The following is a 113,747-nucleotide window of genomic DNA, read 5'->3' as shown; positions in this document are numbered from 1 at the left end:
CGAAGCGGTTCGCAAGGGCACGCTGCACATGGCTGTCGGCGCCCATGGATTGAGGGAACTGCGCGAACGGGAAGCTCAATGGAAAAGACGCGGTGCGCCGGTGGAAGTGCTTTCGGACGAGAAGGCGCATGCGCTCTCCGGCGCGGAAGGCTTCAGCGGCGCCCTTCTCGACCGGCGGGCCGGAACGATCCAGCCGCTCGCCTATGCGCGTGGGCTTGCCCGGGCGGCGCTTGACGCCGGCGCCGAGATTTTCACCAATACGCCGCTTCTTGCCGCCGATCGCAAGGGTGATCTCTGGAAGCTAGCAGCCGGCGACGGCTCGCTCACGGCGCCGCACGTCATTGTCGCCACCGACGCCTACGGCTCGCTCGTCGATGGCGCTCCATGGCGAGCGCAGACACAGGAACTGACCATCCTTCCCTATTTCCAGTTCGCGACGAATCCTCTTCAAGAAGACGTCGCCAGCAGGATTCTTCCGGAGCGCCAAGGCGCCTGGGACACGGGACTGGTGATGACATCCTTCCGCATGGACCAACAGAATCGACTGATCTTCGGATCGATAGGCAGGCTGGACGCGATCGCCGAGGGCACCCATCGTGCCTTCGCCACCCGGTCGGTGCGCAAGCTCTTCCCCTATATCGGCGATTTCCGTTTCGAATATTGGTGGGACGGACGCATCGGTATGACGGCCAACAACCTGCCGGTCATGCACCTTCTTGCGCCGAACGTCGTTTCCGTCGGTGGCTACAACGGCCGCGGCATTGCGCCCGGAACCGTCTTCGGCCGTGCACTTGCCCGCTATGTCGTCGGCGACGCCACTGCGGTCCCTCTCGCCGAAACTCCGGTCACGCCGGACCCCTGGCGCAACCTGAAATCCGCCTTCTACCACATCGGCGCCCAGGCCAAGCACTTGATCGATCGGCGGTTCTGATCCACGCGCTCGCTGAGGCACGGGAGGTACAGCAAAGGCCGCCCCCGTGCCGTTATCACTGTTCTTGTCGCAGCATACACCGGGGCCGGCACAGTTACTCACGGCGCGGGCGCTATGGCTGGGTCCCTGTGACAAGCACAGGGACGAGGGGCACGTAGAAGCCTCCCGGGAAAGCGAGCAACCTCGAAAGGAAGTCACGCCGCGCGCGGCAAAGCCGAGCGCAAGCGAGACATCAATGCGCGGCGTGGTGTTACGGGCAGCAGCGCTTGTATCTCGCTGGCCAGCGCGAAGGCGTTTTCGCGAGCCTTCTCGAGGTTACTGACCCGGCTTGCGTCCATCGTCTGCAGCGTCCCGCCGCATTCGAAGATCTCGCGGTAAGCGGCGCGCTCGATGATCGGCGTGTCGAGGACCGAAACGCCGCGTTCAGCGAGCAGCGTCTTGATCGTTTGCAACGCCCGGGTCGTTACCAGAGAGTTCACCCGCGTCAGCACAACGGAATGCTTGATCCGAACTTTCGCCCTGTCTTGGATCTGCCGAATGAGTTCCAGGATCTGCACTGCTCCCCGCGCGTCCATGGCACAGCCTTGAACGGGGATCAGCACCTGATCGGAAAGCCCGAGCGCAAGCGCTACGATCGCGTCCTTGGCACCTGCGAGGTCGATCACGATGAAGTCCACCTCGTCCTTGAGCTCGCGGATGTGACAGGGCAGCGAAGCCGGCGTGATGTGCGAAATCACTTCGAGATTGGGGATGCGACCGGATATCTCCGACCAGCTGGTGATCCAGCGCTGCGGGTCCGCGTCGAGGATCACCACGCGGTTGCCCTGCCGCGCAAGTTCCGTTGCCAGGATCAGGGCCGCCGTGGTCTTACCGGCGCCGCCCTTGGCGTTGGCCAATGTAATCACCGCCATCTTCTTCCACCTCATTCTCTCGATGCTCGGTCCCCCCGCGCTTCGGGGCAGATTCGATTAACGGAACCTTTCAGAACATGGTTAACGAAATGGAAATTTTGGCTGGCAAAGATTAACCGTCGCGCCGCCTCTGCGGGCCCTTGCGCATGAAAAAGCCCGGAAAATCAGGGATTCCCGGGCTTTGAAAAAATTAACGGGCGACGACTTCAGATACACGCGACAAAGAGCTTCTTCGCCGCTTCGAGCGTCAGTTCCACCGGATTGCCGCCTGCCGTGGGGTCGACGATCGCCATCCCCGCCATCTCGTCGATGCGATCGGTGCCGACGCCGAGGGCAGAGAGCTTGTCGGGAACGCCGAGTTCCTCGCGCAATTGCAGCACATAGTCGTAGAAGCCGTCGAAGCCGCCGAAAATGCCGAGATAGGCAGCGGCGCGCGCGATCTTCTCTTCGATCGCCGGGCGGTTGAAGCGCAGGACCGGCGGCATCACGACAGCATTGGTCATGCCGTGATGGGTGTTGTAGATCGCACCCACAGGGTGGGATAGCGAATGGATCGCACCAAGCCCCTTCTGGAAGGCGACAGCCCCCATTGCCGCCGCGCTCATCATGTGAGCGCGCGCCTCGATGTCGCTGCCGTCCCTGTAGGCGCGCGGCAGGTATTCCTTGACGAGTCGCATGCCTTCGAGCGCGATGCCGGCCGACATCGGATGGTAGAAGGGCGAGGAAAAGGCTTCCAGGCAGTGGGCAAAGGCATCCATGCCGGTGCCGGCGGTAATGACCTTCGGCATGCCAACCGTCAGTTCCGGATCGCAGATCGTCACCGCCGGCAGGAAATTCGGGTGGAAGATCACCTTCTTCACATGGGTTTGCGAATTGGTGATGACGCTGGCACGGCCGACCTCGGAGCCGGTACCGGCCGTCGTCGGCACGGCGACGATCGGCGCGATGCCGTCGACATTTGCACGCGTCCACCAGTCGCCGATGTCCTCGAAATCCCAGACTGGCCGCGTCTGGCCGACCATGAAGGCGACGCATTTGCCGAGATCGAGACCGGAGCCGCCGCCGAAGGCGACCACACCGTCATGGCCGCCATCCTTAAAGGCCTTGATGCCGGCCTCAAGGTTGACATCGTTGGGGTTCGGATCGACCTCCGCGAAAATGGCGCGGCCGAGACCTCCCGCATCGAGAATGTCGAGCGCATTCTGCGTGATCGCCATCGGTGCGAGACCGCGATCGGTTATGAGCAGCGGCTTCTTCATGCCGACGGCCTTGCAATGGTCGGCAAGCTCCTTGATCCGGCCGGCACCGAACTTGATGGCGGTCGGATAGCTCCAGTTGGCAGTGATCGTCATGCTGTGACTTTCTTCAGGTGGTAGGATTTCGGGCGGGTCAGATTGTGGAAGCCAATGACGGAAAGCGAACCGCCGCGGCCCGTCTCCTTGACGCCGGTCCAGCAGAGCGCCGGGTCGAGATAGTCGGCACGGTTCATGAAAACCGTGCCCGTCTCGAGCTCGCGGCCGATCCCAGCGGCACGCTCGGCATCCTTGGTCCAAAGCGAGACCGTGAGGCCGTACTGGCAGTCATTCATCAGTTCGATCGCTTGCGTGTCGTTCTTCACCTTCATGATCCCGACCGCCGGACCGAAGGTCTCCTCGCGCATGAACGCCATCGAATGGTCGACGTCGACGACAATCTGCGGCGCGAGATAGGCGCCGCCGTCGTCCTCGGGAAACAGCTTCGGATCTACCAGCGCCTTCGCCCCCTTCGCCACCGCATCGGCGATCTGACTGCGCACCGTCTCGGCGAACCGCCTGTGGGCCATGGGGCCGAGCGTCGTTTCCGGGTCGAGCGGATTGCCGAGCTTGTAATTGGAAACCCAGGCAACCGACTTTTCGACGAATGCATCATAGAGCGATTCATGCACATAGATGCGCTCGATGCCGCAGCAGCATTGGCCCGAATTGTAAGTCGCGCCGTCCATCAGCGTGTCGACCGCGGCGTCGAGATCGGCATCCTCCATCACATAGCCCGGGTCCTTGCCGCCGAGTTCGAGACCGAGACCGGTGAAAGTGCCTGCTGCCGCCCGCTCGATCGAGCGCCCGCCGTCGACCGAACCGGTGAAGTTGATGAAGTCGAAGCTCCTGGCGGCAATCAACGCCGCCGTCGTCTCGTGGTCGAGGAACAGATTCTGGAAGACGTCTGCCGGCACGCCGGCTTCCACGAAGGCGTGAACCAGCCGCTCGCCGACGAGGATCGTCTGGCTGGCGTGTTTGATGATCACGGTGTTGCCGGCCATCAACGCCGGCGCGACCGTATTGATCGCCGTCATGTATGGATAGTTCCAGGGCGCGATGACGAACACGACGCCGTGCGGCTCGCGTTCGATACGCCGCTCGAAACGATCGCTCTCTTCGACGACAAGCGGCTTCAGCGCGTCGGCGGCGATGGAAGCGACGTAGTTGGACCGCTCGTTGAAGCCCTTGAACTCGCCGCCATAGCGCACCGGCCGGCCCATCTGCCAGGCAAGCTCGGGCACCACCTCGTCGGCCATCTCATTGAGCCGCGCGACACCGGCAAGCACCAGCTTCACCCGCTCCTCGAGCGGACGCCGGGCCCAAACCTTCTGCGCAAGCCGCGCTTTCGCCACCGCTTCCCTGGCGCGCTCCAGCGGCATGGCCGGACGCTCCGCATAGACCTCGCCATTGACCGGCGAAATACATCTGATCATCGTCACGATCGTCTTCCTGTTTCTCTGTTCAAAAATTCTCGCAAGGGGTGGGCCCCCTCCCCAACCCCTCGCCACAAGGGGGAGGGGCTTGCTGGCGGCACCCTCGCGCCCAACTCAACGCCGCTAAAAGTGGCTCGGCCGAGTTATTGTGCGGAGGCGGTGCCGCAGGTTAAGCCCCTCCCCCTTCTGGCAGGCTTGGGGAGGGGTAAATCCGGACCTAAACTCACGCCCTCTCGAACCCACGCGCGACTTCCCAATCGGTCACGCGCCGGTCATATTCCTCCTGCTCCCAGCGGGCTGCGCGGGTGTAATGGTCGATGACCTCCTCGCCGAAAGCGGCGCGGAGCATCCTCGATCCGGTCATCGCCTCGGTCGCGTCCCTCAGCGTATGCGGAATTTCGCGCACGTCCTTGCCGTGATATGCATCACCAACGAAGGGCGCTTCCAGTTCCATCTTGTCTTCGATGCCGGAAATACCGGCCGCAAGCAGCGCGGCGAAGGCGAGATAGGGATTGAGGTCGGATCCGCCGACGCGGCACTCGATGCGGATGCCCTTTGTGCCGTCGCCGCAGAGGCGATAGCCGGCCGTGCGGTTGTCCTTGCTCCAGATCGCCTTGGTCGGAGCGAAGGTGCCGGCCATGAAGCGCTTGTAGGAATTGATGTAGGGCGCAAGGAAATAGGTGATCTCGCTCGCATGGGCGAGGAGCCCGGCGACGTAGTGCCGCATCAGCTCGGACATGCCGTAATGGCCGTCCTTGTCGAAGAACATCGGCGTTTCGCCGTCGGCGCTCCAGAGCGACTGGTGGATGTGCGAGGACGAGCCGGCGGCCGAATAGTTCCATTTGGCAAGGAAGGTGATCGCCTTGCCGCGCTGCCAGGCGATCTCCTTGCAGCCGTTCTTGATGATCGCGTGGCGGTCGGCCATCGTCAGCGCGTCGGCATAGCGGACGTTGATCTCCTCCTGGCCGGCAGAGGCCTCGCCTTTGGAATTTTCGACCGGGATGCCGGCACCCTGGAGGCCGTTGCGGATCGCCCGCATCACATCCTCTTCCTTGGTCGTCTGGAAGATGTGGTAATCCTCGTTGTAGCCGCTGACGAGCTGCAGGTCGCGATATCCGGACGCCCTCGCATCGTCATAGGACTGGTCAAAAAGGAAGAATTCGAGCTCGCTCGCCATGAAGGGCTTGAGACCCATGGCCTCGAGGCGGGCAACCTGTTTCTTGAGGATCGCGCGCGGCGAATGCGGCACCTCCTCATGAGTGTGATGGTCGAGAACGTCGCAGATGACGAGCGCCGTTCCCTCCAGCCAGGGAATGCGCCGAAGCGTCGAAAGGTCCGGCTTCATCGTATAGTCGCCGTAGCCCTTCTCCCAGCTCGTCGCCTTGTAGCCCTGTACCGTCTCCATCTCCAGATCGGTCGCCAGCAGATAGTTGCAGCTGTGCGTTTCCTTCCAGGCGCTCTCGACGAAATATTGCGCGTGAAAACGCTTTCCCATCAGCCGGCCCTGCATGTCCACCTGGCAGGCGAGCACCGTGTCGATGCGGCCGTCGGCCACGTCTTTCTTCAAATCATCGAATGTGTAGTTCGCGCTCATGGAGAAGTCCTGGTTCCGGTCTCTTGCCGGATTGCGTTAGCCGGTCCTCACCCGGGGCTGCACGCAGTCCCGGGTGAGAATTTGGGAGTTGCTGGTCAGCTGTAGCGGTAGGGCGGGCCTGCCTTCTCCATCACTTCGCGATAGTTCTTGAGGATTCCGACCACCTTGGCCGCGCGCGGGCTGGTCGCGGCGATCTCCTCCCAGAACTTCAGCGCTTCCGCTTCCACCGTTTTCCATTCCTCGTCGGGAATGGTGGTCAGTTCGAGCTTGGTGCCCTCGGCGCGCAGTTTCGCCTCGCCGCCCCAGTACCAATGCTGGCGATAGTAGTGAGACGAGTCGATGCAGAGACGGAACAGCGTCTTGAGATGTTCGGGCACCTCATTCCAACGCGCCGAGTTTGCGAAGAACGAGCCGCACCAGGCACCGGAGATGTTGTTGGTGAGGAAGTACTTGGTGACGTCCGCCCAGCCAACCGTGTAGTCCTCGGTGATGCCCGACCAGGCGAGACCGTCGAGTTCGCCGGTCTGCATGGCGACCTGAACGTCCTCCCAAGGCAGTGTCACCGGCACGACGCCGAAGCGCGTCAGGAACTGGCCGGCGGTCGGGAAGGTGAAGATGCGCAGGCCCTTCATATCCTCGAGCGACTTGATCGGCTTCACGGTGGCGAAGTTGCAGGGGTCCCAGGCGCCTGCCGAAAGCCACGTGACGCCCTCGACCTCGCCATAGGCCTCGGCCCAGATTTCGTTGAGGCCGTACTGATGGAAGAGCGTCGGCACGTCGAGGCTGTAACGCGAGGCAAAGGGGAAGTAGCCGCCGAAGACCTTGATGTCGACCGGGGAGGCCATGGAATCGTCGTCGCTCTGCACGGCGTCGATCGTGCCTGCTTGCATCGCGCGGAAGAGTTCGCCGGTCGGCACCAGCTGGTCGGCGGTGTAGAGGTCGATTTGCATCTCGCCATTGGCCGCCTTGTTGAAGGCGTCGATCGCCGGCTTGATGACGTGCTCGGCAAGCGCCGGGCCCGCATAGGTCTGCAGGCGCCAGGTGATCTTCGATTGCGCCCGCACGGCCGGCGCCGCTAGCGCAGTTGTGCCGGCGGCGGCAGCAAGCCCCGCCTTCTTGAGAAAATCGCGTCTGTTGGTCATCTTTCTGTTTCCCTCATTCTTTCTTCGTTCACTCGCAATTCTTCTTTTTGTTGGAGCCCTCTCCCGATCGGAGAGGGCATCGCTTCTTGCGGCGCAGAGGCGCCGCTCCCGTCAGCCCCTGACGTAGACGTTCTGTGGCAGCCAGAGCGCGATCTCCGGAAATGCCGTCACGATCGCCAGGCCCACAATCATCACCGCCACGAACGGGAACACCGATTTGTAGATGTCCATCAACGTGATCTCCGGTGGCGCCATTGCCCGCATCAGGAACAGGTTGTAGCCGAAGGGCGGGGTCATGTAGGCGATCTGGCAGGTGATCGTGTAGAGCACGCCGTACCAGATGAGATCGAAGCCGAGACTGCCGACGAGCGGAATATAGAGCGGGGCAACGATGACGAGCATCGCCGTGTCGTCGAGGAAGGTGCCCATGATCAGATAGGAGATCTGCATCAGGATCAGCACCTCCCAGGGACCGAGGCCCCATTTTTCCAGGAACAGGTGCTCGATCGCCTTGACGGCTCCAAGGCCGTCGAAAACGGCGCCGAAGCAGAGCGCGGCCAGGATGATCCACATGAACATGCAGGAGATCCCTAGCGTCTGCTCAATCGTCCTGTCGAACACGCTCCATGTAAGCCGTCCCTTCACCCAGGCAGCCGCGAGCGCGGATATGGCGCCGACGGCCGAGCTCTCGACGAGGCTGGTGACGCCCATGACGAAGAGGCCCATCATCAGGAAGAAGATCATGAACGGCAGGATGCCGGCTCTGAGCAACTTGAGCTTCTCGGCAAGCGGAATATCGCGCTCCTGCTTGGGCAGTGCCGGCCCCAGATGTGGTTGGATCTTGCAGCGGATGATAACGTAGAGCGAGAACAGCAAGGCCAACAACAGGCCAGGAAAGACGCCGGCGAGCCAGAGCTGCCCGACCGGCTGGCGGGCGATCATGCCGTAGAGCACCAGAACCACGCTCGGCGGCACCAGAATGCCAAGCGAGCTGCCGGCCTGGATCACGCCCGAGACCATGGTCTTGTCATAGCCGCGCCTGAGCAGTTCGGGCAGCGCGATCGTCGCGCCGATCGCCATCCCGGCTACGCTGAGACCGTTCATGGCGGAGATGATGACCATGAGCCCGATGGTTCCGAGCGCGAGTCCTCCGGGCAGGCCGCCCATCCAGACATGGAACATCTTGTAGAGGTCCTCGGCAATGCCGGATTCCGACAGCATGTAGCCCATGAAGATGAAGAGCGGCAGCGTCAGAAGCGGATACCACTTCATCAGCTTCATCGAGGCGGCGAAGGCCATTTCGAAGCCGCCATTGCCCCAGAGAAAAGCAGCGGCGACCACGCCGACGACGCCGATCGCCGCGAAGACGCGCTGTCCGGTCAGCATCGTCATCATCATCGACGAGAACATCATGAAGGCGATCATTTCGTAGCTCATGCGATCGGCCTCCCGACGGCATGGGCCAGGTCCTTGATGAAGATGGACGTCGCCTGCAGGAAGGTGAGCAGCACCCCGATCGTCATGATGATCTTGATCGGCGCCATATAGGGTGCCCAGGCCGAATAGCTGGTCTCGCCGTATTTTAAAGCATAGGCGGTGCTGGAAACGCCGCCGTAAAGCAGGAACGCGAGATAGACGAAGAGCATGATGATGGTGACGGCGTCGACCATGGCACGGGTGCGCAACGTCCATCGGCCATAGAGCAGGTCCATGCGGACGTGGCTGTCGAGCTGCAATGAATAGGCACCGCCGAGGAGATAGTAGGCGGCCATGACGAACTGCGCCATTTCAAGGGTCCAGAGCGACGGCAGGAGCCACGCCTTCGAGATCGATGAATAGAGCAGGATGCCCATCATCGCGAAGATCAGATACATGGTGGCCCTGCCGACGCGCCGATTGAACCCATCGACGACGCGGACATAAGTCTTCAGATATTCAGGCATGGCGGCGCCCCTGCCGGGCGCAGGCATTGTCCCGTCGAGGAAACGCGCCTCCCCTTGCTGCCGATCCAAGCATTGGCTGTCTTTCTCCTGTTCAATCGATCACCGGACATCACCGCGAGCGCTGCCGCTCCCCAGGGGCTTTTTATTGTGCGGATAAGGCCGCGACGCTCTTGGCGAGCAACCCCTCCAGATAATCGGCCATGCCCCTTTGGCCGATCTCGTCGTGGATCAGATCGTTTCTGATCTCGATCATCACATTGGGCAGTCCATAACGCAGGCCGTATTCTATCAGACTATGCGTCACTCCGTCCGCAGGACCGTAGGGCTCATTGCGGCGGATATCGTAGGCAATCTCCACCGCTGCAATCGCCAGCATACGGTCGGCAAGGCGGCTGTCGGCGTCGTGTAGAATGCCGAGCTCCACGGTGCGCGGCTTGCCGAAATAGACTGGCGTAAAGCTATGCATGGTGACGAGCACGGGCCGCCTGCCGGCTGCCTTGCGGCCGACGACAAACGTCGACACCGCCTCGTGAAAAGGCAGATAGATCTCGTCAATCCTTGCCTGGCGCTCGGCCGCCGAGATCGCCCCGTTGCCGGGCACATCGTAGACTTCGCTGACCACAGGCATCGCCGCCTCGGACTCCGGTGGTCGGTTGCAGTCATAGGCGAGGCGCGAAAAGCGCTGGTGGATCAGCACGCCGTCGAGTTTTTCGGCGAGAAGCTCGGCGACGGCGAGCGCGCCCGGATCCCACGCGATATGGCTCTGGAGGGCCTCTTCGGAGAGGCCGAGCGTTCCGAGGCGCTTTGGCAGGCGGCGCGAGGCATGCTCGCACAGGAAGAGGAAATCGCTCTTCGCACCGGCATTTGTTATGGCGACCGGATTGCCTTCCGCCTCAGTCAAAAGTCCCGTCACGACCGGCGCCCCCGAAAAATGCACTGCCGCCCCTGTTGTGAAGAGAATTCTTCACCGAAGATGGGCTGTCAACAAAAATATGAAACGATCTCTTCAAAAAGGCGATTGACTCCGATTGTGACAACGAGCTTAATCGCTTCCAAGCTGGCGGAGATCGGCTGAGGGGCATAGCATTGAAGGGTAATACCGCATCCATGACGGTGTCGGATGTGATCACCGCACATTTCGCGGCGCTGACGCGCGCCGAGAGGCGATTGGCGGAGACACTTCTCGACAACTATCCGGTCTCCGGGCTCGGTTCGATCACGACGGTCGCCGAGAACGCCGGCGTCTCGACGCCGACTGTCGCCCGAATGGTGCAGAAGCTCGGCTTCCGTGGCTTTCCCGATTTTCAGGCAAGACTGCACCAGGAACTGGAAGCGACGATCTCCAATCCGATCGCGAAGCATGACCGCTGGGCGGCGAGCGCGCCGGGGACGCATATCCTCAACCGCTTTGCCGATGCCGTCATGGGCAATATGCGCCTGACGCTCTCGCAGATCGAGCCCGCCGAATTCGACGCCGCCGCGGCGCTCGTCTCCGATTGCAGGCGTCACGTCTATCTCGTCGGCGGACGCATCACCCGCACCATGGCGGACTACCTTTTCACGCATCTTCAGGTCATCCGCACCGGCGTCACGCACATCGCCGCCAATCCGAGTTCCTGGCCCCATTACGTGCTCGATATGAAGCGGGGCGACGTCCTGATCCTGTTCGACATCCGCCGTTACGAGCAGGAGATGGAAACGCTCGCCAGCTTCGCTCGCAAGCGCGGCGTGGAAATCGTCCTCTTCACCGACCAATGGGGCTCTCCCGTCGCCAAATCCGCGTCCAAGGTCTTTCGCGCGCAGATAGAGGTGCCCTCCGCCTGGGACAGCTCCGTGCTTCTCTTGTTCCTGGTCGAGGCGCTGATCGAGGCGGTGCAGAGCTCGAATTGGGATGAAACCCGCGATCGAATGAAGACCCTTGAGGGCCTGTTCGACTCGACGCGCATTTTCCGCAAGCCGGTCTAGGAGGTCCCCGGCAAAGCCTGAAAAGGATGAACCATGTACCGGAAAGCGCTCCGGTCCGACGGAGTGGCCCCCGGGAGCACGCATGCCGGTTACAGGCGAGGATCAGTCTGTCACATAAGGTTCATCACAGCGCATTAACAGCATCGCCGAAACAACTGAAGCCACAAGGAGAACGCCAGTGATTTCAAAGACTCAACGCCTGCTCTCGCTCACGACCGCCATGTTCATGGCGACGACGGCCATCGCCGTCGCCGAGCCGAGCGAGGAACTCATCGCCGCCGCCAAGAAGGAGGGCATGCTGACCACCATCGCTCTGCCCCACGACTGGTGCGGCTATGGCGAGGTCATCGCCTCGTTCAAGGCCAAATATCCGGAAATCCAGGTCAACGAACTGAACCCGGATGCCGGCTCGGCCGACGAGGTCGAAGCCGTCAAGGCCAACAAGGACAACAAGGGTCCGCAGGCGCCGGACGTTGTCGACGTCGGCCTCGCCTTTGGTCCGCAAATGAAGGCCGAAGGCCTGCTGCAGCCCTACAAGGTCTCCACCTGGGACGAGATTCCGGACACCATCAAGGATGCGGAAGGCTACTGGTATGGCGACTATTATGGCGTGATGTCCTTCCTCATCAACAAGGACCTCGTTGCCAATTCGCCGAAGGACTGGGCCGATCTGCTGAAGCCGGAATATGCCGGCCAGGTCGCCCTCGCCGGCGATCCGCGCGCCTCGAACCAGGCGATCCTCGGCGTGCTTGCCGCCGGCCTCGCCAAAGGCGCGAAGGCCGGGAAGGAAGCCGGTGAAGCCGGTCTCGAGTTTTTCGCCGAACTGAACAAGGCCGGCAATTTCGTCCCGGTCATCGGCAAGTCCGGTACGCTGGCCCAGGGCTCGACCCCGATTATCGTAGCGTGGGACTACAATGCGCTCGGCTGGGGCAAGACGCTGAACGGCAACCCGCCGACCGAAGTCGTCATTCCGGAAAGCGGCGTTCTGGCCGGCGTCTACGTTCAGGGTATCTCGGCCTATGCACCGCACCCGAACGCAGCCAAGTTGTGGATGGAGCATCTCTATTCCGACGAAGGTCAGCTCGGCTGGCTGAAAGGCTTCTGCCACCCGGCCCGCTTCAATGCGATGGTCAAGGCGGGCAAGGTTCCGAAGGAGCTGATCGATGCCCTTCCGCCGGCAGCTGCCTATGAAAAGGCCTACTTCCCCACTCTGGAAGAGGTCGACGCGAACAAGGCTGCCGTGACCGAAGGTTGGGATTCCGTCGTCGGCGCAAACGTCCAGTAAGCGTTTCCGCAATCATGCCGCACCGGCCGGTTTCCCGGCCGGGGCGGATGCGATATTCATAGGAAAATCAATGAACGACCGCGTCTGCCGCGCGGCCACGTAGGGCGAACGGAATGTCATCTGCTCACATCAGCGCCAGGTCGCCTGCGCGTCGTCTTCCGCTTCACTGGCTGGGCATTCTGCCCTTTGCCGCTTTTGTGGCGCTTTTTCTCATTCTCCCGACGGTGAAGATCGTGGTCGGCGCCTTTCAGACACCGGACGGCAGCTTCACGCTCGATAATATCCGGGGTCTCTTCACACCATCGATCCTCGCGGCCTACTGGATCTCCATCAAGATCAGCATCGCTTCGGCGCTCCTCGGCTGCCTGGCCGGCTTTGCGATCTCCGCAGCCGTCGTTTTCGGCGGCTTGCCAAAAGGCATCCGCGGACCGCTGCTGACGTTTTCCGGTGTCGCCTCCAACTTTGCAGGCGTACCGCTGGCCTTCGCCTTTCTTGCAACGCTCGGGCCCGTCGGCATTGTGAGCGTTTTCCTGCGTTCGGAGCTGGGCATCGACCTCAGAGTGCTCGGCTTCAACATACTGTCCTTCTGGGGCCTGACCGTTACATACCTCTTCTTCCAAATCCCGTTGATGATCCTCATCATCACGCCGGCGCTCGACGGATTGAAGCGCGAGTGGCGCGAAGCGGCCTCGATCCTTGGCGCTACGGGCTTTCAATATTGGCGGATGGTTGCCTTCCCGATCCTGCTCCCCTCCATTCTCGGCACCCTGGCGCTTCTCTTCGCCAACGCCTTCGGCGCCGTCGCAACCGCCATCGCGCTGACCGGCTCGTCCTTGTCGATCGTGCCTATCCTGCTCTTCGCCCAGATCCGCGGCGACGTGCTCGGCAATCCGCACCTCGGCTATGCGCTCGCCTTTGGCATGATCGTCGTTACGGGCGTCGCCAACGCAATCTACATCTGGCTACGCGCCCGCAGCGAGAGGTGGCTCAAATGAAGAAGATCTGGGCCTGGGGCGCCCTCCTTTTCGGCATCCTCTATTTTACCCTGCCGCTCGTCGGCATGACCAACTTCTCGCTCAAAATGCGCCGCGGCGAATATTCCTTCGACGCGTACGCGAAGGTGTTTGGCGATCCGCGCTTCCAGGAAACCTTCACCTATTCGGTGACGCAGGCGCTCTTCACCATCGTCTTCGGCGTGCTGCTCGTGGTGCCGACTGCCTATTGGATCCGCCTCAAGTTGCCGGGCCTGCGTCCCTACGTCGAGTTCGTGACGCTGCTGCCACTGGTCATTCCGGCGATCGTCATTGTCTTCGGCTATATCCGGCTCTACAACACCTCGAGCTGGCTTCCGCTGACGGGCTCCGCTTTCGGCACCAACATACTGCTGATGTTCGGCTACGCCACACTCGCGCTGCCATACATGTATCGCGCGGTCGACACCGGCCTCAGGACAATCGACGTCGCCACGTTGACCGAAGCCGCCCAGAGCCTGGGTGCCGGGTGGGCCACTATTCTGGCGAGAATCATCCTGCCCAACGTGCTTGTCGCTGTCCTTTCCGGCGCCTTCCTTACCTTTGCGATCGTCATCGGCGAATTCACCATGGCGGCGCTGCTGAACAGGCCGGCTTTCGGCCCCTATATGCAGCTCCTCGGCGCCAACCGCGCCTATGAGCCGGCAGCGCTCGCTGTCATCGCATTCGGCATCACCTGGGGCTGCCTCGGCCTCATCCAGCTCGTCTCGCGCTTCCAGAAAAGCGCGCCTCCCAAGGCCTGAGGACCGTTCGTATGAGTTTCCTTTCACTGACCAACATCAAAAAGTCCTTCGGCCCGGTTCAGGTCGTGCACGATTTCAACATGGGGATCGAGAAGGGCGAGTTCGTCTCCTTCCTCGGGCCTTCCGGCTGCGGCAAAACCACCATTCTCCGGATGATCGCCGGCTTCGAGACACCATCGGGCGGTTCGATCTTCATAGACGGCAAGGACCAGGGCGCGCTGAAGCCAAACCAGCGCAATATCGGCATGGTGTTCCAGGCCTATGCGCTGTTCCCGAACATGAACGTGCACGACAATGTCGCCTTCGGCCTCAAGGTCGCCGGCACCTCGAAAACGGACATCGATATTCGGGTGAAGCAGATGCTCGGGCTCATCAAGCTCGAGCACCTGGCGGACCGCTTCCCCTATCAATTGTCCGGCGGCCAGCAGCAGCGCGTGGCGCTTGCCCGAGCGCTGGCGGTGAAGCCGCAGGTGCTGCTGCTCGATGAGCCCCTCTCCGCGCTCGATGCGAAGATCCGCATTTCACTGCGCGAAGAGATCCGGCAGATCCAGCAGCAGCTCGGTATCACCACTGTGTTCGTCACTCACGACCAGGAGGAAGCTCTGTCGATCTCCGATCGCATCGTGGTGATGAATGCCGGCCGCGCCGACCAGATCGGCACGCCGTTCGAGATCTACAACACGCCGGCCACCCGCTTCGTCGCCTCCTTCGTCGGCACGCTCAACATCATAGAGGCGAAGGTCGCCGATCCGGCGGCGGGCAGCATCACCATAGGCAACCAGCCAGTTACCTTGCGGGAACCTATTGCCGGTCTCAACGGCGGCGACACGATCTCACTGGCGCTCCGGCCGGAAGCCGGTTCGATCGCCGAAGGTGCCAAGGGCGACGCGTCGATTTCGGGCGAGGTCGTCTCGACCAGCTTTCTGGGCTCGGTGATCCGCACACGACTTAGGGTCGGCTCCGACATCATCTCCTTCGACATGTTCAACAATCCGGGCATCATCCCGCCCGCTTCCGGCGAAAACGTCACTTTGCGCTTTGCCGCGAAGGACCTGCTGGTCATTCGCGAATAGCAGCGCTTTGCCCACACGGAAGATTTCTTGCCGACGGGGTCACGCCTGAAAAACTCTGTCGTGATTGCTCCCCTTTTCGTCGCTTGCCGCATGTGATCGGCGCGGATCGACCTATATGGTTGCACGCGTTCTCAGGGCGGGGTGGAAGTCCCCACCGGCGGTAGCGATCGACGGGTTGAATGACTTGCGATCGAAGCCCGCGAGCGCTTCGGACACTTGTCCGAAGGTCAGCAGATCCGGTCGAACTCCGGAGCCGACGGTCACAGTCCGGATGAAAGAGAGCAAGCAGGAGCGGAGTCCCTACAGCGCCGCGTGTTTTATCAGACGCGCAAAGGTCGCTGTAGCACTTTGAAGTGCTGCATGTTTTTAACCTTAAATCGGATCCGATTTAAGGAAACATGCAGCGGGGCCATCGCGCATGCATGTTCGCCCGACGGGATCATTGGAAAAACGCCAACCCTGAAAGGCTTGAGATCATGACCGTTCTTTCCCACCCCTCCACCAGAATTGCCATTGTCCGCGCCCGCTGGCACGCCGATATCGTCGACCAATGCGTCAATGCCTTCGTCGCGCAATGGGCGAAGCTGGGCGGCAACGCGGCCGATATCGAGATCTTCGACGTGCCAGGGGCACTGGAAATCCCGCTGCACGCCAAGACGCTTGCGAAAACCGGGCGTTATTCGGCGATCCTCGGCACGGCGTTCGTCGTCGATGGCGGCATTTATCGTCATGACTTCGTTGCCGGCACCGTGCTCGAGGGCATGATGCGCGTCCAGCTCGACACCGACGTGCCTGTCCTCTCGGCGGTGCTCACGCCCCACAATTTCCAGGAAAGCGAACCGCTGATCGCCTTCTTCCGCGATCATTTCGTCGTCAAGGGCGAGGAAGCGGCAAACGCCTGCGCGCAAATTCTCGATTCACGCGCGAAGCTCGCGCTCCTCAACGCGTGATCCTTAAGAGGCGCGATCGACTGGTCGCGCCTCCAGCTTCGATGTCGGCGAATTTCCGTTCGCAATGTGCCGATCAATGTCCGAGACTGTTGATGTAGAGCGACAAAAGCTGCGTCTGCGAAGAGATGCCGAGCTTGCGGTAGACATTGCGGCGATGGACTTTCACCGTTCCGGTGGAAATGCCGAGCCTTAGGCCGATCGACTCGGACGAGTGACCCTGCAGCACGAGTTCGATGATCGAAGCCTCTCGTTCCGTGAGGTTGAGGTGGCGCCAGACGCCGTCGGCCGGCGGATGCGCCATCTTGCGGCGGCCGCGTCCGGTCCTGGCGAGTGCGGCATCGAAGCGGCGATCGAGGTCCGCCCAATGATGCCGGACGAGCGCCGCCACCAGCGCCTCCGCCTTCTTGAGCAGCGCGAACTCCGCCGCGCTGAAGCTGCCGGTCGCCTCCCGGCGCATCAGCGACAGGACGACCGTCGCCTGTCCGCTAACCGGAACGAAGAAGCCCACCTCCTCCGCAAGGCCGGTCTGCACATAGTAGGTCCGGTAATATTCGCTCGAGAAGAAGCGGTCGGGCGCCAGTTCCCGCATGCGCCACACACCCGGCTTCGGGGCGCAGGCGGCGTGATAGAAAGGATCGAGCAGATAGGGACCGGCCTGGTAGAGGCTGACGAAGAGCACATGGTCCTTGGCATCGAACGTGCTGTAGAGGTCGATCGGCCGTTCCTTTCCCCGGTAGGCGAAGACCACCACATAGTCGAAAGTCATCAGGCTCGACATCAGCCGCCGGAAGGTTTCCCCGACGCGCCGGTCCTCCATCGCGGCTCCCTCCACCAGAGGCGCCATCGCCTGGAAAAGCCCTTCGAAGTCGATAACCAAACCGCCCTCCCGGTCCGCTTCCCGAGCTCGCGCCCTCTCCTCAAATCGGCTGAAAGACAAAGACACGCGGCGCTGCGGGATATACTCCTGCCACAGGCCAAATCTCGCCGAAATACCACTCTTGGGGTATATACCGGCTCAGGCACCTGTGACTAGGCTGTCTCTCAATGACGGTGGGGACCGAGCGGCAGGAGAACCGCGAACGGTCACCGATAACGGCCGCAGGGAACAACCGTGAGATCCGCTTCGACGAACGATATAGAATTCCGTGCGGTCGCCAAACGCTATGGCAGCGTGGCGGCCGTGTCGGGGATCGATCTAGCGGTCCCCAAGGGCGCTTTCGTCGCCCTACTCGGGCCGTCCGGCTGCGGCAAGACCACCTGCCTGAGGATGATTGGCGGCTTCGAGCAGCCGAGCGAGGGGGCGGTCTATATCGGCGGCGAAGCGATGAACGGTGTGCCGGCTTATCGCAGGCCAGTAAATATGGTGTTCCAGCACTATGCGCTGTTCCCACATCTCGATGTCGAGCAGAACGTCGCCTATGGGCTGAAGCAGTTGCGTCCGCGGATCGCGGCGGCCGAAATCGGGCGGCGCACGCAGGAAGCGCTGGAGATGGTGCGCCTCGGCGGCTTCGCTAAGCGCCGAATCCACGAAATGTCGGGCGGACAGCAACAGCGCGTCGCCCTCGCACGTGCCATCGTCAACAAGCCCAAGGTGCTGCTTCTCGACGAACCGCTCGCCGCCCTCGACAAGAAACTGCGCACCGCCATGCAGATCGAGTTGCAGAGCTTGCAGCGCGAGCTCGGCATCACCTTCGTGCTCGTCACCCACGACCAGGAGGAGGCGCTGTCGATGAGCGACCTCGTCTGCGTGATGAACGCCGGCCGCATCGTTCAGATCGGCACGCCGGAGGAGATTTACGACCGGCCGGAAAGCCTCTTCGTTGCCGATTTCGTCGGCAAGACCAACCGCATCGCCGCAACGATCGAAGCCGGAGCGGGCCCGATCCGGCTCGCCAACGGCGTGGGGCTGGCAAAACCCGCGCGCGTCAATGGGACCGCGGGCGCCGCCATGGTGGCGCTGCGGCCGGAGGCGATCCGCCTCGTCCGTGATGGAGCCTCGACGCTGCAGGGCACCGTGACCCACCGGATTTTCCTTGGTTCCTCCGTGGAATATTCGGTTGAGGTCGATGGCCTCGGCGACTTCCTGGTAACCGCCGATCGCCGCAGTATCGACGAAAGCGACCTCGCCGAACCGGGAGAAAGGATCGGCCTCAGCTTCGATCCCCACGCGATGCATGTCTTCCCGGCCTGACCGGCCGGTTCTGCTGTCATCAACGCACGTGAAGGATAAGGGAACAGCGTCATGACCAAGTGGTACAGAGAAAATGCCCCGATTACTGCAGTGAAGCTCGCCGACGAATTGATGCGCCTGAAGCGCGGCTCGGTTACGCGCCGGCATTTCCTGGGCGTGACCGGTCTCGGCCTCGCCACGGCGGTTCTGGCGCGTCAGCCCGGCCTCTTCAATTCGACGGCCTTCGCCGGCGATCTCGGCAGCCAGATGTCGATTGCCACCTGGCCGAACTATCACGACCCCGCCACCTTCGAAGCCTTCACGGCCGCCACCGGCGTCGCCGTCGAAGTCAATGTGTTCGGCTCGAACGAGGAGATGCTCGCAAAGCTACAGGCGGGCGGCACCGGCTGGGATCTGTTCGTGCCCACCAATTATACGATCTCGACCTACGTCAAGCTCGGCTTGATCGATGAGCTCGACTTGTCTCAGCTGTCGAACTACGACCCCTCGACCCAGAACGCGCGTTTCACCCATGAGGGCATGGTCGACGGCAAGACCTATGCGGTCCCGAAGAACTGGGGAACGACCGGCATCGCGGTGAACTCGAGCAAGATCAAAGCCCCGGTCTCCAGCTGGAAGGACTTCTTCGAGGTGGCGATGACCGAGGCCGACGGCCGCACCATGGTGCACGACTATCAATTGACCACCATCGGCAACGCCCTCGTCTCGCTCGGCTACTCCTTCAACTCGATCAAACCGGACGAACTCGCCAAGGCCGAGGAACTGTTGCTCCGGGTCAAACCGCACCTCTACGCGATCAACAGCGACTACCAGCCGGCAATGCGCGCAACCGATGCCTGGATGACCATGTGCTGGACCAATGACGGCGCCCAGCTCAACCGCGACATGCCGGAGATTGCGTATGTGCTCGGCAAGGACGGCGGCGAGATCTGGACGGACTTCTACGCCATTCCGAAGAGCGCGGCCAACAAGCCGGCCGGCTACGCGTTGCTCAATTACCTGATGGCGCCGCAGAATGCCGTCAAGGAGCACATCGCCAACGGTGCGCCGACGACCGACAGCCGGGTGCTGAAGCTGCTGCCGGAAGAGGTCACCTCCAACAAAATCGTCTACCCCGACGAGGCATCGCTGCGCCCGCTCGAATTCGGCGCCGCTGTTACCTTGACCGATCCCGGCCGCGCCGAGTTGATGGCCCGCTTCAAGGCGGCTTGATCCAACCACGATCGGCAGTTCCCTCTCCTTCGGCTGGCATTTCCGCCGTTTGCGGAAAGATCGGATGGGAGGGCAAACGAGTGTCAACCGCGGGCGAGACCCATGCGTGCAATGAACAGGAAAAGGAACCTGGCGACGGCGGCGTTGGTCGCGCCGGCGGCCGCATGGCTCGCCGTCTTCCTCGTCCTGCCCTTCATCGCCATGCTGGTCTTCGCCTTCGGCGAACGGGCGCCGGAGGGCGGCTATCAGCCGGCCTTCACCTTCGCCCAGTTCGCCAACCTGCCGACGCGAGCGACCGCCTTTTGGAACACGCTGATGTTGGCGCCGGCCGGCGCCCTGCTCTGCCTGCTAGTCGCCTATCCCACCGCCTACTATCTCGCGGTGAAGGCAAATCCCCGTTATCGGCTCATCCTCGTCTCGCTCGTCGTCGTGCCGTTCTGGACGAGCCTGCTCGTGCGCACCTATGCCTGGATGTATATCCTGGGCTCGCGCGGCATTCCCAATCTCCTCTCGATGATCGGCATCGAGGACGTGCGCCTCCTGAACACGCCTGGCGCGGTGCTGCTCGGCATCGTCTACGGCTACCTGCCGCTGATGATCATGCCGATCTATGTGAGCCTCGAGAGACTGGACCGCAGGCTCTTGGAAGCATCCGCCGATCTTGGCGCGAAACCCGTTTCCACCTTCTTCGGAGTCACGCTGCCCTTGTCCTTACCGGGCGTCATGACAGGGGTCGCGCTGGTCACTATCCTGCTCCTCGGCGAGTATCTGATCCCGCAGCTCCTCGGCGGCGGCAAGGTATTCTTCATCGGCAATGCGCTCGTCGATCTCTTTCTGCAATCGCGCAACTGGCCCTTCGGTTCGGCGATCGCCGTCACGCTCGTCGCCGTCGTGGTCGTAGTGCTGATGCTCGCAATGCGGATCGCCTGGAAGATTGCAGGCACTCGACAGGTGGACCTCGTCTGATGCGCGCCCTCATCTCCTCCGTCTATCTCTTCCTCTACGCGCCGATCGCCCTCGTCGTGCTGTTCTCGTTCAATGCGGGCCGCAGCGCGAGCGAGTTCACCGGATTTTCCACCGCATGGTACGGCAAGGCACTCGGCAACAGCTTCCTGGTCTCGGCGCTCCAGAACAGCCTTATGATTGCGTTCACGAGCGCGGTGCTCGCCGCGGTCTTCGGCACAATGGCGGCACTCGGCATGGAGCGGCTCGGACCCCGCACGCGCGCGCTGTTCGACGCGCTCCTCGCAGCAGCAATCGTGGTGCCGGGCGTCGTCATCGGCATCGCCACGCTGGTCGCGCTCGTCGCCCTCTTCTCTTTCGTCAACCCGGCACTCGCGATCCTCTGGCCGGGTGAGCGGCCGCCGCAACTCGGCCTCGGCTACGGCTCGATCATTGCGGCCCACGGGCTCTTCTCGATGGCCCTCGTCACCATGATCGTCAAGGCACGCATCGCCGGCCTCGGGCGCGACATCGTGGAGGCGTCGAGCGATCTCTACGCGACGCCGCTGACGACCTTCCGCCTGATCGTGCTGCCGCAGATCCTGCCGTCGATCCTCGCCGGCTTCCTGCTCGCCTTCACCTTTTCCTTCGACGACTTCATCATCGCCTTTTTCGTTGCGGGTTCGAAAACGACGCTGCCGATCTACGTCTTCGCCTCGATCCGCCGCGGCGTGACGCCGGAGATCAACGCGATCGCGACAATGGTGCTCGCCGCGTCGCTTGCCCTGATCCTCAGCGCCCGCCTGCTGATGCGCGAAAAGAAAAGCAAATCCGGAGAGTGAAACCATGATCCTGAAAGACCGGATCGCCATCGTGACCGGAGCCGGCTCCGGCATCGGCCGGGCGGGCGCCACCATCATGGCGCGGGAGGGCGCCCATGTCGTCGTCGTCGACCGCAGCCGCGGAGCCGCGGAAGCGACGGTGGCCTCGATCGCTACGGTAGGCGGAAGCGCGGAAGCGCTCGCCATCGACGTCACCGACGACGCTTCGCTTTCGGCCGGCATCGCCCGTGTGCTCGACCGCCACGGCCGCATCGACATCCTGCACAACCATGCGGGTGCACAGGTCGCGGGCGACCTGGAAAAGGTCGACATCGAGGGCTTCGACCGGTCCTGGAGGCTGAACGTCCGCGCCCATTTCCTGGCGGCGCGCTTCGTCATGCCGTCGATGAAGGCGGCCGGCCGTGGCGTGATCCTCAACACCTCGTCGTCGTCCGGTGTGCTCTACGATCGCGAGATGATCGCCTATACGACCACGAAGCACGCGGTAGTCGCCATGACGCGGCAGATGGCCGGAGACTACGCGAAGTTCGGCGTGCGGGTGAATGCGCTCTGCCCGGGATGGGTGGACACGCCCTTCAACGAACCCTTTATCAGGCAGATGGGCGGTCGCGACGCGATCGAGGCCTATATTCGGGAGAAGGTGCCGCTCGGCCGCTGGGCGAGCGTAGAGGAAATCGCTGAACCGATACTCTTTCTCGTCTCGGACCGCTCGTCCTACATGACCGGGCAGATCCTCGTGGTCGACGGTGGCGAGACGGTGGTCTGAGCCTGGCTCATCCGTAACCATAACCCCTTGATTCAACTCCAACAAACCGCCGGCGTTGAATCGGCGTCCGAAGTCCTTGATTCAGTCCTTGAGCTTCAGCCGCCGGCGCGTCTCGCTGGGGCTTTCCCGGTAGTGGGCTCGGTAGCTGCGGGAAAAGGAAGAAGCCGAATTGAAGCCGGAAATCGCTGCGATGTCGGCGAATTCCATTCGGGTCTCGATCACCTTGCGCCGCGCGGCATTGAGTCTCAGCGCCAGATAGTGCTCATGCGGCGCGACCCCCATCGTCTCCCTGAAAAGGTCCTGCAGATGCCGGGCGCTGACGCCGACCCGTCGTGCCAGTCTCGCAAGCGTCAGTGGCGCCTCGACGGTCTCCTCCATCAGCTTGATCGCGGCGCCGACCCGGGCGTCGACGATGCGCATATTGCCGATCGCGGGCACCTGCAACAGATCGCCACGGGTGCGCTCCTGCTCATAGATGAAGAGCCGTGACACTTCGAGCGCCAGCGAGTAGCCGTGCGCCCGACGAATCAGCTCCAGCATGAGGTCGAGCGTCGGCAACGACCCACCGGTGGTAATGCGCTTGCCGTCGATGACGAAGCGCTCGCGCACCATCGTGACTTGCGGATAGGCAGCAGCGAAATCCTCGAAGTCCTCCCAATGGGTGGTGGCGGAAAAATTGTCGAGCAGGCTCGTCTCGGCGAGCAGCCATGATCCGGATTCGATGCCGGCCATCAGTTCGCGGTGACGGGCCGTCTGCGACAGGAGCATTTTCAGGTGCGAGGTGGTGCTGCGCTGCCAGTTGTAGCTCGATAGCACGAAGAGCGGCGCGGTCTCGCGCTGCGGGCGGAAGGGACCCGAGACCGGGATCGGGATGCCGCTCTTCGTCTCGATCGGCTCGCCATCCGGGCTGAACACAGTCCATGTGTAAAGCGTGCGTCCGACGATGCGGTTGGCGGCACGCAGCGGCTCCACGACCGAAGCGACGAGAATGAGATTGGTGTCCGGCAGGACCAGCAAATCGATATGCTGCGCCTGCGAAACGGCGGGCTCCATGCGAAAACTTCCTCCTTCTTTTTCTGCGAATGTATAGGATTGTTCCGATTGCGCAAAGCGGTCCGGCAATTTCTGGCTCGTAATGGAGCCAACGAAACGGGGAAACAGCCATGCCGCTCAGCATGAACCGCGAGGTCTTCATCACCTGCGCCGTCACCGGTGCCGGCGACACCGTCTCCAAATCGAGCCATGTTCCGGTCACGCCGAAACAGATCGCCGAAGCAGCAATCGAGGCCGCCAGGGCGGGTGCGGCAATCGCCCATTGCCATGTCCGCGACCCGGAGACCGGCGCGCCGGCCCGCCGCCTCGACCTCTACAGGGAGGTGACCGACCGGATCCGCTCCGCCGACGTCGACGTGGTCCTCAACCTGACCGCCGGCATGGGCGGCGACCTCGTCTTCGGCAATGTCGAGAGCCCCTTTCCCGTGAACCCGCAAGGCACCGACATGGCCGGCGCCACCGAGCGCGTCGCCCATGTCGCCGCATGCCTGCCGGAGATATGCACGCTCGACTGCGGCACCATGAACTTCTCGCTCGGCGACTATGTGATGACCAACACGCCGTCGATGCTGCGGGAAATGGCGCGCCAGATGACCGCGCTTGGCGTGCGCCCGGAGATCGAGGCTTTCGACACCGGCCATCTCTGGTTCGCGAAGCAGCTCGTCGAGGAAGGCCTGATCGAAGATCCGGTGCTGATCCAGCTCTGCATGGGCATCCCGTGGGGTGCGCCTGACGATCTCAACACCTTCATGGCGATGGTCAACAACGTACCTTCGAACTGGACCTTCTCGGCCTTCTCGATCGGCCGGAACGCCATGGCCTATCCCGCGGCGGCAATCCTTGCCGGCGGCAATGTGCGGGTGGGCTTGGAGGACAACCTCTATGTCGGCAAGGGCCAGCTCGCGACGAACGGCCAGCTCGTCGAGAAGGCGGTGGCTGTGGTCGAGGGCATGGGCGCAAGGATCATTGGCCCTGAAGAGGTTCGCGAAAAACTGAAGCTGACGAAGCGGTAAAGCCCCTCCCCACACGGGGAGGGCCCCGCCGACAGCGGATCAAAGCAACGTCGGCATGCTTGTAAGCACGCCGAAGACGATGAGCGGCAGACGAGGCCGCAAAGAGGGATAGAGCGGATCCGGAGCCACCCATCCCTCCCCTTGTGGGGAGGGTGGCCCAAAGGGCCGGGAGGGGTCCCCACGGAACGACAGGATGGATAACGAATGACCATCATCACAAAGGCCGCCTGCATCGGCGGCGGCGTCATCGGCGGGGCCTGGGCGGCGCGCTTCGCGCTTGCCGGCATCGACGTCAACATCTTCGACCCGCATCCGGAAGCCGAACGCATTATCGGCGAGGTCATGGCCAATGCCGAACGCGCCTATGGCATGCTGACAATGGCACCGCTGCCGCCGCGCGGCAAATTCACCTTCCGAAAGAGCATTGAAGAAGCCGTCGAGAACGTTGACTGGATTCAGGAAAGCGTTCCGGAGCGGCTGCCATTGAAGCGCGGCGTCATCACCGAGATTGACGCGGCCGCCCGGCCCGACGCTCTCATCGGCTCCTCGACCTCCGGCCTGCTGCCCTCCGACTTGCAAGCCGAGATGAAGCATCCCGAACGCATGTTCGTGGCCCACCCCTACAACCCGGTCTACCTTCTTCCGCTGGTCGAGCTCGTTGGCGGCAAGAAGACCTCGCCCGCAACGATCAGGCGTGCCGAGGAGGCCGTCGCCGAGATCGGCATGAAGGGCGTCGTCATCGCCAAGGAGATCGAGGCCTTCGTCGGCGATCGGCTATTGGAGGCGCTCTGGCGCGAGGCGCTCTGGCTGATCCAGGACGATATTTGCGACACCGAGACGCTCGACGATGTCATGCGCTATTCCTTCGGCATGCGCTGGGCGCAGATGGGCCTCTTCGAGACCTATCGCATCGCCGGCGGAGAAGCGGGCATGCGCCACTTCCTCGCCCAGTTCGGCCCATGTCTCAAATGGCCCTGGACCAAGTTCACCGATGTCGTGGATCTCGACGACGCGTTGGTCGAGAAGATCGGGGCGCAGTCGGACGCCCAGGCCGCCGGCCGGTCGATCCGCGAGCTCGAACGCATCCGCGACGAAAATCTCGTCGGCATCATGCATGCGTTGAAGGCGGGAGACGGTGGCAAGGGCTGGGGCGCCGGCAAGCTGCTTGCCGATTTCGAAAAGCGTCTCTGGGCCAAGGGCGGCAATCAGTCGAAGGCACACGATACCTCGGAGCCGCTGCGACTCGTCGACACGAAGGTCAACGCAGCCTGGGTCGACTATAACGGCCACATGACCGAGCATCGGTATCTGCAGCTCTTCGGCGATACGTCCGATGCGCTGCTCCGACTGATCGGCGTCGACTTTGCTTATGTGGAAGCCGGCCATAGCTACTACACGGTGGAAACCCATATCCGCCATCTCGGCGAGGCGAAGCTCGGGCAGGCGCTCTACACGACACTGCAGCTTCTGAGCGTCGATGAAAAGCGCATCCACTTCTTCACCAGAATTCATGATGCCGCCTCGGGCGGCGTGATCGCGACCGCCGAACAGATGATGCTGCACGTCGACGCCAAGGCCGGCAAGTCGGTGCCGGCGTCGGCGGAGGTGCTGGCAGAGGTGAAGCCGATCGCGGAAGCGCATGCGCAGCTGCCGATGCCGGAGGGCGCAGGTCGGCATGTGGGACAGAGGCGGTGATCATGCTTCCAGCCCCCTCCCGCGCCTGCGGAGAGAGAGCTGCATGACAGAGCAAGCGACGGGCGACGGCGAGATCGCCGCATGTGCGGACCAGAAGCACGGGGGAGAACGATGAATTTCGCACTGACCGTAGAACAAGAAATGATCGTCGACACGGTCCGCACCTTCGTCGAGACCGAGATCTATCCGCATGAGAACGAGGTCGAGCGCACCGGCAACGTGCCACGCGAGCTTGGACTTGAGATCGCCCGCAAATGCAAGGAGCTCGGCTTCTTCGCCTGCAACTTTCCCGAAGAGGTCGGCGGTGCCGGGCTCGACCATCTTACTTTCACGCTCGTCGAGCGCGAGCTCGGCCGCGGCTCGATGGGGCTCACCGTCTTTTTCGGCCGCCCCTCCGGCATCCTGATGGCCTGCAATGAGGAGCAGCGCGAGCGCTATCTGCTGCCAGCAGTACGCGGCGACAAGTTCGACGCGCTTGCGATGACCGAGCCGGATGCGGGTTCCGACGTGCGCGGCATGAAATGCTTTGCCCGGCAGGACGGCGACGACTGGATCGTCAACGGCACGAAGCACTTCATCAGCCATGCCGACATAGCCGATTTCGTCATCGTCTTCATTGCCACCGGCGAGGAAGAGACGCCGCGCGGGCTTAAGAAGAAGATCACCTGCTTCCTTGTCGATCGCGGCACGCCGGGCTTCGAAATCCGCGAGGGCTACAGTTCCGTCTCGCATCGTGGCTATAAGAACTGCATCCTGACGTTCGACGATTGCCGCCTGCCCTCTTCGCAGATCCTCGGCGAGGTCCACAAGGGCTTCGATCTCGCCAATGACTGGCTCTATGCGACGCGCCTGACGGTGGCCGCCACTTCCGTCGGTCGCGCCCGCCGTGCTTTCGATTACGCGCTCTCCTATGCGGCCGAGCGCAAGCAGTTCGGCAAGCCGATCGGCGCCAATCAGGGCGTCTCCTTCAAGCTCGCCGACATGATAACGGAAATCGACGCTGCCGATCTGCTGACGCTTTCGGCCGCCTGGCGGCTCGACCAGGGACTGCCCTCGAACCGCGAAATCGCCTCCGCCAAGCTGTTTGCAACCGAAATGCTCGCCCGCGTCACCGACGAGGCGATCCAGATCTATGGCGGCATGGGCCTCATGGACGACCTGCCACTCGCCCGCTTCTGGCGCGACGCCCGCGTCGAGCGCATTTGGGATGGAACGTCGGAGATCCAGCGGCACATCATCAGCCGCGATCTTCTTAGGCCGCTGGGGGCTTGAGGGATGGCGGCGCAAACCAGGATGCCTTTCTCCTCGGGTTTAACCCGAGGACTAGCCCTCTCCCCGCATGCGGGGAGAGGAGACGCCGTGCGGCGCACGCCTCCCTCGTCGGTGAGATCCAGCGAACGGTGGCGGCAGGTCCCTTCTCCCCGCCCTACGGGGAGAAGGTCGCGGCAGCGGGATGAGGGGCATCGCCCCACGGTGGGGGAGCACAAGACGCGATGACCAGCCCTCCCCGCCCCCTCGACCGCCTCATCCGTCCAAAATCCATTGCCGTCTTCGGCGGCAAGGAGGCCCGCCGCGTCATCGAGCAATGCGACAGGATGGGCTTTTCCGGCCAGATCTGGCCGGTCCATCCGCGCGAAGAGGAAATCCTCGGCCGCCGCTGCTACCGTTCGGTCGCCGAACTGCCAGCGGCGCCGGATGCCGCCTTCATCGGTGTCAATCGATCGCTGACCATCGAAATCATCCGCGATCTTGCACAGCGCGGCGCCGGAGGCGCCATCTGCTACGCTTCCGGTTTCCGCGAGGCCGCAAACGAGCTATCCGACGGCAACGACCTGCAGGACGCACTGGTGGCGGCTGCCGGAGACATGCCGATCGTCGGGCCGAATTGCTACGGTTTCATCAACATGCTTGATGGCGCCCTGCTGTGGCCGGACCAGCACGGCATGCAGCGGGTCGAGCGGGGCGTGGCCGTTCTCACGCAATCCTCCAACATCGCCTGCAATATCTCCATGCAGAAGCGCGGGCTTCCCCTCGCCTATGTCATGACGGCCGGCAACCAGGCACAAACCGGCCTTTCCGATCTCGCCTGTGCCGTCATCGAGGACCCGCGCGTCACCGCCGTCGGCCTTCATATCGAAGGGTTCGACAGTCTCGAAGCGCTGGAGCGCCTGGCAGCGCGCGCCCGCGATTTGCGTAAGGCGGTCGTGACGCTGAAGGTCGGCAAATCCGAAGCCGCGCAGCGCGCGACCGTCTCCCATACGGCCTCGCTCGCCGGCGACGATCGCGTCTCCTCGGCGCTTCTTGCGCGCCTCGGCATCGGCCGCGTCGACACGCTTCCGGAGCTTCTAGAGACCCTGAAGCTTCTGCATCTCTCAGGACCGCTCAAGAACGCCGACATCTCCTCGATGAGCTGTTCCGGCGGCGAGGCCTCGCTCATGGCCGACGCAGGCGTTCGTCGCCGCGTCAGTTTCCGACCGCTCAAAGAGAAACAGCGCCAGCCGCTCAGGGAAAGCCTCGGCGAAATGGTGACGATCGCCAATCCGCTCGACTACCACACCTTCGTCTGGGGCAATCGGGAAAAGCAGACCGCTGCCTTCACCGCAATGATGCGCGGCGACTATGCGCTGAACCTGATCGTCCTCGATTTCCCCCGCCTCGACCGCTGCGACGCCGCCGACTGGGTGACAACTTGCGAAGCGGTCATCGCTGCCGCAAAGGCTACCGGCGCGGTTGCAGGAATTGTTGCGAGCCTCGGGGAGAACATGCCGGAGGAGACCGCGCTTTCGCTGATGGCGGCCGGCGTCATTCCCTTCTTCGGGATCGACGAGGCGCTCGCTGCCGCCGAGACCGCTGCCGCCATCGGCGCCGTCTGGGCAAAACCCGCCGCCCCGGCCCCCCTGATGGCTGCGGCTTCAGAGGGCCAGGCCGCGACCATGACCGAAGCCGAAGCCAAGGCGGAGCTTGCGCACGCCGGCGTAGCGGTTCCGCCGGGCAGGACCGCGCAATCGCCGACGCAAGCGGCCGATGCCGCCGAGGAGCTCGGATTTCCGGTGGTGCTCAAGGGCCTTGGCGTGGCGCACAAGACCGAAGCCGGCGCGGTAAGGCTCAACCTCAAGTGCCGCGAAGAGGTGCTGGCGGCAGCCGAAGTCATGGCTGCGCTCGCCTCCGGCTACCTGGTCGAGAAGATGATCGAGAGCCCGGTCGCGGAACTGATCGTCGGCGCGCTGCGCGATCCGGTCGCGGGACCCGTCCTGACCCTCGGTGCCGGTGGCATCCTCGTGGAATTGCTGAACGATTCCGCGATCCTCATGCTGCCAGCGACGGAACAGGATATCCGCGAGGCCATTGATGGTCTGAAGATCGCAAGGCTGCTCTACGGCTACCGCGGTGCGCCGAAGGCAGACGTCGCAGCGCTCGTAAAAATTGTCGCTGCTGTGGCATCCTATGTCGTTACGCACGCTTCCAAGCTCGAAGAACTGGATATCAATCCTATAATGGTATTGCCGGAAGGCCGTGGAGCCGTCGCCGCCGATGCCTTGATCCGCCGGAGGAAATGAAGCCGATGACCGGACCGATCCTCACCCGCCGCGAAGGTGGCATCCTGGAAGTCATGATCGACCGGCCGAAGGCCAATGCCATCGACCTGAAGACGAGCCGGATCATGGGCGAGATCTTCCGGGAATTCCGCGACGATGCCGACCTCCGGGTCGCGATCGTCACCGGCGCCGGCGAAAAATTCTTCTGCCCAGGCTGGGACCTGAAGGCTGCCGCCGACGGCGATCCCGTCGATGGAGACTATGGCGTCGGCGGCTTCGGCGGCCTGCAGGAGTTGCGCGATCTCAACAAGCCGGTCGTCGCGGCGGTCAACGGCATCTGTTGCGGCGGCGGTCTGGAGATCGCGCTTTCGACCGATATCATCCTCGCCGCCGAACACGCGACCTTCGCGCTACCGGAAATCCGCTCCGGCACGCTCGCCGACGCCGCGTCGATCAAGCTGCCGAAGCGCATCCCCTATCACATCGCCATGGAGATGCTGCTGACGGGGCGCTGGCTCGAGGCCGCGGAGGCGCATCGCTGGGGATTCGTCAACGAGATACTGCCTGCGTCGCGCCTGATGGAACGCGCCTGGGAACTGGCCCGGCTGCTCGCAAGCGGCCCCCCGCTCGTCTACGCCGCAATCAAGGAGGTCGTACGCGAGGCCGAGGGCCGCGACTTCCAGACGACGATGAACAAGATCACTCGCCGCCAGTTGAGGACGGTCGATGTGCTCTATTCGAGTGATGACCAATTGGAAGGCGCGCGCGCCTTTGCCGAGAAGCGCGAGCCGATCTGGAAGGGACGCTGAGACGGCATGACGAGCAGGTGAGCCGCCGAAGAACAGCGCTCCCCGAGTTAGGTAGCCATAAAACAGGATTATGAAAAGGATCGACAATTTAGGACGTTACAAGTCAGGTCCAGAAGATTAGCCTTATGGCACGAGACTTGTACCGCTCTCAACGAACCGGAAGGGAGGACGCGGGAACGACAAAGCCAATGGCCACGAGCCGCCTTGAGCCATCTGCAGATGGCGATACGCACCAGTCTCTACCAATCACAACGAACGGCGAATGCCGGCCAAAGAAGGGAACAGGGGAATGAGCGATTACAAGGACTATCTGACACGACAGGTCATGCTGGGAAAAATGAACCGGCGTGAATTTCTCGGACGCGCCGCTGCTTTCGGCATCGCCGCTTCGACGGCGAACACGCTTTTTGCCGCCAGCGCCGCGGCGCAGGAGCCGAAGCGCGGCGGTCACCTGAAGCTCGGCCTTGAGGGTGCGGCCGCAACCGACTCGAAAGACCCGGCAAAGGCCCTGTCGCAATTCATGTTTGTCGTCGGTCGCAACTGGGGCGACACGCTCGTCGAGAGCCATCCGACGACAGGTGCGCCGGTGCCGGCGCTGGCCGAATCGTGGGAACCTTCCGCCGACGCGGCGACCTGGACGTTTGCGATCCGCAAGGGCGTCAAGTTCCACGACGGCAAGGAGCTGACGATCGACGACGTCATCAAGACGCTGCAGCGCCACACCGACGAAAAGTCCGAATCCGGCGCGCTCGGGGTGATGAAGTCGATCAAGGAGATCAAGTCCGACGGCGACAAGCTCGTCCTGGTGTTGACGGAAGGCAATGCCGACCTGCCGCTGCTTCTGACCGACTACCACCTGATCATTCAGCCGAACGGCGGTCTCGACAATCCCGACGCGATGATCGGCACCGGTCCCTACAAGGTCGCGAGCTTCGAAGCGGGCGTTCGCGCCACCTTCGAGAAGAATGCCGACGATTGGCGCACGGACCGCGGCTATGTCGACTCGGTCGAATTGATCGCCATGAACGACGCGACCGCTCGCATCGCCGCGCTTTCGTCCGGTCAGGTGCACTACATCAACCGCGTCGATCCGAAGACCGTCGGCCTTTTGAAGCGGGCCCCGACCGTCGAGATCCTGAATACGTCCGGCCGCGGCCACTATGTCTTCATCATGCATTGCAACACGGCACCCTTCGACAACAACGACCTCCGGATGGCGCTGAAACTGGCGATGGACCGCGAGACCATGGTCGAGCGAATTCTTGGCGGTTACGGCAAGATCGGCAACGATTTCCCGATCAACGAGACCTATGCCCTCTTCCCGGATGGGATCGAGCAGCGCACCTACGATCCGGACAAGGCGGCGTTTCATTACAAGAAGTCCGGCCACAGCGGAACGGTCCTGCTGCGCACATCCGACGTCGCCTTCCCCGGCGCCGTGGATGCGGCGGTTCTCTATCAGGCGAGCGCCAAGAAGGCCGGCATCGACATCGAGGTCAAGCGCGAGCCGGGCGACGGCTACTGGACCAATGTCTGGAACGCGCAGCCCTTCTGCACCTCCTACTGGGGCGGTCGGCCGACCCAGGACCAGATGTACTCGACCGCTTATCTGTCGACCGCCGACTGGAACGACACCCGCTTCCTGCGTCCGGATTTCGACAAGCTTCTGCTCGAGGCCCGCTCCGAACTGGATGAGACCAAGCGCAAGGAGCTTTATCGCACCATGGCGATGATGGTGCGCGACGAAGGCGGCCTGATCCTGCCGATGTTCAACGATTTCGTAAATGCGGCAAGCAAGCAGGTGAAAGGCTATGTCCACGACATCGGCAACGACATGTCGAATGGCTATGTCGCAACCCGGGTGTGGCTGGACGCCTGACGATGGGAAGCGGACCGATCACTGGTCCGGTTCTGACGGAAGGGACTGCGCGTGATCTCGGCGCGCAGTCCGCCGACCTAGCCGGAGTGCCAGCAAAACCCCACCCCACCGACTCGGCCGAGATCGGTGGCACGTCCTGGCGGCGCTTCGTCTTTCGCCGTCCCCTCGCGGCGCTGATCCTCAAGCGCCTCGGCTTGAGCATCGGGCTTCTCTTCGCCGTTTCGCTGATGATTTTCGGCGGCGTCGAAGCGCTCCCGGGCGATTTCGCCACCACCTATCTCGGCCAGTCGGCGACGCCGCAGGCGGTCGAAAACATCCGCAAGGATCTCGGCCTCGACAGGCCCTGGAGCGAACGCTACCTGAGCTGGCTCGGCGGCGCGGTCAAGGGCGACTTCGGCACCTCGTGGGCAAGCAAGCAATCGGTCAGCGAGCAGATCGCCAAAAGACTTGGCAATTCGCTCTTCCTCGCCTTCTTCGCCGCGCTCATCTCGGTGCCGCTCGCCGTCGGCCTCGGCATGCTGGCGGTGCAATTTCGCAACCGAATGCCGGACAAGATCATCAATGTGATCTCGCTTGCTGCGATCTCGTTGCCGGAATTCTTCATCGGCTATCTCCTGATCATGGTTTTCGCCGTCGAATTGGGCGTCGCCACCTTTCCGGCCACCGTCTACGACACCATGACTCTTGCCGAGCGGCTGTCGGCGATCGCCCTTCCGGTTGCAACCCTCGTGCTGGTCGTCCTCGCCCACATGATGCGCATGACGCGGGCGGCGATCCTGAATGTCATGTCCTCTGCCTATATCGAGACCGCCGAGCTCAAGGGCCTCGGCACCTTCCGCATCATCGCCCGCCATGCCGCGCCCAACGCGGTGGCGCCGGTGATCAACGTCATCGCGCTCAACCTCGCCTATCTGGTCGTCGGCGTGGTCGTCGTCGAAGTCGTCTTCGTCTATCCCGGCATGGGGCAGTACATGGTGGATGCGGTGACCGTGCGCGACATGCCGGTCGTGCAGGCCTGCGGCCTGATCTTCGCGGCCTTCTACATCTTCCTCAACATGGCGGCCGATATTCTCGCCATTCTCGCCAATCCGAGACTGAGGCACCCGCGATGAACGTGAAATCCATTCCAATCAGCGCCTGGGTCGGCATCGTCGGCATCGCCATCGCCGTCCTCTGCGCAATTTTCGCGCCGCTCATCGCGCCCTTTGGCGAGCGCGAGATCGTCGGCGAGATCTGGCTGCCGGCGGGCGGCGACTTTGTGCTCGGCACCGACAATCTCGGGCGCGACCTGCTCTCACGCCTGATCTACGGTGCCCGCACCACTATTTTCGTGGCGCTGGCGGCAACCGTGCTCTCCTTCGCGCTCGGTATGATCTTGAGCTTCGCGGCAGCCGTGATGGGCGGCTTCGTCGACCAACTCTTCTCGCGTTTCAATGACCTGATGATGGCGATCCCGACGCTGATCTTCGCCCTGGTCGTGCTCGCGGTGCTGCCGCAGTATCTCTGGGTGCTGATCCTCGTGATGGCCGTGCTCGATTCCACCCGCGTCTTCCGCATCGGCCGCGCCGTTGCGCTCGACGTCGCGGTGATGGAGTTCGTCGAGGCGGCGCGATTGCGCGGCGAAGGCTCGCTCTGGATCATCTTCCGCGAAATCCTGCCGAACACATTGTCGCCGCTGCTTGCGGAGTTCGGGCTGCGCTTCGCCTTCTCGATCCTCTTTCTCTCCACCCTCTCCTTTCTCGGCCTCGGCATTCAGCCGCCGGCCGCCGACTGGGGCGGCATGGTCAAGGACAACAAGGACGGCATTATCTTCGGCATCTCGGCCGCGCTCGTCCCCGGCGCTGCGATCGCTACGCTTGCTATCTGCGTCAATCTCGTCGTCGACTGGCTGATGAAGCGCACCTCGAGCCTGAAAGGAGGCCGCGGCGATGCCTGATCTGCTTTCCGTCAAGAACCTCAAGATCGAGGCGACGAGCTATCCGCCGGGCGAGCCGCCGAAGGTGGTCACCCTGGTCGAAGGCGTGTCCTTCGATCTTGAGAAGGGCAAGGTGCTCGGCCTCATCGGCGAATCCGGCGCCGGCAAGTCGACGATCGGCCTTTCGGCGCTCGCCTATGGCCGGGGTGGCGTGAGGATCACCGGCGGCGAAGTGCTGCTCAATGGCAGGGACATATTGAATCTCGACCGCGCCGGCATCAACGAGGTGCGCGGTCGCCACGTCTGCTACGTGGCCCAATCCGCCGCCGCCGCCTTCAATCCGGCTCACAAGCTTGGCGACCAGGTGATCGAGGCGTCGCTCCGCCACGGCCTTATGAGCCGGGAAGAAGCAAGAAAGCGTGCCCTTTACCTGTTCCGGGTGCTTGGCCTTCCGAACCCTGAAAGCTTCGGCGAGCGCTATCCGCATCAGGTCTCGGGCGGTCAGTTGCAGCGTGCCATGACCGCCATGGCGCTCTGCCCCAATCCCGAACTGATCGTCTTCGACGAACCGACGACGGCGCTCGACGTAACGACGCAGATCGACGTGCTTGCCGCGATCAAGCATGCGATTGAGGAAACGCACACGGCGGCGCTTTACATCACGCACGACCTTGCCGTCGTCGCGCAGATCTCCGACAACATCATGGTGTTGCGCCACGGCAAGACCGTCGAATACGGCACGACGAAGCAGGTGATCGAGGCCCCGCGGGAAGACTACACCCGGGCGCTCGTCAATGTGCGCCAGGCGAAGCGCGAGGAGGCCGGCGATCAATCGGGAGCCCTCCTCAAGATCGAGCACGTCCACGCCGGCTACGGCAACGGCTTCAAGGTGCTGCACGACGTTTCCATGCACCTGCCGCAGGGGCAGACGCTGGCGATCGTCGGCGAGTCCGGGTCCGGAAAGTCGACGCTCGCGCGCGTCATCACCGGCCTGCTGCCGCCGAGCGAGGGCCGCATCATGTTCGACGGCAAGGAACTGCCGAAGGCGCTGAAGGGCCGCGCGCAGGAGGAACTGCGCCGGATCCAGATGATCTATCAGATGGCGGACACGGCGATGAACCCGCGCCAGACCGTGCGCGACATCATCGGCAGACCGCTCTCCTTCTATTTCGGCATGTCCGGCGCGAAGAAGACCGAGCGCGTGAAGGAATTGCTCGACCAGATCGAGATGGGCTCGCGGTTTCTCGACCGCTATCCGGCCGAGCTTTCCGGCGGCCAGAAGCAGCGCGTCGCGATCGCTCGGGCGTTGGCCGCCAAGCCTGAACTGATCCTCTGTGACGAGCCGACCTCGGCACTCGACCCGCTGGTGGCCGAAGGCATCCTGAATCTGCTGATGAAGCTTCAGGAGGAAACCGCTGTTTCCTATGTCTTTATCACCCACGACATCGCCATCGTGCGAGCGATCGCCGACAGCGTCGCGGTCATGCATCGCGGCCGGCTCGTGCGCTTCGGGGCGAAATCGAAAGTGCTGTCGCCGCCCTTCGACGACTACACCGATCTTCTCCTGAAGTCGGTTCCGGAGATGGAGATCGGCTGGCTCGAAAGGGTGCTGAAGACGCGGCGTATGGAAAGCGCCGGGAACTGATCGGAGGCGAAAAATTCTTTCGCCTGCACCCGCTTCTTCTGCCGCTGCATGCCTCGTTAACCGATCTAGCGAGATAGAATATGCAGCAATACAAAGTACTGCAGCGACTTTTGTGCGTCTGAGAAGACGCGCGGGCGCTTAAGTAGGGCCCCGTGCAGGACTATCGCGAGGGAGCAAAATGGCCGACCGCAACTTCACCGTCATCGAAAACGAATGGATCACGCTCAAGGACGGGACCCGGCTTGCTGCGCGCATCTGGATGCCCGAGGGGACGGAACAGAACCCGGTGCCCGCCGTGCTCGAGTACCTGCCCTATCGCAAGCGCGACGGCACTTGCGCCCGCGATGAATCGACCTATCCTGCCTTCGCTGCCGCCGGAATTGCCGGCGTGCGCGTCGACATTCGCGGATCGGGTGAATCCGAAGGGGTCATCGACGGCGAATATACGCCGCGCGAGTTGTCCGACGGATGCGAGATCATCGAGTGGATTGCGGTGCAGCCCTGGTCGAACGGCAAGGTCGGCATGATGGGGATTTCCTGGGGCGGCTTCAACTGCCTTCAGGTGGCAGCCCTCAAGCCGCCCGCCTTGAAGGCGGTGATCTCTATTGCCTCGACGGTCGACCGCTACAATGACGACATCCACTACAAGAATGGCTGCCACCTTTCGGCGCAGCTCTCCTGGGCGGCAACCATGCTCGCTTACCAGTCGCGCTCGCCAGACCCGGAACTCGTCGGCGACGGCTGGCGGACGATGTGGCTGGAACGGCTGGAAAACGAGCCTTTCTTCCTCGAGGAGTGGCTCGAGCACCAGCGGCGCGACGACTTCTGGCGCCATGGCTCGATATGCGAGGATTTCGACGGCTTCCCGGTTCCGGCGCTCGTCATCGCCGGCTGGGCCGACGGTTATCGCAACACGCCGATAAAGGCGGTCGAAGGCCTCGGCAGCAGGGCCAAGGCGCTGATCGGCCCGTGGGTGCACAAATATCCGCATTTTGCCTGGCCGAAGCCGCGGGCGGATTTTCTGAGCGAGGCGATTCGCTGGTGGAACCGATGGCTGCGCAACGAGCCAAACGGCGCCGAGCAACTGCCGCAGATGCGCGCCTATATCCTCGACGGGCCGAAGCCGGCGCTCCGCCGCAACGAGGATCCCGGTCGCTGGATCGCCAAGGATGTGTGGTCGGCACCCGAGATGCGCTCCTTCGTCGTTGCGAGCGACGGCCGCCTCGCCACCGCCCCGGCATCGAAGCGAGGCAACGGCGACGTCTATCTGCGCTCGCCACTCGACACAGGCACGGCCGCCGGCGAATATTTCACGCTGAAGCCGGATGCCGAGATGGCTGGCGACCAGCGCATCGACGACGCCGGCTCCCTCACCTTCGATACCCGACCTTTGCTGGAAGGGGAGGACTATCTCGGTCAGCCGGTTCTCGCTCTCGACGTCGCCTGCAATGCTGCGACTGCCAACCTGGTCGCCCGCCTCGTCGATATCCACCCGGACGGCACGGCGACCCGCGTCTCCTTCGGCGTCTTGAACCTCGCCCATCGCAACGGCAATGCCAGACCGGCGCCGATGGAGAAGAATCACAAGACCCGCGTCACGCTGGTGCTCGACGCCTGCGGCTACCGCTTCCGCGCCGGTCATCGCATCCGCCTGTCGCTCTCGACGTCCTACTGGCCGATGATCCTGCCGCCGCCGACCGATCCGGGTCTGACGATCGACACTGCGAGCCTGTCACTCGCATTGCCGCTCCTCGGTGACCACCGCGAAATCGTCGTGCCGCAGCCTGCCAATCCCGATCCGCTGCCCGCCTATGTCGAACTATCCCCGCCGCAGACCCGTCGCACTGTCGAACGGGACATGACGAGAGGTGTGACACATTATCGGATTTATGAGGGCACCGGTCTCATCGAGCACCCGGATACCGGCGTCGCGACTGAGGACATCCGAGAGGAAACCTGGTCGATAGCGCCGGGAGATCCCCATTCGATGACAGGCGTCTCCACCTGGACCTGCATCGCCCGCCGGAGCGGCAGGTCTTTAAAGACGGTCTCGCAGTCGCGGCTTTCCTGCACCGCGACCGAGTGGATCACCTCGGCGAAGGTCGAGGCCTTCGAGGGCGAAGAACAGATCTTCGCGAAAACCTTCGAGAAGCGGATCCGGCGGGATATGATGTGAGCGGTGGCGCGGGCGGGAGGCCTGTTCAGCGAGGGCCTGGCTGCGTTCTCCGCCTCATTCCTGTGCTCGTCACGGGAATCCAGCCCAAGTCCTTGGCGCGAGAGTGGTCCTTGGTAAAGCCTATCTGCTCCAGACCGCAGATACAGAGTCATTCACGGCGCCGACGCGCCGTGGCTGGATCCCTGTGACAAGCACAGGGATGAGGGAGGGGTGGGAAACGCTGCGTCCAAAACGAACGGCAGCACTGGCCTATAGTCCGAGCAGATAGTGCGAGATGTCTTCCCAATCCGGATTTATCTGCTCTATCAGGTTTAATTTCCACTTGCGCGGCCACCTCTTGATTGTTTTCTCCCGCGTGATGGCGGTTGTCAGCAAATCAAACTCTTCGAACCAGACCAGCGTCTTCACACCGTATTTGGACGTGAAGCCGGGTGTCAGGTTGTTCTGATGCTCGAACAGCCGCCGCGAGAGGTCACGGGTAACGCCGGTATAGAGCGTCCCGTTTCGCTTGGATGCCAGTATATAGACATAGCCCTTCATTCAGCCTCAGCGTGCACGACTGGCAACGTTTCAGCAAGCGACAGTCGCCGCGGTTGCGCACAAGTCAGTCCACAAACTCCTCATCCCTGTGCTCGTCACAGGGATCCAGCCACGGCGCGTCCGCGCCGTGAATGACTCAGCAAGATCAATCTCCCACCGGCGCTCACGCCGTTCCCACCGGCGCTCACGCCGTCCCCACCAGTTCCGCCACGCCCTGCACCAGATGACGGAACCCATCCCGCGCACCAGGACTCATATGCCGTGCCCGGAGCCACGCATGGATCATCTGCGGCTCCTCGCGGAAGGTGACGTCGACGCCAGCCTCAACGAGCCGCGCCGCATAGCGGCGTGCATCGTCGCGCAGCGGATCGAAACGGGCGGCCGTGATATAGGCGGGTGGCAATCCGGCAAGGTCCTCGGCCTTCAACGGAAAGGCAAAGACGTCGTCGGCCGGCGCCTTCAATACCTCGCGATAGTAAGCAACGTCCGCCGTCGAAAGCCCCGGCGCCTCCGACATCTCCGCGTAGGATCCGCTGACGAGATCGCCGCCAAGGCCGGGATAGACCAGCGCCTGCCCTACCACGCCGGAAAGGCCATTGGCCTTCGCCTTGAGCACGATGCCCGCCACAAGATTGCCGCCGGCGCTGTCGCCGGCGACGACCAGCGTCCGTCCGTCGGCAACCAGCGCCTCAAGCACCCCGTAACAATCCTCGAATGCTGTCGGCCAGGGATGCTCGGGAGCCAGCCGATAGTCTACCGAAGTCAATTCGGCCCGGGCGCCATGCGCAAGCTCGGCGCAGATCGCGTCATGGCTCGCGAGCGACCCGACGACGAAGCCGCCGCCATGGACGTAGAAGATGCGTGTCTCGGTCGCGACCTCCGCCGGCCGATAATGCCGGACCGGGATTGTCCCCCGGACTTGCTCGTCGCGCCGCGTCAGTCCCCCGGGCGACGGGGCATCGAATTCGGCGCAGAGCGCGTCATACCATTGCCGCTGCTGCTCTACGGAAGCATTCACGGCATCCGCCGGATAAAATCTCTCGCAACGTTCATTGAAGGCGAGTATCTCCGCCTCCGCCGGCATCGACTTCGATCCTGACATATCCATCCCGGGCTCCTTCGGTGAGAGCTTACCATCGACGCTCCACCGCGCACGCCAATATACGGCAGAACCTGACGCAGCCGTGAAGCCGCTTGCCTTCGCATCGGCCGCCAGTATTAACTCGCGCATGGCATTCACACTCCGGCAATTGCAATATTTCGTCGCCGTCGCCGAACAGGGCTCCGTCACGCGCGCGGCGCAGAACCTCTCGATCTCGCAGTCCTCGATCACCGAAGCGCTCAAGGAGCTCGAAGGCGACCTTGGCGTGGAGCTCTTCGACCGCCATCCGCGCGGACTTTCGATCACCCATAACGGCCATCAGTTCCTGCGCCATGCGACGAAGATCCTGGCGGATGTTTCCGACGCCCGACGGAGCTTCGCGGAGAACCGCGAGGAACGTGGCGGCAAGCTCAATCTCGGCGTGACCTCGCTCGTCGCCGGCTACGTGCTCTCCGACCTGCTCGCCCGCTATCGCCGCGCCTGTCCTGGCGTCGAGGTGAGTGCCATTGAAGACAACGGCTCCTATCTCGAACATCTCTTGATCGGCGGCGAACTCGACGTGGCGGTGATGGTCATCTCCAACCTGCGCGACCGCATGGCGCTTCAAGCGGAAATCCTGGAGACCTCCCCCTATCGGCTCTGGCTCCCGATCGGCCACCCGCTGGTCAGCGCCGACATCATCTCGGTCGAGGATATCGGCAGGGAACCGCTGATCATGCTGACCGTGGACGAGATCGAGGAGAATACCGGCAAGCTTTTGACGGCGCTCGGCGCCCGTCCGCATGTCGCCTTCCGCACCCGCTCGGTTGAGGCGGTCAGGAGCCTGGTCGCGACCGGCGCCGGCATCGCGCTCCTCCCTGACCTCGTCTATCGCCCATGGTCGCTCGAAGGCGACCGGATCGAAAGCCGCGACGTCTCGGGCGCGCTGCCGGTCGTCCAGGTCGGCATGGTCTGGCGCAAGGGCTCGAGCCTGCCGCAATCGGCGCGCGATTTCGTCGGCATCGCCGAAGCCCTGCGCAGCGCCCGTCCCCGCTGATCGATATCGGCAAAACCGATAACGACATTCTGATTAATGAATTTGCGAATGCGGCGGATTGGGAGCACGCTCCCCCTCGGGAACAAAGCCGCCGACCGGCGGCGCAACCGGGGAGACTTCAGATGAAGCAGACCATGAAATGCTGCACGGCGCTGACCCTTTCGCTGGGCCTCGTCGCGCCCGCCCTTGCGCAGGAGCCGCTGAAAGAGCTCGGTCCGGGCGAAGGCGCACTCTCGATCGTCGCCTGGCCTGGCTATATCGAGCGCGGCGAAACCGACAAGAACTACGATTGGGTCACGGATTTCGAGAACAAGACTGGCTGCAAGATCAGCGTGAAGACCGCCGCCACCTCCGACGAGATGGTGGCGTTGATGAACGAAGGCGGTTTCGACCTTGTCACCGCCTCCGGCGACGCGTCGCTGCGCCTCGTCGCCGGCAAACGCGTCCAGCCGATCAACACGGACCTCATCCCGAGCTGGAAGACGATCGACGAGCGGATGCAGAATGCGCCCTGGCACACGGTGAACGACGTCCATTACGGTACCCCCTATGTCTGGGGTCCGAACGTGCTGATGTACAATACGGAAGTCTTCAAGGGTGAGCCGCCGAAAAGCTGGAACGTCGTCTTCGAGGAGGTGACGCTACCCGACGGCAAGTCCAACAAGGGCCGCGTCCAGGCCTATGACGGCCCGATCCACGTCGCCGACGCCGCCAACTACCTGATGGCGCACAAGCCGGAGCTCGGCATCAAGGACCCTTATGAGCTCAACGAAGAGCAGTACAAGGCCGCCCTCGACCTGCTGCGCGTCCAGCGCACGCTCGTCGGTCGTTACTGGCACGACGCGATGATCCAGATCGACGATTTCAAGAACGAGGGCGTCGTCGCCTCCGGATCCTGGCCCTTCCAGGTGAACCTGATGAAGGCCGAGAAGCTGCCGATCGACTCGGTCATCCCCGAAGAAGGGGTGACGGGCTGGGCTGACACGACGATGCTGCATGCCGAGAGCGAGCATCCGAACTGCGCCTATATGTGGATGGAACACACGCTTTCGCCGAAGGTGCAAGGCGATGTCTCGGCCTGGTTCGGCGCCAACCCTTCGGTCGGCGCCGCCTGCAAGGGCAACGCGCTCCTGACCGACGAAGGCTGCGCCACCAACGGCTATAACGACTTCGAACGGGTCAAGTTCTGGAAGACGCCGGTGTCGAAGTGCGAAAGCCAGGGCGAATGCGTGCCCTATCACCGTTGGGTCTCCGATTATATCGGCGTGATCGGCGGGCGGTGAGCAGGCGCCCTCATATCGCAAGCATTTGCCCCTCTCCTCGGGTTTAAACCCGAGGACTGGCCCTCTCCCTGTTTGCGGGGAGAGGGGACGACCGTGCCCGACCCTTCAGGCATGGCAGTTGGAACAAGACGCCGGCCGCGGATGCCCTTCTCCCCGCGAGCGGGGAGAAGGTGCCCGGCAGGGCGGATGAGGGGCAGCATCATCTGGAGTCGACAATGACAACCGCCGTCCTCTTCGACAACGTGTCCCGCCACTTCGGCGCCATACGCGCCGTCGATCGCGTGAATCTCGCAATTGCCGAGGGCGAATTCTTCGCCATGCTCGGGCCGTCCGGCTCCGGCAAGACGACCTGTCTCCGATTGTTGGCCGGCTTCGAGCAGCCGACCGGCGGCCATATCGAGATTTTCGGCGAGACCGCCGAGGGCGTGCCGCCCTACCGGCGCAGCGTCAACACCGTCTTCCAGGATTATGCCCTCTTCCCGCACCTCTCCATCCTCGAAAACGTCGCCTATGGGCTGATGGTGAAAGGCATCGGACGCGAGGAACGGCGCAAGGCCGCCGAGGATGCGCTGGCCATGGTCAAGCTGCCGGGCTACGGCGGGCGCCGGCCGGGCCAGCTTTCCGGCGGCCAGCGGCAGCGCGTGGCGCTTGCCCGCGCGCTCGTCAACAAGCCGAAGGTTCTGCTCCTTGACGAGCCACTCGGCGCGCTTGATCTGAAGCTCCGCGAACAGATGCAGGAGGAGTTGAAGAGCCTGCAGAAGTCGCTCGGCATAACCTTCGTGTTCGTCACCCATGACCAGGGCGAGGCTCTGTCGATGGCCGATCGGCTCGCCGTTTTCAACGACGGGCGCATCCAGCAGCTCGGCACGCCGGAGGAGGTGTACAACCGCCCGAGGACCCGCTTCGTCGCTGATTTCGTCGGCTCGTCCAACGTACTTTCGGCCAAGCTGTGCCAGGCGCTCGGGCTGAATGCCGCGTTCGCAAGCCTCAGGCCCGAGGCGGTGGCGATCGCCCCGCCGATGAATGGTGCGCTTAGCCTCTCCGGCACCGTCGCCTCCCATAGCTTCCTCGGCGCGACCAATCGCATCGTCGTCGACGTCGGCGTCGACGGCGCGCGAATCGCAGTCGCCAGCCCGGCGGCTCGGGGTGCCCCCGCCATCGGCAGTCCGGTGACGTTGAGCTTCGCCGCCCATGACCTCCATCCCATGGAGGACGCATGACGATCGTTGCCGATAGCTTCGTCGTGCCGGAGCGTCGCGGCACCGCAGGCCGCGTTTCGGACTTCTTCTGGAGGCACCCGCATGTGCTTTTGGCGGTGCTGCTCGGGCCGCCTCTCATATGGCTCGGCATCGTCTATCTAGGCTCGCTCTTCGCGCTTCTGCTGCAGAGCTTCTTCTCGATCGACGAATTTTCAGGCCTGATCAATTACGAGTTCACGCTCGCCACCTATCGCCAGCTTCTGACCGAGGCCAATCTCGACATCATCCTGCGCACTGTGCTCATGGCGGCGCTGGTAACGCTCGCTTCGGCTGTCATCGCCTTTCCGATCGCCTATTACGCCGCCCGCTACGCTCGCGGGAAATGGAAGGCGGTGTTCTATCTCGCCGTCATGCTGCCGCTCTGGTCGAGCTATCTCGTCAAGGTCTATGCCTGGAAGCTGGTCCTCGCCAAGGAGGGCATTCTCACCTGGTTCTTTGCCAAGCTGAACCTTCTCTGGCTGCTCGATGCCTGGCTATCGCTGCCGATCGTCGGCGGCAACTCGCTGTCGATCAGCTACACCGGCACCTTCATCGTCTTCGTCTATGTCTGGATGCCTTTCATGATCCTGCCGATCCAGGCGGCGCTGGAGCGCGTGCCGGCAACCCTGATCGAAGCCTCGTCCGACCTCGGCGGCACGCCGGCGCAGACCTTCCGCCACGTCATCTTCCCCCTGGCGCTGCCGGGCATCGTCGCCGGGTCGATCTTCACCTTCTCGCTGACGCTCGGCGACTACATCATCCCCCAGATCATCGGCTCGTCGCGGCTCTTCATCGGCCAGGCCGTCTATGCCCAGCAGGGCACCGCCGGCAATATCCCGCTCGCCGCCGCCTTCACGGTGGTGCCGATCGTCATCATGGGCGCCTATCTCTGGATGGCCAAACGCATGGGGGCCTTCGATGCGCTCTGAGAAATCGAACCGCGCTCCGTTTGGACTGAAGATCGCCGCTGCCGCCGGCCTCGCCTTCATGCACCTGCCGATCCTCTTGATCTTTCTCTACGCCTTCACCACCGAGGAGAAAAGCTACCAGTTCCCACCCCCCGGGCTGACCACGCAATGGTTCGCGGTCGCCTGGAGCCGGCCGGACGTCTGGGCGGCGCTGACGCTCTCCGTCAAGGTGGCCTCGATCGCGACCGCTTTCGCACTGGTGCTGGGCACGCTCTGTGCCGCCGCGGTGAGCCAGACCCGCTTCTTCGGCCGCGAAACGATCTCACTTCTCGTCATCCTGCCGATCGCTCTTCCCGGTATCATCACCGGCATCGCGCTTCGCTCGGCCTTCTCGATCGCGGAGATCCCCTTTTCCTTCTGGACGATCGTGCTGGGACACGCGACCTTCTGCATCGTCGTCGTCTACAACAATGCGGTCGCGCGCTTCCGGCGCATCTCCGGGTCGCTGATCGAGGCCTCGATGGACCTCGGCGCCGACGGCTTCCAGACCTTCCGCTATGTCATCCTGCCGAATATCGGCACGGCGCTGCTTGCCGGCGGCATGCTCGCCTTCGCGCTTTCGTTCGACGAGGTGATCGTCACCACCTTTACCGCCGGGCAGCAGTCGACGCTGCCGATCTGGATGCTCGAAGAGCTGATCCGTCCGCGCCAGCGCCCGGTCACCAATGTCGTCGCGATGGTCGTGGTGATCGTCACCTTCCTGCCGATCCTCGGCGCCTATTACCTCACCCGCGATGGCGACCAGATCGCCGGCGCTAGCAAGTGACATCAAACCAAGGGAGAACAGACATGGACACCCAACTCCTGATCGGATCGCGCTTCGAAGCCGGGACCGAGGCAGAGGAACTTATCCTCAATCCGAGAACGGGCGCCAAGATCCTCGATCTTGCCGAAGCCTCCCATGCGCAGATCGACGCCGCGGTCGAGGCCGCCGAACGCGCCTTCATGACCTGGTCTCAGACAACGCCGGCCGAGCGCTCGGGCTATCTGTTGAGGATCGCCGACGCGATCGAGAGGAATGCGGACGACTTCGCCGCGCTCGAAGCGCTAAACTGCGGCAAGCCGATCAATGCGGTGAAGAACGACGAACTGCCGGCAATCATCGATTGCTGGCGCTTCTTCGCCGGCGCGGTGCGCAACCTGCATGCGCCGACGGCGGGCGAATACCTTGCCGGCCACACCTCGATGATCCGCCGCGATCCGATCGGCATTGTCGGCTCGATCGCGCCCTGGAACTACCCGCTGATGATGATGGCCTGGAAGCTCGCGCCGGCGATCGCCGGGGGCAACACCGTCGTCTTCAAGCCGTCGGAGCAGACGCCGCTGACGGCGTTGAAGCTTGCGCGCCTCCTGGCCGACATCCTTCCCGAAGGCGTCGTCAACGTCATCGCCGGGCGCGGCGAGACGGTTGGCAACGCGCTGATCAATCATCCGAAGGTCGCCATGGTGTCGATCACCGGCGATATTGCGACGGGCAAGAAGGTGTTGACCGCCGCCGCGAAAACCGTGAAGCGCACGCATCTCGAACTCGGCGGCAAGGCGCCGGTCATCGTCTATGACGATGCCGAACTCGAAGCCGTCGTCAATGGTATCCGCACCTTCGGCTACTACAATGCCGGCCAGGACTGCACCGCCGCCTGCCGGATCTACGCCGAGTCCGGCGTCTATGAGAGGTTCGTCGCCGACCTTTCGGCCGCCGTCTCGACGATCCGCTTTAATCTCGCCGACGACTTGGAAAACGAGATCGGCCCCTTGATCTCGAAGCGCCAGCGCGATCGCGTCGCAAGCTTCGTCGAGCGGGCCGCCGAGCAGAGGCACATCGAGATTACCACCGGCGGCCGCCCCGGCAGCGAAGAAGGTTTCTTCTTCCAGCCGACCGTCGTCGCCGGCGCGACGCAAGCGGACGAGATCGTTCGGCGCGAAGTCTTCGGCCCGGTCGTCTCCGTGACTCGCTTTTCGGGTGAAGACGACGTGATCGGTTGGGCGAACGACAGCGACTACGGCCTCGCCTCCTCCGTCTGGACGAAGGACATTGGCAAGGCGATGAAGGCCGCCTCCCGGTTGCAATATGGCTGCACCTGGATCAACACCCATTTCATGCTGACCAACGAAATGCCGCATGGCGGCGTCAAACAGTCGGGCTACGGCAAGGACATGTCGGTCTATGCGCTCGAGGACTATACGGCCGTTCGCCACATCATGATCAATCACGGCTGACGTCTGTTTGAATTTGTCCCTCACCCTAGCCCTCTCCCCGCAGGCGGGGCGAGGGAACACCGGCGGTGCCATTTGCCCCTTCTCCCCGCCTGCGGGGAGAAGGTCGCGGCAGCGGGATGAGGGGCGAGTCCCGCGCCCGGTCGATCGTATCATCAATGACCCATGCTTCGGAGGCAGGCGCGACACCGCGGGCGCTCCCGTCGCCGCTGTTGCACATTTCCCACAAACTCGTAAACATGAGTCAATAACTCATAAAATCACACTTGCGCGCACAATAAACATGAGTATTCAGCTCATGTTAAAAGTTATTCAACTGAAAACTGAAAGTTGCGCTGCATGCCCAGACTACATGCCAACCTCCCGACGCTTCTCCGTGCCATGCTTGCTGGCACCTCCGCCCTCGCCTTCGTCGCCTCCGCGCAGGCACAGGAGACAGGAGAAGAAGCCTCCGGCGGAGATTCGACCGCCCTTGAAACTCTCGTGGTGAATGGCGGCAGCGGCGGCGTGATCACCGCGGAAGGCTATGTCGGCATCAGCAGTGCGACCGGCGTCAAGACGGACACGCCCTTCCTCGAGACGCCACAATCGATCTCGTCCGTCACCGAGCAGCAATTGAAGGACCGCAATCCGCAGACGCTGCTCGAAACCCTCTCCTACACCCCCGGCACCCGCGTCGGCGCCTACGGCTTCGACCCCCGCTTCGATGCCTTCTTCGTGCGCGGCTTCGACGTGACCTATACCGGCGTTTTCCGCGACAATCTTCGCCAACCGGGGGCCGGCTCATCGCTCTACAAGAATGAGCCCTACGGCCTCGAAGGTGTCTCGATTCTTCGTGGCCCCTCCTCGGCGCTTTACGGAGCGACTGGCGCCGGCGGTCTCTATAACCTCATCACCAAGCGGCCGACGGAAGAGACGCTCAGGGAAGTGCAGGTGCAGTTGGGAAGCCATGACCGCTATCAGGGACAGTTCGACTTCTCCGGGCCGGCCAACGAAACCGACCCGGTTTATTATCGCCTCACAGGCCTTTTGCGCGATTCCAACACCGAACAGCTGGGCGTCCCGGACAACCGCGCCTATATCGCCCCTGCCTTCACCTGGCAGCCGGACGAGGACACGAAGCTGACGGTCCTCGGCGAATATACACGCACCAAAACCGGTGGCACCGCCGCCTATTACAACGATTTCTACAATGAGGGCTTCGGTTCCGTTACCGACTTCTTCCTCGGCGATCCGGCGTTCAACGATTCGATCCAGAATCAGGGGCGCATCGGCTACGAATTCGAGCACAGTTTCAGCGACGCGTTGACCTTCCGCCAGAACTTACGCTTCTCGGCGCTGCATATCGACGCCGACTATGTCTATGGCTGGGGACCCTACACCGACACCAGCGGCGTACTTCATCCCGACCTCGTCGCCCGCCACGCCGGGACCTTTGACGAACGGCTGACGGCTCTCGTCTTTGACAACCAGTTGGAGTCGAGGTTCGAAACAGGCGTGTTCGACCACACCCTCCTTGCAGGAATCGACGTCGCGAAAGTCAATTACAAGGCTCTGGGCGGCGAGGCCGCGATCGATCCATTCGACATGAACAATCCCAACTTTGGCGGTTCTATCGCGACCCCTTCCTTCACCTCCAGCAACAAGCAGGATCAATGGCAGCTCGGTACCTATCTGCAGGACCAGATCCGCTACGGCGCCTGGACGCTGACGCTCGGCGGTCGTTACGACTGGGTCTGGACAGACAGCAGCATGACGGACCTGACGACGAACACGACGACGAATACGTCGCAGGATGACCGCGCCTTCTCCGGCCGTGTCGGTCTGACGTACGAGACCGACTTCGGCCTCGCGCCCTATGCCAGCTTCTCGACGGCCTTCTCGCCAAACGTCGGCATCAACAGGCAAACGAACCAGCCCTTCAAGCCGACCGAAAGCACGCAGGAAGAAATCGGCGTCAAGTACCTTTTGTCCGACTACAACGTGCTGTTGACCGCGGCGCTCTTCAACATCGATCAGAAGAACGGCATCTTCTGGGACGTGGTGAATACGGTCAACACGCAGGTCCAGCGCGGCAAGCTGCGCTCGCGCGGGTTCGAGCTGGAGGCGACGACGAGCCTCGAAAACGGCCTCTCGCTGACAGCAGCCTATAGCTACACCAACCTGAAGATCCTCGAGGGCTCCGCCGGAACGGTCGGCAACTACGTCTCCAGCACGCCATTCCACCTCGCCTCCATCTGGGCGGACTACACGATGCCCGAGGACAGCGTCGCCGAGGGCCTCGGTTTCGGTTTCGGTGCACGCTACATCGGCTCGAGCTACGGCGACGATACGAACACGCTCAAGAACGATTCGCGGGTGCTCTTCGATGCGTCCGTCCACTACGACTTCGCGGCGATCGACAAGAAGTACGAGGGGCTCCGCCTGCAGGTGAACGCGACCAATCTTTTCGATCGTCGCGACATTACATGCACGTCGAACTATTGCTACCGCGACCAGGGCCGCACCGTCATCGGCTCGCTGCGCTACAACTGGTGACGCCGTGGCACCAGACGGCCATGACCGCACGCCGCAAGCCGGCCGGCCCCCGGGCCTGTCGGCAGCCTTTGCCGGTCCGCATGCCTGGTGCAACGAGAAGATGGTGCTGTCGGAGGACCTCTCCGACGGCATGCCCTTGCCCGAATTCTTCGGCTCCGCTGCATTCGACCTGGCGATTTCCACCTATGCCGAGACCTCAGGCGGTACCGATCGCCGCGCTGTGGCCTCCATGTGGTCGCTCTATTATTTCTCGTATCTCACGATCCCGTACGTCGTTGCGCGGGTGCTCGAAAATCAGGTGCTCCCGGTCGACTTCGAGGAGATGACCGTGGCGCTTTCGGCCGATGGCCTTCCCCGCGGCTTCGGGGTGGCGACGTCCGGCGACCGTCCAATCGACAGTGGGGAGGAAATCTTCGCGCTTCTCGCGCCCCTCATGGAGGCGCACCTTTCCAAGGTGGTGGCACACCTCAAGTCGAGCGGCGGCATATCGCCGAAACTCTCCTGGAACAATGCTGCCGTCTATATCGACCACGCGCTGCGCACAGCCGGAGCCGCGCCCCTGGCCGATCAGGCCGACTCAATGATTGCGCTTCGGCTGATGCCTGACGGCACTCCCAACCCCTTCTTCGATTGCCTGCGCTATGAAGAGGAGGAGGATGGAGCGCGCGTCTGTCGCCGCAAGATCTGCTGTCTCAGATACCTCCTGCCGGGCGTGCCCAGCTGCGGCAGCCTCTGCGCTCTTCCCAGCCAAAGGAAACAGTGATTTGCTTCATCGCCTCACCGTCGTTCTCCGGGCCTTCGTCCTTTTGCTGCTCGTTCCTTTCGCTGGTGCCGCGAAGGCCGAGACCGAATGGCCCATGACCATCACCGATTCCGCCGGGAGGCAGGTGACTGTCCCTGCCCCGCCCAAGGCGGTCCTTCTCGGCAGCGGTTTCAATCTCGTTGCACTGTCGCTCGTTCATCCCGATCCGGTAAGCCTGCTTGCCGGCTGGTCCGGCGACATGAAGGACGACAATCCCGAGCTTTACGAGGCCTTCGTCAGGAAATTCCCAAGCCTTGCCGAGGTGCCTCGGATCGACGATGGCAGCGGCCCCGGACTTTCCTTCGAAACGCTGCTGACGCTGAAAGCGGATCTCGCGGTCCTCGCCAATTGGCAGGCCGATACGGAAGCCGGTCAGCGCGCGATCGACTTTCTCTCGTCCGTCGGCGTTCCCGTCGTGGTCGTGGATTTCAACGACGACGCCTTGAAGAAGACACCCGGCGCCATGCGTCTGCTCGGCCGGATCTTCGAGAGGCAAGAAAAGGCCGAGGAGTTCGCAGGATTTTATGAGGAGCGGCTTGCCCGCATTCGCGACCGCGTCGCCAAGCATGCGCGACCCGGACCGACGGTCCTTATGGAAGCCTTCCCGGGAGCGGACCGATGCTGTTGGGCCTACGGCGTCGGCGGCCTCGGCGAATTCATCGAGCTCACCGGCAGCCGCAACATCGCCGCCGGCAGGTTGCCGCGTCCAGGCGGCATGGTGAACGCCGAAGCGATCATGGCAGAAAATCCCGAAGTCTATATCGCCACCTCCTCTCCCGGCGGAAAATACAGCGGCCTCTCCGTTGGGCCAGGCGTCGGCGCCGACGAGGCGGAGCGGACGCTTGCTGCGGCGGTCGACACCCCGGTAATGGCGAGTACTGCGGCGGTGCGCAGCGGACGCGTGCATGGCCTCTGGAACTTCTTCAACGCCATCCCGCTCAACATCGTCGCCGCGGAAGCCTTCGCCGCCTGGCTCCGCCCGGACATCTTTCCGGATGTCGATCCGGCCGAAACGCTTGCAGAGATCAACCGCCGCTTCGCCGCCGTTCCGTTCGACGGCAGCTACTGGATCAGCCTGCAGCCAGGGCAATGACCCGCGGTTGCGGTCATCCGGTCATTGCCAGTCACGCCCCGCCCTATATAAGACTCTATCGGGAGGCTCTTCATGCTGTGGCTGATTGCGTTAGCGTTGGGCGTGGTCATCGTCTATCTGGCGGTCCGCTATGGCAGATTTCGCAATTGGGTGGAGCCGGTTCTCTCCGTTGCCGTCGCTCTGGGGCTTGCCGCCGCTTTTCTGATCTGGCTGAGCGAAGGCACGCCCGAGCAGGCTCCGTCGCCTCGGCCGACGCAGACTGCGGCGGGGCTCTCGGCGTCCGATATCGCGCTCCGGAACCTCACCTTCGAACCGAATGAGGCCCGGCGCAGCTACCGGGTCCGCGGCACCATCGAAAACAGCTCCGCCATCACGCTGGAATATTTCCGGCTGACCGTGACGCTGGAAGACTGCCCCGATGGCAAATGCCGGCGCATCGGCGACGACACGGCACTCATCCTCCTTCGCGTGCCGGGAGGCCAAAGCCGCCCCTTCGAAACCTTTCTCACGTTCCCGTTCAGGGCCGATGAAGCGCCGGTCACGCCGAAGTGGAGCTACCAGGTGAGCCAGGTCAGGGGCGCGACGGAAAGGTGATGCCAGGAATGGCCCCTCCCAAACCCCTCGCCACAGGTAGGAGGGGCTTGCTTTGCCGCACTCGCTTCAGCCATCTTGGGGCGGACGCCAGGCGCAACGTTTGAAAGTGGCTGGCGGCTGCAGCAAGCACCGAAGCCCCTCCCACCTGTCGGGAGGGGTTGGGGAGGGGTAATAACGAAACCCTCAAACACCCGTCTCAGCAGTAAATCCTGAACCTCTCTCGGATCGCCCGATCGATCTCCGGCGCAATCAGCGAAGATGCGGCGTCCGCGAGGAGTTGGTTCTTCCGCTCGATCGCGCGCTTGACGAGGTCCGGCCTGCCGATCTCCGCCCATTCCTTCGGGCTGGTGCGGTCGGCGACGGCGGGGTAGATATATTCCGTCTGCATCAGGCCGAGCGTCTGGGGATGGCCGAGATAGTGGCCGGGGCCATCGAGGCAGACGGAGCGCATGGTGTCGATCGAAACCGAATCCTCCGTGACGTCGATGCCGCGGATGCAGCGCTGCACCTGTCCGAGCATGTCGTCTCCGAGCACCAGCGATTCCAGGCAGAAGCCGAGCAGCGATGCATGCATGCCGACGGCCTCGTAGACCATGTTCAATCCGGAAAGCCCGGCCATGACGTTCGAGATCGCCTGTTCCCAGCCGGCCTGCATGTCCGGGAGCTTCGCGTCGGCGATTCCCGCCGCAGCGCCGCCGGGCAGGCGGTAGAACTGATGCATCTGTGCGCAGCCCGCCGTCAGCAGCGCCTGCTCGCCGGAGCCGCCGGACATGGCGCCGGTCCTCAAATCGGAGACAAAGGGCCATGTGCCAAAGACAGCCGGGTGACCCGGCGACAGCGCGTTGACATAGACGACCCCAGCCAGGCATTCGGCGACGGCCTGCACGATCGCAGTTGCGAGCGGCGCCGGTGCTGTGGCACCCGCCTGCCCGGCGGAAAGCAGGAGGACGGGCATGCCGCCACGGATGCACTTCTCCATGGTGACGCAGCTTTCCTCGGCGAATTTCATCGGCGGCACGACGAAGCAGTTGGAATTCGAGACGAAGGGCCGGTCGCGCCACTTGTCCTCGCCGCCGGCGATCATGTGCAGGAGATCGAAACAGCCCTCGACATGGGCAGGATCGGAAAAGCTGGTGCCGACATGCTTGGTCGTGCCGGCGCAGCACGCATAGAGCGTATTGATGTCCATCAGGAAATTGTCCGGAATATCCCGGCAGACCATCGCCCGCTGGAAGAAGTGCACATTGTCGAGATGGTGGACGAGCTGGGCGGCGTTCAAGAGATCCTTCGCCGTGGATTCGCGATACTCCCGCTTCTCGACATCGACGACATGCACCGCAGCACCCGCCGTGCCGTAGTAGACGCGGGTGCCGCTGAGCCGGAGGTCCTGCTTCGGATCCCGGGCGCAAAGCGTGATGTCGCGCGCGGCAATCGCCAGCATGTCCTCGACCAGCGCCCGCGGAAACCGGATGCGCCCGTCCTCGCCAAGGATGGCACCGGCGCCGGTCATGATTTCGACCCCCGACTTCGGCGCATTGGCAAGGCCGATCTTTTCCAGGGCATCGAGCGCCGCCTGATGGATGCGCTCGACGCCTTGCTCGGTGAGCGGCTTGTACTGACCGCCGGAAAGACCTGGGCGGACAGGCCGGATATTCTCGGCCAACGGTGCCGAGCGCAAGGCGACCCGCGCCGCCCGTCCGCCGGACCGTCTCGAAGCCGCAATTGTGCATTCCTCAGCCATCGCCATATCTCCCAAACAAGCAGTTACACCCGCACCCGAGCCGCCCGAGGGTCGTACATCGGTTTCAGCGACGCCTCAGCCTTGACCCGCGTTCCGGCGATCTCGATCTCATAGGTGGACGCCAGCACCTCCGCCTCGCTCTCCCCCTGGCACGGCACGTAGCCGAGCCCGATCGCGGCCCCGAGATGGTGGCCGTAATTGCCGGACGTGATCGTGCCGACGATCTCGCCGTCGCGGACGATCGCCTCATTGTGGAAGAGCAGCGGCTCCGCATCGGCAAGACGGAACTGCACCAGCCGACGAGTGAGGCCTTTCTCGCGCTTGGAGAGCACCGCTTCGCGGCCGATGAAGTCGCCCTTCTCGGGCCTGACCGCGAAGCCGAGACCCGCTTCCAGCACATGATCCTCGTCGGTGATGTCGTGGCCGAAATGGCGGAACGCCTTTTCGATGCGGCAACTGTCGAGCGTGTGCAGCCCGCAGAGCTTGAGGCCGACATCCTGCCCGGCCCCCTCCAGCACTTCGAAGACATGCGCCGCCTGGTCGGTCGAGACATAGAGTTCCCAGCCGAGCTCGCCGACATAGGTGACGCGGTGGGCGCGGGCGAGCCCCATGCCGATCTCGATCTCGCGCGCCGTGCCGAAGGGATGGGCATCGTTGGAGAAATCGTTCGGGCTGACCTTCTGCATCAGTTCGCGCGATCTTGGCCCCATGAGGCAGAGCACGCTTTCGGCGGCTGTCATGTCCGTGATCACCACGAACTCGCCTCGGAGATGCTTGCGGAGCCAGGCGAGGTCGCGCTGCAGCGTGGCGCCCGGCACGACAAGGAGGAAGGCGGTCTTGGAAAGCCGCGTGACGGTCAGGTCACTTTCGATCCCGCCGCGGGCGTTCAGCATCTGGGTGTAGACAATGCGGCCCGGCTCGACATCGATCTGGTTTGCGCAAAGGCGCTCGAGGAAGGCGAGCGCATCGCGGCCCTCGACCCGGATCTTGCCGAAGGAGGTCATGTCGAAAAGGCCGACGCCGTTGCGGACGGCCAGATGCTCTTCCCGCTGGTTCTCGAACCAGTTCTGCCGCTTCCAGGAATAGCGGTACTCGCGCTCTTGACCCTCTCGCGCAAACCAATTGGCGCGCTCCCAGCCCGCCACCTCGCCAAAGACGGCGCCGCGCGCCTTAAGATGCTCATGCAGCGGCGAGCGGCGGACGCCGCGCGCTGTCGCCATCTGGCGATAGGGGAAATGATCGGCATAGAGCAGGCCGAGCGTTTCCGAGACGCGCTCCTTGAGATAGGCGCGGTTTTTCTGGAATGGCTGGGCGCGGCGGATATCCACCTCCCAGAGATCGAAAGGCGGCTCGCCGTCGTTCATCCATTGCGCCAGTGCCATGCCGGCACCACCGGACGAAACGATGCCGATGGAATTGTAGCCGGCCGCAATCCAATAGCCTTTGAGCTCCGGCGCCTCGCCGAGATAGTAGCGGTCGTCGGGAGTAAAACTTTCCGGCCCGTTGAAGAAGGTGTGAATGCCGGCCGTCTCGAGCATCGGCATGCGGTTCACCGCCATTTCGAGGATCGGGGCGAAGTGGTCGAAGTCTTCCGGCAACTGATCGAAGCAGAAGTCCTCGCGGATACCCTCCATCCCCCACGGCTTCGCCTCAAGCTCGAAGGCGCCGATCAGCATCTTGCCGGCGTCCTCCTTGTAATAGGTGCACTCGTCCGGCACGCGAAGCACCGGCAGCCGGCTGAGGCCCGCAATCGCCTCGGTGACGACATAGAAGTGCTCGCAGGCGTGCAGCGGCAAGGTGACGCCGGACTGCCGGGCCAGTTCCCTGCCCCACATACCGGCACAATTGACGACGTTTTCCGTCTCGATCGTGAAGCGCTCGCCTTTCTGCTCACAGACGACAGCGGTGACGCGGCCGTTTTTCTCAAGGACGGAAGTGACCTTCACCCCCTCGATGATCGTCGCGCCGTTCTGCCGCGCGCCCTTGGCAAGCGCCATGGCGATATTGGCGGGGTCGCACTGGCCGTCGAGCGGCAAGTGCACGGCTGCCTTGACGTCGGCGACGTTGAGATGCGGATAGAGTTCCTTCACCTCGCCAGGGCTGATTTCGCGCACATCCACATTGAAGGCGCGGGCGAGCGAAGCCTGCCGGTAGATCTCTTGCCTGCGCTCGTCCGTCAGCGCCACGGTAATCGAGCCGTTCTGGCGCATGCCGGTGGCGATGCCGGTCTCGGATTCGAGCTTGACGTAAAGATCGGCCGAATACTTCGCCAGCCGAGTCATGTTCTGGGAGGCCCGAAGCTGACCGATCAGCCCGGCCGCGTGCCAGGTGGTGCCTGAGGTCAATTGCTTGCGCTCGAGCAGCACGACATCGCTCCAGCCAAGCTTCGCCAGGTGATAGGCGACCGAGCAGCCGGATACGCCACCGCCGATGATGACCACGCGCGCCTTTGCGGGGATGGATCTCGTCATGCCTTCAATCTTTCATTCGAGGGATCCCAGAGCGGCCGGTCCGGCTGAACGGTGGCCTTGAACCGGTCACCAAAAATTTCGACCTCGACCTCCTGTCCAGGCAGCGCGAGATCGGCGCGAAGCATGCCGAGCGCGATCGACGTGCCGACCCGGTAGCCCCAATTGCCGGAGGTCGTCTCGCCGACGACTTGTCCGTCGAACCACAGCGTCGACATGTAGGGCGCGTCGCACTCTCCCGCCTCGACGGTCAGCGTCACGAAGCGTTTCGCCACGCCCTGCTGCTTCTCACGCTCCAGCGCGGCCTTTCCCTTGAAGTCCGGCTTCGACCAGTCGACGAAGCGCTCGAGCCCCCCTTGGAGGATGGTGTAGTCAGTCGAAAGATCGCCCTTCCAGGCGCGATAACCTTTCTCGATGCGCAGGCTGTCGAGCGCCTCCATGCCGAATGGTTCGAGCCCGTGCATCTGCCCGGCCTCCCAGACCCTGTCGAAAATCGTCGCGGTATCCTCCACCTTGGTATGTATTTCCCAGCCGAGCTCGCCAGCGAACGAGACCCGCACGAGCTGGCAATCGCGCCCTGCGATCTGCGCGGTCTGATGCGTCAGCCATGGCATTGCAAGATCGGCGTCGGAGACCTCGGCAAGGATCGCCCGCGTCTTCGGCCCGGTCAGGATTTGGCAGGCGAAATTCGCCGTCACATCGTCGAGCGTGAAGGCGGCATCGGCAGGGCGGTGCTTCCGCAGCCACTCGAAATCGTGCCATTGCGCCGTCGCCGCGGTGATCAGGAAGAAGAAATCCTCCTCGATCGCCATCACCGACATTTCGGTGACGATCCGGCCCTTGTCATCCGCGAAATAGGCGAGCCCGATGCGTCCCGGCTTCGGCACGCGCCCGGTGACGAGGCCGGAGAGCCATTCGCGGGCGCCCTCGCCTTTCAAGCGGAAACGCGAGAAGCCCGGCAAGTCGAGAATGCCGGCAGCGTCGCGCACGGCGAGGCACTCCTCCTCGATCCGCTTCGCCCAGGGCCCTTCGCGCCCCCAGGTCTGCGTCGCCTCCTCGGATGTATCGTCACCGGGCTTTGCATACCACATTGCCCGTTCCCAGCCGTTATAGGGCTTGAACTGGGCGCCGAGCGCGGCGATCCGGTCGTGGATCGGCGAGAGCTTCTTGTTTCGGCCGGCCGGCCAATAGTGCTTCGGGAAGTGCATCGCATATTCGTGGCCGTAGATTTCCATGCCCTTGGCGATGCAATAGTTCTGGTCGGTGTAGTCGGTGTAGCGCCGCGGATCGCAGGACCACATGTCCCACTCCGTCTGGCCTTCGGTCACCCATTCGGCCAGCACCTTGCCCGCCCCGCCCGCCTGGCAAATGCCGAAGGTGAAGACGCAGGCCTCGAAAGCGTTTGGCACACCCGGCATCGGCCCGATCAGCGGATTGCCGTCCGGGGCGTAGGGAATGGGGCCGTTGATGATGCGCGACAAGCCGGCCGTGCCGAGGATCGGCACCCGCACGACGGCGTCGTTCAGATACCAGTCGAGCCTGTCGAGATCGTCCGGGAAGAGCTGGAAGGAGAAATCCTCAGGCATCGGATCGTCCGGCGTGACCCAATGTGCACGGCAGTTCCGCTCATAGGGCCCGAGATTCATGCCGTATTTCTCCTGCCGGAGATAATAGGAGGAGTCGACGTCCCTGAGCAGCGGCAGCTTGTGGCCAACCTCCTTCGACCAGGCGGCAAGCTCCGGGATTTCGTCGAAGAGAATATATTGATGGCTCATCACCATCATCGGCACGTCGCGACCGAACATCTTGCCGACCTCGCGGGCATAATACCCGGCGGCATTGACGACATATTCGCACCGGATGTCGCCTTGAGGCGTCGCGATCACCCATTCGTCCTTCTCGCGCCGCGCGCCCGTTACGGGACAGAAGCGGATGACCTTCGCGCCGAGATCGCGTGCACCCTTGGCAAGCGCCTGGGTCAGTTGCGCCGGATCGATATCGCCGTCATAGGGGTCGTAGAGGGCACCGGTCAGATCGTGCGTTTCGAGGAACGGATAACGGCTCGTCATCTCGCCCGGCGTCAGGATATCGAGATCCATGCCCTGGTAGCGCCCCATGCCGACGACGCGGTTGAACTCCTTGAGCCGCTCCTTCGAATGGCCGAGGCGGATCGACCCCGTGACATGATAGTTCATCGGATAGTCGACGCGTGCCCCGAGCTCGCGGTAGAGCGAAGCCGAATAGCGCTGCATGTTCATGATCGACCAGGAGGAGGAGAAGGTCGGCACATTTCCGGCCGCGTGCCAGGTCGAGCCGGCGGTGAGCTCGTTTTTCTCGAGAAGCACGCAATCGGTCCAGCCAGCCTTGGCAAGATGGTAGAGCGAGGAGGCCCCGACGGCTCCCCCGCCGATGATCACGACGCGTGCGTGAGACGGCAAATTCGACATGCATGGCTCCCTCTTCTGTCGCGATCTTCGTCGAGGAAAAACGAGGCATCAAGCAAACGCTCGAGGCTTTATTGATCGAGAAATTCGATTAGACTGCATGATGGCGATCGAAGGAGTGTCGCAAACATGCAAGTTGATCTGATCGAGACATTTCTGGACCTGATGGAGACGCGCAGCTTCAACCGCACGGCCGAGCGGCTCAATATCACCCAGTCGACGGTCTCCCATCGCGTCAAGGCGCTGGAAGCGCAGTTCAATCGCAAGCTCTTCACCCGCAACAAGGGCGGCACCGTTCCGACAGCCGCGGGCCTACGCTTCCTCGATTACGCAAAGGCCCTGCAGAATCAGTGGCATGAAGCAACGAGGGCGGTGGCGGGCGCCGGCGCACTGGAGCGTTCGATGCGGCTCGGCATCCAGCATGATCTCGCCGAGATTTTCGCCGGCCCATGGCTGGGGGCAATCCGGCGCGAGTTCCAGGCGACCGAAATCTACATGGAGGCGGATTATTCCAATCAGATGAATCGCGAACTCGCCGCCGGAGATCTCGACCTCGCCATTCTCTATACGCCGCACTATCTGCCCGACCTTCACTACGAACGGATCGGAGAACTGCATTACAGAATGGTCAGTGTAGAGGCCCGCGACGTTGCCGGCATAAAGCCGGAGACCTATATTCGGGCAAGCTATTCGCCGGCCTTCGACAGGATCCACCGCCTCGCACTGCCGCATCTCTCCGCTGCTCCGGTTGCGGCGGGACAGAACATGGCAATCACCGGCCTGCTCGGAACCCTTGGCGCTGCCGCATACGTCACCGGCGCTACAGCCGCCCGCCTGGCCGAGAACGGCGCCGCGATCGTCGTCGAGGATGCGCCGGTCATTCCGCAGGCCGTTTATGCCGCGACAAGCCTGCGCGCCCGTCACGCCCGCCAGCACCGCAAGATCATCGGCGCCATGGTGGAACTTCTGTCGGGTGTCTAAGCCGGTCAGCCAGCCGACTTGCCCCTCTCCTCGGGTTAAACCTGAGGGGCAAACCGACTCATGGCGCGCTGAATTGCGCCTTGAGCCGCGCCACATCCGCGGCCGTTACGCCTTGCGGATCCACGACCGCCATCCACGCATCGATGTAGTGCTCCGGGGCGTAGACGTGGCCGTAGCCGATCGGCGAGGTCGTCGCGAGCGCCATGTCGGCGAGAAGCTGGAGCCCGGTAACAACGGGAAACCAGCTCAACGCCGGCGAAACGTCGGGGCCGCGCGGCACCTTCATCCAATCGGGCTCGCGATAGAAGGCACGCGGATCGAAGAAGGTCACTGGGTCGCTCGCATATTGCAGATAGACGATCCGCATCGCACCCCAATCTGCACCGGGGACATCGAGTGCATTCTGCTGATGGGTGAAGCGAATGATGGAACTGTCGCGAAAGCGCGGTAGCCATGCAGGCGAACCGGCGAGACGATCGGCCGTCACCGAGCGCCAGAGTTCGCTCTGGAATGGCGGGCCGCTCCAAAGCGCGCCCTGGAAGGGATCGCTGATGACATCGAAGAGATCGACCGACGCTTGCGAATTCATAGCGCCGAGGCTCAGCCCATGCAGATAAAGCTTCGGCCGCGCATCCCTGGGCAGCGTCGTCCAGTAGCCGTAGATCTCATCGAAGAGCGCCTTGGCGGTGTCGGCTCCATAGCCCGGCTCCACCAGAAGCGACAGCCAGCTCGTGAGGTAGGAATATTGCACCGCGACGCTCGCCACTTCGCCGTGCAGCAGATATTCGAGCGCGTCGAGCGCGGCGGGATCGACCCAGCCGGTGCCGGTCGGCACGACGATGACGAGCGCACTTCGCTCGAACCCACCTGCGCGTTTCAATTCTTCGAGGGCCAGCCTCGCTCTGTCGCGCGCTGTTTCAGCGGAATTCAGCCCGACATAGACCCGGAGGGGATCGGGCGCGCTCGCGCCGAAGAAGGCGCCGATGTCGGTGCCCGACGGGCCTGAGGCGACGAAATGGCGCCCCTGCCGCCCCAGTTCCTCCCAGCTCAGCAGCGAGGCCTCGCTCCCGGTTTTCCTCGGATCGGTCGGCGGCGCGACATCGGGATCAACGAGCGCGTCGAGTGTCCGGAAAGAGCTGTCGGCAGCCCGGAGCGCCAACTTGAAGACGACGCCGTTGGCCACGGACCAGAAGAGTGCGATCGCGGCCAGCCCGCCGATGGCACGCGCGATGGGCCGCGTGAGACAGCGCTCCAGCCATCGTGAGAAGCCGCGGAATGTGAGTCTGAACAGCCGCGCGAGAAAGACGAGCGCGAGAAAGACCACAACCGCGACAAGGCCGAGGGTGACGGGTTCCACGCCGTCGATGGGCTCGAGGCCCATGATATCTCGGACCGTGTTTTGCCATCCGGCCGTCTGCCACAGGAACACGGCCGCCGCCGCTATGCAGACGATCGTCGCTGCAATCTTCAGCGTGCGCTCGCGCCGCGCCGTAGGCTCGCGGAGCTCGAAAAACGCCCAGAGCCAGCGGAGCAACACGCCGATCGCATATCCCGCCGCCAGCGAAACGCCGGAGATGATCCCTTGGATCGGAGAGGGCCGCGGAATGAGGCTCGGCGTCAGCGACACCGCGAAGAACAACACCCCGACGAGCAGGCCGGCCGCGGAGAATGATTCCAGGAGACGCCCGAGAAGGCCCGGAAACGGCCGCGTCGATCGCGTCAGGTCCGTCTGCCGAAGATGTTCCATCGGGGGCTCCAATTCCACGAGGCGTTGTCGCTGAGACAGTCACGGTTCTTCCGGCGCGGGTGGCGCGCGAGCCGCAATGTCGCCTCCTACGCCAACGCAGTCAATCTTACCGAGCTATTCGGCCGCACTATTGCCTGGATATCGGGGCGCCGCGCGGGTCACCTCGATCGGCGTCTTCATGATGATCTCTCGATGCGGGAACGGGATGGAGATACCGGCCGCCTTGAATGCATCCCACAATGCCATCAGCACCTGGCCGCGGACGTTCGTCAGTCCGTTGCTCGGATCGGAAATCCAGAATCTCAGCTTGAAATCGAGCGATGACGCCCCGAATCCCGTCATCCAGCAGACCGGCTGGGCATAAGTGCTGGCAACCCGCGGAATGGCTTTCGCCGTGTCGATCGCGATGCGCACGACCTCATGCGGATCGCTGTCGTAGGAGGTCCCGAAATCGACCTCGATGCGCACATATTCGCTTGAAAAGGACCAGTTCACCACCTGCTGCGAGATGAAGTCCTCATTGGGAATGAGGTATTCCTTGCCGTCCCTCGTGATAACGGAAACGAAGCGGGATCTGAGGTCCCGGATCGAGCCGAACGTCTCGCCGAGCGAAATCGTGTCGCCTGGCTTGATGGATTTATCGAGCAGGATGATGATTCCGGAAATGAAATTGGAGACGACCTTCTGCAGGCCGAAACCGATGCCGACACCGACCGCACCGGAAAAGACGGTGAGCGCGGTCAGGTCTATCCCTGTTGCCGACAAGGCGATCATGCCGGCAAAAATAATCAGTCCGATCTTGATCAATTTGCTGATGAGAACCTTGAAGGAGGGCGTTAGATCCCCGGACCCTTCGATCCAGTGCGACGTGACCCTGCCGATCAGCACGGCCATCCAGATCAGCGCAGCGGAAAGGACGATCGCCTTCAGGACGATCAGCATCGACAGTCGAACGGCGCCGAGATTGACCGACATTCCGTCGAGCGCCATGAGGACGACGTCGTCCAGCCCGAGCGCATAAAGCGCGAAATAGGACCAGCCGGCGACGGCCACGGCACGCGCCAGCATCTGGTTGCGGATGAGACGCGTCAGCACTGAAATGACGAACCACGCTGCCGCGAGCGTGAGCGCCGTGGAGACGAGCCAGCGGTACGAGGGCCAGCCGAACCGCAACAGAAGCACGTCGGCAATCCACAGCCACACGATCAGAAAGAGCCATTTGAGCCGCCGCATGAAGGCAATGATGACCCGAAGCAGGTCCGGATTTCCCTTGATCGTACGGGCGCGGGCCTCCACGGCCGGCTCTGTGTGTTTCGCCAAGACACCGCAGACCAGATAACCGACCGCGATCAACGCCAGCTGGTAGAGCGTCCACTCATTCAAGATCACGGTGCGCAGCCAAGACTCGGTGGCGCCGATCGCTTCCACGAAATCCATCGCCTTTCTCCCAGAGCGCCGGGCGTCCGTTCGGATTTATTTGAGGCGCTCTAGTTCCTTGAATCTAGGGCAATTTTTTCACGTTCAATGCTCGCGCGCCAAAAGCGCGTTCCGTGGTTCCCTTGCCGAGGCGGACAGCCTGATGTGCTCGGCAACGTCGCGATTGGCTCCTGGCGTGGGAAATCTGTTCCTTCAGCCAGGCAAGAGGCCTCGCCGGCAATTTTCTGCGCCTTATCTCTATATTTCGAAAGGCAGTGGAGCCCCAGGGAGATAGCAAAATGACCGCGCCGCATCCGTCGAAAACCCATATCGGCAACCATAAACTGCATCCGGAAACCCTGATGCTCAATTATGGCTACGACCCGGAGCTCTCCGAAGGTGCGGTCAAGCCGCCGGTATTCCTCACCTCCACCTTCGTCTTCCACTCGGCCGAGGAGGGGCGCGATTTCTTCGATTTCGTCTCCGGGCGACGCGAACCGCCGGCTGGCGTCGGCGCCGGCCTGGTCTATTCCCGCTTCAACCATCCGAACAGCGAGATCGTCGAGGATCGGCTTGCCGTCTACGAAGGCGCCGAAGCGGGTGCGCTCTTTTCCTCCGGCATGTCGGCGATCGCCACCACGCTGCTCGCTTTCGTTCACCCGGGCGACGTCATCCTGCATTCGCAGCCGCTCTATGGCGGAACCGAGACGCTGCTGGCGAAAACCCTTCCCAATCTCGGCATTTCCGCCGTCGGTTTTGCCGATGGCCTCGACGCGGCGGCGGTCAACGACGCCGCCGAGGAAGCAATGAAGAACGGCCGCGTCACCTTCATCCTCATCGAGACGCCGGCCAATCCCACCAACAGCCTCGTCGACATCGCAATGATCCGCGGCATTGCCGACAGGATCGGCGAAAAACAGGGGCACCGGCCGATCTTTGCCTGCGACAATACGCTGCTCGGTCCGGTCTTCCAGCACCCGCTCGACCATGGCGCGGACCTCTCGCTTTATTCGCTCACCAAATATGTCGGCGGCCACTCGGATCTGATCGCCGGCGCCACCCTCGGTTCCAAGGCGCTCATCAGGCAGGTGAAGGCATTGCGTGGCTCGATCGGCACCCAGCTTGACCCGCATTCCTGCTGGATGATCGGCCGTTCGCTGGAGACGCTGTCGGTGCGGATGGAAAAGGCGAACGAAAACGCGCGCGTCGTTGCCGAGTTCCTGCGTGATCATCCGAAGGTCGAGCGCATCCATTATCTCCCCTTCGATGACGAAGCCTCGAGTGTCGGCCGCGTCTTCGCGGCACAGTGCACCGGCGCCGGCTCGACCTTTTCCTTCGATATCGCCGGCGGCCAGGAGTCGGCCTTCCGCTTCTTGAACGCGCTGCAGATTTTCAAGCTTGCCGTCAGCCTCGGCGGCACCGAGTCGCTCGCAAGCCACCCGGCAGCGATGACCCATTCGGGTGTGCCGATCGACGTTCGGCACCGGATAGGAGTGCTCGAATCGACCATCCGCCTGTCGATCGGCATCGAGCATCCGGACGATCTTGTCACCGATCTCGCCAGCGCACTCGCAAGCGCCTGACGGTGCGGCTCGTTCGCGGCAAACGCGCGCCGCTAAAAAAGATGACATAGCTGGCGCTGGAAGATGGGCCCATGCATTTTACAGCTCCGCCTCGATTGACATCGACGGCGACCGCCCCTAATCATCGCGGATCGGTTGGTTCCCGGAATGCGAACGCGTTTCGGGAGTAAACGGGAACGTGACGGATGGACCCAAGCTGGGCATCTCAATCATGGCCGACCCCGCGACTGTAGAGCGGCGTGAATTTGCCGTTCCGGAGCGATCCGGAAAAAGCCACTGGGAAAGGACCGCGAACGGGCGGTTCACCTGGGAAGGCGAGGCAAATCCCTGGTGCAACACCTGACGCCGCGAGCCAGGAAACCTGCCAATCGATGCGGGCAAATGCCCATCGGGAAACTCCCTTTGCCATCACGGAGGTTGTCATGGCTACATCTACAGTTTCGAGCGTCTCGCTCTCCCTCAGCGATCGTCTGACCGCGGGCATTCTTGCCCTGATGATCGGCGCATTCCTCGTCTTCGGTGCAGGCCTGGCGAATTCGGCCGTGCTGCACGACACGGCGCACGACACCCGCCATTCCTACGGCTTCCCCTGCCATTAAGCGCATGGAACGCCTTGCGCGTTCCGGACCGAAGCTGAACAGAGCCTTCTGGCGCTCCGAGCATGCGGATGCCAATGCGATGCAGCTAGCGCATCGGCCCGAAAATCGGACCCGATTTTCGGAAAGCAGGATGCGTGGATTCAAATACTTACAGCGCCCGTTGTGCGTCCTCAAGGACGCTCGGCGCTGTAGGACGCCGGATTGCGCTTGTTTGTCGGCGCCGATAGCCCGGAAGGGAGCGCCGCATTGAGGAATATCGACAAATGATCGTCAAGACACTTCTGGCCGCGATCGTGGCCGGGCTGGTCGCCGGCGTCTTCATGACCGCCGCCCAGGAACTGCGCGTCACACCGCTCATTCTGCATGCGGAGCAATATGAGGGTGAGGCGCCGGCCACCGGAGAGCCTGCGGCCGCAGGCCACGAACAGCACTCGTCTCTGAAAGCTAACGCTCCGCTTGGCGCGCTGCTCGCCTCCATTTCGCCAGTTACGCCGGCCTATGCGCATGAGCATGGGGGCGAAGATGAGGAGGGCGGAATCATGTTCGGCATGAGCCGCTTCTCCGGCACGCTCCTTGCCAATCTGGTCACCGGTGCCGGGTTCTCGCTGCTCCTCGCGGGCATCAGCGTCATGATCGCCTATCCGATCACGCTCGCAAACGGAGCTCTCTGGGGTGCCTTCGGCTGGCTGGCCGTGCACATGCTGCCGGCCCTCGGCCTGCCGCCTGAGCTTCCCGGCTTCCCGGCCGCCGAGCTCGGCGACCGCCAGACCTGGTGGGTGGCAACCGTGCTCTTCTCGGCCGCAGGTCTTTACCTGCTGGCGTTGCGCGGGGAAGTCATCTCCAAACTGGCAGGCCTCGTGCTGATCGCCGCACCCCATGCCTATGGCGCACCGCAGCCCCTCGATATTTCGAGCAACGTCCCGGCTGTCCTCGGCGCGGAATTCGCGGTCGCGGCCCTCGCCACGACGCTTGCTTTCTGGATCGTCCTCGGGGTCGTCTCCGGCTTCATCAACGACCGGTTCGTGAAGGTTGCTTAGCCAGGGTTCGTCGAACTCGTTTTGCCCCCTCGTCCGCCTGCCCGTCCTCCGCAGCAGCTGCGCTGCAGCCGCGGAGGGTGGACCGGCACCTTCTCCCCGCCCGCGGGGAGAGGGCTAGTCCTCGGGTTAAACCAGGTTAAACCCGAGGAGAGGGGCAATCCACCACCTCGCTCTCAGCCGACTTCCCGGCCGACCCGCGCAAATGCGCCCTCAGTCTCTCCCGTCTTGCCTCCGGTTCCAGCAGCACGCAGGTGTCGCAGAAGTCACCGCCTTCCGTGCGGTAATAGAGACAACAGCCGCTGCGTATCCGATAGGTCCGGGCAAGCGCACCGCCATGCGCTTCCGCATTGACCTTCTCGTAGTGCAGTTCGGGCGATGACAGCGGCGAGCCCTCGCGCTTGACAATCCCGAGTGCACGCTCGATCGCCGCCGCCTCCTGATCTCGCCGGCGACCGATCTCCAGGAAGGCACCCGCCAGCCCGTCAGCCGCAAGCCGCCATTGCGCCCGGGCAGAAAGACCGCAGCGGCGCCTGAGAAGCGCGATGATCGGCTTCATGTGCCTGACGAAAGCGTCGTGAAACCGTCGCCCCCTCTCCTCGCCTGCGACGGCGTCTGCAGTCGGCACCTCAACCAGGAAGTGGAAGCGGCCTGCCTCGACTTCCCGCCCGCCGTCGCTGCGCACGTAACGCTCGAAGCGCAACCCGGAAACTGCCGGAACGGCCCCGCTGGCAAGATAGATCGCGCCTGCCGCGAGGCAGAGCTGATGGCTGTAGAAGGCGATCAGGTGCGCCGCCCGGATCTTGTCGTCCATGCCGGAGGCAAAGCGATCCTGGTAGGCGAGGCAGCTTTCGACATCCATGGAGGCCTCCGCCCAGAAGTCGGCCGGCGACCCAAACGCCTCTCGCGGCGCGGCAATCGAGCACGCGATATCCGGAAATGCGGCCGCGAGCCATTCGACCGCCGCGGCGCCAGCATTCTTCATTGCGCCACCGGCCTCCTGCCTCTGCTGCACCTGGTTCATCCCTCGCCATCAACTGGAAAATTGCGGCGACAGCCAGCCGCCGGTGAAGCCCGCCCTTTCAAGCCCACGCCTGACCGCCGGAATGCCGCGGGTTAGCTCCCAAAGCAAGCCGCTTCGCCAGTTCTCGATCATCATGACCGTGAGCCCCTGGTCAAGCCCGACGATGCGATCGTCCACCCAGCCTTCGCGACCTTCGCCCGGCAGGCTCGGATTGAAGCCGCCGGGAAAGCGCCCATCACGAAGCAGCGCCGGATAGCGCGACAGGAGATGGAAGAGGCTGGTCAGGCAGGCCTCCGGCTCGAAAGGCAGGCCGGCAAGTGCCGCCCAGGGAACGAGCGTGCCGTCGTCGGCGCCATAGGGCGCGCCGCGCGCCGCATAGCCGAGCAGCTTCTGCCAGCGGCCGTCGCGAAGCTTCAGCCGGCCTCTCGGTGCATGACAGGCGCTCAATCCCCAAAGATCGCGGCAATAACCATAAAAACCGTGCGGGTTCGCTTGCGCATGCGCACGCTGGAGCGTGATCGCCCGGCGCGTGTTTTCGAAATAGTCGCTTGCCGCCTCCCGCATGCCGCTGTCGCGGATGGCGCGGAAATCGATCCATGCATGCGGGAAGAGATGGATGAATAGCGGGCCGGCATGGAGGTGCCGGTTCCCACCGATCGTCAGCCATTCATGCGCCGCGGCAAAGGCGTGATAGCTCTCAGGCGCAACGGGATGGGTGGGCGAGCCGAGCGCCAGCACATAGATGAGCAATGCCTCGCTGTAACCGTGCCATCGGTGCTTCAGGAAACGCCCGGGCGGGCGCCATCCCATCGTGACCGCATCGCCGCGATTGAGCGCCCAGGGCCAATCCGCCCGCGCATGGAGCCGCTCGGCAAGCGCTCGAATTTCCGCTTCCGCGGCATGGCGTCCGCTGAAATAAACGGCAGCCGTCAGGACGCCGGCGAAGAGCAACGCGCTGTCGATGGTCGAGACTTCGCTGTTCCAGGCGCGTTCGCCCGTCCGCATGTCCAGGAAGTGATAATAGAAGCCGCGATATCCCGTTGCGCCTGCATCGCTCGCCTGACGGCTACCATCGAGGAATCGCAGGGCGGTCAAGACCCGCCGCACGGCATCCGCCCGGCCAATCCAGCCGCGCTCTACCGCCACGGGATAGCAACTGAGCCCGAAACCCGTGGCCGCGATGCTTGCCGGCGAGCCGGCTCGCGCCGTATCGGCGACAAGCCCGGTCCGAACGTCAGAATGGAGGAGAAAATAATCGAAGGCCGCGCGCTGCAGCCGGTCGATCCTGGCCAGATCGCTCAATGGCGGAATCTGCAGCATCTCGACGGCCCTCGTCCAAAGACCGCATTCTTGACGCGGCGATCAACAATTATTGTAGCAGCGGCTTACCGCAACAGTCGCCGATTTGCGATCCTGTGATAAGGTTCCTTTGTGGAGCCGGTTGGAAGCCGAAGCGTCCGACCGCAGAGCTGTGATTGGCAGATGCGATGTGGAGCATTCTGGCATTGATCCTGTCTCTTGGCAGCAGCCCGATGCAAACGGCGGCAGCGCCCCCGGATGTCGATGTGGAGTTGCTGCTGGCGGTCGATGTCTCCGGCTCCATGGACATGGAGGAGGCTCGGGTGCAACGCTCCGGCTATGTCCAGGCGTTGCGGCATCCGGACTTCATCAATGCGATTGAGGGCGGTTTCCTCGGGCGTATCGCCATCGGCTATTTCGAGTGGGCGGGCCTCGTCAACGAGGCCTCCCTCGTCGGCTGGCAGGTCATAGAAAATGCCAAAGACGCCGACGCCTTTGCCTCGCTGATTGAGGCGAGGCCGATCGGCCCACGGCGCGGGACCTCGCTCTCGAACGCGATTCTCTTCGGCACCAACCTGATCGAGTCGAACGCCTTCTCAGGCACGAGGCGCGTTCTCGACATTTCCGGCGACGGGCCGAACAATACGGGGCCGCCGGTACCCCCGGCCCGTGATGCGGCTCTTGCGCGGGGCATCGTCATCAATGGGCTCGCCATCATGATCCGGCCATCCTTTTCGACCGGGCCTTTGGACGAATATTATACGGCATGCGTGATCGGCGGGCCCGGCTCCTTCGTGCTTCCGGTGCACGAGCCGGAGGATTTCGCGATCGCGATCCGCCAGAAGCTGGTTCTCGAGGTGAGCGGGCTGACGCCCGAACCGGCTGCCACCCCTGCTGCTGCACATGCTGCGGCCGACTGCATGATCGGCGAAAGGCTCAGGCCGGGCTTCCTTGACAGGATCTACCCGGAGCTCGATCGATAGACCCCCCTACTGCAGCACTCGCGGCGCGAAGTCGAGGTCCGCCCCGGTTACGGTGTCGCGCCGGTCCCGTATTTCATTGGCGACCGCCTGCAGCGCCAGATCGACGCAATATTCCAAAGCCTGCGCATCGAGCGCGCGAGCGCTGTCGCGGATGTGCGTCAGCATCCTCGCAATGCTCGCAAGTTCCGAATCGTAATCGGCCAAAGACGAGACAGAGTGCGTCATTTGAACCCCCTTTCCAGCGTTGCCCTCGGTCCGACTATATTCGAATTCTGCGATATTGCGCGTTGCACAAGCGTTGCACACGTAAGCGTTGTATAACGCATCACCTTCGCAAACTGTGATAGCTCTCATCCGCCCTGCCCGTCCTCCGCTCCAGCGGCGGTGGACCGGTCGAAATTGGAAGATTGCGGCGGGGCCGTAGCCACCTCCCCCTCGTGGGGAGGGTTGGAGGGGGTCTTGCGCCCGCCCCTCACGATGCAATCGCCTTCGACAAGGCCCGGACTCCGAAACGGCGGGCACGTTCGCCCTCCGGATGCTCGAGCGCCGGGGCGAAGACCTTGACGACGGAAAAGGGCAAGTCGTCGGAAGAAAGAGGCACGGCGATCACCCGCCCCACACCCACACCCTTCAGCCGATCAATGACGTGGCGCAGCAGCGTATCGACGCGGCCGCCGATGCCTGGAGGCTGAATCGCCTCCGCCCGAGGCACTGCGAGAAATGCGCGCCGCGTCGATTCCGGCAGCGCCCGATCGAAGGCCTCGGGATAGACGTCGTCGCGGGCGCCGCTGATATAGGTGAGTCGCGACTGCGCCGCCTCGGTGACTGCCCGGATGGCGGCGCGGATGGCGGACGGGTGCGCGCCGCAACCGCTCGTCACCTCCACATAGCGCAAGTCCCTGGCGGTCGCCGCGCCGCGCGGCCCGAGAAACGCCAGGAAGCAGGGAATGGCGATGTCGCTGGTGATATCGAAGAGCCGCAGGTCAAGCTCCGCATGGCGAATGCGGCCGACGAGCGAGTCGAGCTCCGGATCGCCGAGCGCCTCTGGGGCAATACATTGCCGAAGGCGGGCCTCGGGACCGGACACCTGCCAAAGAACATGCGCGTCGCGCTCGACCCGCTCCAAAAGGCCGTGCAGGATTGCCTCCCCCCGGACATTGCCCGATGCAAGCCCGTCGGAGGACATCCAGAAACGCGAGGGCCGCGTGCGGTCGAGAAGAGCTGCATCGAGCGGCACGAACACGTTGCCGCCGGAGACAAGATCGGTGCCGCGAACCCATTCGACCCTCTCGTTTCGGCGGATATCCCCCTGCCCCGCGGCGATCAGCGCGTCGAGCGGATCGACGGCCAACACTGAGGCGCTGAGATCATCGGCCGCCGCCACTACTGTTTCGACCGCCGGGTCGCTGGCAACCGCGCGCTCCAGCGCTTCCATGACGGCGGATATGCGCGCCTCCGGATCCGTCAGGCCTTTGCCCTGCGCAACGACGATGGAACGGGAATTCGGCGTATAGGCGCACCAGACCGGGATTCCGACCTTGTCGAGGCCCGTATGCCGGGCGACGCGCGTCACGCCAAAAACCGCAAGATAGGGCCGGACGCGAGCGAAGGTTTCTTCCGGGGGACGTACCCGGTCGGAATAGCTATTGCCCGAGTTCAGCCGTTCCTGGACGTCGATGCCGGTCACGAGTCCACGTGACCGGCAAACACCCTCTCGACTGAAGATACCGCGATCGCGAGATCGACATTCTTGACGAAGGCGCTGCCCGGCTTGCGCAACGCGTTCACGGTGGCGAGGTCACCCGTCGTCGATTCAAGCGGCTTTACCGTGCCATTTCCGAGATCTGCTACCCACAGGCCCGGCTCGCCGGGAATACCGATCACAACAACAGAAGCCATATTTCTTCCTTCCATCGGTCAAAAACCCGCTTTCTTCAATCCCTCGCGGTAGAGGTCCTTCTGCCACTGCTCCCTGAACGGAATGACGGCAAGCCATCTGTCGACGTCGAAGGTCGGATTCGCCTTCGATGCCCGCATCCTGTGCTGGCGCGCCCTCCTCCGGTCACCGAGCATCGCCCAACTCGCAGCGACGATCCTGTCTGCCGGCGACTTGTCCTTCATCCTTTGAACAAAGTCGATGCACTCTTCGTATTGCCCGAGGAAGTAGCTCGCACCCGCGGCACTCCAGAGATAGGCGTCCGGCGCCAGAGGATTGAGCGAAAGCGCTCTCTCGAGCTTGTCCAGCGCTTCTGCCGGACGGGAAGCGTGCACAAGCGTGTCGGCATGGCTATAGAGTACGTCGGCATAATGCGGGCTCAACTGCTCGGCCTGCTCCAACGAAAACAGGCTCTCATCCAGATCGCCCCGATAGAGCTTGACGACACCCACTTCCCGATGGGCGGCGGAAAGCGCATCATTGCTCCCGATCGCAGACTTCGCGTGCCGCTCCGCGGTCGACAGAAGCTCCTCATCGGCACGTGCCGTCAGAAGCCATTCATTCACATAGGTGCGAGCCATGCCGCTCAGCGCCGGCGCAAAATCCTTCTTGTGCCTCAGCGCCTCGCGGAAGTCGTTGCGCGCCCGGCGAACTTCCGGCAGGCCGAGGCCAGAAAGATGCCTCAGACCCCCGAGATAGGCGTAATAGGCCTCCGGATGCGCCAGATAATCCAGATGCTCCGCCTGCCCGGTCTCGACCCGATGCGTGACCGCCCGGGCGATATGATAGGCGATCTGCTCGCGCTGCTTCAGGAGGCCGACCGGCGATATCGGAAAGCGTCCCGCCCAGACGATCTGATCCGAAGGCAGGAAGATGAGCTGGGTGAAAAGGCCCTGATCCGACATTCGGCAATCGAGCGCATAGGTGACGTCGTGCTTCTCGAGAAAAGCGGCCTTGTCCGCCGCCTCGCGAATGCGCTCGGCGGTATAGGGTGCGACGACGGACATCGAGCGTAGCGAACAGAGCCCAATGGTGATGTCCTCGATCACCGCCGCGCTGACGGCATGAAGCATGGGGTCGCTGCCGAAGGCGGCGGGCGGAAGCAGCGCGACCCGCGGCACCGGGGCTATTTCCAGCGGGCTGCCACCCACCGGCGTCTCCCGGACAGATGGAACGGGCGGCAGCAATGCCTTGGACGAGGCGACCTCCAGCAACGGGCCGCGGCTGGCGCGCTCCAAAATTTCGAGGATCGCCGTATCGGCCGGGTCGAGCTCGAGCAGATGCATGCACCCCGTGCGCGGCGTCGCCCGATCGGAAAACCGCCCTTCGCCTTCAATCAGCGCGTTCCGCAACCGGTCCGTAAAGGTGCGCCGCTTCTCCGCCACCCACTCCGCATAACGCCCCGGCGGCAGGTCCGCGAAAGCGAGAAAGGTTTCCCGCCAGAGCGAAAGCGCCTTGCGGAAGCTCTCCTCCGATCCGTTTGGCGCCTCGAAATCGGCGAGGTCTGAGGAGATGGGGCCGAGCGCCACCTCTGCTTCCGTCGCCGAAAGGACAGGCCCGTCGCCGCTCGCCAGGTGCCGCATGCGCCGGAGCGTCGAGCGCAGGTTGTTGAAGGCAACACTCTTTTCCCGGTCGGGCCAGATCAGAGCCGCCAGTTTTTCGCGGGAGACGACCTTCCGTTCCGATGCGGCAAGAAAGACAAGGATCAGCAGGCCGCGCTCCGGGCAGGCGACGACCGCGCCGCTGGTATCGACCAGCCGCAACTCCCCGAAAGTCTGAAGATGATAGTTGCCCCCTGCCACAGAAACCTCAGCGATCCGAAAACCGCCAGTCGCGCGGGCCCGGCACGACCCTCCGGATCGGACGCCGCCGCGTCCGCCGCGACAGGAAACTCGAAGCCATCCCCGCTGCCCCGATCATCTCGCCCGATCCCGCTCCGCCTGAATTCGGCACATCTTCGAAAAAGAAGGAAAAATGCACATCGAGAATTTCCGCGATCTTCTCAAGGCGCTCCGCCGAGACCCGCTCCTCACCCCTCTCATGTTTGCGGATCTCTCCGGCGGCCACGCCCAAAGCCGCAGCCAAGTCGCCCTCGCTCATCTCCAGCGCCTGGCGACGGAGCCGAATACGATGCCCGACAAAAACGTCGATGGAATTGGGCAAGCTACGTCCCATTCGACGGCTCCCGCTTGATCCGCTGGCTGCTCATGTAGAAGAATGCTTGAAAAGCGAAGGGGATGCAACCCGAGGGTTAGGGCAGTGCACAGGGTCGTGTGGATATTGAATGTTGGTCCGCGCCGCATGCCTCTGGACTGCCTCTCTTGACGTCGCCGGGGTTTGAGCGCCGTGGAACTCAGATTCAATCCGCGTCTTCCACGGTTACATTGACAACCAACGCGTCGCCGGCTCAATCTTCGGTAGTTCCAAGAGGACGGCGCTTTGGAAGAGGAAATACGCTTCGGGCCATTTCGGTTGATCCTCTCCAGGCGCAGCCTGTTGAAGGAGGGAGTAACGGTGCCCCTGGGAAGCCGGGCGCTCGACATCCTGTCATTCCTCGCATCGCACCCCGGCGAGTTGAAGACCAACGACGAGATCGTCAAGCACGTCTGGCCCAATACGTTTGTCGACGAAGCGAACCTCAGGGTGCATCTCTCGGCGCTCCGAAAGGCACTTGGTGATAGCCAGCGCTCTCCGCGGTTCATAAGCAACGTTCCGGGACGCGGCTACGCGTTCATCGCCCCTCTGGAACGGAACAACCGGGCAGCTTTCCCACGTGTCGCTCGGCTCGCGAATGCGCACTCGGGACGCTTTTCCGCGCGCATCTTCGGCCGGGAGGAAAGCATCGCCGGAATTGCGGGCCAACTGGCCAAGGAGCGGCTGGTCACGATCTGCGGACCGGGCGGCATTGGCAAGTCAACCGTCGCGAAAGCCGTCCTGTCGAGCTGTGCGGCAGAGCTCGACGCGGTCTGGATCGACCTCTCGGAAGTCGCAAATGGATTTCTGATCCCCACCGTGGTCGCGTCGGAGCTGGGCATCCCTATCCGCACCGACAACATCGTGCAGGACATAAGCGCACATCTCGATGCGCGTAATGTAGTGGTCGTCCTGGACAGCTGTGAACACGTTGTGGATCACGCCGCCGAATTCGCGGAAGCGCTGCTGGATCAGACAACAGTGCCGCGAATACTCACAACGAGCCGCGAACCTCTCCGCGCACGCGGCGAACGCGTCTACCGCCTGCAGCCTTTAAGCCTTCCTCCGTCGGCCGCCACCGCCGCGGCCGCCTTGGTTTCCCCTGCGGTCCAGCTGTTCGTGGATCGTGCCGACGCCTGTCTTGGAGGGTACGAATTTTCGGATGCCGACGCGCCCTATGTGGCGGAGATCTGCTCGAGGCTCGACGGCATCGCGCTGGCAATCGAGCTTGCCGCGGGCCGCCTCGAGTCGCTCGGTGTAGCCGCACTGTCACGGTCCCTCTCCGATTGCTTCCGTGTGCTGTCGCGCGGTCGCAGGACCGCGCTTCCCCGGCATCAGACGCTTCGTGCCACGATCGACTGGAGCTATCTGCGTCTCCCACCGCCCGAGCAGCAGGCTCTGAAAGAACTTTCGGTATTGCCAGGCGGCTTTACTGGAGAAGCCGCGCGCGCCGTTATCTCCAGCGGCGAAGCCGACGACCTTGTTGCGGCACTTGTCTCGAAATCGCTGCTGGTCGCAGACACCCACCGCGGTGAGCCGGTCTATCGCCTGCTCGACACGACCCGCCTTTACGCTTCGGAGAAACTGGCCGACGCCGGAGAGTTCTCCGTTGTCATGTCCAGTTTTTCCGAACACCTCATCGCGTTGCTCGAGTCGGCGGAAGCGGAGATTTATTCCGTCTCGATGGATGAGTGGTCACAGGACTTTGCGCAGCAGGTGCCCAGCATTCGCGCTGCGCTCGACTGGGGCTTCGGCAGTTCGGGCGACATCCTCCGAGCGGTGCGGTTGACCGTGGCCGCCCTGCCCCTCTTCTTCCGTCTCTCCCTACTCGATGAGTGTCTGATCGCCGTAACCAAGGCACTCGGCCACCTCGACGCGCGACCCGACCTGGATGAGCGGAGCCGGATGAAGCTGTACGCTGCACTTGGATGGCCACAGATGCGATTCACCGCTGCGTCGAAGCATGGCATAGACGCATGGACGACCGCCTTGCACATCGCGGAAAAGCTGGGCGACGTTGACTACCAGCTGCGCGCCGTATGGGCGCTGTGGGTAGACGCCACAAACCGAGGGGAGCCGAGACCCGCCCTCGAGCTGGTCGATCGTTACCTGGCAGTCGCGTCATCCTCGCCCGAACGGGCAGACGTTATCATCGGACGCCGCATGCATGGAGCAACGCTGCACTGGCTCGGCCGACACGCGGAAGCGGCGGACGAGCTCCGAATGATGCTGGCCGAATACGAGACGGTTCCCGACGGGCGGCATTCCGTCCGTTTCCAGTTCGACCAGCGAGTGACCGCGAGGATCGTTCTGGCGCGGTGCCTTTGGGTTCTGGGGGAAGAGGACGCCGCCTTGCGTGAGATCGCGGAGACTATCAGTCACGCGCTGGACATCCGCCACCACCTTTCGCTCAGCAACGTCCTGGCGGAGGCGGCATGCCCGATCGCTTTGCTTTCCGGCCGAAACGACCTCGCAGCAGAATACATCCAGCTCTTGCGCGAGCACACGAAAGCGCTGTCACTCGACGTCTGGAATACCTATGCGGACTGCTTCGAGGCCGAACTTCAGTTCAGAGCGGGAAAGCCGGTCGAGTGCCTGACACAAATACGCTCGAGCATGGGCGTGCTCGTCGGGGCAGGCTTCACGCTCTTCCAGACGATCTTCCAGACGACGGAAGCCAAGGCTCTTGCCGCTTTAGGCTGCCCAGAAGAGGCGCTGGAGGTAATCAATGCCGCGCTCGGCCGCTGTGCCTCTTCTGGCGAGCGCTGGTGCCTGCCCGAGCTATATCGAGTCAAGGGGCAGATAGAAGCCCGGACGGCGGGCGGTGGATCGTCGGCACTGGCCGCGTTCGAAACCGCTCTCGAAAGCGCGCTCGTCGACAAGGCGGAGGTATGGAAACGTCTCATCGTGGAGGACATTGCCCAGTGTCGCGCCGCGCTCGCCCCTGCCCAGGCCGACGAGTTTAACATCGAGCGCCCGGGTGATGGAGGGATGCACCCACCGCCGGTCAGTCCCGCAAGCGATCCTTCCATGCCTTCCTGAGAAGCGGTTAGAGCGTTCCGTTTACACCGATTTACAACTCTCAACTCGTCCGCCCTCCCCGATCCGTGCACAAATGCCAGGAAGAGGAGAGTGCAAATGGACCATCCCACACCGATCCGCCTATTGATCATTATGTCGGCGAATGTGGTTGGTGAGGCCCCGAACGTTGAAATAAGCATCGAGCGAATTGCACCCGTCTACTACATATTCAAGGATGTAAAGGCGGACGTAGTTCTCGCCACGCCGACGGGCGGATATGCCGCGCTTGCCCCCGATCTGCGCCAGTTCCCAAGCGAGGAGCGATGCGTTCAACGCTTCCTCTCGGATCGCGACGCGCGAGATGACCTTGCCGATACTCTGAGCCTCGAGCAGATCGTCATCGACGATTTCGACGCGGCGTTCTGCATCGGATTTTCAGGATCGATCTGGGGGGCGGACGACCTCGGCGTCGCGCCCGTGATCCGAGCCTTCCTCGGAGACAGGAAGCCCGTGGCCATCATCCCCGGCCGAGGCCTCGATATCGCTGCCGAAGGCGCGGGGGGCGGCTTGCTGGTCGTCGGGGACGGTGGGCAGTCTGCGGCGCTCGCGGCACTCGCGCTCCTCAACGTGATCGAACTTCGAAGGCAGTTCGCGACGACAGCGTAGCCCACTGACTACACCGCTCCTTTGCACCGATTTACGATACTTAACTCGCGAAAACGCCCTTTCTGGAGGAGGTTGTAATCGTTCAGGCAGGCACCGCAAGGAAGATGCAAATGGATGAACAATCAGACGCATTCATGGCGGAGGCCACACGGCGGAACGTGCTGCTTGCGGGAGGTTTCGCCCTCGCCGCAATGGTATTGCCCGGCAAAACGTCGGCCGCGCCTCCAGCGACTTCAACCGAGAAGAGGAGTGAGGACATGTCGTTCATCAAGACCGAGGACGGAACGGAAATTTTCTACAAGGACTGGGGACCACGCGACGCCCAGCCCATCGTCTTCCATCACGGTTGGCCGCTGAGCGCCGATGACTGGGACGCCCAGATGATGTTCTTCCTGGACAAGGGCTACCGCGTCGTCGCGCACGACCGCCGCGGCCACGGCCGTTCCACGCAGACGTGGTCCGGCAACGAAATGGACACTTATGCGGCCGATGTCGCGGCGCTGACGAATGCGCTCGATCTCAGGGACGCGGTCCATGTCGGCCACTCGACGGGCGGTGGCGAGGTCGCGCACTACGTCGCAAGGGCCAAGTCCGGGCGCGTAGCGAAAGCCGTACTGATCGGCGCGGTTCCGCCGATCATGGTGAAGTCGGACAGGAACCCCGGCGGCCTGCCGATCGAGGTCTTCGACGGCTTCCGCGCCGCCCTCGTCGCCAACCGCGCCCAGTTCTTCCTCGACGTTCCTGCCGGACCGTTCTACGGCTTCAACCGTCCCGGCGCGAAAGTCAGCCAGGGCGTCATCGACAATTGGTGGCGTCAGGGCATGATGGGTGGCGCGAAGGCGCATTACGACTGCATCGAGGCGTTCTCCGAGACGGACTTCACCGAAGACCTCGAGCGGATAACGGTGCCGACGCTGGTCATGCACGGCGACGACGACCAGATCGTCCCCTATGCCGACTCCGCTCCGCTTTCGGTCAAGCTCCTGAAGCACGGCACGCTCAAGACCTACGAAGGCCTGCCTCACGGCATGTGCACCACCCACCCCGAGATCATCAACTCGGACCTCCTGGAGTTCATCCGCGACTGACCCGCTACCTTGGCGAGGCGAGCCGCACCGCGACTATAGTTCTGGTGCGGCTCCCCATGCTGTTTGGCTGGACAGGCAACAAAGACGCATCGAGAAAGGGGATACGGGTGACATACGTCCTCGCACTGCTCATCGGCTTCATCGCAGGTCTTCGTGCAATGACAGCCCCGGCGGTCGTCGCCTGGGCGGCCCACCTCGGCTGGTTCGATGTCTCCGGGACGCCGCTCGCCTTCATGGGCTACAGGTGGACGCCTTGGGTTTTCACGGCGCTGGCGCTCGTCGAGCTCGTCACCGACCAGCTCCCGAACACCCCGTCCCGCAAAGTGCCGATACAATTCGGCGCTCGCATTCTCATGGGGGCGCTCGCCGGGGCGACCGTGGGCGCGGCTGGAGGGTCGCTCGCCGGAGGCTTACTCGCTGGCACCTTGGGTGCGATTGCCGGGACGCTTGGGGGTGCTGCTGCCCGAGGCAAACTCGCCGCAGCGTTCCGACGCGACGCTCCGGCCGCTCTGATCGAGGACGCCGTGGCTATCGGCGGCGCTCTCCTCATCGTGGCGGCCGTGCCTTGACCGCTCTCAACGCTGCTCAAGCGAATAGGATGCGGGCGTCGATGGGAGCAGCGCATGGCTTGGCGCTTCTTGCGCCTTTTGCGTCTGCTGCGATCGCCGCGCCCGCGGCAGTCAGACCCATCGCACCGAGAAAGCGCCGCCGACCGTTGTCGTTCGGGTCATGAGAAAACCTCCAGTTCGATTTCTGGTCAAAACTGCCAGCCCGCCGGGACCCAGGCGTAACCCATGTCGGTCTTGAGCATTCGTCCCAGCCCCGGGAACGGGTAATGAAACCCGAGAACAAGGAGCCTATCGGTCGCGGCCATATCGAATATGCGGCGGCGCGACGCGAGCGCGGTATCCTTGTCTCTATCCGGTCCGGGTCGCCATGGATGGTCGATGTTGACGACCGGGTGATAGGCAAGGTCCGCAGTCAGGAGCAGTTGGTCGTTTCCTGAGTGGACCAGGAATGTTGCCATGCCAGGCGTATGCCCGGGCGCAGCTATCGTGGTGAGGCCCGGCACGATTTCCGCACCTGCCTCGTAGAGCTCGATGCCCTTTGCGATCGGTTCGACACTCCGTTTGATCGCCGCTGCAAACCGGTAGCGAAAGTCCCGCGCCACCGGCATGTAGGAGAGGTCGGGATCGTTGCGCACGAAGAAATCCCAGTCTGCGCGGGGTGCGTAGACGACGGCATTGGGAAATGCTTTTTTGCCTTCGGAATTGCGCAGGTTGCCGACGTGATCAGGGTGCGTGTGGGACACCACGATCGTGTCGATATCGGCTGCATCGAGACTGATGGCGGCGAGATTGTCGAACACACGCCCCGCATTCGGTCCCATCGTCGCCCCGGCTCCCGCCTCAAGCAATATCCGCCTGTCGCCGACCTCAAGCAGCAGCGTGTTGAGGTGAAGGGTCATGTGATCGGTGGGAAGGAAAGCGCGACGAAGGACCTCCCGCAGCTCGGCCTCGGGAGCATCGTTGGCATAGACCGTCGGTGGGCCGCCGATCAGGCCATCGCTCAAAACCGTCGCTTTGATCTGCCCGACCCGAAATCGATAATATCCAACATTGCTGGCGCCCGGGCTCTGCACCTGCGCGTTGCCTGATCCGGCTGAACCTCCCAGCAGGAGAGCGGACGTTCCTGCAATCGCTGAAACCATGACCGTTCGTCGGTTCAATGTGAGTCGATCCATTGCTTTTCCTTTCAGCCGGCAAAATCCGCATGTGCGGTGGAGGTATTAGATGACCTCAAATCACTGCGCTGATAAGACGAGCAAATCTACTCAGCTTGATAAGGTAGGCTTCGCAATGGATCAATTTCGTTTGGATAGCCTGGATGTTTTCGCGGCGATCGTCAGATGCGGCGGATTCAGGGCGGCCGCCCTGGAGCGAGGCGTTTCATCATCGGCACTCAGCCAAACAATCAACGCTCTGGAAGAGGCGCTCGGCATCCGCCTGCTCAACAGGACAACAAGAAGCGTTGCGCCGACGGAGGCGGGACAGCGTCTCCTTCAGCGCCTTGGTCCAGCTTTGATGGACATCCGTCTCGCAGTCGATGACCTTAACCAGTTGAAGGAAAATCCGTCCGGCACCCTTCGCATCAATGCGCCGGGCCCGGCAATTGATCACCTGCTCTGTCCGGCAATGTTCACCTTTATGGACACGTACCCGGACATCAAAGTCGAACTTGTCAGCGACGCAGCGGTGATCGACATCGTCGAGCAAGGCTTTGACGCGGGCGTTCGGTTCGGAAGGCAACTGGCACAAGATATGATCGCACTCCCGCTGGGACCATCGCTTCGATACGCGATCGTGGCGTCGCCGGATTATATTGCCAAGCATGGCCTGCCTCTGACGCCGAACGATCTCGCTGGCCACAACTGCATTCGCCGACGATTTCCCGGCGGCACACTGGTATCCTGGAAATTTGAAAACGGCGGAGACACACTGGAAGTCTTGCCGGAAGGGCGATTGACGGTGAGTTCAGCACGCAACGAACTGCAGGCCGCTGTCGCCGGATGCGGATTAGCCCATGTCTTCGAGGACTACGCCACACCCTACCTGGCGAACGGCCGGTTGACGGAGGTTCTGAAGGACTGGAGCCCCCTTTTGCCAAGCTGGTATCTTTATTACCCGAGCAAAAGACACTCCAGCGCCGCCATGCGAGCATTGGTGAGCTTCTTGCGCTCCTACGATTGGAAAGGTGTCCATTCCGGCTTAATTGAACGGCCATGATCCGCAGCACACTCCGTTAAGAGTCTGCCTGCTTATCTTCCGCGAGAGTGTGCGCCACGACCGCGTTCGCATGACCGTGGCCCATTCCGTGTTCGCTCTTCAGTATACCGACAAGTTCCATGTGCTTCGCAGGATGGTGCTTTCGCACGAGCTCTTGCCATTCATCGATAGGACGGCCGTATTTCTTCTCGATTGATGGAAAATAGGAAGCAGGTCCTTTGATCTTCTCGGTGGTCATCGCGCGTCACCCCCTTTTCGTGCCGCATCGATCACGGCTACGTCGATTTTCCTCATCGTCATCATCGCGTCGAATGCGCGCTTCGCTTGTTCGCCACCTGCTGCAAGCGCCTCCATTAGAATGCGAGGTGTGATCTGCCAGGATACTCCCCACTTGTCCTTGCACCAGCCGCATTCGCTCTCCTGACCGCCATTGCCCACGATGGCGTTCCAATAGCGATCTGTCTCTTCCTGATTCTCGGTATTGATCTGGAATGAGAAGGCTTCGCTGTGCGTGAATGTGGGGCCGCCGTTCAATCCGATGCACGGGACACCTGCCACTGTGAACTCGACGACCAACACGTCTCCCTCTTCTCCGTCGGGGTATTTGCCGGGCGCGCGGATGATGGCTCCGATCTTGCTGTCTGGGAACGTGTCGGCATAGAAGCGGGCGGCTTCCTCAGCGTCCTTGTTGTACCATAGACAAATGGTGTTCTTAGACATCGCGTCGTCCTCCTGGTTGTTGTCGATCAGATCGAGGGCCTGACCTGATGATACGGTGACGCACCAGCCGGCACCGATCCGACATCATGATCAAAAAATATCTGCTCCTTTTTACCCATCGCGTTTTGCGCAGGCCAAACGCCTTGGCCGGCAGGCAACCCTCGGCCGCCTTGCGCGAAGCGGTCGTATGGAGGTCTTCCCAGCATGAGCTGACCAGGCTAAGCGGTCGTTCCCGTAAGCTCAATTCTCGCCGCCGCTCCCGATGTCTTGCTTGTCGGTCGGTTTCCGGCGGAACTTCAAAGTTACATCGATTTCGCCATTGGCATCAGCGCCGATCCGAGGAACGCAGAAGCTGCCAAGCAACTATCGGACTCTCCGATGTCGGTTGACGTCGATGGCACCTTGGCGGCAAAGGCGTCAAGCGCCGCTTGTTAAAGCTGGCCGGCACCCCCCTCTTATGGGAGGATCGGCGGCGCGATGAACTGGTAATACGCCCACACCAGGACCACTCCGGCTATCACCGCGAGCCAGGTGAGTGCTTTCCGCCGCCTTGGACCGACCGTCCTCGGTTCCTGCTTTGGCTTCCGTCGTCTAAATTTAATGATGTTGTCGTCGCTCATGTGACCCCGCTCGTCGGAGATGGACGTCATTGCCCATCCAAACCCTACTCAACTCCCTGGAAAAGAAGAAAATGGTGGGCCCGGAGGGACTCGAACCCCCAACCAAGCGGTTATGAGCCGCCGGCTCTAACCATTGAGCTACAGGCCCTTTCGGCAACAGCCGGCCCGCGAACCAATGGCAATTCGCGGGGTCGTGAATGGCTGTAACCGAAAACCTTTTTGCCGACAAGCCATTGCCGCAATGCCTACACAATCGATAAGCATGGATTGCGAAAAACAACCGGAGAGAAACATCCATGATTTCTACACGCATTGCCCGCCCGGTCCGGATCGTCGCGGTCGCCGCCGCCCTTGCCGGCGCTTTCGCGGTCTCCGCCCTGGCGCAAGACAACGGCAAAGAGAACGGCAAGGGGCGCGCGGATGCTCCCCGTGGCCGCCAGGCGGTGATCAAGGTCTCCGGCGAGGGCCGCGCAACGACGGCGCCGGACTTGGCGATCCTGCAATTGAGCGTCGTCAAGGACGCGAAGACTGCGCGCGAGGCGCTCGACGCCAACAACAAGGCGATGACGGAGGTGCTTGCGGCGCTGAGGCAAGCGGGCATCGCCGATCGCGACCTGCAGACGAGCGGCTTTTCGATCAACCCGCAATATCATTATCCGCCGAGCGATGACGGCGGCAGCCGGCCGCCAGAACTCGTCGGCTATCAGGTCGTCAATGGCGTCACCGTGCGCGTGCGCGACCTCTCAAGGCTCGGCGAGGTCATCGACAGCTCGGTTTCGCTCGGTGTCAACCAGGCGGGCGGTATCGAATTCACCAACGACAAGCCGGACGCGGTGATCACCGAAGCCCGCAAGGCCGCGGTCGCCGACGCGATCGGCAAGGCCAGGGTGCTTGCCGAAGCCGCCGGCGTGTCGCTCGGCCGGCTGATCGAGCTCGCCGAGCAGGAGCCCCGCCCCGAGCCGCCGGTGCCGTTCGCGCGAATGGCTAAGGAAGCCGCTGCCGATCAGGTCCCGATCGCTACCGGCGAGAGCGCCTATAATGTCACCGTCAACGTGACCTTCGCGATCGATCAGTAGGTTCGGGCGGCGGCCGGCAGGCCAGAGCGGGCCGAGACTGGCACTCCATCTCGGAACGACCGAACGCAAAAGAGCCCCCGACGCGAAAGCGTGGGGGGGCTCCCTTTTTCCGTCAGCGGGGGGAGACAGAACGAACTGGGTTACCAGCGGCCGATGATCGGGCAGCCGCGGACGTTGGCGAAGACGATCGCGCGGCGTTCGCCGTAGCGGCGGCCTGCGACGACGACCTGGCGGCGCGAGATGTCGGCAACGTGCGCACGGCGCAGGCCGCGGTCACGCGCCTTTTCGACTGCGAGACCCGGTACGCAGCGGCTGCGGCGGCCCCAACCTTCACCGCGGTCCCAACGGTCGCGGCGCCAATCACGATCGCGATCGCGATCATGATAAACGTCTACGCCGCCCCGACCGAGCTCGAACACGAGCGACTCGGCTGAAGCGGTGGTGGCGGCACCGGTAAGACCGGTGAGCCCGACGACCGCGGCGACGGCAGCATTGATGAAGAACTTCTTCATGGTGTTTCTCCGGTGTGGCGAGGGTTCTTATCGTGGCTTTGTTCAACCATTGACCCGACTATAGAGCGGGAAAGCTGAACGCACCCGGAACCCTCCATTCACGTGCTGTTCAGGTTGGGCGCTGCCAAACCCCCGCCGACCGCCAGCCTCTCGCAATCCAGGCCGGCGGGGGCCAGCAGCCGCCAACCCATTCCTTTCGTTCAGAAAACGAATGGCGAGGGGGATTCGTTCCTGCCCCTAGAGCCGCGCGCCGCGGCTCGATAGGACCATCCGCGAAGCTCGCGCTGGTCAGCCGGCCGCCAATTCCCGTTCGAAGAGGCGAATGTTTCGATAGTGGCTGAGCCGGGTAATCGCTCCATCCTCGATCTCGAAGACGAAGACGCTGGGTATGGAATAGATCTGACCGGACGCCTCGGGAAAGCCGGCCATGGTCTCGCGATAGGTTCCGTGGACGGTCGTGTCGGCCGCCACATGTTGTCCGAAGCCGTCATGCATGAGCACCACGTCGCTGAAGGTCTCGTCGAAATGGCGCAGATAGCTCATGATCCAGGCCCGCAACGGCTCGACGCCGACCGTCCGCTGGCCGGTAAGCGAATCGAACGCGACGTCCTCGTCGACGAGGCGAGCAAGCATCTCGAAGTCGCGCGCGTTCACCGCCTCGATGAAGCGGCTGGCGATCGTCTGAGCGTCTGTCATCCTCTCCCCCTGTCCTCGTTAATTGCCGAGATGCAGCACGATTTCGCGGCGATGCGGGTGGTCGCGGTGCTCGAAAAGATAAAGCCCCTGCCAGGTGCCGAGCGCCATCCGCCCTTCCATCACCGGCACGCCGATCGAAACCTGGGTCAGGGCCGCCTTGATATGGGCGGGCATGTCGTCCGGCCCTTCCTGCCTATGGACGACCCAGTGCATCGAAGCATCGGAGGTTGGCGGCACCACCCGGTGAAAGAATTCCCTGAGATCGCGCTTGACGTCCGGATCGGCATTCTCCTGAATGAGAAGCGAGGCCGAGGTATGGCGCACGAAAAGCGTAAGCAGCCCCTCCGGCACGCCTGTGCGTCGCACGAATTCGGCCGCCTCGTCGGTAAACTCGTAAAGCCCCTGCCCTTTGGTGGCGATTGTGATCACGGTTTGCGGCATCTTGTCATCGACCGGTTCCAAGAGGCGCCGGGTGATACGCACCTGCGCCCCTCCTAAAGGTTTGGATTGGCGACAACTTTACCCTGAAATCGACCGCAAGTTAAATGTTGCCTCGAGGCACCGCGGAGCGCTTGTGAAAGCGGTCACATTTCCAGGAAGCTCTCGAAGCCGCCATAGATCAAGCGCTTGCCATCGAAGATCGATTTCCACTCGTCGCCTTGCAGCCGCGGGTCCGCCATCACCTTGGCAATAACGGCATCGCGATCCTGGCGGGAGGGATAGACGACCCAGGAAAAGACAACCGTCTCGTCCTCCTTGGCCTGTACCGCACGCGGGAAGGACGTCACCTCGCCATAGGGCACGTCGTCTCCCAGGCATTCGACATACTCCAGCGCACCATGTTCCTTCCAGACGGCGCCGGCCTTGCGCGCCAGATCCTTGTAGGCCTCGACATTCGCCTTCGGCACCGCGACGATGAAACCATCCACATATGCCATGTTCGTCTCCTCCGTTCGAAAGACACCAAAGGACGATGGCGACGGAAAAGTTCCGACAGCTCGTTAGTAAAATTCTGCGATGAGGCGCAGGACCTTTACAGCGCCGCGCGTCTTTTCAGACGCGCAAAGGTCGCGGTAACTCTCTGGATTTGCGCATCGAGCTTTCCGAAAATCGGGTACTATTTTCGGGCCGATGCGCTACCCGCCGCAGCCTTGCAATTGCCGCGCGTATATCGACGCCATCCCGGTCGCCCGCTTGGCGCCGGCTTTCGCCGTATCGCTCCAGTTGCCGCGCTGATAGCCGCCGTGGCCATGGTAATAGGCGATGTAAAGCCGATAGGGATCGTTGAGCGCAATGCCGTTCCGGCGATGGCTTTCGTTGTGGTACCACGCGATAAAACGGATTGCGTCGGCAAAGTCGGTGCGGCGCGCCATCCAGCGTCCGGTCTCGGCCTGGTAGCGCGCCCAGGTGCCGTCGAGCGCCTGCGAATAGCCGTAGGCCGTCGAAATCCGCTTCCAGGGAATGAAGCCGAAGAGCATGGTGCGCGGCGGCCGCGCGTTATGGCGAAAACCGGACTCGGTGTAGACCGTCGCCATCAGCACCGGCACCGGCACGCCGTATTCGCGCTCCGCGCTATAGGCGGCGCGGCGCCAATTGTGGATAAGCCCATCTCGCTGCTCGAAGACCGCGCAGGCGTTCCGGGTGTTCTTCGGCACCGATCCGCAGCCGGCCAGCAACAGGAGGACGACGACAAAAACGCAACGCATCGCTCAACCTCTCGTATGCGAGAGATTGATAAAGCGTAAACGTTAAGGATCGGTATTGAATCGATGTCGAATGATAGGGGCAACGGCGGCCAGCCGCAGCACGGCGCAACAGGATGCGGGGAGCGCCGTGCTGCGGCAGCAACCGGCCGATTACGCCTAGCCGAGTGTGCCGATCAGTTCGCGATAGGCGGCCTCGGGGAAGGCCTTCAAGGTACGGGTGCGCACATTCCCTTGCGTGCCGAGCGTCAGTGCGAATCGTGCCGCGACCGCATCGTCCGGCGCTTCGCAGATTGCGACCATGTCGTATTCACCCATGGTGAGATAGAAATCCTTGAAGGTGCCGCCCATCTCCGAGAGCACTTTCTTGGCTGCATCCAGCCGCTTCGGAGACTCGCGTATGTTCTTGATACCCTGCTCGGTCCAATTGAGAAGCACGACGTAAGTGGTCATCTCACACCTCCCAAAAAAAGCATCCCGTCTTCGAATGAAGGCGCCCAAGATGCTATGATATCAAAGGGCTGGAGCGCTGATGTCGGAATTAGGGTGGCGCTCTCCGGCACGACGCCTGCGGTGCAACTACTCCACCCGCACTGCAAAACGAGTGCCCCCTTCGCTGCAGGGGAAAGTATAAACCTGCACCTGGCGCATGTCTCTTCAAATCGGGAGCAGTTGACAGGACCAGGTTCGGCCGCAGAAACGAAGAAGCCGGGCGTCCGGCCCGGCTTCTTCCAAGGTTTCAGTTGCTGGAGCCCGTCCGGGCGAAGTGCCGATCAGCTGTCCAAGAACGAGCGCAGCTTGCGCGAACGGCTCGGGTGCTTCAGTTTCCTCAGCGCCTTCGCCTCGATCTGGCGGATACGCTCGCGGGTGACCGAGAACTGCTGCCCGACCTCTTCGAGCGTGTGATCGGTGTTCATGCCGATGCCGAAGCGCATGCGCAAAACGCGCTCCTCGCGCGGCGTCAGCGAAGCGAGAACGCGCGTGGTCGTCTCGCGCAGGTTCGCCTGGATCGCTGCGTCGATCGGCAGCAGCGCGTTCTTGTCCTCGATGAAATCACCGAGGTGCGAATCCTCCTCGTCGCCGACCGGCGTTTCGAGCGAGATCGGCTCCTTGGCGATCTTCAGGACCTTGCGGACCTTCTCGAGCGGCATTGCGAGCTTTTCCGCCAGTTCCTCCGGCGTCGGCTCGCGGCCGATCTCATGCAGCATCTGGCGCGAGGTGCGCACGATCTTGTTGATCGTCTCGATCATGTGCACCGGAATGCGGATGGTGCGGGCCTGGTCGGCGATCGAACGGGTGATCGCCTGCCGGATCCACCAGGTGGCATAGGTCGAGAACTTGTAACCGCGACGGTACTCGAACTTGTCGACGGCCTTCATCAGGCCGATATTGCCTTCCTGGATGAGATCCAGGAACTGCAGTCCGCGGTTCGTGTACTTCTTGGCGATCGAGATCACGAGACGCAGGTTCGCCTCGACCATCTCCTTCTTGGCGATGCGTGCTTCGCGCTCGCCTTTCTGCACCATCGAGACGATGCGGCGGAACTCGGCGATGGAGATGCCGGTTTCGGTCGCAAGATTCTGGATCTCCTGGCGGATGTCGCGGATCGTCTGGTTCTCTGCCCTGGCAAACTCCTTCCAACCCTTGCCGGCGAGATTGCTGATCGACTTCATCCAGTTCGGGTCGAGCTCCGCGCCGGAATATTGCTCCAGGAACGCCTCGCGACGGACGCCATAGGATTCAGCGAGCCGCAGCAGCCGGCCTTCATTCTGCGTCAGGCGCTTGGAAATGTCGTAAAGCTGCTCGACCAGCGCATCGATGCGGTTCTGGTTGAGCGACAGCGACTTCACCGCCTTGATTAGCTCGTCCTTCAGTTCCTTGTAGCGGCGCTCCTGCGCCGGCGACAGCGTGCCGGTCGCGGCCAGGCGGGCTTCCACCTGCTGATCCTGCAGCTTGCGCAGCTTCTTGTAGGTCTCGGCGATGACGTCGAGCGTCTCCATCACCTGCGGGCGCAGTTCCGCTTCCATCGCGGCGAGAGAGAGGTTCGACTCGTCGTCGTCCTCCTCCTCTTCCTCGATCGGCTGCCCTTCGCCGCCGACATTGGTAATGTCGTCATCATTGGCGGCAACGCGCGTCTTGCGCACCTTTTCCTTCTCTTCGGCGGCCTTGCGGTCCGCCTCGATCTTTTCCGGGCTCTGGAACTGCGGTGCAGCCTTGGCCTCGGGACCGGAATAGGTGGTCTCGAGATCGATGATCTCGCGCAAGAGCGTCTGGCCCTCGTTCAGTTCGTCGCGCCAGATGATCAGCGCCTGAAAGGTGAGCGGGCTTTCGCACAAGCCGGCGATCATCGTTTCACGGCCGGCCTCGATGCGCTTGGCGATGGCGATTTCGCCTTCGCGGGAAAGAAGCTCCACCGAGCCCATCTCGCGCAAGTACATGCGCACCGGGTCGTCGGTGCGGTCGGTCGGCTCCTTCTTCTTGCTGGTCGCAAGTGCGGTGCCGCCGACGGTCGCAAGTTCGCCGCCCTCGCTCTCACCCTCGTCGCCGCTGTCCTCGTCATCGCCGGCCGCGGCCTCCTCGGCATCCTCATCCTCGATGACATTGATGCCCATGTCGGAGAGCATGGCCATCGTGTCCTCGATCTGCTCGGAGGTCACTTCCTCGGAGGGCAGGACGGAGTTGAGCTCGTCCATCGTCACATAGCCGCGCTTCTTGGCGGCCTTGATCATCTTCTTGACAGCGTCGTCGGAAAGATCGAGAAGCGGACCGTCCGGCGCACCTTCGCGTTCAACGTCGGCTTCTTCGTTTTCTTTGACTTTTGTTGCCATTTATTCGTCGCTTTCCTTGTCGCAACCGGCATGCACCCGGTGCCCAATGCCGCTCGGGGGTTTCGGGCACGCCGCGTACCCGCCACCGATTCATTTCCCCTGACGTAACGGGATGATATTTAATTCCTGATTAACCACGACAGCGATCGCGGTTGCGCGGGCAAGCTTCGACAGTCCTGCCACTCAGTTGTCCCTGGCATGAATCCCTATCCGCCGTACCATGTCGCCATTTCTGCTCGAAATGGTGATTCCCAGAATTTTCGATCCCGTCAAGCTTTTCCGGTGAAAAACCGCGCAAACCGGCCAAAATCGGTGTTGACAGGATGTTTTGCCGCATTTCAGCGTTCGCTCAACATGTAGGAGCGGCCCTTCAAAAGACAAGGGCTCGGTGCGTTTTCCGGCGGTAGCGATCCTACTCCTTTGGATTCAGGATTACAGCCAGTCCATCACGACCTTGCCGGAGTTGCCCGAGCGCATCGCCTCGAAGCCCTCGCGGAAATCGTCGATGCCAATGCGGTGGGTGATAACCGGCGAAAGGTCGAGTCCACCCTGAACGAAGGCGATCATCTTGTACCAGGTTTCGAACATCTCGCGGCCATAGATGCCCTTCAGGTTGAGCATCTTGAAGATCACCTTGTTCCAGTCGATCTCGAATCCGGCCGGCGCAATGCCTAGAATGGCGATCTTGCCGCCATTGTTCATCTTGTCGATCATGTCGCGGAAAGCAGGTGCGGCACCCGACATCTCGAGCCCCACATCGAAGCCTTCCGTCATGCCTATCTTGCGCATCACGTCGGCGAGGTTTTCCTTCGACGCGTCGATGACGTAGTCGATGCCCACCTTGCGGGCGAGATCGAGGCGGACCGGATTGATGTCCGTGATCACCACCTTGCGGGCACCACAGCGCTTGGCGACCATCGCCCCCATGATGCCGATCGGCCCGGCACCCGTGACCAGCACGTCCTCGCCGACGAGATCGAAGGAGAGCGCCGTGTGCACGGCATTGCCGAAGGGATCGAAAATCGCGGCAATCTCGTCCGGCACCTCGTCCGGGATAGACACGACATTATATTCAGGCAGGGAGACGAACTCGGCGAAGGAGCCCGGGCGGTTGACGCCGACTCCAAGCGTGTTGCGGCAGAGATGTCCCCTGCCCGCCCGGCAATTGCGGCACTTGCCGCAAACGATATGGCCTTCGCCGGACACCCGTTCGCCGACATGGTACTTGGTGACGGCCGAGCCGACCTCGGCGATCTCACCCATGAACTCGTGGCCAACGACCATCGGCACCGGAATGGTCTTCTGCGCCCATTGGTCCCAGTTCCAGATATGGACATCCGTGCCGCAGATCGCGGATTTCCTGACGCGGATCAGCACGTCGTTCGGCCCGACCTCCGGCACCGGCACGCGCTCCATCCAAAGCCCGACCTCCGGCTTCGTCTTGACCAGCGCCTTCATCATGTTCGTCATAGCAGGATCCTCACTCCTCCGATCATCTGCCCCTCACGATGTGCCCCTCAGATCACCCCGAGCTCGCGGCCGACTTCCTCGAACACTGCGATCGTCCGCCGCACGTCCTCCTCGCGATGCGCGGCCGACATCTGGGTGCGGATGCGCGCCTGCCCTTTCGGCACCACCGGGAAGGAGAAGCCGATGACGTAGACACCCTTCTCCAGCATGCGCGCCGCCATCTCCTGCGCCAGTGCCGCGTCGCCGAGCATCACCGGAATGATCGGATGTCCCTCGCCGGCAAGCGTGAAGCCGAGCTTTGCCATCTCCGCCCGGAAGAGTGCGGCATTGGCGTAAAGCCGCTCGCGCAGCGCATCTCCGTTCTCGACCAACTCGAACACCTTGAGCGACGCGGCGGCAATTACCGGGGCGAGCGTATTCGAGAAGAGATAGGGCCGCGAGCGCTGGCGCAGCCAATCGACGACCTCGGCCTTGGCCGACGTGTAGCCGCCGGAGGCGCCGCCGAGCGCCTTGCCGAGGGTGCCGGTGATGATATCGATCCTGCCCTCGACGCCACAGTGCTCGGCGGAGCCGCGGCCATGCTTGCCGACGAAGCCGACTGCGTGGCTGTCGTCGACCATGACCATCGCACCGTATTTTTCCGCGAGATCGCAGACGCCCTTGAGATTGGCAATGATGCCGTCCATCGAGAAAACGCCGTCGGTGGCAATCAGCTTGAAGCGGCTGCCTTCCGCCTTCTTCAGTTCCTCTTCAAGTGCGGACATGTCGTTGTTGGCATAACGGAAGCGCTTCGCCTTGGAGAGGCGGATGCCGTCGATGATCGAGGCGTGGTTCAGCGCGTCGGAAATGACCGCATCTTCCTCGCCAAGCAGCGTCTCGAACAGGCCGCCATTGGCGTCGAAGCAGGAGGAATAGAGAATCGTGTCCTCCATGCCGAGGAAGGCGGAGATGCGTGCCTCGAGTTCCTTGTGCTCCTCCTGCGTGCCGCAGATGAAGCGCACCGAGGCCATGCCGTAGCCATACCGGTCTAGCGCCTTCTTGGCAGCCTCGGCGAGTTCCTCATTGTCGGCCAGCCCGAGATAGTTGTTGGCGCAGAAGTTGAGGACGCGCGCGCCGGAAACGACTTCGATCTCGCCCGACTGCTTGGAGGTGATGACGCGCTCAGGCTTGTAAAGCCCAGCCTTCTTCAATTCGTCGAGCTCGGTACGCAGGTGGGAGAGCAAGTCAGAGGTCATGAGGGGTGCTTTCGGAGTAATGCCTTTGTCTAGACAAATAGCACGCTGGCTCTCGGCGTGCAGCACATTCTCTCCGCATTGTTCTGTGGAAAGCCGCCGCTTTCAAGCGTCTTCCACGTCAATGCCGCGGGCGACCAGCTGTGCGGATCATCCCCCGTCCTCAAAGGCATCGATCACCGCAAGGAAAGCTTCGCCATACCTCTCCCGTTTGCTCTCGCCGACACCGGGAATCTCCAGCAGATCGTCGAAGTCGCGCGGGCGCTGTTTGGCAAGCGCGATCAAAGTCGTGTCGGGGAAAACCACATAGGGCGGAACGTCGAGGTCGCGGGCGATCGACAGCCGTTCCGATCGCAGCCTTTCGAAGAGCTCGAGGTCCGAGCCGGCGAGCTCCGAGCGTTGGCGCGCCCCGGCCGATTTCTGGCCGCGCGCCGCCTTGCCCGATGCAGGCCGATCCTTGCGGAAGAAGAGCTGCCGCTCCCGTCGGAAAACGACGCGCGCCTCCGGCTCGAGCTTCAATGCCCCGAAGGCGGCGTGATCGACCGAGATCAGCCCGAGGGCCAGCAATTGCCGGAAGACCGATTGCCAGGTGCGCGCCGGCAGCTCCTTGCCGGCGCCGAAGACCGGCATGTTCACATGGCCGAAGCGCTCCGTCTTTTCGTTCACGGTCCCGATCAGCACGTCGACCACATGGCCGGTGCCGAAGCGCTCGCCGGTACGATAGACGGCGGCGAGCGCCTTGATTGCGGCCTCCGTGCCGTCCCACGTCTCGACCGGCTTCAGGCAGGTATCGCAATGGCCGCAGCGGCCGGGATGGGCCTCGCCGAAATGCGCGAGGATCGCCTGCCGGCGGCAGCCCGCTGTCTCGCAGATCGCAAGCAGAGCATTGAGCTTCGCCCGCTCGATGCGCTTTATCTCTTCGGGCGAGCCACCCTCGTCGATCATCCGCCGGCGCTGGATGACGTCGGCCATGCCATAGGCCATCCAGACCTCGGATGGCAGCCCGTCGCGCCCGGCCCTGCCCGTTTCCTGGTAATAGGCCTCGACCGAGCCCGGCAGGTCGAGATGGGCGACATAGCGCACATCCGGCTTGTCGATCCCCATACCGAAGGCGACCGTTGCGACCAGGCAGAGATTCTCCTCCTTCAGGAACGCATCCTGGTGGGCGTCGCGCAGGGCCCGGTCCATGCCGGCATGGTACGGCAGCGCCCGGATGCCTTGCGCGTTCAGCCAGTCGGCCGTCTCCTCGACCTTGGCGCGCGACAGGCAATAGACGATGCCGCTCGCATCCTTGAAGCGCGAGAGGAAGCGCAGGAGCTGCTGGCGCGGCTGGTCGCGCTCGACGATCTCATAGGCGATATTCGGACGGTCGAAGCTGGAGGTGAAGACCCGCGCGCCGTTCAGCGCCAGCCGCTCGATGATGTCGTCACGCGTGTGCGGGTCGGCGGTCGCGGTGAGGGCTATCCGCGGCACGCCGGGAAAGCGCGACGCGAGGCAATCGAGCCCGCGATATTCGGGACGGAAGTCGTGTCCCCATTGCGAGACGCAATGGGCCTCGTCGATGGCGAAGAGAGCGATATCGATATCGGCCGCCATTTCCGCAAAGCCATCGGTGACGGCGCGCTCGGGCGTGACGTAAAGGAGATCGAGCTCGCCTCGCGAAAGCGCGCGGCGGATTGCGACTGCCTCCTCGCGCGTCAGCGACGAGTTGAGCGCCGCGGCACGAACGCCAACTTGCTTCAGCGCCTCCACCTGATCGCGCATCAGCGCTATCAGCGGCGAGACGACGATGCCGACCCCCTTGCGGCAAAGCGCGGGAATCTGGAAGCAGAGCGATTTGCCGGCACCCGTCGGGAAAAGCACCACCGCGTCGCCGCCCGCCACCACATGCTCGACGACCGACTGCTGCTGGCCGCGAAAAGCAGAAAAGCCGTAGACGCGTTTGAGGATATCAAGGGGGTTGGCGGCGCCTCGCGCGTCGAACAAGTTCGTGGTGTCGTGGGAGTCGGGCATGGAATCGCTTTCGACGGGAAATTATCTCAACTGTGGACAGGTTTCGCCCCTCGCCCTCTCCCCGCGCGCGGCGATGAGGTGCCGGTCCACCTCCGCAGAGCAGCTGCTGCGGAGGATGGGCAGGCGGATGGGGCAATTCCGCGCATATCTACCGCGCCGCCGGCCCCTTGACCCGCCCCGAAAGCACCCCGAAGCCTTCGATGATGGCTTCCAGCTTGTCCATTCGGTGGAGTTCGAGTTGCACCTCCTCCATGGCGCGCACCAGCCGCTGCCCCTGCTCCACGTCTTCGCTCGCCGCAGCTTCCGCGATCTCGCGCTCGAGCTCCCGCTTCTGCCAGTTGAGCGCCTTGGTCCGCCGGTGGAGCGTGAGCGCCTGGAGATAACCCTCCCGCGCATCCTCAGGCGCCGCGGCGGCCGTTGCCGTCCACAGACGCGCGTACCGCACCTGCTGGTCGAGTTGAGCGACGAGCTGTCCGAAGCCGTCGGCCTGCAGCTGTTCCACCAGCGCCTCCCGCGTCAGCCGCGGTCCGCTCGCCGCGGCCGCATTAAGGACGGCCGCCCAGCAGCGCTGCAGATCGCGATGTTCGAACTCGATGGTCGAGATCTCGTCATATTCGTCGAAGAGCAGTTGCGGGTGATTGACGATGGTGAGCGCCAGCACGCTCTCGCGCAGAAGCGGTGCGGTCTGCAGGCCACTGACGAGGGAGGTCCGCGCCAGCCGGTCGGAGATCAGCGTGGGGCCGGGAGCGCTGCGCTGGCCAAACCCTCTCGGACTGCCGCGATCGCGCCCGCCCCGCTCGAACGGGCGTCGGTCACCCCGAAAGGGGGCACTGGCCTGCAGGAAGGCGTTCAATCGGTCGCGCATGTCCTGGCCATAATGGCGGCGCACGCTCTCATCCGCAATCGCGGAGGTCACCTGCCGTAGCCGCGCCTCGAGCTCGGCGCGTTTTTCCGGCGTGTCGAAGCTGCCGCCCTGCACCTCCCGCAGCCACACCATTTCGGCGAGCGAGCGAGCGTTGGCGAGCACCTTGTCGAAGGGCTCGCGCCCGTCATGGCGGACGAGATCGTCCGGATCCTTGCCATCCGGAAGCAGGGCGAAGCGCACGGAACGTCCCGGCTTCAAATGCGGCAGGGCGAGGTCAATGGCGCGGTTGGCGGCGCGAAGGCCGGCGCCATCGCCGTCAAAGCAGAGGACGGGCTGCGGCGTCATTTTCCACAACAGCTCGAGCTGGTTTTCGGTGAGCGCAGTGCCGAGCGGGGCAACGGCGTTTTCGATCCCCGCCTGGTGGAGCGCGATTACGTCCATGTAGCCTTCAACGGCAATGATCGTGTCGGCGCCATCCGCGCCTTGCGCCGCCCGACGGGCGCGGGCGAAATTGAAGAGCACATTGCCCTTGTGGAAGAGTTCGGTCTCGTTCGAGTTCAGGTATTTCGCCGGTGCGTCCGCCGCCATGGCGCGGCCGCCGAAGGCGATTGCCTTCTCGCGCGCAGAAAGGATCGGGAACATGATGCGATCGCGGAAGCGATCATAGGAAACAGGGATGTCCGGACCATGGACGACGAGGCCGCAGGCCTCGATCTGTTCCTTGCCCGCCCCCTTGCCGGCGAGAAACTCTTTCAGCGCATTGCGGCTGTCAGGCGCATAGCCGAGGCGGAAGGTCTCGATCGTCCGGCCGGTCAGGCCACGCTCGCGCAGATAGGCGCGCGCCCTCGCACCGTTGGCCGCCTGGAGCTGGTCCTCGAAAAACTGCGTCGCCAGTTCCATGACGTCGAGCAGGCTCGTGCGCTCCTTGTCGCGGCGCTCGGCCTCCGGGTCCGGCTGCGGCATGGGCACGCCCGCCATCTCGGCGATCTGCTGTACGGCTTCGGGAAAGCTCAGCCCTTCGAGGTCGGTCAAGAAGCGGAAGTGATCTCCGGAGACGCCGCAACCGAAACAATGATAGCGGCCCTTGCGGTCCTCGCAATGAAAGCTCGGTGTCTTCTCGCCGTGGAACGGGCAGCAGGCCCAATAGTCTCCGCGTGAGACATTGGTCTTGCGGCGTTCCCAGGTCACGCGCTTGCCGATCACGTCCGATATCGGGACGCGGTCGCGGATGTCGTCGAGAAAGGACGGTGAAAAGCGCATGGATTTCCTCTGGTCGACTCTCCCTATAAGCGGCAAGCCGACAGGATGCCACAGCACGGCCGCAGCTTGCCCGCTATTCACAGGGCGAGCGGCAAGGCAGGCGCGGCTCGATGCCGGCCCGCCGGTTCCCATTTCATCGCTCGGAGGAAGTGGAGCCGGCCGCCCGATCGAGCGGCCTTTTGCCTGAACGGATCCTTATTTCAACAGGTCCTTGACGACGCCGGATGCCTTGGCGAAATCCATCTGACCGGGATAGCGCTCCTTCAGAGCGTTCATGCACTTGCCCATGTCACGAAGGCCCTGGGCACCCGTTTCCTTAACGACTGCGGCGCAAAGCTCCTTGACCTTCTCTTCGGAAATCTGCTCGGGTAGGAACTCGCCGATGATGACGATTTCCTGCCGTTCCTGATCGGCAAGCTCCGGCCGGCCGCCCTCGTTATAGACCCGGGCCGATTCCTCGCGCTGTTTGATCATCTTGGCGAGGATCTGCATGATCTCCTCGTCGCCGACCGGATCCTTGCCCTGGCCGCGATTGGCTATGTCGCGGTCCTTGATCGCCGCCTGGATCAGCCGGACGGTCGAGGTGCGCCGCACATCCTTGGCTTTCAGTGCTTCTTTCAGTGCGTTTGCGAGTTGCTCGCGCATGTCTTTCTCCATGTCGAAACCGGTTCCTAAAACTCAATCCGGAACCGGTTCGATTGCGTCATTGTTGTCGCTGTCTTAAACCAGCGTGGCAGGTGCGATCAAACGGAATGCGCAACTGTTTGAATTACAAGGAACTTTAATTCCCCGCAATTCACGAGCTGCTGGTTGACCCCGTTCGAGCCTTTGGCTATTTTCCGGCACCTGCACGACATCGGCATGAGAGTTTTTCGCGGGGGCTCCCCGCGCGTCCATGCCTGAGCATATGAGATGGCGATATATCGGCCGGCTTTCAAGCCGCGCCGTCTGCCGCAACGGGATAGGAACGATGACCGCGACACCCGCATGGACAATCCAGAAACCCACTGCCCTGCTCGTTCTGGCCGACGGCACGGTGATCGAAGGCAGGGGCATCGGCGCGACCGGCAAGGTCCAGGCGGAAGTCTGCTTCAACACGGCCTTGACCGGTTATCAGGAAATTCTGACCGACCCCTCCTATCTCGGCCAGATCGTCACCTTCACCTTTCCGCATATCGGCAATATCGGTGCCAATGACGAGGATATCGAGGACCTGACCCCGGCCGCCCGCCACGGCGCCGTCGGGGTGATCTTCAAGGCCGACATCACCGATCCCTCCAACTATCGCGCCGCCAAGCACCTGGATGCCTGGCTGAAGGCACGCGGCATTATCGGTCTTTGCGGTATCGACACCCGGGCGCTGACGGCCTGGATCCGCGAGAACGGCATGCCGAATGCCGTCATCGCGCACGACCCGGCCGGCGTCTTCGACATCGACGCGCTGAAGGCAGAAGCCAGGGCCTGGAGCGGTCTCGAGGGTCTTGACCTCGCCAAGGTCGCGACCTCCGGCCAATCCTACCGCTGGGCCGAGAGGCCTTGGGTCTGGAACGAAGGCTATTCGACGCTCGGCGAGACCGACGCCGCCTATCACGTGGTCGCGCTCGACTACGGCGTAAAGCGCAACATTCTGCGCCTGTTCGCCGGCCTCAACTGCCGGGTCACGGTCGTGCCCGCTCAAACGAGCGCCGAAGAGGTGCTGGCGCTTGAGCCAGATGGCATCTTCCTCTCCAACGGCCCCGGCGACCCGGCCGCGACCGGCGAATACTCGGTACCGGTGATCCAGGACCTCCTCAGGACCGACATACCGGTCTTCGGCATCTGCCTCGGTCACCAGATGCTGGCGCTGGCGCTCGGCGCAAAGACCGAGAAGATGCATCAGGGCCACCACGGCGCCAACCACCCGGTCAAGGATCACACGACCGGCAAGGTCGAAATCGTCTCGATGAACCACGGCTTCGCGGTGGATTCGAAGTCGCTCCCGGAAGGCGTTGAAGAGACTCACATTTCCCTCTTCGACGGCACCAATTGCGGCCTGCGCGTCGCCGGCAAGCCGGTCTTCTCCGTCCAGCACCACCCGGAAGCCTCCCCCGGTCCGCAGGACAGCCACTATCTCTTCCGCCGTTTCCTGAACCTCATCCGCGAGAAGAAGGGCGAAGCGGCATTGGCTGAACGCTGAGAAGCTGTAGCGCACCTCTTTTGCCCTGCAGGCTGGAGGCCGCACCGCCTCTGGCCTGCCGGCCATTCTCCCCACAAAGGGGGGAGATCCAATCGCGGCAAGGGTTTGCCGATCCAACAGAAACCTTGGCAATGCAGCGCCTTTGATGGGCACAGGCCGTGCCACTCGCTAATCTTCCCCTTGTGCGAGATGGCCGGCAGGCTAGAGGGGTACTGCCACGAGCCCCCGATTGCACTGAAAACCCCGCCTCTTCAGCCCTTTAGCATCTCGACCTGAATCGATCTCGCACGTCGCAAAAAAGCCCGCCATCGGGCGGGCTTTTCTTCGAACCGCTGCTTACCTGCAAGCTGCGCAGAAGCGCTGGATGCGGCGGCACGCCTCTTCGAGCAGGGCCTCGGAAGTCGCATAGGAGATGCGGAAGTTCGGGCCAAGGCCAAAGGCCGAGCCGTGCACGACCGCGACGCCTTCGGCCTCCAGAAGCTCGGAGACGAAATCCTCGTCGGTCTCGATGACCTTGCCCGAGGGAGCGGTCTTGCCGATGAGGCCGGCGCAGGACGGATAGACGTAGAAGGCACCTTCCGGCGTCGGGCAGGAGATGCCCTTCGCCTGATTCAGCATGGAGACCACGAGATCGCGGCGGGCCTGGAAGATCTCCTTGTTGCGCGGGATGAAATCCTGCGGGCCGTCGAGCGCCTCGACGGCCGCCCATTGCGCGATCGAGGTCGCGCCCGAGGTCTGCTGGCCCTGGATCATGTCCATCGCCTTGATGAGTTGCAGCGGTCCGGCGGCGTAGCCGATACGCCAGCCGGTCATCGCATAGGCCTTGGAGACGCCGTTCATCGTCAGCGTGCGGTCGTAAAGGCCGGGCTCGACCTCGACCGGCGTTGCGAACTTGAAGTCGCCATAGGTCAGGTGCTCGTACATGTCGTCGGTCAGGACCCAGACATGCGGGTGCTTCATCAGCACATCCGTCAGCGCCTTCAGTTCGTCATGCGAATAGGCCGCGCCCGAGGGGTTCGACGGCGAGTTGAAGACGAACCACTTGGTCTTCGGGGTGATCGCCTTTTCGAGATCCTCGGCCTTCAGCTTGAAATTGTTCTCCTGGCTGGTCGAGACGAAGACCGGCGTGCCACCGCAAAGCGCCACCATCTCCGGATAGGAGACCCAGTAAGGCGCCGGGATAACGACTTCATCGCCCGGATTGAGCGTCGCCATGAAGGCGTTGAAAAGAATCTGCTTTCCACCGGTGCCGACAATCGTCTGCGCCGCGGTGTAGTCAAGATTGTTCTCGCGCTTGAACTTCCTTGCGATCGCTTCGCGCAGTTCCGGAATGCCGGAGACCGGAGTGTATTTCGTCTCGCCGCGATTGATCGCGTCGATCGCAGCCTTCTTGATGTTGTCCGGCGTGTCGAAATCCGGCTCCCCTGCGCCGAGGCCGATGACGTCACGGCCTTTCGCTTTCAACTCGCGGGCTTTCTGCGAAACGGCAATGGTGGCGGAGGGCTTTACACGAGAAAGGGCATCGGCAAGGAAGGCCATGATCTTGAGGTCCTGAACGTTTCGAGACGGCGTGAGGCGCTACGGAGCGGAAGTTCGGGGCCCATAGCGGTTAGGTCTATGTCGAAAGACGCCCTGTCTTGCAAGCGTCAGAATGGCAAAAACCGCCTGGGCCCGGCGCAAAACCCGTTACCGTGACAATTTCGCGCCTGCGGTCACGACATTCGGTCGAGCGAGCCACCCAGCGCCGGCCCCATCGCCAAACGTGAACCCTGCCGGGTGACTCCAGAGCTGCCTTGATTTGGTCACGATAACTGTCGCAGAGCGCCGCAATTCCGTCCTGCAAGAGCCGACATCAGGGCATCATCCTTGGTGATCCGAATGCATTGCATCGTGGGGTATGCCATGTTTCTCGACGACGAAATCGCGGCCGCGCAAACGCGGCGAAGCGAGGCGCGCTGGGGTCTTTATCTTGCCATCGCTGCCCTTGCCGCTTGCATCGTAATGATAGCTGGCCTGATGGCCCAGGCGACGGCCGAAGCGGCCCTGCCGCAACGCGCCGTCCACGTCCCTTCGCTTGATATCAGCACGGCAACGCAGCAGGCTCCGGAAACGGGAGCCGTTCACCATGGCTGAAAACGAGGAAAGGCCGGGGGAGAAGCGACAAGGTTTTCTGGACCGCCTGTCGGAGATCGAAACCGTTCTCGTCGCAATCATCGCCTTCATTGCGCTTGCGGGCATAATGTGGGTCGGCAAGGGCTACTACATCAAGGCAAAGACCGAAGTTTCGCATGGTCAGTTGAGCCGGCCCGAAGCCCTGCAGCAAGATAAACTCCTTTTGATCGCCGTTTGACTTGAAGCCTATGCCATAGCGCCCCAATTTCCACGTCGAGGTCGCCAGGCTCGAATCGGAATGGACGCCCACGGTTCCTTGGCCTCGCAGATTCGCGACGGGAGAGAACAATGCGGTGGGAATGCCGGAACAACGGGAAACGATATCGGATCCGAGCGGCACTCGCACCGTCCACCGCGGCGGCCTTTGCCGCCGGGCTTTTCCTCTCCGCCGCTTGTCCTGGATTCGCGCAAGAGACGCGGCAATTCTCGACGAAGAAGGGGACCGTGCTCGTCGAGACGCTGGCGACCGGCCTTGAACACCCCTGGGCAGTCGAGTTCCTGCCGGACGGCGCCTTGATCGTGACGGAGCGCCCGGGACGGCTGCGCATTCTGCGCGATGGCAAGCTTTCGAAGGCAGTCGAGGGCGTGCCCGAAGTGGTCGCACGCGGGCAAGGCGGCCTGCTCGACGTCGCCCTCGATCCGCAATTTGCGACGAACCGCACGCTCTATCTCAGCTATGCGGCGCGTGGGGACGGTGGCTATGGGACCGTTGTCGCCCGGGCAATCCTCGCCGAAGACGAACGAAGGCTTGCGGACGTCCAGGAGATATTCCGCATGAACAAGTTCACGGGCACCACCCATCACTTCGGCTCGCGCATCGCCATCGATCGGGACGGCAGTCTCTTCTTCGGCATCGGCGACCGCGGCGACGACGAACGCGCCCAGGATCCACGCGATCATGCCGGCTCCATCCTGCACATCAACGCCGACGGGTCGATTCCCGCCTCAAATCCCTATCGCGGCGCAACCGAAGGTCTGGCGGAGATCTGGTCGATCGGGCATCGGAACCCGCAGGGGATCACCTTCGATCCCGCAAACGGCACGCTGCTCACCGTCGAGCATGGTTCGCGCGGCGGCGACGAGATAAACAACCCCCTGCCCGGCCGGAACTATGGCTGGCCGGTGATCACCTACGGCAGGGACTATTCCGGGGCGGAAATCGGCGAAGGCACGGCCAAGGAAGGCATGGAGCAGCCGCTCTATTACTGGGACCCCTCGATCGCCCCCGGTGCGATCGCGGTCTATCGCGGCAAGATGTTTCCGGAATGGGACGGCAATCTCCTCGTCGCAGCGCTGAAATACCAGTTGCTCACGCGCCTGGAACGCGACGAAGGCGGCGCCATCGTTGGCGAGGAACGACTGTTCGACGGAGAATTCGGGCGGCTGCGCGACGTCATCGTTGCACCTGACGGGGCGCTTCTGATGGTCACCGACGAGGAGAACGGCGCCGTGCTCCGGGTCTCGAAGGCACCGACTGAGTGAACTCGCCTCGAAGCGACGCCCTCACCTCCTTGCGGAACAGGAATTTCAGACCGGACCGGACCCCACCGCCTCGACCGCACAGACTTTCGCGTCGACGAGGCCCGTGCGCCGGATCCCCTCCCACCAAACCAGGTTCGTCTCGATTTCCGATGGCGGGCGGCGAGGATGAGGCTTGCTCGCGGGAAGGGCAACTGGTAGAGCGTCGATGCAATCACAGAGCGAAGCGGCTTTGGATTGCCCAACCAGTACGAAAGCGACGAGGGCGCCGGTGACTCGCATCCAGGCCAATCTGTTTCTGCTTTTTTCCGGCTCGATCTGGGGCGCCGGCTTTGTCGCTCAGTCGACGGCTATGGAGGCGATCGGCCCGCTCTGGTTTATCGGCCTGCGATTCGTAATCGCTACGCTCGTCGCACTGCCGCTGGTGTTTGTCGAAGCACGGCGGACAGCAAAGCCGCTCGCTAAGGGCGCAATGAGCAACTTCATCTTCATCGGACTTGCGCTGTTCGGCGGCGCGGTGACGCAGCAGTTTGGGCTGCTCAGTACGACCGTCACCAACTCCGGCTTTCTGACCGGCCTTTACGTCGTTTTCGTACCGGTCCTGACCGTGGTGTTCCTGCGCCGCAGGCCGCACTGGATCATCTGGCCGTCGGCTCTGATGGCGAGTCTCGGCATCTTCCTCTTGAGCGGCGGCACCCTTTCGGGTCTGAACGGCGGAGATCTTCTGACGATTGTCTGCGCACTTTTTTGGGCGATCCAGGTGATGCTGATCGGCATTTTCGCAGCCGGCACGGGGCGACCGATGCTTCTGTCAATGACCCAGTTTGCAGTCTGCGCGGTTCTCGGCGTCGTCCTCGCAGCGATCCTCGAGCCTTTAAGTCTTTCCGCGGTGCAAGGCGCCCTGCCGGAAATCCTTTATGCGGGCGTGTTCTCGAGCGGCATCGCCTTCATCTGCCAGGTCGTCGGCCAGCGCTATACCACGGCACCGCAGGCGGCGATCTTCCTGTCCAGCGAAGCTCTCTTTGCCGCATTGTTCGGCGCCTTGCTGCTGGGCGAAACCATCCCGCCCCTCGGCTATGTCGGCTGCGCCATTATCTTCGCGGCGATGCTTCTGGTCGAACTCGTTCCGGAGCTGACGAGAACGCGCAGTCCTGCTGCCGCCTGAGTTCCATCGGTACAATACTGCTGCCGCGGGCGAAGTGAGCGCACCATCTATATTACTTATTACTGTTTTGCAGCCGTTCTACTTCGCGCCAAAATGGAACACGAGTTCCGCGAGCCGGAAGGGACGCTTAATCTTACATTTTTCCTGCAAAATGCAGGGGGAAGGCACGCCTTCCCGAAGAGCGAGACATATCAGACAGTTGCAGCTCGATTGCGGCGCTGCACGAAGTTGAGGCATGCTTGACAGCGACGGCATTTGGCGCAAACAGTGCGCCGGCACACTCAACGACTTCAAAGCACTGCGAATTCAACAGCTTGCGATACATCTCCAATCTTCCCTCCCTTACCGGAAATTGACCGCATTTTGAGCAATGGCATAAAGCAACTCCATCTCTGAAAAGTTTTGCTTGCCAATTCAAAATAAACTGATCACTCTTACTTCCGTTCGGGCAATCTGCGAACACGGGAAGATCTTGAAAATAAGCGGGCCGGAGACGCAAAGCCCTCCGGGCGGCTAGCTGCGGAAGGATTATTTTGCAGTCCTTTCCGTGAATGGTCGCGATAACAGGACCCTTTCCTCAATTGTCGAGAACTGCCTGCCCCACGCCCATCTGGGCAAATTGCAATGCCACCCATGAACGGGTGGAGAGAAAAGGACCTGACGCATGGAGACTGGCACTGTAAAATTCTTCAATACCGACAAGGGCTTTGGCTTCATCAAGCCTGAAAACGGTGGCGCAGATATCTTCGTACATATTTCCGCCGTACAGGCTTCCGGCCTGAGCGGCCTCACGGAAAATCAGAAGGTATCCTTCGATACCGAACCGGATCGCCGCGGCAAGGGCCCGAAAGCGGTCAACCTTCAAATCGTCGGCTGACATACCATCTATCCAGCGATGTTATCTTCCGCCCGGCAGCGCGATGCCGGGCTTTTTTTCATTCAGGTTCCATTCAGTTAACCGCCGATAGATTTTGCCATCATGAAAGCCGGAGAGGATCCGGCGCAAATGCCCAAGGATAGCAGCCCATGAACAAACTCCTCAAAGCAGCCGTTCTCTCTGTTGCCGCGGCCGCCATGGTCCTTCCGACCTTCGGCTCTGCCCATGCAGACCACCGCCGTCATCACGGCGATGCACTGGCAGCAGGCGCAGTGGGCCTCGCCACAGGCATGATCCTCGGCGGCGCGATCGCCTCGCAGCCGCGTTACAGCGAACGGGTCTATATCGATCCGGAACCCGAATATTACGAGCCGCGCCCGGTCTACCGCCCCCGCCCGGTCTATCGTCCCGTTGTGGTCGAGAGCTACGGTCTCGAGCCCTGGACTCCGGCTTGGTACCGTTACTGCTCGCAGCGCTATCGCTCTTTCGACCCGGACAGCGGCACCTTCATCGGCTATGACGGACGCAGCCATTTCTGCACCGCCGGCTAAGCGCTTCAGACAGACTGACAAGCCGCGCCCTCCCCCGAGGGGCGCGGCTTTTCCATGGCCAAGGCGCCTTATACGCATGGCGCTTGCCAAGCGGTTCCGATTTTCGGGCAGAGGCGTCGAGGTCTCCGCCGGCTCTTTAAAGTCCGCGCAGAAACGGATTGTTGCGGCGCTCCTCGCCGATCCTGCCGCCGGGACCGTGGCCGCAGATGAATCCGACGTCGTCGCCGAGCGGCAGGATCTTGTCGCGGATTGAAGCGAGCAGTTGCTGGTGATTGCCGCCCGGCAGATCGGTGCGCCCGATTGACCCATGGAACAACACGTCGCCGACATGGGCGAAATTCTGCGCGCGATTGAAATAGACGACATGGCCGGGAGCATGGCCAGGACAATGCAGCACCTCGAAGTCATACGTGCCGAAGGAAACCGTATCGCCCTCCTCCAGCCAACGATCGGGCAGCACGTTCTCCACCTTCATGGCGAGGCCGAAGCGCTCCGCCTGTGCCTCCAACCGCTCCAGCAGCGGCTGGTCATCCTTATGCGGCCCGATGATTTCGAGCCCTAGTGCTTCCTTCAATTCCTTCGCGCCGCCCGCATGATCGATATGGCCGTGGGTCAGCCAGATCGCCTTGAGGGTAATGCCATTTTCCCGGATGGTCTGCAGGATGACGTCGACATCGCCACCGGGGTCGACGATGACGCCCTCCTTCGTCTCGCTGTCGAACAGAACCGTGCAGTTCTGCTGAAAATGGGTAACCGGGATAATGCCCGCCTGTAACATGCCGACCATGCCTCGCTCGTGAACGTTCGTTACGGCGCCGCGTCCTACTAGACGCACAAGGGTCCGCTGTGAACCTACCGCATAATCTCTGTCCTTATATCGAGGTCGATTTAAGGAGAACATCAGTAGCCGTCGCGCACCGCGCTCAGGGCCACCTATAGCGATATATGAGCGGAATGACAGCGAAAGCGAGGAATCGCTCGTCAGCGAAGCGCCACGACTTCGGGCGCAGGCGCAGGCGCAGGCGGCGCGAGTTGCACCGTCGTGAGTAACAGCGCGGCGACGGCCAGCTTGGCCGAAAAGACGACGACCACCAGCGGACGCAGCTGTCGTTCTGTAGCGCTGATTTCACGCATAGGTTTCTTCTGCATCTCGTCACCCATTTCCTCCGACCCTCTACGGCGCAGCCGAAAACAACATCTTGCCAATGATTTCCTGTCCTCGGCGGGAATCGCTGCACGCCTCGGGCTGCAATATGGCTCAACCACACATTTCGTGATGTCACGGGGGGAACATCACTGCAGCGGGGCGCGTTTTTGCGTTCATCAGAATGAGGAGAAAAAGATGAGCAACCTCTTCCCGCATGTGATTCGAGTGGCAGCAACAGCGGGCCTGATCCTCGCAGCAGGTGTCCCGGCTGTTTATGCGGCCACGAGCGCGACTGTGGTGACCGACCTCAACGTGCGCGCCGGCCCGGGGCCGCAATATCCCGTTCTCGGGGTTGCCGCCCGTGGTAGCGCAGCCGCACTCGAGGGCTGCCTGGAAGGCAGCAACTGGTGCCGCGTCAATGTCGGAACGGTAAGCGGCTGGGCTTACGCGAAGTATCTTGCAGCCGATGCCGGCGGCTCCACCGTAGTGATCTCCGAGCGCCGCGCCGAGCTCGGCGTTCCCGTCGTCAGTTACGAGGCCACGGGAAGCACGGTCACCGTCGGCCCAGAACCGCTGGAACTGGTAGGATCGGTCGATGAGATCCAGCCCATCGCGCCGCCCCCGACTGTCAGGACCTTTATCACCGAAAATCCGGTAGATCCGGTTTTCCTCGAGGGTGAGGTCGTCCTTGGCGCGACTGTGCCGCGCAGTGTCGCCGTTCGCACCATTCCGGATTACGAATATGAATATGTGGTCGTGAACAACCAGCCGGTGCTGGTCGAGCCGTCGACTCGCCGGATCGTCTACATCTATCGTTGACGCGAGATCCGATCACCTGTGCACGACGAACAGGCGGCCGGTGTGCCGCCTGTTGCGCCCTTATGCGAGCCGCCGCGTTGCCATTCTCATTCGTTTGACATAGCCAACTTCGTGGACGCCGCTTTTTCGCACGGCGATGCCGCCGCATTTGCAGCGCGAACGCTGTCTCCCGCTAGAATTAAGTCAATAAAGCTGACAGAATTTTCTAGATGTTCTACGAACAGCAAATTGCGTGAAGGGGAATGACTGCGTGGCCGGCCAATCCAGGGACAACAGCCAGTACGTGACCGAGGGCAAGGACGAGGACCCGATCGACTTCGAGATCATCGAGCTTCTGTTCTTCGCCTATCGCGACTTCACCAGCGATCCGGATGCCATCCTCGAAAAGAGCGGGTTCGGCCGTGCGCACCACCGGGTCGTGCACTTTGTCAATCGCGAGCCGGGCATGACCGTCGCAGATCTCCTCGACACGCTGAAGATTACCAAGCAGAGTCTCGCCCGTGTCCTGAAGCAACTGATCGATTCCGGCTATGTCCGGCAGGTGACCGGGCCGGAAGACAGGCGCCAGCGGATGCTCTACACCACCAAGGAAGGCCAGGCCCTGGCAAGGGCGCTTGCCGAGCCACAGTCCCGCCGCATAGCCGATGCATTGGCCAAAACAGGGCCTGGCGCGCGCAATGTCGTGAAACGCTTTCTCACGAACATGAGAAACAGCGCTACGGGGTAACCCCAAACCCCCCACCACTGCGTGTCTCCGGGCGGAGCCGTTTCGAGGACACACACATGCAGAAATTCAACGAGCTACGGCGACCTTGCGCCTGAAATGACCCACGGCACGTTTACGCGCCGCCTCTTTTATCCTTAAATCCGCTCGGATTTGAGGTGAGATGCGGTGGAGAACGGCCGATTCGATGTCGCCTGAAGCGAGGATAGCGATGAAGGAAAAAGCGAAAGTCTCCGATAACGCGGCGCATCTTCTGATCGTCGACGACGACCGGCGCATTCGCGATCTGCTCAATCGCTATCTGGTTGAACAGGGCTTTCGGGTTACCACGGCCGCCGACGCACCCGAGGCACGGCGCAAACTCGTTGGCCTCGATTTCGATCTCCTGATCGTCGACGTGATGATGCCGGGCGAAAGCGGCATCGCGCTGACTCAGAGCCTGAGAGAGCTCAAGACGGTTCCGATCATCATGCTGACGGCGCTCGCGGAGACGAATTCGCGCATCGAAGGGCTCGAGGCAGGCGCAGACGATTACCTGCCGAAGCCATTTGAGCCGCGCGAACTCGTGCTCAGGATCAACAACATCCTGCGCCGCAACCAACCTGCCCAGGCGCCTAAGGTCGATCAGGTCATCTTTGGGCCGTACACCTTTTCGGTCGTGCGCAAGGAGCTTCGCCGTGGTGCCGAGCACATCCGGCTGACCGATCGCGAGCAGGAAATAATGACGCTCTTTTCGCAGCGCGCTGGAGAGACCATACCTCGTCACGAACTCATCGGCGACGACGCGGAGGTCGGCGAACGGACGATCGACGTGCAGATCAACCGGTTGAGGCGCAAGATCGAGGACGATCCCTCCAATCCCGTCTGGCTGCAGACGGTCCGCGGCATCGGCTACAGATTGAGCGTGGACTAATCCCCGCCGCTGACCCTAACATAGGGTACGTGCCGGAAACCGAAGCAAGCGAGTCATGGCAACTGACAGCCTCAGGCGAGAGAGATCGAGCCCCGCCGACGGCGCCCTGAAGCGCCTGACCCGATGGCTGCGCCGCCGCGTGCCTATCGGGCTTTACGCCCGCTCGCTGCTGATCGTCGTCATTCCGATGGTCCTTCTGCAGTCTGTTGTCGCGTTCGTCTTCATGGAGCGGCACTGGCAGCTCGTCACCCAACGCCTCTCGGCCGCGGTAACCAACGACATCGCCGCGGTGGTCGATCTGATCACGACCTTTCCGCGCGAGGGCGATATCGATCAGGTCGTCCGCATAGCCCGCGAACAGCTCGATCTCAACATCAGCGTGGAGCCTGGCGGCGAACTACCGGCGCCGCGGCCGAAACCTTTCTTCGAGATCCTCGACCACATTCTGAGCGAGGAAATATCGAACCAGATCCGCCGCCCCTTCTGGATCGACACCGTCGGCAATTCGAAAATCGTCGAAATCCGCATCAAACTCGAAGACGACCGCATTCTTCGGGTCTATGCCCGGCGCAACCAGGCCTACGCGTCGAACACCCATATCTTCCTCGTGTGGATGGTCGGCGCCTCCCTGGTGCTGCTGGCTATCGCCATTCTTTTCCTGCGCGGGCAGATCAGGCCGATTCTTGCATTGGCGCACGCCGCCGAGAGCTTCGGCAAAGGGCAGAAGATCGATGATTTCGCTCCGCGTGGCGCCGAAGAGATCCGGCGCGCCGGCCTCGCCTTCATCCTGATGCGTGAACGTATCGAACGCCAGATAGAGCAGCGCACCGCGATGCTGACCGGCGTCAGCCACGACCTGCGAACGATCCTGACGCGCTTCAAGCTGCAACTGGCCCTTGCCGGCGACAACCCGGATCTTGAAAGCCTGAACCAGGACGTCGAGGACATGCAGAACATGCTGGAGGGCTATCTCGCCTTCGCCCGCGGCGAGGCGGAAGAAGACGTCGGCGAATTGAAGCTCAGTGACCTCATGGCCCGCTTTGCGGCGGAAGCCGAGCTTTTCGGCAAGTCGCTCACCACCTCGATCGTGGGAGAGGACGAGGTTCAGGTTCGTCCAAACGCCTTCACCCGGCTCCTCGTCAACCTCGTTTCAAACGCCTATCGCTATGCGGGCACGGTGTGCGTCGAGGCGCGCCACGGCGCCAAATGGCTCACCATCACCGTGGACGACGACGGTCCCGGCATCCCGGAGCCGGCGCGGGAAGATGTGTTCAAGCCTTTCTTCCGTCTCGACGAAGCCCGTAACCTCGACAGCTCCGGCACCGGTCTCGGGCTCGCCATTGCTCGCGACATCGCACGAAGTCATGGTGGCAATGTAACGCTTGGGGAGAGCCCGCTCGGTGGTCTGCGGGCAACGGTACGCGTGCCGACGTGACATTTCGAAGACGTCCTCGATCGCTGCGCGCGTCGATCTCGGCGCTGCCCAGGCGACGTCTCCGACCGCAAACCTGTGCTTGTCACAGAATGTTCTAAGGCAACGAGTTCCGAATGCAGTTCACATCAGCTTGCTGCCGTTCGGCACCGGCCTTTCGGTCGCGGCAAGCACGATCGCACCGGCGTCATCCTCAAAACCGAGGGTCAGCACTTCGGAGCGCACCGGCCCGATCTGGCGCGGCGGGAAATTGACGACACCGAGGACCTGCCGGCCGACGAGTTCCCCGGGCTGGTAGTGCACGGTGATCTGGGCCGATGATTTCCTTACACCGATCTCCGGGCCGAAATCGATTTTCAGCTTGTAGGCCGGCTTGCGCGCCTCGGGAAAGACCTCGGCCTCGATGATTGTGCCGACGCGGATGTCGACGCGTTCGAAATCGGAAAAGTCAATGAGTTCCGGCATTACAGTCCCTATCTTCCAAATTCGTTCGCGTCATGAGTTAGCTGAATACGGCGCAATTCGGAAGCACGCGCGAAACAAAGGAGCCATTACTGAAGTTGCGTCTCCCACGGCGGATGCGCAAACTGCTCGACGAGGAAATCGACGAAGGCGCGCACGCGTGGCGACAGGAAGCGGCGATGCGGGTAGACCACGCTGATCGGCTCGGCCTCCGCGTGGTTGCTGTCAATCAGTAATGGTTTCAGGCGGCCAGCGCTGATATCGGGGCTGACGAGAATCTCCGATAGCCGTACGACCCCCATGCCGGCAAGCGCGAGCCGGCGCAGGGCCTCAGTGCTGTTTGCCTCCACGGAACTTCGAATGCGTATCGACCGGCGTAGGCCGCCTTCTTCGAACTCCCAGACGTTGAGGCGACCGCGGGAGGTAATTCCGAGACAGACGTGTTTCTCAAGATCGTCGGGGTTCTGGGGAATACCATAACGCTCCAGATACCCCGGCGCCGCGCAGATGATGCGCCGATTGGGCGCGAGTCGTCGTGTGATCAACATGGAGTCACTTTGCGCCGCTACGCGCACGGCGACGTCAGCGTCGCCATTGACGAGATCGACGATCGCGTCGGTGAAATCCAGCTCTAGTTCTATTGCGGGATACCGGCCGATGAAGGCCGGCAGCATCGGGACGATGAGGCGGTGACCGAAGGCGCTTGGAAGGCTGACACGCAGGCGACCGCGCGGCTCGGAACCCGGCTGGATTGCAAGTTCGGCCTCTTCCATGTCGCTGAGGATGCGGCGGGTCGACTCCGCGAAAGCGTGCCCCTCCGCCGTGAGGCTGATGCTGCGGGTCGAGCGTTGCAGCAGCCTCACGCCAAGCCGAGCTTCGAGTCGGCCGACAATCTTGCTTACGGCCGAGGGCGTCATCCTGAGACGCCGCGCCGCTGCGGAAAAATCCCCCTCCTCGACGACGGCGAGAAACACCGCCATGGCCTCCTGTCGGTCCATTGCATCTATTCCAAATCGTCACAGATGAAGTGAAGCTAGCACGGATTATCGCCGGCAGCGACTGCCCCTATCGTTCTCGTGTCTTCAACTTGAGATCGGCGGAGAAAGTCGATGCACGAACAAAGGCGAGAATTCCTCGACGGCCAGCAGCTTCACGCTCTGGCGCGCCGGCAACGCAGCGCGGCAATGGGCAAGATCTGTGTTCTTGCGATCCGCTCGGTGCTCCGCCCTCTGTTCGGATAGGATAAGGCACTCTCGCGCGACACCAGAGAACGGAGCATCGTAGTCAGTTGAGCGGCTTGGTTGAAGTCGCGACTTCCTACGAGCCGGCCAGTTCTTCGGCACGCATGCGGGCGGCCGCGATGGCTTTGTCAAAAAGCGGCTGCATGCCGTTCTCCGCCATGAGCACGGCGAGCGCGGCAGCCGTAGTGCCGCCGGGCGAGGTCACGTTCTGCCGCAATCGTGCGGCATCGTCGGGGGACTGATGCAGGAGTTCACCAGCCCCCGCGACGGTTTCCCGAGCAAGCCGCATGGCGAGGTCCGCCTCCAGGCCAAGCTTGCGCCCGGCCTCCGCCATGCACTCGACGAGATAGAAGACATAGGCCGGGCCGCTACCGGATAGGGCGGTCACCGCATCGATGTCCGCTTCGCTCGAAACCCACTCGACCGGGCCGCTGACCTTCAACAGATCGTGGACGAGTGCGCGCTGTGCTTCGGTGACCCGCGCGTTGGGAAATGCGCCCGTCACTCCACGGCCGATGAGCGCGGGCGTGTTCGGCATAGCCCGCACGATCGCCGTCTCGCCGAGGTAGCTCTCGATGAAGCCGAGCGTCCTACCGGCGGCGACGGAAACGATCACCGTCCGTGGGCCGACAAGGCCCGTCAGGGGCGGCAGCGCCGCATCCATGATCTGCGGCTTCACGGCGAGGAACAGGACATCCGCCTTGATGCCCTCGGGCACGGAGGTAGCAAGGCGCACACCGTTGTCAGCGATCAGTTTGGCCATGGCGGGAGGCGGTCCCGGATCGACGACGAGAACGTCGCCACCTTTGAAACCGCTCTTCAACCAGCCCCCAAGCATCGCGCCACCCATATTGCCGGCACCGACGAGGACGATCGGGCCGGAAAGCGCTGCACTCATCTTAGGCCTCTCCAACGGTTTCGAACATCACCGTATCCACAGCCCGCTGCGCGTCCATGCCGGACCAGACGACAAACTGGAACGCCTGGTAATAGGATTCGCAGGCATCGAGTGCGCTCGACAGCAGGACCTCGACTTGCCGGTTCGTCGGCTCCGCACCGCCGGCAAGCAGCAAAGATTGCCGGAAGATAATGACCTCTTCTTGGCGCCAGAGGTCGAAATGCCCCATCAGCACCTGACCATTGATCTGCGAGAGCAGACGGATCACCTCGTTGACGCGGCTTTCGGGAACCTTGATGTCGAAGGCGCAGGCAAGATGCAGAGCCTCGAACTCCTCCATCCAGGAGAAGGACACATGATAGTCCGCCCAACGCCCCTCGACGGTCATGGCGATCTCGTCTTCGCCGGACCGCTCGAAGGACCAGTCATTGTTGGCGGCAACGAATTCGATCATATCGACCGGATTGGATTGGCGCTCGACTTCCACTTCCAAAAGGCTCATGCATCACCCTGAAGGCACGGCACCGGCGCGCAAAGCCACGTTCACAGGACGCAACACCGCAAACCCAATACCGAATACGGACACTATGATTGCTGGACCCGCGACCATTCTGGCTGAATTACCCTGCCCGAAGCTTGCGCCGCCCGTTTCGAATCATCATTTAAAATCAGTGTATAACGGCAGAGTCGGCCTGCCAGCCCCCGAGCCGAAAATTTGGAGGCGAGGCCAGCCCTCCCGTTGCGATTTTGATTCAGCACGGGTGCTTAACCGACTCTGCGATAAGGGTTTTTTGGCAGTGTCCACAGGTGGAAAACTTTTCAGGATTTGTTAACCCTGACGATTGTGGACCGGCAGTCAGGCAATACTCCCAGCCAATAGTGCAGTCGTACCGGCCCCGGCGGCGGAACTGGTCTCGAGCCCGATAGCACGAATTCGGGCGCAGCCGCGCCCTTACGTGTCGATCTCAGTTTTGGGGATGAGAGATTCTGCTGTCTCCCTGACCTCGATTTAAGGACAAACAGATACAGCAAGTAGCTACAGCGCGTCCGATAGCACGTGCTGAAGACGCGGGCGACCTCGCGCGGAAGAGGCAGCCGCTACTTGCCCGTCGTCACTCCGCCGGGCAGCGGACCGGCCGCCGCAAGGCGTGCTTCCAATGCTTCGAGGCGGGCTCGCAGCACATCATTCTCGTCGCGTGCCCTTACGGCCATCTCCCGCACGGCTTCGAACTCTTCGCGTTTGACGACGTCGAGCGAGTTCAGCCAGCCTTCGGCCTGCGCACGAAATGCCGCCTCGAACTCGCGGCGGACACCCTGGGCCGCGCCTGCGGCATCCGTCATCAGCTTGGCGAAATCATCGAGAATGCGGTTGGTGCCTGTGCTCATCGTTCTGATCTCCCTTTCGGCTCCGCTCGAAGCCGTGTGAATTTGAGGTAGGATCGTCGGAGAGAGGATGCAAGGAAAAAAGCGCCAACGGCTCGATGGCAGCTGTGGTGACTTGACCCCATCGAATTCGAACGCCATGTTCCGCGAAAATGATCGGTCCGGCCACGAGAAAAGACCTTGGAAACTCTAGCGACTCGCCTCGCAATCCTACCGTTCCCCGAAATCGACCCCGTAATCTTCACCATCGGGCCTCTCGCCGTGCGTTGGTACGGCCTCGCCTATGTCGCCGGCATCCTGCTCGGTTGGTTCTACGCCAGGCGCATCCTTCAGAACCCTGCGCTCTGGCGCAACGGCACCCCCGCTCTCAGCCCGACGCAACTCGACGATTTCCTGCTCTGGGCGGCCGGCGGCATCGTGCTTGGCGGACGCATTGGTTATATCCTCTTCTACGACTTCGAGGCGGTCCTTCTGGATCCCATCCGGGCTGTAGAAATCTGGAACGGCGGCATGTCCTTCCATGGTGGGCTGCTCGGCACCACGCTCGCGATCGTCATTTTCGCCCGCCGACATGCGATTGCCGTGTGGAGCCTGCTCGACATCGTGGCCGCCGTGGTCCCGATCGGCCTTTTCTTCGGCCGAATCGCCAATTTCATCAATGGCGAGCTGTGGGGCCGCCTGTCCTCGATGCCCTGGGCGATCGTCTTCCCGACGGGAGGACCCTTCGCGCGCCACCCGAGCCAGCTCTACGAGGCCGCCCTCGAGGGCATCCTGCTTCTGGCGGTACTCGCCTACCTGGTCTATCGCCGGAAAGCACTCCAGAGCCCGGGCCTCGTTACCGGCATCTTCGTCTGCGGCTATGCGGCGAGCCGCATCTTCGTCGAGTTCTTCCGCGAACCGGACCCGCAAATCGGTTATCTTTTCGG

The 113,747-nt window shown here is 62.7% G+C and carries 104 protein-coding genes, 1 tRNA gene, 1 pseudogene and 2 riboswitches (2 of these 108 cut by a window edge); of the genes and pseudogenes, 57 read left to right on the top strand and 49 right to left on the bottom strand.

Annotated features, from left to right (window positions below; all coding sequences use genetic code 11):
• Positions 1-931, top strand: partial view of an NAD(P)/FAD-dependent oxidoreductase gene (locus J2Z31_RS16390; protein ID WP_209602635.1) — the 3' portion only. 359 nt of this gene lie to the left of the window's left edge; the window shows 931 of its 1,290 coding nt (coding positions 360-1,290); its start codon lies off the left edge, out of view; its stop codon occupies positions 929-931.
• Positions 932-1,125: 194 nt separating this feature from the next.
• On the opposite strand, the gene J2Z31_RS16385 is transcribed toward J2Z31_RS16390, so the two are convergent.
• The 8 genes from J2Z31_RS16385 to J2Z31_RS16350 form a co-directional block, all read right to left on the bottom strand.
• Entirely contained in the window at positions 1,126-1,842 is a 717-nt protein-coding gene (locus J2Z31_RS16385) for a ParA family protein (protein WP_209602969.1), read from the bottom strand.
• Between the two features lie 206 nt (positions 1,843-2,048).
• Complete coding sequence (locus tag J2Z31_RS16380; protein ID WP_209602634.1) at positions 2,049-3,194, bottom strand: iron-containing alcohol dehydrogenase; 1,146 nt, start codon at positions 3,192-3,194, stop codon at positions 2,049-2,051.
• Entirely contained in the window at positions 3,191-4,576 is a 1,386-nt protein-coding gene (locus J2Z31_RS16375; RefSeq protein WP_209602633.1) for an aldehyde dehydrogenase family protein, read from the bottom strand. Before J2Z31_RS16375 ends, J2Z31_RS16380 begins: the two co-directional genes overlap by 4 nt.
• Positions 4,577-4,793: 217 nt before the next feature.
• Entirely contained in the window at positions 4,794-6,164 is a 1,371-nt protein-coding gene (locus J2Z31_RS16370) for a glutamine synthetase family protein (protein WP_209602632.1), read from the bottom strand.
• A gap of 95 nt (positions 6,165-6,259) precedes the next feature.
• Positions 6,260-7,306 carry a TRAP transporter substrate-binding protein gene (locus tag J2Z31_RS16365; protein WP_209602631.1) on the bottom strand — a complete coding sequence of 349 codons (1,047 nt, stop codon included), beginning with the start codon at positions 7,304-7,306 and terminating at the stop codon, positions 6,260-6,262.
• A 111-nt stretch (positions 7,307-7,417) separates the two neighbouring features.
• Positions 7,418-8,743 carry a TRAP transporter large permease gene (locus J2Z31_RS16360; RefSeq protein WP_209602630.1) on the bottom strand — a complete coding sequence of 442 codons (1,326 nt, stop codon included), beginning with the start codon at positions 8,741-8,743 and terminating at the stop codon, positions 7,418-7,420.
• A complete protein-coding gene (locus tag J2Z31_RS16355; protein WP_209602629.1) occupies positions 8,740-9,249 on the bottom strand; it encodes a TRAP transporter small permease subunit in 510 nt (169 codons plus the stop codon). Before J2Z31_RS16355 ends, J2Z31_RS16360 begins: the two co-directional genes overlap by 4 nt.
• Positions 9,250-9,391: 142 nt before the next feature.
• Positions 9,392-10,162 (bottom strand): N-formylglutamate amidohydrolase, encoded by a 771-nt coding sequence (locus tag J2Z31_RS16350; protein WP_209602628.1) that lies wholly within the window; start codon positions 10,160-10,162, stop codon positions 9,392-9,394.
• Positions 10,163-10,335: 173 nt separating this feature from the next.
• Between J2Z31_RS16350 and J2Z31_RS16345 the strand changes: the two genes are divergently transcribed.
• From J2Z31_RS16345 to J2Z31_RS16320, 6 genes are all read left to right on the top strand, one after another.
• Positions 10,336-11,214 (top strand): MurR/RpiR family transcriptional regulator, encoded by an 879-nt coding sequence (locus J2Z31_RS16345; protein WP_209602627.1) that lies wholly within the window; start codon positions 10,336-10,338, stop codon positions 11,212-11,214.
• Between the two features lie 178 nt (positions 11,215-11,392).
• Positions 11,393-12,499, top strand: coding sequence for an ABC transporter substrate-binding protein (locus J2Z31_RS16340; RefSeq protein WP_209602626.1), 1,107 nt, complete (start codon positions 11,393-11,395; stop codon positions 12,497-12,499).
• A gap of 113 nt (positions 12,500-12,612) precedes the next feature.
• Complete coding sequence (locus J2Z31_RS16335) at positions 12,613-13,494, top strand: ABC transporter permease (protein WP_209602625.1); 882 nt, start codon at positions 12,613-12,615, stop codon at positions 13,492-13,494.
• Entirely contained in the window at positions 13,491-14,273 is a 783-nt protein-coding gene (locus J2Z31_RS16330) for an ABC transporter permease (RefSeq protein ID WP_209602624.1), read from the top strand. The genes J2Z31_RS16335 and J2Z31_RS16330 overlap by 4 nt, the downstream gene beginning before the upstream one ends.
• Before the next feature lie 11 nt (positions 14,274-14,284).
• Positions 14,285-15,346 carry an ABC transporter ATP-binding protein gene (locus J2Z31_RS16325; RefSeq protein ID WP_209602623.1) on the top strand — a complete coding sequence of 354 codons (1,062 nt, stop codon included), beginning with the start codon at positions 14,285-14,287 and terminating at the stop codon, positions 15,344-15,346.
• 123 nt (positions 15,347-15,469) lie between these two features.
• Positions 15,470-15,633: riboswitch (FMN riboswitch) on the top strand.
• Positions 15,634-15,822: 189 nt separating this feature from the next.
• A complete protein-coding gene (locus J2Z31_RS16320) occupies positions 15,823-16,296 on the top strand; it encodes a 6,7-dimethyl-8-ribityllumazine synthase (protein ID WP_209602622.1) in 474 nt (157 codons plus the stop codon).
• A gap of 73 nt (positions 16,297-16,369) precedes the next feature.
• Here J2Z31_RS16320 and J2Z31_RS16315 read toward each other — a convergent pair whose 3' ends face one another.
• Positions 16,370-17,113 carry a helix-turn-helix transcriptional regulator gene (locus tag J2Z31_RS16315; RefSeq protein WP_408022042.1) on the bottom strand — a complete coding sequence of 248 codons (744 nt, stop codon included), beginning with the start codon at positions 17,111-17,113 and terminating at the stop codon, positions 16,370-16,372.
• 294 nt (positions 17,114-17,407) lie between these two features.
• On the opposite strand from J2Z31_RS16315, the gene J2Z31_RS16310 reads away from it, so the two are divergent.
• From J2Z31_RS16310 to J2Z31_RS16290, 5 genes are all read left to right on the top strand, one after another.
• The gene (locus tag J2Z31_RS16310; protein WP_209602620.1) at positions 17,408-18,487 is read left to right on the top strand and encodes an ABC transporter ATP-binding protein; all 1,080 of its coding nucleotides are present in this window, start codon (positions 17,408-17,410) and stop codon (positions 18,485-18,487) included.
• Positions 18,488-18,538: 51 nt separating this feature from the next.
• Complete coding sequence (locus J2Z31_RS16305; RefSeq protein ID WP_209602619.1) at positions 18,539-19,699, top strand: polyamine ABC transporter substrate-binding protein; 1,161 nt, start codon at positions 18,539-18,541, stop codon at positions 19,697-19,699.
• Between the two features lie 102 nt (positions 19,700-19,801).
• On the top strand, positions 19,802-20,665 hold the full coding sequence (locus tag J2Z31_RS16300; RefSeq protein WP_209602618.1) for an ABC transporter permease: 864 nt from the start codon (positions 19,802-19,804) through the stop codon (positions 20,663-20,665).
• On the top strand, positions 20,665-21,483 hold the full coding sequence (locus J2Z31_RS16295; RefSeq protein WP_209602617.1) for an ABC transporter permease: 819 nt from the start codon (positions 20,665-20,667) through the stop codon (positions 21,481-21,483). The genes J2Z31_RS16300 and J2Z31_RS16295 overlap by 1 nt, the downstream gene beginning before the upstream one ends.
• 4 nt (positions 21,484-21,487) lie before the next feature.
• Complete coding sequence (locus tag J2Z31_RS16290) at positions 21,488-22,249, top strand: SDR family NAD(P)-dependent oxidoreductase (RefSeq protein WP_209602616.1); 762 nt, start codon at positions 21,488-21,490, stop codon at positions 22,247-22,249.
• Between the two features lie 81 nt (positions 22,250-22,330).
• On the opposite strand, the gene J2Z31_RS16285 is transcribed toward J2Z31_RS16290, so the two are convergent.
• A complete protein-coding gene (locus J2Z31_RS16285) occupies positions 22,331-23,302 on the bottom strand; it encodes a GlxA family transcriptional regulator (protein WP_209602615.1) in 972 nt (323 codons plus the stop codon).
• 110 nt (positions 23,303-23,412) lie between these two features.
• Here J2Z31_RS16285 and J2Z31_RS16280 point away from each other — a divergent pair, with 110 nt between their 5' ends.
• The 10 genes from J2Z31_RS16280 (at position 23,413) to J2Z31_RS16235 (ending at position 37,970) form a co-directional block, all read left to right on the top strand.
• Positions 23,413-24,315, top strand: coding sequence for a BKACE family enzyme (locus tag J2Z31_RS16280; RefSeq protein ID WP_209602614.1), 903 nt, complete (start codon positions 23,413-23,415; stop codon positions 24,313-24,315).
• Between the two features lie 204 nt (positions 24,316-24,519).
• Positions 24,520-26,010, top strand: coding sequence for a carnitine 3-dehydrogenase (locus J2Z31_RS16275; RefSeq protein ID WP_209602613.1), 1,491 nt, complete (start codon positions 24,520-24,522; stop codon positions 26,008-26,010).
• Between the two features lie 111 nt (positions 26,011-26,121).
• The gene (locus tag J2Z31_RS16270) at positions 26,122-27,282 is read left to right on the top strand and encodes an acyl-CoA dehydrogenase family protein (RefSeq protein WP_209602612.1); all 1,161 of its coding nucleotides are present in this window, start codon (positions 26,122-26,124) and stop codon (positions 27,280-27,282) included.
• Positions 27,283-27,503: 221 nt separating this feature from the next.
• Positions 27,504-29,567, top strand: a complete 2,064-nt coding sequence (locus tag J2Z31_RS16265; RefSeq protein WP_209602611.1) for an acetate--CoA ligase family protein — start codon at positions 27,504-27,506, stop codon at positions 29,565-29,567.
• 5 nt (positions 29,568-29,572) lie between these two features.
• Entirely contained in the window at positions 29,573-30,355 is a 783-nt protein-coding gene (locus J2Z31_RS16260) for a carnitinyl-CoA dehydratase (RefSeq protein WP_209602610.1), read from the top strand.
• A 289-nt stretch (positions 30,356-30,644) separates the two neighbouring features.
• Positions 30,645-32,234 (top strand): ABC transporter substrate-binding protein, encoded by a 1,590-nt coding sequence (locus tag J2Z31_RS16255; protein WP_209602609.1) that lies wholly within the window; start codon positions 30,645-30,647, stop codon positions 32,232-32,234.
• Positions 32,235-32,236: 2 nt separating this feature from the next.
• On the top strand, positions 32,237-33,346 hold the full coding sequence (locus J2Z31_RS16250) for an ABC transporter permease (protein ID WP_209602608.1): 1,110 nt from the start codon (positions 32,237-32,239) through the stop codon (positions 33,344-33,346).
• Positions 33,343-34,170 (top strand): ABC transporter permease, encoded by an 828-nt coding sequence (locus J2Z31_RS16245; protein ID WP_209602607.1) that lies wholly within the window; start codon positions 33,343-33,345, stop codon positions 34,168-34,170. Before J2Z31_RS16250 ends, J2Z31_RS16245 begins: the two co-directional genes overlap by 4 nt.
• On the top strand, positions 34,163-35,794 hold the full coding sequence (locus J2Z31_RS16240; RefSeq protein ID WP_209602606.1) for an ABC transporter ATP-binding protein: 1,632 nt from the start codon (positions 34,163-34,165) through the stop codon (positions 35,792-35,794). Before J2Z31_RS16245 ends, J2Z31_RS16240 begins: the two co-directional genes overlap by 8 nt.
• A 178-nt stretch (positions 35,795-35,972) precedes the next feature.
• Positions 35,973-37,970, top strand: a complete 1,998-nt coding sequence (locus tag J2Z31_RS16235; RefSeq protein WP_209602605.1) for a CocE/NonD family hydrolase — start codon at positions 35,973-35,975, stop codon at positions 37,968-37,970.
• 249 nt (positions 37,971-38,219) lie between these two features.
• Here J2Z31_RS16235 and J2Z31_RS16230 read toward each other — a convergent pair whose 3' ends face one another.
• Entirely contained in the window at positions 38,220-38,510 is a 291-nt protein-coding gene (locus J2Z31_RS16230; RefSeq protein WP_209602604.1) for a GIY-YIG nuclease family protein, read from the bottom strand.
• A gap of 184 nt (positions 38,511-38,694) precedes the next feature.
• Positions 38,695-39,618 (bottom strand): alpha/beta hydrolase, encoded by a 924-nt coding sequence (locus J2Z31_RS16225; RefSeq protein WP_209602603.1) that lies wholly within the window; start codon positions 39,616-39,618, stop codon positions 38,695-38,697.
• Positions 39,619-39,739: 121 nt separating this feature from the next.
• On the opposite strand from J2Z31_RS16225, the gene J2Z31_RS16220 reads away from it, so the two are divergent.
• The 10 genes from J2Z31_RS16220 (at position 39,740) to J2Z31_RS16175 (ending at position 51,378) form a co-directional block, all read left to right on the top strand.
• Complete coding sequence (locus J2Z31_RS16220) at positions 39,740-40,648, top strand: LysR substrate-binding domain-containing protein (protein WP_209602602.1); 909 nt, start codon at positions 39,740-39,742, stop codon at positions 40,646-40,648.
• A 122-nt stretch (positions 40,649-40,770) separates the two neighbouring features.
• The gene (locus J2Z31_RS16215; RefSeq protein ID WP_209602601.1) at positions 40,771-41,931 is read left to right on the top strand and encodes an ABC transporter substrate-binding protein; all 1,161 of its coding nucleotides are present in this window, start codon (positions 40,771-40,773) and stop codon (positions 41,929-41,931) included.
• Positions 41,932-42,146: 215 nt separating this feature from the next.
• Positions 42,147-43,151, top strand: a complete 1,005-nt coding sequence (locus J2Z31_RS16210) for an ABC transporter ATP-binding protein (RefSeq protein WP_209602600.1) — start codon at positions 42,147-42,149, stop codon at positions 43,149-43,151.
• The gene (locus J2Z31_RS16205; protein WP_209602599.1) at positions 43,148-44,098 is read left to right on the top strand and encodes an ABC transporter permease; all 951 of its coding nucleotides are present in this window, start codon (positions 43,148-43,150) and stop codon (positions 44,096-44,098) included. The genes J2Z31_RS16210 and J2Z31_RS16205 overlap by 4 nt, the downstream gene beginning before the upstream one ends.
• The gene (locus tag J2Z31_RS16200) at positions 44,088-44,903 is read left to right on the top strand and encodes an ABC transporter permease (protein WP_209602598.1); all 816 of its coding nucleotides are present in this window, start codon (positions 44,088-44,090) and stop codon (positions 44,901-44,903) included. Before J2Z31_RS16205 ends, J2Z31_RS16200 begins: the two co-directional genes overlap by 11 nt.
• 23 nt (positions 44,904-44,926) lie before the next feature.
• Entirely contained in the window at positions 44,927-46,354 is a 1,428-nt protein-coding gene (locus J2Z31_RS16195; protein ID WP_209602597.1) for a gamma-aminobutyraldehyde dehydrogenase, read from the top strand.
• Between the two features lie 336 nt (positions 46,355-46,690).
• Positions 46,691-48,889, top strand: coding sequence for a TonB-dependent siderophore receptor (locus tag J2Z31_RS16190; RefSeq protein ID WP_209602596.1), 2,199 nt, complete (start codon positions 46,691-46,693; stop codon positions 48,887-48,889).
• A gap of 100 nt (positions 48,890-48,989) precedes the next feature.
• Complete coding sequence (gene fhuF, locus J2Z31_RS16185) at positions 48,990-49,652, top strand: siderophore-iron reductase FhuF (protein WP_209602967.1); 663 nt, start codon at positions 48,990-48,992, stop codon at positions 49,650-49,652.
• A gap of 1 nt (position 49,653) precedes the next feature.
• The gene (locus J2Z31_RS16180) at positions 49,654-50,784 is read left to right on the top strand and encodes an ABC transporter substrate-binding protein (protein ID WP_268828488.1); all 1,131 of its coding nucleotides are present in this window, start codon (positions 49,654-49,656) and stop codon (positions 50,782-50,784) included.
• A 72-nt stretch (positions 50,785-50,856) separates the two neighbouring features.
• Complete coding sequence (locus J2Z31_RS16175; protein ID WP_209602594.1) at positions 50,857-51,378, top strand: hypothetical protein; 522 nt, start codon at positions 50,857-50,859, stop codon at positions 51,376-51,378.
• A 196-nt stretch (positions 51,379-51,574) separates the two neighbouring features.
• Here J2Z31_RS16175 and J2Z31_RS16170 read toward each other — a convergent pair whose 3' ends face one another.
• From J2Z31_RS16170 to J2Z31_RS16160, 3 genes are read right to left on the bottom strand one after another with little or no spacing between them, the layout of a single operon-like run.
• The gene (locus J2Z31_RS16170; protein WP_209602593.1) at positions 51,575-53,119 is read right to left on the bottom strand and encodes a trimethylamine methyltransferase family protein; all 1,545 of its coding nucleotides are present in this window, start codon (positions 53,117-53,119) and stop codon (positions 51,575-51,577) included.
• A gap of 23 nt (positions 53,120-53,142) precedes the next feature.
• On the bottom strand, positions 53,143-55,590 hold the full coding sequence (locus J2Z31_RS16165; protein ID WP_209602592.1) for a GcvT family protein: 2,448 nt from the start codon (positions 55,588-55,590) through the stop codon (positions 53,143-53,145).
• Positions 55,587-58,034, bottom strand: coding sequence for a GcvT family protein (locus tag J2Z31_RS16160; RefSeq protein ID WP_209602591.1), 2,448 nt, complete (start codon positions 58,032-58,034; stop codon positions 55,587-55,589). The genes J2Z31_RS16165 and J2Z31_RS16160 overlap by 4 nt, the downstream gene beginning before the upstream one ends.
• 126 nt (positions 58,035-58,160) lie before the next feature.
• On the opposite strand from J2Z31_RS16160, the gene J2Z31_RS16155 reads away from it, so the two are divergent.
• On the top strand, positions 58,161-59,012 hold the full coding sequence (locus J2Z31_RS16155) for a LysR family transcriptional regulator (RefSeq protein WP_209602590.1): 852 nt from the start codon (positions 58,161-58,163) through the stop codon (positions 59,010-59,012).
• 58 nt (positions 59,013-59,070) lie between these two features.
• On the opposite strand, the gene J2Z31_RS16150 is transcribed toward J2Z31_RS16155, so the two are convergent.
• Together J2Z31_RS16150 and J2Z31_RS16145 are read right to left on the bottom strand one after the other, a co-directional pair.
• Positions 59,071-60,759 (bottom strand): alpha/beta hydrolase, encoded by a 1,689-nt coding sequence (locus J2Z31_RS16150; RefSeq protein WP_209602589.1) that lies wholly within the window; start codon positions 60,757-60,759, stop codon positions 59,071-59,073.
• 114 nt (positions 60,760-60,873) lie between these two features.
• Positions 60,874-62,196 carry a mechanosensitive ion channel family protein gene (locus tag J2Z31_RS16145; RefSeq protein WP_209602588.1) on the bottom strand — a complete coding sequence of 441 codons (1,323 nt, stop codon included), beginning with the start codon at positions 62,194-62,196 and terminating at the stop codon, positions 60,874-60,876.
• 278 nt (positions 62,197-62,474) lie between these two features.
• Here J2Z31_RS16145 and J2Z31_RS16140 point away from each other — a divergent pair, with 278 nt between their 5' ends.
• The 3 genes from J2Z31_RS16140 to J2Z31_RS16130 all read left to right on the top strand — a co-directional run bounded on the left by J2Z31_RS16140 (position 62,475) and on the right by J2Z31_RS16130 (position 65,394).
• Positions 62,475-63,758 (top strand): cystathionine gamma-synthase family protein, encoded by a 1,284-nt coding sequence (locus J2Z31_RS16140; RefSeq protein WP_209602587.1) that lies wholly within the window; start codon positions 62,475-62,477, stop codon positions 63,756-63,758.
• Positions 63,759-63,877: 119 nt separating this feature from the next.
• A riboswitch (cobalamin riboswitch) is annotated at positions 63,878-64,141 on the top strand.
• Between the two features lie 39 nt (positions 64,142-64,180).
• Positions 64,181-64,357 (top strand): CbtB domain-containing protein, encoded by a 177-nt coding sequence (locus tag J2Z31_RS16135; protein ID WP_209602586.1) that lies wholly within the window; start codon positions 64,181-64,183, stop codon positions 64,355-64,357.
• Positions 64,358-64,620: 263 nt separating this feature from the next.
• The gene (locus J2Z31_RS16130) at positions 64,621-65,394 is read left to right on the top strand and encodes a CbtA family protein (RefSeq protein WP_209602585.1); all 774 of its coding nucleotides are present in this window, start codon (positions 64,621-64,623) and stop codon (positions 65,392-65,394) included.
• 136 nt (positions 65,395-65,530) lie between these two features.
• Here J2Z31_RS16130 and J2Z31_RS16125 read toward each other — a convergent pair whose 3' ends face one another.
• Positions 65,531-66,376 (bottom strand): IucA/IucC family C-terminal-domain containing protein, encoded by an 846-nt coding sequence (locus J2Z31_RS16125; protein WP_209602584.1) that lies wholly within the window; start codon positions 66,374-66,376, stop codon positions 65,531-65,533.
• 48 nt (positions 66,377-66,424) lie between these two features.
• Positions 66,425-67,735, bottom strand: a complete 1,311-nt coding sequence (locus J2Z31_RS16120; protein WP_209602583.1) for a glucoamylase family protein — start codon at positions 67,733-67,735, stop codon at positions 66,425-66,427.
• Positions 67,736-67,902: 167 nt separating this feature from the next.
• Here J2Z31_RS16120 and J2Z31_RS16115 point away from each other — a divergent pair, with 167 nt between their 5' ends.
• On the top strand, positions 67,903-68,697 hold the full coding sequence (locus tag J2Z31_RS16115; protein ID WP_209602966.1) for a DUF1194 domain-containing protein: 795 nt from the start codon (positions 67,903-67,905) through the stop codon (positions 68,695-68,697).
• A gap of 6 nt (positions 68,698-68,703) precedes the next feature.
• On the opposite strand, the gene J2Z31_RS16110 is transcribed toward J2Z31_RS16115, so the two are convergent.
• From J2Z31_RS16110 to J2Z31_RS16090, 5 genes are all read right to left on the bottom strand, one after another.
• Entirely contained in the window at positions 68,704-68,922 is a 219-nt protein-coding gene (locus J2Z31_RS16110) for a hypothetical protein (protein WP_209602582.1), read from the bottom strand.
• 247 nt (positions 68,923-69,169) lie between these two features.
• Entirely contained in the window at positions 69,170-70,384 is a 1,215-nt protein-coding gene (locus J2Z31_RS16105) for a YcaO-like family protein (protein ID WP_209602581.1), read from the bottom strand.
• On the bottom strand, positions 70,381-70,596 hold the full coding sequence (locus tag J2Z31_RS16100; RefSeq protein ID WP_209602580.1) for a hypothetical protein: 216 nt from the start codon (positions 70,594-70,596) through the stop codon (positions 70,381-70,383). The genes J2Z31_RS16105 and J2Z31_RS16100 overlap by 4 nt, the downstream gene beginning before the upstream one ends.
• A gap of 18 nt (positions 70,597-70,614) precedes the next feature.
• Positions 70,615-72,435, bottom strand: a complete 1,821-nt coding sequence (locus J2Z31_RS16095; protein ID WP_209602579.1) for a tetratricopeptide repeat protein — start codon at positions 72,433-72,435, stop codon at positions 70,615-70,617.
• A 7-nt stretch (positions 72,436-72,442) separates the two neighbouring features.
• Positions 72,443-72,808 (bottom strand): helix-turn-helix domain-containing protein, encoded by a 366-nt coding sequence (locus J2Z31_RS16090; protein WP_209602578.1) that lies wholly within the window; start codon positions 72,806-72,808, stop codon positions 72,443-72,445.
• Positions 72,809-73,147: 339 nt separating this feature from the next.
• Here J2Z31_RS16090 and J2Z31_RS16085 point away from each other — a divergent pair, with 339 nt between their 5' ends.
• From J2Z31_RS16085 to J2Z31_RS16070, 4 genes are all read left to right on the top strand, one after another.
• Complete coding sequence (locus J2Z31_RS16085; protein WP_209602577.1) at positions 73,148-75,868, top strand: winged helix-turn-helix domain-containing protein; 2,721 nt, start codon at positions 73,148-73,150, stop codon at positions 75,866-75,868.
• 96 nt (positions 75,869-75,964) lie between these two features.
• On the top strand, positions 75,965-76,513 hold the full coding sequence (locus J2Z31_RS16080) for a type 1 glutamine amidotransferase family protein (protein WP_209602576.1): 549 nt from the start codon (positions 75,965-75,967) through the stop codon (positions 76,511-76,513).
• 257 nt (positions 76,514-76,770) lie between these two features.
• Positions 76,771-77,601, top strand: a complete 831-nt coding sequence (locus J2Z31_RS16075) for an alpha/beta fold hydrolase (protein WP_209602575.1) — start codon at positions 76,771-76,773, stop codon at positions 77,599-77,601.
• Positions 77,602-77,708: 107 nt separating this feature from the next.
• Positions 77,709-78,170: a DUF4126 family protein gene (locus J2Z31_RS16070; protein ID WP_209602574.1), complete on the top strand. Its 462-nt coding sequence runs from the start codon at positions 77,709-77,711 to the stop codon at positions 78,168-78,170.
• Positions 78,171-78,358: 188 nt separating this feature from the next.
• On the opposite strand, the gene J2Z31_RS16065 is transcribed toward J2Z31_RS16070, so the two are convergent.
• The gene (locus tag J2Z31_RS16065; protein WP_209602573.1) at positions 78,359-79,345 is read right to left on the bottom strand and encodes an MBL fold metallo-hydrolase; all 987 of its coding nucleotides are present in this window, start codon (positions 79,343-79,345) and stop codon (positions 78,359-78,361) included.
• A gap of 49 nt (positions 79,346-79,394) precedes the next feature.
• On the opposite strand from J2Z31_RS16065, the gene J2Z31_RS16060 reads away from it, so the two are divergent.
• On the top strand, positions 79,395-80,387 hold the full coding sequence (locus tag J2Z31_RS16060; protein ID WP_209602572.1) for a LysR family transcriptional regulator: 993 nt from the start codon (positions 79,395-79,397) through the stop codon (positions 80,385-80,387).
• Between the two features lie 16 nt (positions 80,388-80,403).
• Here J2Z31_RS16060 and J2Z31_RS16055 read toward each other — a convergent pair whose 3' ends face one another.
• Positions 80,404-80,625 carry a DUF4287 domain-containing protein gene (locus J2Z31_RS16055; protein WP_209602571.1) on the bottom strand — a complete coding sequence of 74 codons (222 nt, stop codon included), beginning with the start codon at positions 80,623-80,625 and terminating at the stop codon, positions 80,404-80,406.
• Positions 80,622-81,107 (bottom strand): VOC family protein, encoded by a 486-nt coding sequence (locus tag J2Z31_RS16050; protein ID WP_209602570.1) that lies wholly within the window; start codon positions 81,105-81,107, stop codon positions 80,622-80,624. Before J2Z31_RS16050 ends, J2Z31_RS16055 begins: the two co-directional genes overlap by 4 nt.
• A gap of 225 nt (positions 81,108-81,332) precedes the next feature.
• On the opposite strand from J2Z31_RS16050, the pseudogene J2Z31_RS29360 reads away from it, so the two are divergent.
• Positions 81,333-81,542: pseudogene (locus J2Z31_RS29360) on the top strand (molybdate ABC transporter substrate-binding protein); the annotation flags it as partial.
• 257 nt (positions 81,543-81,799) lie between these two features.
• On the opposite strand, the gene J2Z31_RS16045 reads toward J2Z31_RS29360, so the two are convergent.
• Positions 81,800-81,875: transfer RNA gene (locus tag J2Z31_RS16045), tRNA-Ile, on the bottom strand.
• Positions 81,876-82,023: 148 nt separating this feature from the next.
• On the opposite strand from J2Z31_RS16045, the gene J2Z31_RS16040 reads away from it, so the two are divergent.
• Positions 82,024-82,803: an SIMPL domain-containing protein gene (locus tag J2Z31_RS16040; RefSeq protein ID WP_209602569.1), complete on the top strand. Its 780-nt coding sequence runs from the start codon at positions 82,024-82,026 to the stop codon at positions 82,801-82,803.
• A 140-nt stretch (positions 82,804-82,943) separates the two neighbouring features.
• On the opposite strand, the gene J2Z31_RS16035 is transcribed toward J2Z31_RS16040, so the two are convergent.
• The 12 genes from J2Z31_RS16035 to J2Z31_RS15980 all read right to left on the bottom strand — a co-directional run bounded on the left by J2Z31_RS16035 (position 82,944) and on the right by J2Z31_RS15980 (position 96,027).
• Complete coding sequence (locus J2Z31_RS16035) at positions 82,944-83,315, bottom strand: hypothetical protein (protein ID WP_209602568.1); 372 nt, start codon at positions 83,313-83,315, stop codon at positions 82,944-82,946.
• A 288-nt stretch (positions 83,316-83,603) separates the two neighbouring features.
• Entirely contained in the window at positions 83,604-84,011 is a 408-nt protein-coding gene (locus J2Z31_RS16030) for a ketosteroid isomerase-related protein (protein WP_209602567.1), read from the bottom strand.
• An 18-nt stretch (positions 84,012-84,029) separates the two neighbouring features.
• Positions 84,030-84,452, bottom strand: coding sequence for a secondary thiamine-phosphate synthase enzyme YjbQ (locus J2Z31_RS16025; protein ID WP_209602964.1), 423 nt, complete (start codon positions 84,450-84,452; stop codon positions 84,030-84,032).
• 143 nt (positions 84,453-84,595) lie between these two features.
• Entirely contained in the window at positions 84,596-84,949 is a 354-nt protein-coding gene (locus J2Z31_RS16020) for a DUF1428 domain-containing protein (protein ID WP_209602566.1), read from the bottom strand.
• 198 nt (positions 84,950-85,147) lie between these two features.
• Entirely contained in the window at positions 85,148-85,717 is a 570-nt protein-coding gene (locus J2Z31_RS16015) for a transglycosylase SLT domain-containing protein (protein WP_209602565.1), read from the bottom strand.
• A gap of 156 nt (positions 85,718-85,873) precedes the next feature.
• Positions 85,874-86,167: a GYD domain-containing protein gene (locus J2Z31_RS16010; protein WP_209602564.1), complete on the bottom strand. Its 294-nt coding sequence runs from the start codon at positions 86,165-86,167 to the stop codon at positions 85,874-85,876.
• 320 nt (positions 86,168-86,487) lie between these two features.
• Complete coding sequence (gene rpoD, locus J2Z31_RS16005) at positions 86,488-88,542, bottom strand: RNA polymerase sigma factor RpoD (protein ID WP_209602563.1); 2,055 nt, start codon at positions 88,540-88,542, stop codon at positions 86,488-86,490.
• 432 nt (positions 88,543-88,974) lie between these two features.
• Positions 88,975-90,012, bottom strand: coding sequence for an L-threonine 3-dehydrogenase (tdh, locus tag J2Z31_RS16000; protein ID WP_209602562.1), 1,038 nt, complete (start codon positions 90,010-90,012; stop codon positions 88,975-88,977).
• Between the two features lie 47 nt (positions 90,013-90,059).
• Positions 90,060-91,247, bottom strand: a complete 1,188-nt coding sequence (locus J2Z31_RS15995; protein ID WP_209602561.1) for a glycine C-acetyltransferase — start codon at positions 91,245-91,247, stop codon at positions 90,060-90,062.
• Between the two features lie 147 nt (positions 91,248-91,394).
• Entirely contained in the window at positions 91,395-93,257 is a 1,863-nt protein-coding gene (gene recQ / locus J2Z31_RS15990) for a DNA helicase RecQ (protein WP_209602560.1), read from the bottom strand.
• A 148-nt stretch (positions 93,258-93,405) separates the two neighbouring features.
• Positions 93,406-95,382, bottom strand: a complete 1,977-nt coding sequence (gene dnaG, locus J2Z31_RS15985) for a DNA primase (protein WP_209602559.1) — start codon at positions 95,380-95,382, stop codon at positions 93,406-93,408.
• A 195-nt stretch (positions 95,383-95,577) separates the two neighbouring features.
• The gene (locus J2Z31_RS15980) at positions 95,578-96,027 is read right to left on the bottom strand and encodes a GatB/YqeY domain-containing protein (protein WP_209602558.1); all 450 of its coding nucleotides are present in this window, start codon (positions 96,025-96,027) and stop codon (positions 95,578-95,580) included.
• A 325-nt stretch (positions 96,028-96,352) separates the two neighbouring features.
• On the opposite strand from J2Z31_RS15980, the gene carA reads away from it, so the two are divergent.
• On the top strand, positions 96,353-97,558 hold the full coding sequence (gene carA, locus J2Z31_RS15975; protein ID WP_209602557.1) for a glutamine-hydrolyzing carbamoyl-phosphate synthase small subunit: 1,206 nt from the start codon (positions 96,353-96,355) through the stop codon (positions 97,556-97,558).
• 336 nt (positions 97,559-97,894) lie between these two features.
• Here carA and J2Z31_RS15970 read toward each other — a convergent pair whose 3' ends face one another.
• Entirely contained in the window at positions 97,895-99,097 is a 1,203-nt protein-coding gene (locus tag J2Z31_RS15970; protein WP_209602556.1) for a pyridoxal phosphate-dependent aminotransferase, read from the bottom strand.
• 339 nt (positions 99,098-99,436) lie between these two features.
• Between J2Z31_RS15970 and J2Z31_RS15965 the strand changes: the two genes are divergently transcribed.
• The 4 genes from J2Z31_RS15965 (at position 99,437) to J2Z31_RS15950 (ending at position 102,374) form a co-directional block, all read left to right on the top strand.
• A complete protein-coding gene (locus tag J2Z31_RS15965; RefSeq protein ID WP_209603009.1) occupies positions 99,437-99,691 on the top strand; it encodes a hypothetical protein in 255 nt (84 codons plus the stop codon).
• Positions 99,684-99,908: a hypothetical protein gene (locus J2Z31_RS15960; protein ID WP_209602555.1), complete on the top strand. Its 225-nt coding sequence runs from the start codon at positions 99,684-99,686 to the stop codon at positions 99,906-99,908. Before J2Z31_RS15965 ends, J2Z31_RS15960 begins: the two co-directional genes overlap by 8 nt.
• Positions 99,909-100,018: 110 nt before the next feature.
• Positions 100,019-101,212 carry a PQQ-dependent sugar dehydrogenase gene (locus tag J2Z31_RS15955; RefSeq protein WP_209602554.1) on the top strand — a complete coding sequence of 398 codons (1,194 nt, stop codon included), beginning with the start codon at positions 100,019-100,021 and terminating at the stop codon, positions 101,210-101,212.
• Between the two features lie 268 nt (positions 101,213-101,480).
• Complete coding sequence (locus J2Z31_RS15950) at positions 101,481-102,374, top strand: DMT family transporter (RefSeq protein ID WP_209602553.1); 894 nt, start codon at positions 101,481-101,483, stop codon at positions 102,372-102,374.
• Between the two features lie 133 nt (positions 102,375-102,507).
• On the opposite strand, the gene J2Z31_RS15945 is transcribed toward J2Z31_RS15950, so the two are convergent.
• A complete protein-coding gene (locus J2Z31_RS15945; protein WP_209602552.1) occupies positions 102,508-102,699 on the bottom strand; it encodes a hypothetical protein in 192 nt (63 codons plus the stop codon).
• 339 nt (positions 102,700-103,038) lie between these two features.
• On the opposite strand from J2Z31_RS15945, the gene J2Z31_RS15940 reads away from it, so the two are divergent.
• Positions 103,039-103,251 carry a cold-shock protein gene (locus J2Z31_RS15940; RefSeq protein ID WP_209602551.1) on the top strand — a complete coding sequence of 71 codons (213 nt, stop codon included), beginning with the start codon at positions 103,039-103,041 and terminating at the stop codon, positions 103,249-103,251.
• Between the two features lie 149 nt (positions 103,252-103,400).
• Complete coding sequence (locus J2Z31_RS15935) at positions 103,401-103,802, top strand: BA14K family protein (RefSeq protein WP_209602550.1); 402 nt, start codon at positions 103,401-103,403, stop codon at positions 103,800-103,802.
• A 136-nt stretch (positions 103,803-103,938) separates the two neighbouring features.
• Here J2Z31_RS15935 and J2Z31_RS15930 read toward each other — a convergent pair whose 3' ends face one another.
• Positions 103,939-104,580, bottom strand: a complete 642-nt coding sequence (locus tag J2Z31_RS15930; protein WP_209602961.1) for an MBL fold metallo-hydrolase — start codon at positions 104,578-104,580, stop codon at positions 103,939-103,941.
• Between the two features lie 203 nt (positions 104,581-104,783).
• The gene (locus J2Z31_RS15925) at positions 104,784-104,963 is read right to left on the bottom strand and encodes a hypothetical protein (protein ID WP_209603005.1); all 180 of its coding nucleotides are present in this window, start codon (positions 104,961-104,963) and stop codon (positions 104,784-104,786) included.
• A 181-nt stretch (positions 104,964-105,144) separates the two neighbouring features.
• Between J2Z31_RS15925 and J2Z31_RS15920 the strand changes: the two genes are divergently transcribed.
• From J2Z31_RS15920 to J2Z31_RS15905, 4 genes are all read left to right on the top strand, one after another.
• A complete protein-coding gene (locus tag J2Z31_RS15920; RefSeq protein ID WP_209602549.1) occupies positions 105,145-105,768 on the top strand; it encodes a DUF1236 domain-containing protein in 624 nt (207 codons plus the stop codon).
• Positions 105,769-106,018: 250 nt separating this feature from the next.
• Entirely contained in the window at positions 106,019-106,495 is a 477-nt protein-coding gene (locus J2Z31_RS15915; RefSeq protein ID WP_209602548.1) for a MarR family winged helix-turn-helix transcriptional regulator, read from the top strand.
• Between the two features lie 208 nt (positions 106,496-106,703).
• Positions 106,704-107,405, top strand: a complete 702-nt coding sequence (locus J2Z31_RS15910) for a response regulator (protein ID WP_209602547.1) — start codon at positions 106,704-106,706, stop codon at positions 107,403-107,405.
• A 55-nt stretch (positions 107,406-107,460) separates the two neighbouring features.
• Entirely contained in the window at positions 107,461-108,840 is a 1,380-nt protein-coding gene (locus tag J2Z31_RS15905; RefSeq protein WP_209602546.1) for an ATP-binding protein, read from the top strand.
• A gap of 120 nt (positions 108,841-108,960) precedes the next feature.
• Here the strand turns inward: J2Z31_RS15905 and J2Z31_RS15900 are convergent, their stop codons facing one another.
• Together J2Z31_RS15900 and J2Z31_RS15895 are read right to left on the bottom strand one after the other, a co-directional pair.
• A complete protein-coding gene (locus J2Z31_RS15900; RefSeq protein ID WP_209602545.1) occupies positions 108,961-109,302 on the bottom strand; it encodes a tRNA-binding protein in 342 nt (113 codons plus the stop codon).
• An 86-nt stretch (positions 109,303-109,388) separates the two neighbouring features.
• Positions 109,389-110,297, bottom strand: a complete 909-nt coding sequence (locus J2Z31_RS15895) for a LysR family transcriptional regulator (RefSeq protein WP_209602544.1) — start codon at positions 110,295-110,297, stop codon at positions 109,389-109,391.
• Between the two features lie 111 nt (positions 110,298-110,408).
• Here J2Z31_RS15895 and J2Z31_RS29645 point away from each other — a divergent pair, with 111 nt between their 5' ends.
• Positions 110,409-110,540 carry a hypothetical protein gene (locus tag J2Z31_RS29645; RefSeq protein ID WP_268828486.1) on the top strand — a complete coding sequence of 44 codons (132 nt, stop codon included), beginning with the start codon at positions 110,409-110,411 and terminating at the stop codon, positions 110,538-110,540.
• A gap of 76 nt (positions 110,541-110,616) precedes the next feature.
• On the opposite strand, the gene proC is transcribed toward J2Z31_RS29645, so the two are convergent.
• The 3 genes from proC to J2Z31_RS15880 form a co-directional block, all read right to left on the bottom strand.
• Positions 110,617-111,438: a pyrroline-5-carboxylate reductase gene (gene proC, locus J2Z31_RS15890; protein ID WP_209602543.1), complete on the bottom strand. Its 822-nt coding sequence runs from the start codon at positions 111,436-111,438 to the stop codon at positions 110,617-110,619.
• A 1-nt stretch (position 111,439) separates the two neighbouring features.
• Positions 111,440-111,940, bottom strand: a complete 501-nt coding sequence (locus tag J2Z31_RS15885) for a type III secretion system chaperone family protein (RefSeq protein WP_209602542.1) — start codon at positions 111,938-111,940, stop codon at positions 111,440-111,442.
• Between the two features lie 596 nt (positions 111,941-112,536).
• Positions 112,537-112,824 (bottom strand): accessory factor UbiK family protein, encoded by a 288-nt coding sequence (locus J2Z31_RS15880; RefSeq protein WP_209602541.1) that lies wholly within the window; start codon positions 112,822-112,824, stop codon positions 112,537-112,539.
• A 177-nt stretch (positions 112,825-113,001) separates the two neighbouring features.
• Between J2Z31_RS15880 and lgt the strand changes: the two genes are divergently transcribed.
• On the top strand, positions 113,002-113,747 hold the 5' portion of the coding sequence (lgt, locus tag J2Z31_RS15875; protein ID WP_209602540.1) for a prolipoprotein diacylglyceryl transferase. Its footprint extends 100 nt past the window's final position; 746 of the gene's 846 nt are visible here — the first part of the coding sequence; it begins with the start codon at positions 113,002-113,004; its stop codon lies off the right edge, out of view.

This window comes from Sinorhizobium kostiense, from assembly GCF_017874595.1.
Lineage (GTDB): Bacteria > Pseudomonadota > Alphaproteobacteria > Rhizobiales > Rhizobiaceae > Sinorhizobium > Sinorhizobium kostiense.
Note: the sequence above shows the minus strand (reverse complement) of the source record. Positions and strands in the feature narration are given on the sequence as shown.

Excerpts from the sequence above, each read along its gene's own strand:
- J2Z31_RS16385 (WP_209602969.1), bottom strand. The coding sequence starts at position 1,842 with ATGGCGGTGATTACATTGGCCAACGCCAAGGGCGGCGCCGGTAAGACC.
- J2Z31_RS16380 (WP_209602634.1), bottom strand. The coding sequence starts at position 3,194 with ATGACGATCACTGCCAACTGGAGCTATCCGACCGCCATCAAGTTCGGT.
- J2Z31_RS16370 (WP_209602632.1), bottom strand. The coding sequence starts at position 6,164 with ATGAGCGCGAACTACACATTCGATGATTTGAAGAAAGACGTGGCCGAC.
- J2Z31_RS16365 (WP_209602631.1), bottom strand. The coding sequence starts at position 7,306 with ATGACCAACAGACGCGATTTTCTCAAGAAGGCGGGGCTTGCTGCCGCC.
- J2Z31_RS16360 (WP_209602630.1), bottom strand. The coding sequence starts at position 8,743 with ATGAGCTACGAAATGATCGCCTTCATGATGTTCTCGTCGATGATGATG.
- J2Z31_RS16355 (WP_209602629.1), bottom strand. The coding sequence starts at position 9,249 with ATGCCTGAATATCTGAAGACTTATGTCCGCGTCGTCGATGGGTTCAAT.
- J2Z31_RS16335 (WP_209602625.1), top strand. The coding sequence starts at position 12,613 with ATGTCATCTGCTCACATCAGCGCCAGGTCGCCTGCGCGTCGTCTTCCG.
- J2Z31_RS16330 (WP_209602624.1), top strand. The coding sequence starts at position 13,491 with ATGAAGAAGATCTGGGCCTGGGGCGCCCTCCTTTTCGGCATCCTCTAT.
- J2Z31_RS16325 (WP_209602623.1), top strand. The coding sequence starts at position 14,285 with ATGAGTTTCCTTTCACTGACCAACATCAAAAAGTCCTTCGGCCCGGTT.
- J2Z31_RS16320 (WP_209602622.1), top strand. The coding sequence starts at position 15,823 with ATGACCGTTCTTTCCCACCCCTCCACCAGAATTGCCATTGTCCGCGCC.
- J2Z31_RS16315 (WP_408022042.1), bottom strand. The coding sequence starts at position 17,113 with ATGGAGGACCGGCGCGTCGGGGAAACCTTCCGGCGGCTGATGTCGAGC.
- J2Z31_RS16305 (WP_209602619.1), top strand. The coding sequence starts at position 18,539 with ATGACCAAGTGGTACAGAGAAAATGCCCCGATTACTGCAGTGAAGCTC.
- J2Z31_RS16300 (WP_209602618.1), top strand. The coding sequence starts at position 19,802 with ATGCGTGCAATGAACAGGAAAAGGAACCTGGCGACGGCGGCGTTGGTC.
- J2Z31_RS16295 (WP_209602617.1), top strand. The coding sequence starts at position 20,665 with ATGCGCGCCCTCATCTCCTCCGTCTATCTCTTCCTCTACGCGCCGATC.
- J2Z31_RS16290 (WP_209602616.1), top strand. The coding sequence starts at position 21,488 with ATGATCCTGAAAGACCGGATCGCCATCGTGACCGGAGCCGGCTCCGGC.
- J2Z31_RS16285 (WP_209602615.1), bottom strand. The coding sequence starts at position 23,302 with ATGGAGCCCGCCGTTTCGCAGGCGCAGCATATCGATTTGCTGGTCCTG.
- J2Z31_RS16280 (WP_209602614.1), top strand. The coding sequence starts at position 23,413 with ATGCCGCTCAGCATGAACCGCGAGGTCTTCATCACCTGCGCCGTCACC.
- J2Z31_RS16275 (WP_209602613.1), top strand. The coding sequence starts at position 24,520 with ATGACCATCATCACAAAGGCCGCCTGCATCGGCGGCGGCGTCATCGGC.
- J2Z31_RS16270 (WP_209602612.1), top strand. The coding sequence starts at position 26,122 with ATGAATTTCGCACTGACCGTAGAACAAGAAATGATCGTCGACACGGTC.
- J2Z31_RS16265 (WP_209602611.1), top strand. The coding sequence starts at position 27,504 with ATGACCAGCCCTCCCCGCCCCCTCGACCGCCTCATCCGTCCAAAATCC.
- J2Z31_RS16260 (WP_209602610.1), top strand. The coding sequence starts at position 29,573 with ATGACCGGACCGATCCTCACCCGCCGCGAAGGTGGCATCCTGGAAGTC.
- J2Z31_RS16255 (WP_209602609.1), top strand. The coding sequence starts at position 30,645 with ATGAGCGATTACAAGGACTATCTGACACGACAGGTCATGCTGGGAAAA.
- J2Z31_RS16250 (WP_209602608.1), top strand. The coding sequence starts at position 32,237 with ATGGGAAGCGGACCGATCACTGGTCCGGTTCTGACGGAAGGGACTGCG.
- J2Z31_RS16245 (WP_209602607.1), top strand. The coding sequence starts at position 33,343 with ATGAACGTGAAATCCATTCCAATCAGCGCCTGGGTCGGCATCGTCGGC.
- J2Z31_RS16240 (WP_209602606.1), top strand. The coding sequence starts at position 34,163 with ATGCCTGATCTGCTTTCCGTCAAGAACCTCAAGATCGAGGCGACGAGC.
- J2Z31_RS16235 (WP_209602605.1), top strand. The coding sequence starts at position 35,973 with ATGGCCGACCGCAACTTCACCGTCATCGAAAACGAATGGATCACGCTC.
- J2Z31_RS16230 (WP_209602604.1), bottom strand. The coding sequence starts at position 38,510 with ATGAAGGGCTATGTCTATATACTGGCATCCAAGCGAAACGGGACGCTC.
- J2Z31_RS16225 (WP_209602603.1), bottom strand. The coding sequence starts at position 39,618 with ATGGATATGTCAGGATCGAAGTCGATGCCGGCGGAGGCGGAGATACTC.
- J2Z31_RS16220 (WP_209602602.1), top strand. The coding sequence starts at position 39,740 with ATGGCATTCACACTCCGGCAATTGCAATATTTCGTCGCCGTCGCCGAA.
- J2Z31_RS16215 (WP_209602601.1), top strand. The coding sequence starts at position 40,771 with ATGAAGCAGACCATGAAATGCTGCACGGCGCTGACCCTTTCGCTGGGC.
- J2Z31_RS16210 (WP_209602600.1), top strand. The coding sequence starts at position 42,147 with ATGACAACCGCCGTCCTCTTCGACAACGTGTCCCGCCACTTCGGCGCC.
- J2Z31_RS16205 (WP_209602599.1), top strand. The coding sequence starts at position 43,148 with ATGACGATCGTTGCCGATAGCTTCGTCGTGCCGGAGCGTCGCGGCACC.
- J2Z31_RS16200 (WP_209602598.1), top strand. The coding sequence starts at position 44,088 with ATGCGCTCTGAGAAATCGAACCGCGCTCCGTTTGGACTGAAGATCGCC.
- J2Z31_RS16195 (WP_209602597.1), top strand. The coding sequence starts at position 44,927 with ATGGACACCCAACTCCTGATCGGATCGCGCTTCGAAGCCGGGACCGAG.
- J2Z31_RS16190 (WP_209602596.1), top strand. The coding sequence starts at position 46,691 with ATGCCCAGACTACATGCCAACCTCCCGACGCTTCTCCGTGCCATGCTT.
- fhuF (WP_209602967.1), top strand. The coding sequence starts at position 48,990 with ATGGTGCTGTCGGAGGACCTCTCCGACGGCATGCCCTTGCCCGAATTC.
- J2Z31_RS16175 (WP_209602594.1), top strand. The coding sequence starts at position 50,857 with ATGCTGTGGCTGATTGCGTTAGCGTTGGGCGTGGTCATCGTCTATCTG.
- J2Z31_RS16170 (WP_209602593.1), bottom strand. The coding sequence starts at position 53,119 with ATGGCTGAGGAATGCACAATTGCGGCTTCGAGACGGTCCGGCGGACGG.
- J2Z31_RS16165 (WP_209602592.1), bottom strand. The coding sequence starts at position 55,590 with ATGACGAGATCCATCCCCGCAAAGGCGCGCGTGGTCATCATCGGCGGT.
- J2Z31_RS16160 (WP_209602591.1), bottom strand. The coding sequence starts at position 58,034 with ATGTCGAATTTGCCGTCTCACGCACGCGTCGTGATCATCGGCGGGGGA.
- J2Z31_RS16155 (WP_209602590.1), top strand. The coding sequence starts at position 58,161 with ATGCAAGTTGATCTGATCGAGACATTTCTGGACCTGATGGAGACGCGC.
- J2Z31_RS16150 (WP_209602589.1), bottom strand. The coding sequence starts at position 60,759 with ATGGAACATCTTCGGCAGACGGACCTGACGCGATCGACGCGGCCGTTT.
- J2Z31_RS16145 (WP_209602588.1), bottom strand. The coding sequence starts at position 62,196 with ATGGATTTCGTGGAAGCGATCGGCGCCACCGAGTCTTGGCTGCGCACC.
- J2Z31_RS16140 (WP_209602587.1), top strand. The coding sequence starts at position 62,475 with ATGACCGCGCCGCATCCGTCGAAAACCCATATCGGCAACCATAAACTG.
- J2Z31_RS16135 (WP_209602586.1), top strand. The coding sequence starts at position 64,181 with ATGGCTACATCTACAGTTTCGAGCGTCTCGCTCTCCCTCAGCGATCGT.
- J2Z31_RS16130 (WP_209602585.1), top strand. The coding sequence starts at position 64,621 with ATGATCGTCAAGACACTTCTGGCCGCGATCGTGGCCGGGCTGGTCGCC.
- J2Z31_RS16125 (WP_209602584.1), bottom strand. The coding sequence starts at position 66,376 with ATGAAGAATGCTGGCGCCGCGGCGGTCGAATGGCTCGCGGCCGCATTT.
- J2Z31_RS16120 (WP_209602583.1), bottom strand. The coding sequence starts at position 67,735 with ATGCTGCAGATTCCGCCATTGAGCGATCTGGCCAGGATCGACCGGCTG.
- J2Z31_RS16115 (WP_209602966.1), top strand. The coding sequence starts at position 67,903 with ATGTGGAGCATTCTGGCATTGATCCTGTCTCTTGGCAGCAGCCCGATG.
- J2Z31_RS16110 (WP_209602582.1), bottom strand. The coding sequence starts at position 68,922 with ATGACGCACTCTGTCTCGTCTTTGGCCGATTACGATTCGGAACTTGCG.
- J2Z31_RS16100 (WP_209602580.1), bottom strand. The coding sequence starts at position 70,596 with ATGGCTTCTGTTGTTGTGATCGGTATTCCCGGCGAGCCGGGCCTGTGG.
- J2Z31_RS16090 (WP_209602578.1), bottom strand. The coding sequence starts at position 72,808 with ATGGGACGTAGCTTGCCCAATTCCATCGACGTTTTTGTCGGGCATCGT.
- J2Z31_RS16080 (WP_209602576.1), top strand. The coding sequence starts at position 75,965 with ATGGACCATCCCACACCGATCCGCCTATTGATCATTATGTCGGCGAAT.
- J2Z31_RS16075 (WP_209602575.1), top strand. The coding sequence starts at position 76,771 with ATGTCGTTCATCAAGACCGAGGACGGAACGGAAATTTTCTACAAGGAC.
- J2Z31_RS16065 (WP_209602573.1), bottom strand. The coding sequence starts at position 79,345 with ATGGATCGACTCACATTGAACCGACGAACGGTCATGGTTTCAGCGATT.
- J2Z31_RS16060 (WP_209602572.1), top strand. The coding sequence starts at position 79,395 with ATGACCTCAAATCACTGCGCTGATAAGACGAGCAAATCTACTCAGCTT.
- J2Z31_RS16055 (WP_209602571.1), bottom strand. The coding sequence starts at position 80,625 with ATGACCACCGAGAAGATCAAAGGACCTGCTTCCTATTTTCCATCAATC.
- J2Z31_RS16050 (WP_209602570.1), bottom strand. The coding sequence starts at position 81,107 with ATGTCTAAGAACACCATTTGTCTATGGTACAACAAGGACGCTGAGGAA.
- J2Z31_RS16040 (WP_209602569.1), top strand. The coding sequence starts at position 82,024 with ATGATTTCTACACGCATTGCCCGCCCGGTCCGGATCGTCGCGGTCGCC.
- J2Z31_RS16035 (WP_209602568.1), bottom strand. The coding sequence starts at position 83,315 with ATGAAGAAGTTCTTCATCAATGCTGCCGTCGCCGCGGTCGTCGGGCTC.
- J2Z31_RS16030 (WP_209602567.1), bottom strand. The coding sequence starts at position 84,011 with ATGACAGACGCTCAGACGATCGCCAGCCGCTTCATCGAGGCGGTGAAC.
- J2Z31_RS16025 (WP_209602964.1), bottom strand. The coding sequence starts at position 84,452 with ATGCCGCAAACCGTGATCACAATCGCCACCAAAGGGCAGGGGCTTTAC.
- J2Z31_RS16020 (WP_209602566.1), bottom strand. The coding sequence starts at position 84,949 with ATGGCATATGTGGATGGTTTCATCGTCGCGGTGCCGAAGGCGAATGTC.
- J2Z31_RS16015 (WP_209602565.1), bottom strand. The coding sequence starts at position 85,717 with ATGCGTTGCGTTTTTGTCGTCGTCCTCCTGTTGCTGGCCGGCTGCGGA.
- J2Z31_RS16010 (WP_209602564.1), bottom strand. The coding sequence starts at position 86,167 with ATGACCACTTACGTCGTGCTTCTCAATTGGACCGAGCAGGGTATCAAG.
- rpoD (WP_209602563.1), bottom strand. The coding sequence starts at position 88,542 with ATGGCAACAAAAGTCAAAGAAAACGAAGAAGCCGACGTTGAACGCGAA.
- tdh (WP_209602562.1), bottom strand. The coding sequence starts at position 90,012 with ATGACGAACATGATGAAGGCGCTGGTCAAGACGAAGCCGGAGGTCGGG.
- J2Z31_RS15995 (WP_209602561.1), bottom strand. The coding sequence starts at position 91,247 with ATGACCTCTGACTTGCTCTCCCACCTGCGTACCGAGCTCGACGAATTG.
- recQ (WP_209602560.1), bottom strand. The coding sequence starts at position 93,257 with ATGCCCGACTCCCACGACACCACGAACTTGTTCGACGCGCGAGGCGCC.
- dnaG (WP_209602559.1), bottom strand. The coding sequence starts at position 95,382 with ATGCGCTTTTCACCGTCCTTTCTCGACGACATCCGCGACCGCGTCCCG.
- J2Z31_RS15980 (WP_209602558.1), bottom strand. The coding sequence starts at position 96,027 with ATGCGCGAGCAACTCGCAAACGCACTGAAAGAAGCACTGAAAGCCAAG.
- carA (WP_209602557.1), top strand. The coding sequence starts at position 96,353 with ATGACCGCGACACCCGCATGGACAATCCAGAAACCCACTGCCCTGCTC.
- J2Z31_RS15970 (WP_209602556.1), bottom strand. The coding sequence starts at position 99,097 with ATGGCCTTCCTTGCCGATGCCCTTTCTCGTGTAAAGCCCTCCGCCACC.
- J2Z31_RS15965 (WP_209603009.1), top strand. The coding sequence starts at position 99,437 with ATGCATTGCATCGTGGGGTATGCCATGTTTCTCGACGACGAAATCGCG.
- J2Z31_RS15960 (WP_209602555.1), top strand. The coding sequence starts at position 99,684 with ATGGCTGAAAACGAGGAAAGGCCGGGGGAGAAGCGACAAGGTTTTCTG.
- J2Z31_RS15955 (WP_209602554.1), top strand. The coding sequence starts at position 100,019 with ATGCGGTGGGAATGCCGGAACAACGGGAAACGATATCGGATCCGAGCG.
- J2Z31_RS15945 (WP_209602552.1), bottom strand. The coding sequence starts at position 102,699 with ATGTATCGCAAGCTGTTGAATTCGCAGTGCTTTGAAGTCGTTGAGTGT.
- J2Z31_RS15940 (WP_209602551.1), top strand. The coding sequence starts at position 103,039 with ATGGAGACTGGCACTGTAAAATTCTTCAATACCGACAAGGGCTTTGGC.
- J2Z31_RS15935 (WP_209602550.1), top strand. The coding sequence starts at position 103,401 with ATGAACAAACTCCTCAAAGCAGCCGTTCTCTCTGTTGCCGCGGCCGCC.
- J2Z31_RS15930 (WP_209602961.1), bottom strand. The coding sequence starts at position 104,580 with ATGTTACAGGCGGGCATTATCCCGGTTACCCATTTTCAGCAGAACTGC.
- J2Z31_RS15925 (WP_209603005.1), bottom strand. The coding sequence starts at position 104,963 with ATGGGTGACGAGATGCAGAAGAAACCTATGCGTGAAATCAGCGCTACA.
- J2Z31_RS15920 (WP_209602549.1), top strand. The coding sequence starts at position 105,145 with ATGAGCAACCTCTTCCCGCATGTGATTCGAGTGGCAGCAACAGCGGGC.
- J2Z31_RS15910 (WP_209602547.1), top strand. The coding sequence starts at position 106,704 with ATGAAGGAAAAAGCGAAAGTCTCCGATAACGCGGCGCATCTTCTGATC.
- J2Z31_RS15905 (WP_209602546.1), top strand. The coding sequence starts at position 107,461 with ATGGCAACTGACAGCCTCAGGCGAGAGAGATCGAGCCCCGCCGACGGC.
- J2Z31_RS15900 (WP_209602545.1), bottom strand. The coding sequence starts at position 109,302 with ATGCCGGAACTCATTGACTTTTCCGATTTCGAACGCGTCGACATCCGC.
- J2Z31_RS15895 (WP_209602544.1), bottom strand. The coding sequence starts at position 110,297 with ATGGACCGACAGGAGGCCATGGCGGTGTTTCTCGCCGTCGTCGAGGAG.
- J2Z31_RS29645 (WP_268828486.1), top strand. The coding sequence starts at position 110,409 with ATGCACGAACAAAGGCGAGAATTCCTCGACGGCCAGCAGCTTCACGCT.
- proC (WP_209602543.1), bottom strand. The coding sequence starts at position 111,438 with ATGAGTGCAGCGCTTTCCGGCCCGATCGTCCTCGTCGGTGCCGGCAAT.
- J2Z31_RS15885 (WP_209602542.1), bottom strand. The coding sequence starts at position 111,940 with ATGAGCCTTTTGGAAGTGGAAGTCGAGCGCCAATCCAATCCGGTCGAT.
- J2Z31_RS15880 (WP_209602541.1), bottom strand. The coding sequence starts at position 112,824 with ATGAGCACAGGCACCAACCGCATTCTCGATGATTTCGCCAAGCTGATG.